At 62.7% G+C, this 113,984-nt stretch carries 94 protein-coding genes, 4 tRNA genes, 5 rRNA genes, 1 pseudogene and 1 riboswitch (2 of these 105 cut by a window edge); of the genes and pseudogenes, 46 read left to right on the top strand and 58 right to left on the bottom strand.

Going from position 1 to position 113,984, the window contains the following annotated elements; translation table 11 throughout:
- Nucleotides 1–1,008 (top strand): 23S ribosomal RNA (locus ACZ0BA_RS14635); it begins 1,865 nt to the left of the window's first position.
- 132 nt (nt 1,009–1,140) lie between these two features.
- Nucleotides 1,141–1,253, top strand: a 5S ribosomal RNA gene (rrf, locus tag ACZ0BA_RS14630).
- 70 nt (nt 1,254–1,323) lie between these two features.
- Here the strand turns inward: rrf (ACZ0BA_RS14630) and ACZ0BA_RS14625 are convergent.
- The 5 genes from ACZ0BA_RS14625 to betC are packed head-to-tail and all read right to left on the bottom strand — an operon-like array spanning nt 1,324 to nt 7,952.
- Nucleotides 1,324–2,157, bottom strand: coding sequence for an ABC transporter permease (locus ACZ0BA_RS14625; RefSeq protein ID WP_463451962.1), 834 nt, complete (start codon nt 2,155–2,157; stop codon nt 1,324–1,326).
- Between the two features lies 1 nt (nt 2,158).
- Nucleotides 2,159–3,130, bottom strand: a complete 972-nt coding sequence (locus ACZ0BA_RS14620; RefSeq protein ID WP_463451961.1) for an ATP-binding cassette domain-containing protein — start codon at nt 3,128–3,130, stop codon at nt 2,159–2,161.
- An 18-nt stretch (nt 3,131–3,148) separates the two neighbouring features.
- Nucleotides 3,149–5,383, bottom strand: coding sequence for a TonB-dependent receptor (locus ACZ0BA_RS14615; protein WP_463451960.1), 2,235 nt, complete (start codon nt 5,381–5,383; stop codon nt 3,149–3,151).
- Nucleotides 5,384–5,421: 38 nt separating this feature from the next.
- On the bottom strand, nt 5,422–6,420 hold the full coding sequence (gene choX, locus ACZ0BA_RS14610; RefSeq protein WP_463451959.1) for a choline ABC transporter substrate-binding protein: 999 nt from the start codon (nt 6,418–6,420) through the stop codon (nt 5,422–5,424).
- A complete protein-coding gene (betC, locus tag ACZ0BA_RS14605) occupies nt 6,417–7,952 on the bottom strand; it encodes a choline-sulfatase (RefSeq protein ID WP_463451958.1) in 1,536 nt (511 codons plus the stop codon). The genes choX and betC overlap by 4 nt, the downstream gene beginning before the upstream one ends.
- Before the next feature lie 195 nt (nt 7,953–8,147).
- Between betC and ACZ0BA_RS14600 the strand changes: the two genes are divergently transcribed.
- Complete coding sequence (locus tag ACZ0BA_RS14600; RefSeq protein WP_463451957.1) at nt 8,148–9,053, top strand: choline sulfate utilization transcriptional regulator; 906 nt, start codon at nt 8,148–8,150, stop codon at nt 9,051–9,053.
- Here ACZ0BA_RS14600 and ACZ0BA_RS14595 read toward each other — a convergent pair.
- Together ACZ0BA_RS14595 and ACZ0BA_RS14590 are read right to left on the bottom strand one after the other, a co-directional pair.
- Nucleotides 9,050–9,568, bottom strand: coding sequence for a porin family protein (locus tag ACZ0BA_RS14595; RefSeq protein ID WP_463451956.1), 519 nt, complete (start codon nt 9,566–9,568; stop codon nt 9,050–9,052). The genes ACZ0BA_RS14600 and ACZ0BA_RS14595 overlap by 4 nt on opposite strands.
- Nucleotides 9,569–9,653: 85 nt before the next feature.
- Nucleotides 9,654–10,550 carry an AraC family transcriptional regulator gene (locus ACZ0BA_RS14590; protein ID WP_463454759.1) on the bottom strand — a complete coding sequence of 299 codons (897 nt, stop codon included), beginning with the start codon at nt 10,548–10,550 and terminating at the stop codon, nt 9,654–9,656.
- A 188-nt stretch (nt 10,551–10,738) separates the two neighbouring features.
- On the opposite strand from ACZ0BA_RS14590, the gene ACZ0BA_RS14585 reads away from it, so the two are divergent.
- A complete protein-coding gene (locus ACZ0BA_RS14585) occupies nt 10,739–11,020 on the top strand; it encodes an SDR family NAD(P)-dependent oxidoreductase (protein WP_463451955.1) in 282 nt (93 codons plus the stop codon).
- 18 nt (nt 11,021–11,038) lie between these two features.
- Here the strand turns inward: ACZ0BA_RS14585 and ACZ0BA_RS14580 are convergent, their stop codons facing one another.
- Complete coding sequence (locus ACZ0BA_RS14580; protein ID WP_463451954.1) at nt 11,039–11,653, bottom strand: TetR/AcrR family transcriptional regulator; 615 nt, start codon at nt 11,651–11,653, stop codon at nt 11,039–11,041.
- Nucleotides 11,654–11,733: 80 nt separating this feature from the next.
- Between ACZ0BA_RS14580 and ACZ0BA_RS14575 the strand changes: the two genes are divergently transcribed.
- The 6 genes from ACZ0BA_RS14575 (at nt 11,734) to rrf (ACZ0BA_RS14550) (ending at nt 18,438) form a co-directional block, all read left to right on the top strand.
- Nucleotides 11,734–12,942, top strand: coding sequence for a YbfB/YjiJ family MFS transporter (locus ACZ0BA_RS14575; protein ID WP_463451953.1), 1,209 nt, complete (start codon nt 11,734–11,736; stop codon nt 12,940–12,942).
- Nucleotides 12,943–13,301: 359 nt separating this feature from the next.
- Nucleotides 13,302–14,830 (top strand): 16S ribosomal RNA (locus tag ACZ0BA_RS14570).
- A 63-nt stretch (nt 14,831–14,893) separates the two neighbouring features.
- Nucleotides 14,894–14,970, top strand: a tRNA-Ile gene (locus tag ACZ0BA_RS14565).
- Between the two features lie 23 nt (nt 14,971–14,993).
- A tRNA-Ala gene (locus tag ACZ0BA_RS14560) sits at nt 14,994–15,069 on the top strand.
- A 231-nt stretch (nt 15,070–15,300) separates the two neighbouring features.
- Nucleotides 15,301–18,173, top strand: a 23S ribosomal RNA gene (locus tag ACZ0BA_RS14555).
- A gap of 152 nt (nt 18,174–18,325) precedes the next feature.
- Nucleotides 18,326–18,438: ribosomal RNA gene (rrf, locus tag ACZ0BA_RS14550) — 5S ribosomal RNA — on the top strand.
- Together the 16S, 23S and 5S rRNA genes with 2 tRNA genes alongside form the textbook arrangement of a ribosomal RNA operon.
- Before the next feature lie 54 nt (nt 18,439–18,492).
- Here the strand turns inward: rrf (ACZ0BA_RS14550) and ACZ0BA_RS14545 are convergent.
- A complete protein-coding gene (locus ACZ0BA_RS14545) occupies nt 18,493–19,266 on the bottom strand; it encodes a trehalose-phosphatase (RefSeq protein ID WP_463451952.1) in 774 nt (257 codons plus the stop codon).
- 306 nt (nt 19,267–19,572) lie between these two features.
- Here ACZ0BA_RS14545 and ACZ0BA_RS14540 point away from each other — a divergent pair, with 306 nt between their 5' ends.
- Entirely contained in the window at nt 19,573–20,502 is a 930-nt protein-coding gene (locus ACZ0BA_RS14540; RefSeq protein WP_463451951.1) for an exopolyphosphatase, read from the top strand.
- 48 nt (nt 20,503–20,550) lie between these two features.
- On the opposite strand, the gene ACZ0BA_RS14535 is transcribed toward ACZ0BA_RS14540, so the two are convergent.
- On the bottom strand, nt 20,551–21,804 hold the full coding sequence (locus ACZ0BA_RS14535; RefSeq protein WP_463451950.1) for a nitronate monooxygenase: 1,254 nt from the start codon (nt 21,802–21,804) through the stop codon (nt 20,551–20,553).
- A gap of 169 nt (nt 21,805–21,973) precedes the next feature.
- Nucleotides 21,974–22,459, bottom strand: a complete 486-nt coding sequence (locus tag ACZ0BA_RS14530) for a YajQ family cyclic di-GMP-binding protein (protein WP_209720217.1) — start codon at nt 22,457–22,459, stop codon at nt 21,974–21,976.
- Nucleotides 22,460–22,608: 149 nt separating this feature from the next.
- Between ACZ0BA_RS14530 and murB the strand changes: the two genes are divergently transcribed.
- Nucleotides 22,609–23,637, top strand: a complete 1,029-nt coding sequence (murB, locus tag ACZ0BA_RS14525; protein WP_463451949.1) for a UDP-N-acetylmuramate dehydrogenase — start codon at nt 22,609–22,611, stop codon at nt 23,635–23,637.
- Nucleotides 23,638–23,677: 40 nt separating this feature from the next.
- On the opposite strand, the gene ppnP is transcribed toward murB, so the two are convergent.
- The 15 genes from ppnP to ACZ0BA_RS14450 all read right to left on the bottom strand — a co-directional run bounded on the left by ppnP (nt 23,678) and on the right by ACZ0BA_RS14450 (nt 42,706).
- The gene (gene ppnP / locus ACZ0BA_RS14520; RefSeq protein ID WP_463451948.1) at nt 23,678–23,992 is read right to left on the bottom strand and encodes a pyrimidine/purine nucleoside phosphorylase; all 315 of its coding nucleotides are present in this window, start codon (nt 23,990–23,992) and stop codon (nt 23,678–23,680) included.
- Complete coding sequence (locus ACZ0BA_RS14515) at nt 23,989–25,059, bottom strand: diguanylate cyclase (RefSeq protein ID WP_463451947.1); 1,071 nt, start codon at nt 25,057–25,059, stop codon at nt 23,989–23,991. The genes ppnP and ACZ0BA_RS14515 overlap by 4 nt, the downstream gene beginning before the upstream one ends.
- 33 nt (nt 25,060–25,092) lie before the next feature.
- Nucleotides 25,093–26,157 carry a chemotaxis-specific protein-glutamate methyltransferase CheB gene (cheB, locus tag ACZ0BA_RS14510; RefSeq protein ID WP_463451946.1) on the bottom strand — a complete coding sequence of 355 codons (1,065 nt, stop codon included), beginning with the start codon at nt 26,155–26,157 and terminating at the stop codon, nt 25,093–25,095.
- A complete protein-coding gene (locus ACZ0BA_RS14505; protein ID WP_463451945.1) occupies nt 26,154–28,514 on the bottom strand; it encodes a hybrid sensor histidine kinase/response regulator in 2,361 nt (786 codons plus the stop codon). The genes cheB and ACZ0BA_RS14505 overlap by 4 nt, the downstream gene beginning before the upstream one ends.
- The gene (locus ACZ0BA_RS14500; RefSeq protein WP_463451944.1) at nt 28,511–29,197 is read right to left on the bottom strand and encodes a chemotaxis protein CheW; all 687 of its coding nucleotides are present in this window, start codon (nt 29,195–29,197) and stop codon (nt 28,511–28,513) included. Before ACZ0BA_RS14500 ends, ACZ0BA_RS14505 begins: the two co-directional genes overlap by 4 nt.
- Before the next feature lie 12 nt (nt 29,198–29,209).
- On the bottom strand, nt 29,210–30,484 hold the full coding sequence (locus tag ACZ0BA_RS14495; protein ID WP_463451943.1) for a CheR family methyltransferase: 1,275 nt from the start codon (nt 30,482–30,484) through the stop codon (nt 29,210–29,212).
- The gene (locus ACZ0BA_RS14490; protein WP_463451942.1) at nt 30,481–30,951 is read right to left on the bottom strand and encodes a chemotaxis protein CheW; all 471 of its coding nucleotides are present in this window, start codon (nt 30,949–30,951) and stop codon (nt 30,481–30,483) included. Before ACZ0BA_RS14490 ends, ACZ0BA_RS14495 begins: the two co-directional genes overlap by 4 nt.
- Before the next feature lie 11 nt (nt 30,952–30,962).
- Complete coding sequence (locus tag ACZ0BA_RS14485) at nt 30,963–32,777, bottom strand: methyl-accepting chemotaxis protein (protein ID WP_463451941.1); 1,815 nt, start codon at nt 32,775–32,777, stop codon at nt 30,963–30,965.
- 41 nt (nt 32,778–32,818) lie between these two features.
- A complete protein-coding gene (locus ACZ0BA_RS14480; RefSeq protein ID WP_463451940.1) occupies nt 32,819–34,633 on the bottom strand; it encodes a methyl-accepting chemotaxis protein in 1,815 nt (604 codons plus the stop codon).
- A gap of 137 nt (nt 34,634–34,770) precedes the next feature.
- Complete coding sequence (locus tag ACZ0BA_RS14475) at nt 34,771–36,003, bottom strand: argininosuccinate synthase (RefSeq protein ID WP_090327521.1); 1,233 nt, start codon at nt 36,001–36,003, stop codon at nt 34,771–34,773.
- A gap of 57 nt (nt 36,004–36,060) precedes the next feature.
- Nucleotides 36,061–36,987, bottom strand: a complete 927-nt coding sequence (gene argF, locus ACZ0BA_RS14470; RefSeq protein WP_463451939.1) for an ornithine carbamoyltransferase — start codon at nt 36,985–36,987, stop codon at nt 36,061–36,063.
- Nucleotides 36,988–37,123: 136 nt separating this feature from the next.
- The gene (locus ACZ0BA_RS14465) at nt 37,124–40,036 is read right to left on the bottom strand and encodes an ATP-binding protein (RefSeq protein WP_463451938.1); all 2,913 of its coding nucleotides are present in this window, start codon (nt 40,034–40,036) and stop codon (nt 37,124–37,126) included.
- Between the two features lie 137 nt (nt 40,037–40,173).
- On the bottom strand, nt 40,174–41,085 hold the full coding sequence (gene rsgA, locus ACZ0BA_RS14460; RefSeq protein ID WP_463451937.1) for a ribosome small subunit-dependent GTPase A: 912 nt from the start codon (nt 41,083–41,085) through the stop codon (nt 40,174–40,176).
- The gene (locus ACZ0BA_RS14455; protein WP_463454758.1) at nt 41,082–41,438 is read right to left on the bottom strand and encodes a 4a-hydroxytetrahydrobiopterin dehydratase; all 357 of its coding nucleotides are present in this window, start codon (nt 41,436–41,438) and stop codon (nt 41,082–41,084) included. The genes rsgA and ACZ0BA_RS14455 overlap by 4 nt, the downstream gene beginning before the upstream one ends.
- Complete coding sequence (locus ACZ0BA_RS14450) at nt 41,438–42,706, bottom strand: M48 family metallopeptidase (RefSeq protein WP_463451936.1); 1,269 nt, start codon at nt 42,704–42,706, stop codon at nt 41,438–41,440. Before ACZ0BA_RS14450 ends, ACZ0BA_RS14455 begins: the two co-directional genes overlap by 1 nt.
- A gap of 65 nt (nt 42,707–42,771) precedes the next feature.
- Between ACZ0BA_RS14450 and orn the strand changes: the two genes are divergently transcribed.
- Together orn and ACZ0BA_RS14440 are read left to right on the top strand one after the other, a co-directional pair.
- On the top strand, nt 42,772–43,368 hold the full coding sequence (orn, locus tag ACZ0BA_RS14445; protein WP_463451935.1) for an oligoribonuclease: 597 nt from the start codon (nt 42,772–42,774) through the stop codon (nt 43,366–43,368).
- 168 nt (nt 43,369–43,536) lie between these two features.
- The gene (locus ACZ0BA_RS14440) at nt 43,537–44,451 is read left to right on the top strand and encodes an alpha/beta hydrolase (RefSeq protein ID WP_463451934.1); all 915 of its coding nucleotides are present in this window, start codon (nt 43,537–43,539) and stop codon (nt 44,449–44,451) included.
- A 103-nt stretch (nt 44,452–44,554) separates the two neighbouring features.
- Here ACZ0BA_RS14440 and ACZ0BA_RS14435 read toward each other — a convergent pair whose 3' ends face one another.
- Nucleotides 44,555–45,886, bottom strand: a complete 1,332-nt coding sequence (locus ACZ0BA_RS14435) for an Nramp family divalent metal transporter (protein WP_463451933.1) — start codon at nt 45,884–45,886, stop codon at nt 44,555–44,557.
- A gap of 96 nt (nt 45,887–45,982) precedes the next feature.
- Nucleotides 45,983–46,690: a UPF0149 family protein gene (locus ACZ0BA_RS14430; RefSeq protein WP_463451932.1), complete on the bottom strand. Its 708-nt coding sequence runs from the start codon at nt 46,688–46,690 to the stop codon at nt 45,983–45,985.
- Nucleotides 46,691–46,869: 179 nt separating this feature from the next.
- On the opposite strand from ACZ0BA_RS14430, the gene ACZ0BA_RS14425 reads away from it, so the two are divergent.
- The gene (locus ACZ0BA_RS14425; protein ID WP_463454757.1) at nt 46,870–47,868 is read left to right on the top strand and encodes a serine/threonine protein kinase; all 999 of its coding nucleotides are present in this window, start codon (nt 46,870–46,872) and stop codon (nt 47,866–47,868) included.
- A gap of 135 nt (nt 47,869–48,003) precedes the next feature.
- The gene (locus tag ACZ0BA_RS14420; RefSeq protein WP_463451931.1) at nt 48,004–50,304 is read left to right on the top strand and encodes a coiled-coil domain-containing protein; all 2,301 of its coding nucleotides are present in this window, start codon (nt 48,004–48,006) and stop codon (nt 50,302–50,304) included.
- A 4-nt stretch (nt 50,305–50,308) separates the two neighbouring features.
- Here the strand turns inward: ACZ0BA_RS14420 and ACZ0BA_RS14415 are convergent, their stop codons facing one another.
- Complete coding sequence (locus tag ACZ0BA_RS14415; RefSeq protein ID WP_463451930.1) at nt 50,309–50,680, bottom strand: hypothetical protein; 372 nt, start codon at nt 50,678–50,680, stop codon at nt 50,309–50,311.
- 49 nt (nt 50,681–50,729) lie between these two features.
- A complete protein-coding gene (locus ACZ0BA_RS14410; RefSeq protein WP_463451929.1) occupies nt 50,730–51,788 on the bottom strand; it encodes a DUF475 domain-containing protein in 1,059 nt (352 codons plus the stop codon).
- A 107-nt stretch (nt 51,789–51,895) separates the two neighbouring features.
- Between ACZ0BA_RS14410 and ACZ0BA_RS14405 the strand changes: the two genes are divergently transcribed.
- The 4 genes from ACZ0BA_RS14405 to ACZ0BA_RS14390 all read left to right on the top strand — a co-directional run bounded on the left by ACZ0BA_RS14405 (nt 51,896) and on the right by ACZ0BA_RS14390 (nt 58,719).
- Complete coding sequence (locus ACZ0BA_RS14405) at nt 51,896–52,339, top strand: divergent PAP2 family protein (RefSeq protein ID WP_463451928.1); 444 nt, start codon at nt 51,896–51,898, stop codon at nt 52,337–52,339.
- A 239-nt stretch (nt 52,340–52,578) separates the two neighbouring features.
- Complete coding sequence (locus ACZ0BA_RS14400; protein WP_463451927.1) at nt 52,579–53,769, top strand: efflux RND transporter periplasmic adaptor subunit; 1,191 nt, start codon at nt 52,579–52,581, stop codon at nt 53,767–53,769.
- A gap of 11 nt (nt 53,770–53,780) precedes the next feature.
- The gene (locus ACZ0BA_RS14395; RefSeq protein WP_463451926.1) at nt 53,781–57,056 is read left to right on the top strand and encodes an efflux RND transporter permease subunit; all 3,276 of its coding nucleotides are present in this window, start codon (nt 53,781–53,783) and stop codon (nt 57,054–57,056) included.
- Between the two features lie 241 nt (nt 57,057–57,297).
- Nucleotides 57,298–58,719 carry an OmpP1/FadL family transporter gene (locus ACZ0BA_RS14390; RefSeq protein ID WP_463451925.1) on the top strand — a complete coding sequence of 474 codons (1,422 nt, stop codon included), beginning with the start codon at nt 57,298–57,300 and terminating at the stop codon, nt 58,717–58,719.
- Nucleotides 58,720–58,787: 68 nt separating this feature from the next.
- Here the strand turns inward: ACZ0BA_RS14390 and ACZ0BA_RS14385 are convergent, their stop codons facing one another.
- From ACZ0BA_RS14385 to ACZ0BA_RS14375, 3 genes are all read right to left on the bottom strand, one after another.
- Nucleotides 58,788–59,255 carry a hypothetical protein gene (locus ACZ0BA_RS14385; RefSeq protein WP_463451924.1) on the bottom strand — a complete coding sequence of 156 codons (468 nt, stop codon included), beginning with the start codon at nt 59,253–59,255 and terminating at the stop codon, nt 58,788–58,790.
- Between the two features lie 151 nt (nt 59,256–59,406).
- Nucleotides 59,407–59,808, bottom strand: a complete 402-nt coding sequence (locus ACZ0BA_RS14380; RefSeq protein ID WP_463451923.1) for a hypothetical protein — start codon at nt 59,806–59,808, stop codon at nt 59,407–59,409.
- Nucleotides 59,809–59,904: 96 nt separating this feature from the next.
- Nucleotides 59,905–61,311, bottom strand: a complete 1,407-nt coding sequence (locus tag ACZ0BA_RS14375) for an L-cystine transporter (RefSeq protein ID WP_463451922.1) — start codon at nt 61,309–61,311, stop codon at nt 59,905–59,907.
- Between the two features lie 261 nt (nt 61,312–61,572).
- On the opposite strand from ACZ0BA_RS14375, the gene ACZ0BA_RS14370 reads away from it, so the two are divergent.
- The gene (locus ACZ0BA_RS14370) at nt 61,573–63,258 is read left to right on the top strand and encodes a methyl-accepting chemotaxis protein (RefSeq protein WP_463451921.1); all 1,686 of its coding nucleotides are present in this window, start codon (nt 61,573–61,575) and stop codon (nt 63,256–63,258) included.
- A gap of 30 nt (nt 63,259–63,288) precedes the next feature.
- On the opposite strand, the gene ACZ0BA_RS14365 is transcribed toward ACZ0BA_RS14370, so the two are convergent.
- Genes ACZ0BA_RS14365 through ACZ0BA_RS14340 form a run of 6 tightly spaced genes read right to left on the bottom strand, consistent with a single transcriptional unit; the run spans nt 63,289 to nt 70,453 of the window.
- A complete protein-coding gene (locus ACZ0BA_RS14365) occupies nt 63,289–64,656 on the bottom strand; it encodes a sensor histidine kinase (RefSeq protein ID WP_463451920.1) in 1,368 nt (455 codons plus the stop codon).
- Nucleotides 64,656–66,068 carry a sigma-54-dependent transcriptional regulator gene (locus ACZ0BA_RS14360; RefSeq protein WP_463451919.1) on the bottom strand — a complete coding sequence of 471 codons (1,413 nt, stop codon included), beginning with the start codon at nt 66,066–66,068 and terminating at the stop codon, nt 64,656–64,658. Before ACZ0BA_RS14360 ends, ACZ0BA_RS14365 begins: the two co-directional genes overlap by 1 nt.
- A 15-nt stretch (nt 66,069–66,083) precedes the next feature.
- On the bottom strand, nt 66,084–67,277 hold the full coding sequence (locus tag ACZ0BA_RS14355; RefSeq protein ID WP_463451918.1) for an ABC transporter permease: 1,194 nt from the start codon (nt 67,275–67,277) through the stop codon (nt 66,084–66,086).
- Nucleotides 67,277–68,515 carry an ABC transporter permease gene (locus ACZ0BA_RS14350; RefSeq protein ID WP_463451917.1) on the bottom strand — a complete coding sequence of 413 codons (1,239 nt, stop codon included), beginning with the start codon at nt 68,513–68,515 and terminating at the stop codon, nt 67,277–67,279. The genes ACZ0BA_RS14355 and ACZ0BA_RS14350 overlap by 1 nt, the downstream gene beginning before the upstream one ends.
- Nucleotides 68,516–68,524: 9 nt before the next feature.
- Nucleotides 68,525–69,187 carry an ABC transporter ATP-binding protein gene (locus ACZ0BA_RS14345; RefSeq protein WP_463451916.1) on the bottom strand — a complete coding sequence of 221 codons (663 nt, stop codon included), beginning with the start codon at nt 69,185–69,187 and terminating at the stop codon, nt 68,525–68,527.
- A 21-nt stretch (nt 69,188–69,208) separates the two neighbouring features.
- Nucleotides 69,209–70,453 carry an efflux RND transporter periplasmic adaptor subunit gene (locus ACZ0BA_RS14340; RefSeq protein WP_463451915.1) on the bottom strand — a complete coding sequence of 415 codons (1,245 nt, stop codon included), beginning with the start codon at nt 70,451–70,453 and terminating at the stop codon, nt 69,209–69,211.
- A gap of 326 nt (nt 70,454–70,779) precedes the next feature.
- On the opposite strand from ACZ0BA_RS14340, the gene ACZ0BA_RS14335 reads away from it, so the two are divergent.
- Together ACZ0BA_RS14335 and ACZ0BA_RS14330 are read left to right on the top strand one after the other, a co-directional pair.
- Entirely contained in the window at nt 70,780–71,565 is a 786-nt protein-coding gene (locus ACZ0BA_RS14335; protein WP_463451914.1) for a transporter, read from the top strand.
- A gap of 12 nt (nt 71,566–71,577) precedes the next feature.
- Nucleotides 71,578–73,122: a methyl-accepting chemotaxis protein gene (locus tag ACZ0BA_RS14330; protein WP_463451913.1), complete on the top strand. Its 1,545-nt coding sequence runs from the start codon at nt 71,578–71,580 to the stop codon at nt 73,120–73,122.
- A gap of 42 nt (nt 73,123–73,164) precedes the next feature.
- Here ACZ0BA_RS14330 and ACZ0BA_RS14325 read toward each other — a convergent pair whose 3' ends face one another.
- Nucleotides 73,165–74,805 (bottom strand): methyl-accepting chemotaxis protein, encoded by a 1,641-nt coding sequence (locus ACZ0BA_RS14325; RefSeq protein WP_463451912.1) that lies wholly within the window; start codon nt 74,803–74,805, stop codon nt 73,165–73,167.
- 296 nt (nt 74,806–75,101) lie between these two features.
- Here ACZ0BA_RS14325 and ACZ0BA_RS14320 point away from each other — a divergent pair, with 296 nt between their 5' ends.
- A complete protein-coding gene (locus tag ACZ0BA_RS14320) occupies nt 75,102–76,262 on the top strand; it encodes a DUF418 domain-containing protein (protein WP_463451911.1) in 1,161 nt (386 codons plus the stop codon).
- Nucleotides 76,263–76,336: 74 nt separating this feature from the next.
- Here the strand turns inward: ACZ0BA_RS14320 and ACZ0BA_RS14315 are convergent, their stop codons facing one another.
- On the bottom strand, nt 76,337–76,945 hold the full coding sequence (locus ACZ0BA_RS14315; RefSeq protein WP_463451910.1) for an IMPACT family protein: 609 nt from the start codon (nt 76,943–76,945) through the stop codon (nt 76,337–76,339).
- Nucleotides 76,946–77,092: 147 nt separating this feature from the next.
- Between ACZ0BA_RS14315 and ACZ0BA_RS14310 the strand changes: the two genes are divergently transcribed.
- Nucleotides 77,093–79,045, top strand: coding sequence for a helicase-related protein (locus ACZ0BA_RS14310; RefSeq protein WP_463451909.1), 1,953 nt, complete (start codon nt 77,093–77,095; stop codon nt 79,043–79,045).
- Here the strand turns inward: ACZ0BA_RS14310 and ACZ0BA_RS14305 are convergent, their stop codons facing one another.
- Both ACZ0BA_RS14305 and ACZ0BA_RS14300 read right to left on the bottom strand, forming a co-directional pair.
- Entirely contained in the window at nt 79,046–79,507 is a 462-nt protein-coding gene (locus ACZ0BA_RS14305) for a hypothetical protein (protein ID WP_463451908.1), read from the bottom strand. It abuts the gene before it with no gap.
- A 6-nt stretch (nt 79,508–79,513) separates the two neighbouring features.
- Nucleotides 79,514–80,221 carry a hypothetical protein gene (locus tag ACZ0BA_RS14300; RefSeq protein WP_463451907.1) on the bottom strand — a complete coding sequence of 236 codons (708 nt, stop codon included), beginning with the start codon at nt 80,219–80,221 and terminating at the stop codon, nt 79,514–79,516.
- 148 nt (nt 80,222–80,369) lie between these two features.
- On the opposite strand from ACZ0BA_RS14300, the gene tssF reads away from it, so the two are divergent.
- The 7 genes from tssF (at nt 80,370) to ACZ0BA_RS14265 (ending at nt 90,844) form a co-directional block, all read left to right on the top strand.
- Entirely contained in the window at nt 80,370–82,319 is a 1,950-nt protein-coding gene (tssF, locus tag ACZ0BA_RS14295) for a type VI secretion system baseplate subunit TssF (protein ID WP_463451906.1), read from the top strand.
- Nucleotides 82,283–83,266 (top strand): type VI secretion system baseplate subunit TssG, encoded by a 984-nt coding sequence (gene tssG, locus ACZ0BA_RS14290; RefSeq protein ID WP_463451905.1) that lies wholly within the window; start codon nt 82,283–82,285, stop codon nt 83,264–83,266. The genes tssF and tssG overlap by 37 nt, the downstream gene beginning before the upstream one ends.
- 101 nt (nt 83,267–83,367) lie before the next feature.
- Entirely contained in the window at nt 83,368–83,673 is a 306-nt protein-coding gene (locus ACZ0BA_RS14285) for an NIPSNAP family protein (protein ID WP_463451904.1), read from the top strand.
- Between the two features lie 174 nt (nt 83,674–83,847).
- The gene (locus ACZ0BA_RS14280) at nt 83,848–85,404 is read left to right on the top strand and encodes a helicase HerA-like C-terminal domain-containing protein (protein ID WP_463451903.1); all 1,557 of its coding nucleotides are present in this window, start codon (nt 83,848–83,850) and stop codon (nt 85,402–85,404) included.
- A 148-nt stretch (nt 85,405–85,552) separates the two neighbouring features.
- The gene (locus ACZ0BA_RS14275; RefSeq protein ID WP_463454756.1) at nt 85,553–86,668 is read left to right on the top strand and encodes an acyltransferase family protein; all 1,116 of its coding nucleotides are present in this window, start codon (nt 85,553–85,555) and stop codon (nt 86,666–86,668) included.
- Nucleotides 86,669–86,928: 260 nt separating this feature from the next.
- Entirely contained in the window at nt 86,929–89,658 is a 2,730-nt protein-coding gene (locus ACZ0BA_RS14270; RefSeq protein WP_463451902.1) for a TonB-dependent receptor, read from the top strand.
- Between the two features lie 154 nt (nt 89,659–89,812).
- On the top strand, nt 89,813–90,844 hold the full coding sequence (locus tag ACZ0BA_RS14265) for a chemotaxis protein CheB (RefSeq protein WP_463451901.1): 1,032 nt from the start codon (nt 89,813–89,815) through the stop codon (nt 90,842–90,844).
- 28 nt (nt 90,845–90,872) lie between these two features.
- Here ACZ0BA_RS14265 and ACZ0BA_RS14260 read toward each other — a convergent pair whose 3' ends face one another.
- Together ACZ0BA_RS14260 and ACZ0BA_RS14255 are read right to left on the bottom strand one after the other, a co-directional pair.
- Nucleotides 90,873–91,802, bottom strand: coding sequence for a substrate-binding periplasmic protein (locus ACZ0BA_RS14260; RefSeq protein ID WP_463451900.1), 930 nt, complete (start codon nt 91,800–91,802; stop codon nt 90,873–90,875).
- A 285-nt stretch (nt 91,803–92,087) separates the two neighbouring features.
- Nucleotides 92,088–93,551, bottom strand: a complete 1,464-nt coding sequence (locus ACZ0BA_RS14255; RefSeq protein ID WP_463451899.1) for a lipopolysaccharide biosynthesis protein — start codon at nt 93,549–93,551, stop codon at nt 92,088–92,090.
- Nucleotides 93,552–93,775: 224 nt separating this feature from the next.
- Here ACZ0BA_RS14255 and ACZ0BA_RS14250 point away from each other — a divergent pair, with 224 nt between their 5' ends.
- Nucleotides 93,776–94,327, top strand: coding sequence for a DUF2867 domain-containing protein (locus tag ACZ0BA_RS14250; protein WP_463451898.1), 552 nt, complete (start codon nt 93,776–93,778; stop codon nt 94,325–94,327).
- A 38-nt stretch (nt 94,328–94,365) separates the two neighbouring features.
- On the opposite strand, the gene ACZ0BA_RS14245 is transcribed toward ACZ0BA_RS14250, so the two are convergent.
- Nucleotides 94,366–94,695, bottom strand: a complete 330-nt coding sequence (locus ACZ0BA_RS14245; protein WP_463451897.1) for a cupin domain-containing protein — start codon at nt 94,693–94,695, stop codon at nt 94,366–94,368.
- A gap of 184 nt (nt 94,696–94,879) precedes the next feature.
- On the opposite strand from ACZ0BA_RS14245, the gene ACZ0BA_RS14240 reads away from it, so the two are divergent.
- The 3 genes and pseudogenes from ACZ0BA_RS14240 to ACZ0BA_RS14230 all read left to right on the top strand — a co-directional run.
- A complete protein-coding gene (locus ACZ0BA_RS14240) occupies nt 94,880–95,089 on the top strand; it encodes a hypothetical protein (protein WP_463451896.1) in 210 nt (69 codons plus the stop codon).
- 198 nt (nt 95,090–95,287) lie between these two features.
- Nucleotides 95,288–96,262: a sensor domain-containing diguanylate cyclase gene (locus ACZ0BA_RS14235; RefSeq protein ID WP_463451894.1), complete on the top strand. Its 975-nt coding sequence runs from the start codon at nt 95,288–95,290 to the stop codon at nt 96,260–96,262.
- A gap of 258 nt (nt 96,263–96,520) precedes the next feature.
- Nucleotides 96,521–96,850 (top strand): annotated as a pseudogene (locus ACZ0BA_RS14230) (helix-turn-helix domain-containing protein); the annotation flags it as partial.
- A 16-nt stretch (nt 96,851–96,866) separates the two neighbouring features.
- Here the strand turns inward: ACZ0BA_RS14230 and ACZ0BA_RS14225 are convergent.
- The 11 genes from ACZ0BA_RS14225 to ACZ0BA_RS14175 form a co-directional block, all read right to left on the bottom strand.
- Nucleotides 96,867–97,199, bottom strand: a complete 333-nt coding sequence (locus ACZ0BA_RS14225) for a hypothetical protein (protein WP_463451893.1) — start codon at nt 97,197–97,199, stop codon at nt 96,867–96,869.
- 212 nt (nt 97,200–97,411) lie between these two features.
- Nucleotides 97,412–97,487, bottom strand: a tRNA-Lys gene (locus tag ACZ0BA_RS14220).
- Between the two features lie 13 nt (nt 97,488–97,500).
- A tRNA-Lys gene (locus ACZ0BA_RS14215) sits at nt 97,501–97,576 on the bottom strand.
- A gap of 57 nt (nt 97,577–97,633) precedes the next feature.
- Entirely contained in the window at nt 97,634–98,389 is a 756-nt protein-coding gene (gene ybgF, locus ACZ0BA_RS14210; protein WP_463451892.1) for a tol-pal system YbgF family protein, read from the bottom strand.
- A 107-nt stretch (nt 98,390–98,496) separates the two neighbouring features.
- Nucleotides 98,497–99,027: a peptidoglycan-associated lipoprotein Pal gene (gene pal / locus ACZ0BA_RS14205; RefSeq protein WP_463451891.1), complete on the bottom strand. Its 531-nt coding sequence runs from the start codon at nt 99,025–99,027 to the stop codon at nt 98,497–98,499.
- A 35-nt stretch (nt 99,028–99,062) separates the two neighbouring features.
- Nucleotides 99,063–100,328, bottom strand: a complete 1,266-nt coding sequence (gene tolB / locus ACZ0BA_RS14200) for a Tol-Pal system beta propeller repeat protein TolB (RefSeq protein WP_463451890.1) — start codon at nt 100,326–100,328, stop codon at nt 99,063–99,065.
- 1 nt (nt 100,329) lies between these two features.
- Nucleotides 100,330–101,271: a cell envelope integrity protein TolA gene (gene tolA / locus ACZ0BA_RS14195; protein WP_463451889.1), complete on the bottom strand. Its 942-nt coding sequence runs from the start codon at nt 101,269–101,271 to the stop codon at nt 100,330–100,332.
- Nucleotides 101,272–101,283: 12 nt separating this feature from the next.
- Nucleotides 101,284–101,721, bottom strand: a complete 438-nt coding sequence (locus tag ACZ0BA_RS14190) for an ExbD/TolR family protein (RefSeq protein ID WP_363505325.1) — start codon at nt 101,719–101,721, stop codon at nt 101,284–101,286.
- 15 nt (nt 101,722–101,736) lie between these two features.
- The gene (gene tolQ, locus ACZ0BA_RS14185) at nt 101,737–102,429 is read right to left on the bottom strand and encodes a protein TolQ (protein ID WP_363505322.1); all 693 of its coding nucleotides are present in this window, start codon (nt 102,427–102,429) and stop codon (nt 101,737–101,739) included.
- 15 nt (nt 102,430–102,444) lie between these two features.
- Nucleotides 102,445–102,867 (bottom strand): tol-pal system-associated acyl-CoA thioesterase, encoded by a 423-nt coding sequence (gene ybgC, locus ACZ0BA_RS14180; RefSeq protein WP_463454755.1) that lies wholly within the window; start codon nt 102,865–102,867, stop codon nt 102,445–102,447.
- A gap of 232 nt (nt 102,868–103,099) precedes the next feature.
- On the bottom strand, nt 103,100–103,849 hold the full coding sequence (locus ACZ0BA_RS14175) for an SDR family oxidoreductase (protein WP_463451888.1): 750 nt from the start codon (nt 103,847–103,849) through the stop codon (nt 103,100–103,102).
- Nucleotides 103,850–104,011: 162 nt separating this feature from the next.
- Nucleotides 104,012–104,135: riboswitch (ZMP/ZTP riboswitch) on the top strand.
- Nucleotides 104,136–104,234: 99 nt separating this feature from the next.
- On the opposite strand from ACZ0BA_RS14175, the gene glyA reads away from it, so the two are divergent.
- The 10 genes from glyA (at nt 104,235) to ACZ0BA_RS14125 (ending at nt 113,787) form a co-directional block, all read left to right on the top strand.
- Entirely contained in the window at nt 104,235–105,482 is a 1,248-nt protein-coding gene (gene glyA, locus ACZ0BA_RS14170; RefSeq protein WP_463451887.1) for a serine hydroxymethyltransferase, read from the top strand.
- A gap of 94 nt (nt 105,483–105,576) precedes the next feature.
- Nucleotides 105,577–106,047 carry a transcriptional regulator NrdR gene (nrdR, locus tag ACZ0BA_RS14165; RefSeq protein WP_209720521.1) on the top strand — a complete coding sequence of 157 codons (471 nt, stop codon included), beginning with the start codon at nt 105,577–105,579 and terminating at the stop codon, nt 106,045–106,047.
- A gap of 92 nt (nt 106,048–106,139) precedes the next feature.
- Entirely contained in the window at nt 106,140–106,715 is a 576-nt protein-coding gene (pilV, locus tag ACZ0BA_RS14160) for a type IV pilus modification protein PilV (protein WP_463451886.1), read from the top strand.
- On the top strand, nt 106,712–107,662 hold the full coding sequence (locus tag ACZ0BA_RS14155) for a PilW family protein (RefSeq protein WP_463451885.1): 951 nt from the start codon (nt 106,712–106,714) through the stop codon (nt 107,660–107,662). Before pilV ends, ACZ0BA_RS14155 begins: the two co-directional genes overlap by 4 nt.
- 1 nt (nt 107,663) lies before the next feature.
- A complete protein-coding gene (locus ACZ0BA_RS14150; protein ID WP_463451884.1) occupies nt 107,664–108,197 on the top strand; it encodes a pilus assembly PilX family protein in 534 nt (177 codons plus the stop codon).
- 9 nt (nt 108,198–108,206) lie between these two features.
- Complete coding sequence (locus ACZ0BA_RS14145; RefSeq protein ID WP_463451883.1) at nt 108,207–110,351, top strand: pilus assembly protein; 2,145 nt, start codon at nt 108,207–108,209, stop codon at nt 110,349–110,351.
- Entirely contained in the window at nt 110,348–110,803 is a 456-nt protein-coding gene (locus ACZ0BA_RS14140; protein ID WP_463451882.1) for a type IV pilin protein, read from the top strand. The genes ACZ0BA_RS14145 and ACZ0BA_RS14140 overlap by 4 nt, the downstream gene beginning before the upstream one ends.
- Nucleotides 110,800–111,363 (top strand): GspH/FimT family pseudopilin, encoded by a 564-nt coding sequence (locus ACZ0BA_RS14135; RefSeq protein WP_463451881.1) that lies wholly within the window; start codon nt 110,800–110,802, stop codon nt 111,361–111,363. The genes ACZ0BA_RS14140 and ACZ0BA_RS14135 overlap by 4 nt, the downstream gene beginning before the upstream one ends.
- Before the next feature lie 675 nt (nt 111,364–112,038).
- Entirely contained in the window at nt 112,039–113,136 is a 1,098-nt protein-coding gene (gene ribD / locus ACZ0BA_RS14130) for a bifunctional diaminohydroxyphosphoribosylaminopyrimidine deaminase/5-amino-6-(5-phosphoribosylamino)uracil reductase RibD (RefSeq protein ID WP_463451880.1), read from the top strand.
- A gap of 12 nt (nt 113,137–113,148) precedes the next feature.
- Complete coding sequence (locus tag ACZ0BA_RS14125; protein ID WP_463451879.1) at nt 113,149–113,787, top strand: riboflavin synthase; 639 nt, start codon at nt 113,149–113,151, stop codon at nt 113,785–113,787.
- 17 nt (nt 113,788–113,804) lie between these two features.
- Here ACZ0BA_RS14125 and ACZ0BA_RS14120 read toward each other — a convergent pair whose 3' ends face one another.
- Nucleotides 113,805–113,984, bottom strand: the final stretch of a protein-coding gene (locus tag ACZ0BA_RS14120; RefSeq protein WP_463451878.1) for a transporter. It continues 612 nt past the right edge of the window; 180 of the gene's 792 nt are visible here — the last part of the coding sequence; the start codon falls outside the window, past its right edge; it ends in the stop codon at nt 113,805–113,807.

Raw genomic sequence — 113,984 nt, 5'->3', positions numbered from 1 at the left:
AGTAAACGGCGGCCGTAACTATAACGGTCCTAAGGTAGCGAAATTCCTTGTCGGGTAAGTTCCGACCTGCACGAATGGCGTAACGATGGCCACACTGTCTCCTCCCGAGACTCAGCGAAGTTGAAGTGTTTGTGATGATGCAATCTACCCGCGGCTAGACGGAAAGACCCCATGAACCTTTACTGTAGCTTTGCATTGGACTTTGAATCAATCTGTGTAGGATAGGTGGGAGGCTTTGAAGCGGGGACGCCAGTTCTCGTGGAGCCAACCTTGAAATACCACCCTGGTTCATTTGAGGTTCTAACCTTGGCCCGTTATCCGGGTCGGGGACAGTGCATGGTAGGCAGTTTGACTGGGGCGGTCTCCTCCTAAAGTGTAACGGAGGAGTTCGAAGGTACGCTAGGTACGGTCGGACATCGTGCTAATAGTGCAATGGCATAAGCGTGCTTAACTGCGAGACTGACAAGTCGAGCAGGTACGAAAGTAGGACATAGTGATCCGGTGGTTCTGTATGGAAGGGCCATCGCTCAACGGATAAAAGGTACTCTGGGGATAACAGGCTGATTCCTCCCAAGAGTTCATATCGACGGGGGAGTTTGGCACCTCGATGTCGGCTCATCACATCCTGGGGCTGTAGCCGGTCCCAAGGGTATGGCTGTTCGCCATTTAAAGTGGTACGTGAGCTGGGTTTAAAACGTCGTGAGACAGTTTGGTCCCTATCTGCCGTGGGCGTTGGAAATTTGAAGGGGGCTGCTCCTAGTACGAGAGGACCGGAGTGGACAGACCTCTGGTGTACCGGTTGTCACGCCAGTGGCATTGCCGGGTAGCTAAGTCTGGAAGAGATAACCGCTGAAAGCATCTAAGCGGGAAACTTGCCTTGAGATGAGATTTCCCAGAGCCTTGAGCTCTTTGAAGGGTCGTTCGAGACCAGGACGTTGATAGGTCAGGTGTGGAAGTGCAGTAATGCATTAAGCTAACTGATACTAATTGCCCGTACGGCTTGTCCCTATAACCTTAGCAGGTTATGGTTGAATAAGAAGTGCGTTGAAACGTTCGTTGATACACAACTTCATTACCCCATTTACTTACTTCTCCAGATTCAGGGCGACGCGAATACGCGCAGCCCAGTACAAGTCAATGCCTGATGACCATAGCAAGTTGGTACCACCCCTTCCCATCCCGAACAGGACCGTGAAACAACTCTGCGCCGATGATAGTGCTGCAACCAGTGTGAAAGTAGGTTATCGTCAGGCTAGTTATATTAAAAAGCCCCTTCCAGTGATCTGGTCGGGGCTTTTTTTCGTTTATACGACGCGCAAATCCTTATCGTTCTCCGAAACTTTGTGTGATGCGGTCCAATATGATCGCCAATAACACCACGCATAAGCCGCTTTCGAATCCCAATCCGACGTCCAGCTGTTGGATACTGCTCAATACCTCGCCACCCAATCCGCCCGCGCCGACCATCGACGTGACGATCACCATCGACAAGGCCATCATGATGGTCTGATTGATGCCACCCATCAGCGCTGGCAGGGCCAGCGGCAATTGCACCTTGAGCAGTAGCTGCCAGCCGGTTGCTCCAAACGCTTGCCCCGCTTCCAGTTGTTCCTTGTCCACCTGCAAAATCCCGATCGTGGTGAGCCTTACCGCTGGCGGCATCGCGAAAATCACCGTGGCGATGATGCCCGGCACACGCCCCAGACCGAACAGCATCACAGCCGGAATCAGGTAAACAAATGCCGGCATGGTCTGCATGAAATCCAGCACCGGCCGCAGCACCGCATGCACATGGCGGTTCCTGGCCGCTAAAATGCCTAGCGGCACGCCCAACGCGAGGCTGATCAATGTGGCGGACAGCGTTAACCCCAAGGTGACGATCATCTGCGGCCAATAACCCAGCGCCGCAATCAGCGACAGCGACAGTCCCGCGAACACGCCGAAGCGCCATGACAGCCGACGCCAGCCAACAATAGCGGCAGCCGCAATCAACACCCAAGCGGGCGCCAGTTGCAGCACATTTTCAATGACACCCGCCAAACCTTCGATGACCCGCCCGGCGCTGTCGAACAGCCCGCCGTTGTGATCGATCAGTATCCGGACCGCGCCGTTGACCGCGTCTCCCAGCGGCAAATATTGGTGGAGTTGTTCGAACATATCAGCCTCTGGCGCTCGCGCGTGAAATTATGCGCAACGCGCTGGCGGCAGTGATCAGTCCCAACGCGACACCGCTGGCGTCGCGCACGGTCAGCGGCATCTGATAAGCGGTCAGGCGCGGCATCAAATCGCTCAACCGGGCATCGGCGGCGACGCTGGGTTGCTCGGCCGCCGCCCCAGCCACCGCTTCGTGATCGATGAGGTCGGCCGCCAACAGGTGGCTGGACGTGTCGGCACTGTTGAAGAATTCACGCACGTGATCGTTGACCGGATTGCTCAACAGCTCGCGCGAAGTGCCCTGCTGAATCAGGCGCCCGCCATGCAGCAGGGCGATCTGGTCGCCAAGGTGCAGCGCTTCATCGATGTCGTGCGACACAAATACAATTGTGCGACGTCGCTCGCCCTGCAAGCTCAGCAGCAGCTCCTGCATTTCGCGGCGTTTGATCGGATCGAGGGCGGAGAACGCTTCGTCCATCAACAGCAGCGCCGGATCGACAGCCAGCGCTCGCGCCAGGCCGACCCGCTGCCGCATGCCGCCGGACAGTTCATGCGGACGTTGCTGCGCATTCGCCAGCAGGCCGACCTGTTCCAGCATGGCCGAGGCGCGCCGATGCCGTTCCGCCCGTCCCACGCCGGCGATCTCCAGGCCGAAGGCGGCGTTGTCGATCACGCTCCGATGCGGAAACAGTGCCGACGACTGGAACACCATGCCCATCGCCTCGCGCCGCAGTTGCTGCAACTGACGCGGCGCCAGTCGGCTCAGGTCGACGCCGTCGATCAGCACCTGGCCGCTCGATGGCGGCGCCAGTCCATTGATGGTGCGCAGCAAGGTCGACTTGCCTGAGCCCGACAATCCCATCAGCACACAGATGCCGCCCTCGGCGATGTCGAGCGACACATCGTCAAGCGCGGCGGCCCGATTCTGATCGAACACTTTGCAGACATTGCGCAGCGAGATTTTGATATTGGACATGGCGTGCTTTCTGGAGGGTTACAACTTGCCGGACAAGGTCACGAAGGCGGCGCGCGGAGCGCCAGCGAGCATGGTCGCGAAGCCGCCCGACGGATCGCTGCTGGCAAAGCCATTGGTGCCGATGGTGGCAAAGTAGCGTTTGTCGAACACGTTGGTCACGTTCAACTGCAGCGACGCGCTCTTGAACGGCCCGATGTTGCCGAGCTTGTAGCCTGCGCTCAGGTTCGCCAGCCAGAACGACGGCACCGGGCTGTCGTTGAGATAGGTGTAGTAGCGCGTTCCGGTATATTTGGCGTCGGCGCGCGCGAACCAGCCGGCGTGCTCATACGACACTTCGGTGTTGAACAACACGCGCGGCGCGTCGACCACGCGCTTGCCGTTGACGTTGATGGGCGTCGCGCCCTCGTAATACACCGGCGCCTGCTTGTACGACGAATCGTTGTAGGTGAAGGAATTGAACCAGGCCCATTCACGCGCGATTTTCCAATCCAGCGCCGCTTCCAGTCCCTTGGTCTCGACCTTGCCAACGTTGGCCAACGTGGTCGGGCAGCCGACGATGCCGGTGCAGGTGGCGACATTCAATTGGCGATTCTTGAAGTCCGCCAGATACAGCGCCAGCGATGCCTGTAGCGGGCCGCGCCGCGAGCGCACGCCCAGGTCGACGGTTGTGGAAGTCTGCGGCTTGACCTTGCCAGCGCTCAGGTCGAACGCCGCCTGCGTCTGCGAGAACGGGCCGTCGGCGCCGGCCTGATAGGCATTCATGTTCTTGGCCCATGAAGAGAACAGCTCCTCGCGGTCGGTCAGCGCATAAGTCAGGCCGGCCTGCGGCAGGAATTTTTTCGATGCCTCCAGCTTGCCGCCGGCACGCCCGCCGATCTGGTTTTCTCCATCGATGCGCGCCTTGGTGCTCTTGAAGCCGTAGCTGAGCTTGAGCTTGTCGTCCAGCACGGCAAAGCTGTCCTGCAAGTACAGCTGCGTGGTCTTGCTGACGAAGCGCTGCGCGATCACCGTCGAGAACGGATCGTCGAGGAAGTGGTCGGTGCTTTCCGGACCGTTGACCGCGAAGAAGGCGCGCGACCAGCTGTGCACGCTGCGCTCGCCCCATACACCCGCCGTCACCGCGTGGCTGCCCACTTCCCGCGTCAAATCGCTGACCACGCCGGTGCGGTCGATCGCGTAGGTTTGCGCGCGCACCGAAATCGGCACGCTCGCTGAGGACGGCGTGTACGGCGTGTACCAATGGCTCTCGCCATGGTCGCGGTGATCGTAGACGGTGGTTTTCAAGCGCACCGTATCGCTTGGATTCCACTCCAGCGCGACGCCGCCGAGCCAATCGTTGCGCAGGCCGCGTCCCAGATAGTAGGCATCGTCCAGGTTGTTGACGCCGCCGCTGTAGACACCTTTGGCGGCGGCGACCGCGCGCTGCCAGTCGGGCGCGTAGTTGTCCCATTTGTAGCCGAGGCGGCGCACGCTGTCGAACGACAAGTCCTGGTAGTCGGTCTCGTCGCGCTCGGAGTAATTAAAGAAGGCGCTCAACTGGCTGGCGCCCAGCGTTTGTACGACCTTGGAATTGAACTGGTTCTGGTCCTGGCCGCCGTCGCCTTTCCACTTGTCGGCGCGCTGGCGGGTCAGCGACACGTACGCCTTGGTATCGGTCGGCAGCAGGCCGGTGTCGTAACGTACGAAAGTGCGCGAGGTGCTGTCGCTGCCCAGCGTTTGCGACAAGGTGGCGCCGGCCACGTCGGCCGGGCCGCGCGTGGTGAAGCTGACCGTGCCGCCCAGGTTGCTGGTCGACGCCGTGCCAAGCGCGCCCGTGCCTTGCGACACGGTGACGTTGCCGACGTTTTCGGACGAGATGGCGCGGCTGATGTGCAGGCCGTTGTGGTTGCGGTAGCTCATGTCGCCGAGCGGAATGTCGTCCAAGGTGAAGCCCAGCTGGTTCTGGCTGAAGCCACGGATCGAGATATGCGCCGACCATTCGTAGGCGCCGAACGGATCGGCCGACTGGAACGATACGCCCGGCAATTTCTCCAGCGTCTTAAGCGGACTGGTGCCTGGGATGGCCTCGGCCAGATCCTTGCGTGTGATGTTCTGCACCTGGCGACCTTGACCCTGAACGAACACGGTCTCGATCGGCGTATCGGTGGAGGCGGCGATCGGCGCCGGGTCGGCCGCCGCATGCGCCTGAGCCAGGCAGGCCAGCGCCTGCAGCACGAGAAGGTGAAGAGGTTTGAATCGCAGTGCTTGTCGCATCGAAGGCTCCTTCTGTAGTGGATGAAGAGGCGGGGAAATCAAGGCTGGGCCAGGCGCGCGCGCACGGCGGACGCGGCGTCGCCGCCGGCGCGCGTGGTGACGCCGGCCACCCAAGCGGTCACCAGCTCGGGCCGGGCGCGCAGTTGGCGCAAAGCAGCGGTGCGCGCGGGCTGCTTTTTGTCGAGCATGTCGGCCATGATGGCGTGCTCGAGCGGCGCGCTGAGTTCGATCTGAGCGAACAGCCGGCCGACGTTGGGGCAGGCCGCGCGGTAGCCGCGCCGCGCCACCGTGTTGACGCTGGCACTGCCGAATTTCGGTCCGAAATACAGGTCGTCGCCGTCGAGGTACACCAGCTTGTAGGTGTTGTTCATCTGATGCGGCTCCCACGCGAGGAAGACGATCCACTCCGCGCTGCGGCCTTTGCGCGCGACCTGGCTCAGCATGCCTTGTTCGCTCGACTCGACCAGCGTCCAACCGCTAAGGCCGTAGCTTTGCGCGGCCAGCATTTTCTTGATCGATTGATTGGCGGGCGCGCCCGATTCGATGCCGTAGATTTTGCGGTCGAACTTGTCGGCGTGTTTGGCCAGGTCGCTGAAGGTGCGTACGCCGGCGCGGGCCACATAGTCCGGCACGGCCAGCGTGAACTTGGCGCCCGGCAGGTTGGCGTGCAGGAAGTCGATGGCGCCGGCCTTTAGCAGCGGATCGACCAGTTGACGCTGGGCCGGCATCCAGTTGCCGAGGAAGACGTCGATCTGTTCCTTCTGCAAGCCGGCGTACGTGATCGGCACCGACAGCGGCAGCACTTTCTGTTCGTAGCCGAGGGCTTCCAGTACGATGCCCGCCAGCGCGTTGGCGGCGCCGATGTCGGTCCAGCCGGGATCGGCCATGCGCACCGCGCGGCAGGATTCAGGTTCGGCGGCGTGGGCCGGGTTGGCGATCGAGACCATCACGGCGGCGCCGGCCGCCAGCGAGGCTGCCGCGAGCCGAAATGCGCGCTGCGCGAGGCGGATCGGATGGTGTGGATATGCGTGATTCATGCGTCGGCTCCTGGTCGGGCGGACAGACGCGCCCGGGCTTCCAGCGCGTCGAGGTCGAGATGGTTGCGGATGTAGCGCTTGCTTGCGTCGCGCGGTGGCTCGTAATCCCACGCGTGACGCACGCCGAGTGCGTTGGCGGCGCCGATAAAGCGCCGCCGCGCCTGGCTGGCCAGCACTTGCCGGTGCAGCGCCGGCAAGTCCCAGCGTTGCGCGGTGTCGGCGCGGAAGCGGGCCAGCACGTCGGCGCTGGCCGGGTCCGATGCCAGGTTATTCTGCTCGTCGGGATCGTCGCCCAAGTGATAGAGCTGGTCGGGATCGGCTGGCGAGTGGATGAATTTCCAGGCGCCCTGGCGCAGCATGACAATGGGCGCCAGCGCGCCTTCGGCCAGATACTCGGCAACGACGCCGTCGTGGCCGCCGCGTTGGGTCAGGTGCGGCAACAGGCTGCGGCCGGCGATCTCGAGCGGGAAGCGTGCGCCGGCCGGCGGTGGCGCGCCGTCGTGCGCCAGATCAAGCAAGGTCGGCAACAGATCGACCAGCGACACCGACTCCGCCACGCGATGCTGCTGGAACCGTTGCGGCGCATGGATGATCAGCGGCACGCGGCTGGCAGGCTCGAAGAAGTTCATCTTGTACCAGAGGCCGCGTTCGCCCAGCATGTCGCCATGGTCGGAGGTGACGATGATGACGGTGTCGTCGGCCTGGCCCGCGTCGCGCAGCGCGCGCAGCAGCACGCCGATCTGCTCGTCCACATACGAAATGGCGCCGTAGTAGGCGCGGCGGGCGCGGCGCGTCTGCTCGGGCGTGACCGGCGTCTGGTCGAGGCCGATCACAGCGCGCAGGCGGCGCGAGTGCGGATCCTCGCCGGCTGGCGCTTCGGGCACGCGTGGCAGGTCGATTTCTTCATCGCTGTACTGCTCCCAGTACGGCGAGCAAATCGCGTACGGATCATGCGGATGCGTCATCGCCACCGTCATGCAGAACGGCCGGCGGTCCGGATCGCGGGCGAGGTCGAACAGTTTTTGGCGCGCTGCGAATACCACCTCGTCATCGAAGTCGAGTTGGTTGCTGCGCGCGCAGTGGCCGGCATCGATCACCGACGACATATTGTGATACCACTCCGGGCGCACGTCGGGCTGGCGCCAGTCCGGGGTCCAGCCGAAGTCGGCGGGATAGATGTCGGTGGTCAGGCGCTCCTCGAAGCCGTGCAACTGGTCGGCGCCGCAAAAGTGCATCTTGCCAGAGAGGATGGTGCGGTAGCCGGCGTGGCGCAGGTAGTGGGCGAAGGTAACCGCCTCGGACGATAGCGCGGCGGCGTTGTCGTAGCCGCCGTTGACCGATGGCAGCGTGCCGGTCATCAGCGCATAGCGCGCCGGCGCGCACAGCGGCGAATTGCAATACGCCGAGTCAAACACCACGCCGGCAGCGGCCAGGTCGTCGATGTGCGGCGTCGAGGTGACGCGGTTGCCGTAGGTGGCCAGGGCGCGCGCGGCCAGTTGGTCGGCCATCAGGATCAGAATATTTGGCTGCATAAGGTCGGCTGGTAAGGCGTGAGCGTAAATGTGTCGTTGCACGCATTCTGCGATGCCGGCCGAAAATTATGAACGTATCAATTTGCATATTCATATTCGAATAATATAAATCGTGCTTATGTGTGGATTTCAGAATTCCTTTGCAATTTCAGCGTCTTGAAGGCAGAATAAATTATCGAAACATAAGAAAAATTTATGGCTAGTCCGCATCAAGGCGTTCCTCTGCACAGTCTGGTCTTCTTCGAATCGGCGGTGCGGCATCTCAACTTCACGCTGGTGGCGGAGGAATTCGGCACCAGCCAGCCGGCTGTCAGCCAGCGCATCGCCGCGTTGGAAAAGGACTTGGGTACGCCGCTGTTCAAGCGCGCCCATCGCGGTGTGACGTTGACGGCGGACGGCGTCACCTTGCACGAAGCGGTGCGCGACCATCTGGCGGCGATCCACGTCGCGGTCGACAAGCTGCGCACGAGGCGCACGCGGCAAGTGGTAACGGTCGCGACCGATTTTGCGTTTGCGCAGTTCTGGCTGATGCCGCGCCTGGCGGCGTTTCAGGAGTTGCGGCCCGAGCTCGACGTGCGCATCGTCACTTCGCAGAACGCGTTCGATATACGCGGCGAGGCGGTGGACCTGGCGATTTCGTTCGGCGAAGGCCAATGGCCCGGCTGCGACGCGCGGCAGCTGTTGCCGGAGGTGGTGGTGCCTGTCTGCGCGCCGGTCTGGCGGGAACGGCATGCGCAGGCCGGCGGCACGCCCGCCGATGTGTTGCGTTTACCGTTGCTGCATCTGGGCGGTGGCGGGCATAACCGCTGGATGACCTGGCAGGACTGGTCGCAGCTGCAGGGACTGCCCGACGGCGGCGATGTCCCCAGCCTCACCCTGGGCAATTATCCGCTGTTGATCCAGGCGGCAGTCGCCGGCCACGGCGTGGCGCTGGGCTGGCGCCCGCTCGTGGATGAGTTGGTGCGCGATGGCCAGTTGGTCACGCTGCCGGCGCCGGCGCTGAGCACGACGCGCGGCTACTTCCTGGTGCGCCCCCACGGCCGCGAGCCGTGGGAAGCGCTCGACAGCCTGGGCGAGTGGATTGTGCGCGGTTGCGCCTAGAAATTGAAGCGCGCGCCGAACGAGAACAGCGACACTTCGGTTTTGGTCAGATAGCTGGCGTCCACGCCGATCGACCACTGGCGGTTGAAGGCGTAGCTGACGCCGACGCCAACCATCGGATCGGTTTCATCGCGGTCGGGCAGGTCGCTGCGGTTGCCCTGCATCGAGGTGCGGCCGATGCCGGCACGGCCGAACAGGCTGACGCGCTCGCTGAGCGGCACCGTGCCCTGGACGGCGATGCCGTAGGTGCGATCCGGGTAGTAGCCTGCCTCGGTGAACATGCCGCGGAACGGATTAAGGCTCAGGCCCCGGGTATAGACGTCAAAGCCGAAGTTGGGGCTGTACTGGTAGCCGATCGCGCCGCCGACCGAAAAGTCACTGCTGTTGTCCACGTACTTGGACGAGACCGAGGCGCGTCCGCCGGAGACGCCGAGATAGACGCCGGGTTCGAACGGGGCCGCAAACGATGGGCCGGCAACGGCAAGCGCGGCCGCCGCGATGATCAAGAGTCGCATATAGTTCCTTAAAGGTGAGACTGTAAATGGCGGCATTGGTTTATTTGCAATGCCACCCGCCCCGCATCCTATCCTGAAATTATCTTTATGGCAACCTTGTCGTTTCCGCCGGCTGCATCACCAGCATGCGGCGCATCGCTTCGGCTTCCTCGCCAGGACTGCGGCCGAAGTAGCGCTTGAATTCGCGGCTGAATTGCGACGGGCTTTCGTAGCCGACCTGGGCCGACGCGGCCTGTGCCGTGATGTCGCTGCGGGCCATCAGCAGCCGCGCCTGGTGCAGACGGGCCGATTTCAGATATTGGATCGGCGAGCAATGCGTGACGGATTTGAAATGTACATGGAAAGCCGGCACGCTCATGCTCGCTTCCGAGGCCAGCATGCCGACATCCATGTCGGCCGCGCAATCGGCGTGGATGCGGCGCAGCGCCTTGGCGATACGGCCGAACTGACCCTGGCTGGTCAGCGCAGCGCGCATCGCCGCACCTTGCTCGCCCATCAGCACGCGGAAGCAGATTTCACGCACGATGGCGGGACCGAGCACGCGTGCCTCCAGCGGCGAGTTCAGCGCCTCCATCAGGCGCAGCACGGTTTCGCGCAGGCGCTGGTCCATCCGCGTGGTCATCATTCCCTTGGGCATGGCCGGCACTTCGTTGGCCGTCTGGTCGATGGCAAACATCAGGTCGGCCAGCGTGGTGCGGTCGACGCGGATGACCAGACCCATGAACGGTTCCTCGACCGACGCCTCGGTGGCGCTGAGGAACGGCGTGGGAATGGCCACCACCAGGTAATGCTCGGCGTCGAACTGCAGCACGTCGTCGCCGAAGTGGGCGCGCTTTCGGCCCTGCAACACGATGGCGATGCACGGGTCGGACATGGCCGGCGCCTTGGTCACGCTTTCCGTGGCGCGGGTCAGGCGCACGTCTTCGAGCGCCGTCTCGGTGTAGCCGTCGTGCTTTGCCAGACTGGTGTGCAGGGCGATCATGCGTTCCAATTAATTTCTCCAAACGTACGGTAATGAATAGGAATGATCCATCAAACCGGCGGCCGTGGCTACGGGACTATTGACGATGTATAGGATTAGGCAAGAAACACATAGACATGTGCATTCGCAGCATCGCCGGATGTTCGTATGATGCAGTCTGGTTTTATTGCCATTGAAAGGACCGCATCATGACTGCTACACACACCAATCGAAAGGTGATACTGATTGCTGGCGCCAGCCGGGGCAGCGGTCCTGCCACCGCGCGCCAGCTGGCCGGCGAGGGCCATCACGTGGTGCTGGGCGCACGGCGCTCCGCCAAGTTGCACGCGCTCGTGACGGAAATCCGCAGCGCCGGCGGTTCGGCGGAATGGTTCGCACTGGACGTCTCGCGACCGGAGGAAATGCGCGAATTCCTGGCGTTCGCCGAGGATGTCCACAAGCGCATCGACGTCGTTATCAATAATTGCTGAGGGCGTGGCGCCGCTCGCCTAGGCGGCTTTCGGCGTGAACAATATTTGCAGCAGCGTGTCGGCCGTGGCCTGAAGTTCTTCGGGCGCGTGGTAGATGCGTTCCATCACCACATTGCCGCGTGTGAACGTGACCAGCAAACGTGTGGCGTCTTTGGGCGGCAGGCGCAGCCGCGCAACGGCGTCTGGCGCCGACAGCCGTTCCTCCAATACCTCCCCCAATCCTTCCAGCATGCCCCGCAACGCCTGGCGCACCGCGTCATCCATCGCTGTTTCGTCGGTGGCGATTTTGGTCGTCAGGCAGCCGCGCGTGGACGAGGAGGGCGTATCGTCATCCTGGGGGATGGGTTGCGACATCGAACCGATGACGTAGCCGAAGAAATCGCGCAGCGCCTCGACGGGGTCGTCCGCCAGCATCCTTTCGCGCACCGCCGCCAGATAGCGCTGCTTATAGCGGGCGAACGCCAGCAAAAAGATCGATTGCTTGTCGCCATAAGCGTTATAGAGCGACCCACGCAGCACGCCGGTGGCCTGCGCCAGGTCCTGCATCGAGGTCGAGGCGTAGCCCTGCCGCCAGAAAACGTGCATCGCGCGTTCCAGCGTTTCTTCTTCGTTGAACTGTTTTATGCCTGCCATGGAGCGGATTATCGCCATTCTTGACAGTGGTGTCAAGTTTGACTATGCTGTCAAACATGATGGACGACTAAGGATCATTGATGAATCACGCTGAAGACAAGGGCGCGGCCGGCCGCGCTATATTCGCCGGTTTGTGCGCCAGCTTGGTCGGCATCGGCCTGGCGCGCTTCGGCTACACGCCGCTGATACCGCCGTTGATCGAAGCGCACTGGTTTGCCGCGCAGGACGTTGTCTATCTCGGCGCGGCCAATCTGGTCGGCTATCTGGTGGGCGCATTGATCGGGCGCCCGCTCGCCGCGCGGTTGACTGCGCGGTCGACGCTGCGTGTGATGATGATGCTGGCTTCGCTGGCGTTCTTTGCCTGCGCGTTTCCACTATCGGTGAGTTGGTTCTTTGCCTGGCGCCTGTTGTCGGGGGTGTCGGGCGGCATCATCATGGTGCTGGTGGCGTCGACCGTGTTGCCGCATGTGCCGGTCGAGCGCAGGGGGATGGCGAGCGGGGCGATATTCCTGGGTGTGGGCGTAGGCATCGCGGCGTCGGGCACGGTGGTGCCGATGTTGCTGGGTGTCGGCCTGCGCGAGACGTGGCTGGGACTGGGTGCGCTGGCGCTGGTGCTGAGTACCGCAAGCTGGTTTTGCTGGCCGCATGCCGGGCATGCCCATGCCGCCGCCGCTCAAGGCGCGGAGCCGGCCGCGCCCATAGCCAGCGCGCGCTTCGATCTGAACGTACTTTACGTCCAGTATGCCTTAATGGCGATTGGCTTGGTTCCGCTGATGGTGTTCCTGGTCGATTATGTGGCGCGCGGTTTGGGATGGGGAACGCATACAGCGGCCCTGTTCTGGATCGCTTACGGCATCGGCGCGATTGCTGGTCCGATGGTGTATGGCGCATTGACCGATCGCATCGGCCCAACGCGCACCGGCCAGTTGGCGCTGTGTCTGCAGGCGGCAGTGATCGGGTTGATGATGTTGTCCCACAATCATTTTGTGTTGATCGCGGCGACCGTTGTCGTCGGCTCCTTCCCGCCCGGCATCGTGCCGATTGTGCTTGGCCGCGTCCATCAGCTACTGCCCGGCGATGCGCATCGCCAGAGCGCCGTGTGGAGTCGCGCCACGACGGTGTTTGCGTTGTTCCAGGCGTTGGCCGGGTATGGCTATTCCTACCTGTTCGCGCGGAGCGGCGGCGACCACCGTTTGTTGATGGGAATTGGGGCCGTGGCGTTGTTGGTGGCGGCACTTGCGGATGGTGTGAAGAAAGTTCTTGCCAAGCCCGGAGCGGCTTTGCTATAGTTCGCCTCCTCGCAAAACGGCGCACACAAAACAACGTGTTGCAGAGTGAAGCGGGGCAAAAAAGAGGGTTGACGGAATGAGCGAAACGCTTCATACTCTTCCTTCTTCGCTGACAAACAAAACGATTTGTCAAGCGTGCAAGCAGTACCAAACAAAGTTCTTTAAAAATTAACAGTCGATAAGTGTGGACGTTTGATGAAAGTGCACATGCAGCCTTCGGGTTGCATGAAACTTAAAATATCAAATGTTCACAAGAAGTAATGAAATAGGCGCTATGAAAATAGTGGCCTGTCAGTATTTTGAGTGAGCGACCTCTTAGCAATAAGAGTGCCGGTAAAACGGCAAAAGTAACAGAGATTAAACTGAAGAGTTTGATCCTGGCTCAGATTGAACGCTGGCGGCATGCCTTACACATGCAAGTCGAACGGCAGCGCGGGGCAACCTGGCGGCGAGTGGCGAACGGGTGAGTAATATATCGGAACGTACCCTGGAGTGGGGGATAACGTAGCGAAAGTTACGCTAATACCGCATACGATCTAAGGATGAAAGTGGGGGATCGCAAGACCTCATGCTCCTGGAGCGGCCGATATCTGATTAGCTAGTTGGTAGGGTAAAAGCCTACCAAGGCATCGATCAGTAGCTGGTCTGAGAGGACGACCAGCCACACTGGAACTGAGACACGGTCCAGACTCCTACGGGAGGCAGCAGTGGGGAATTTTGGACAATGGGCGCAAGCCTGATCCAGCAATGCCGCGTGAGTGAAGAAGGCCTTCGGGTTGTAAAGCTCTTTTGTCAGGGAAGAAACGGGTCTTTCTAATACAGAGATCTAATGACGGTACCTGAAGAATAAGCACCGGCTAACTACGTGCCAGCAGCCGCGGTAATACGTAGGGTGCAAGCGTTAATCGGAATTACTGGGCGTAAAGCGTGCGCAGGCGGTTTTGTAAGTCTGTTGTGAAATCCCCGGGCTCAACCTGGGAATGGCAATGGAGACTGCAAGGCTAGAGTTTGGCAGAGGGGGGTAGAATTCCACGTGTAGCAGTGAAATGCGTAGATATGTGGAGGAACACCGATGGCGAAGGCAGCCCCCTGGGTCAAAACTGACGCTCATGCACGAAAGCGTGGGGAGCAAACAGGATTAGATACCCTGGTAGTCCACGCCCTAAACGATGTCTACTAGTTGTCGGGTCTTAATTGACTTGGTAACGCAGCTAACGCGTGAAGTAGACCGCCTGGGGAGTACGGTCGCAAGATTAAAACTCAAAGGAATTGACGGGGACCCGCACAAGCGGTGGATGATGTGGATTAATTCGATGCAACGCGAAAAACCTTACCTACCCTTGACATGGATGGAATCCCGGAGAGATTTGGGAGTGCCCGAAAGGGAACCATCACACAGGTGCTGCATGGCTGTCGTCAGCTCGTGTCGTGAGATGTTGGGTTAAGTCCCGCAACGAGCGCAACCCTTGTCATTAGTTGCTACGAAAGGGCACTCTAATGAGACTGCCGGTGACAAACCGGAGGAAGGTGGGGATGACGTCAAGTCCTCATGGCCCTTATGGGTAGGGCTTCACACGTCATACAATGGTACATACAGAGCGCCGCCAACCCGCGAGGGGGAGCTAATCGCAGAAAGTGTATCGTAGTCCGGATTGTAGTCTGCAACTCGACTGCATGAAGTTGGAATCGCTAGTAATCGCGGATCAGCATGTCGCGGTGAATACGTTCCCGGGTCTTGTACACACCGCCCGTCACACCATGGGAGCGGGTTTTACCAGAAGTAGGTAGCTTAACCGTAAGGAGGGCGCTTACCACGGTAGGATTCGTGACTGGGGTGAAGTCGTAACAAGGTAGCCGTATCGGAAGGTGCGGCTGGATCACCTCCTTTCTAGAGTAGCACTCTTCATTAAGCGTTCACACTTATCGACTGTCAATATAAAGAACAGCATTTGGGGCTGTAGCTCAGCTGGTTAGAGCACCGTGTTGATAACGCGGGGGTCGTTGGTTCGAGTCCAACCAGCCCTACCAGTTTCTGCCTGTAGTAAATCTCAGGGGGATTAGCTCAGCTGGGAGAGCACCTGCTTTGCAAGCAGGGGGTCGTCGGTTCGATCCCGTCATCCTCCACCAAAAAGTTCAAATGCAAGCAACGCGATGTGCGTATGTTTATGTTTGATCTTTTAGAGATCAAGTGCTGTACGTTCTTTAACAATCTGGAAGAAGTAAGTAAATTTTTATTGATCGCATCACCGACAGGTGGCGCGATGGGTAATGATTGTATGTATCAACAAACGCAACAACGTAGTACTTCTTATTTCTGTAACCGCTCCTTTGTTTAGTCGCAAGGGGCTAACGTTATAGGGACAAGTGAATAAGTGCACATGGTGGATGCCTTGGCGATTACAGGCGATGAAGGACGTAGTAGCTTGCGATAAGCTGCGGGGAGCTAGCAAACAAGCTTTGATCCGCAGATTTCCGAATGGGGAAACCCGGCCTTTTAGGTCATTGCATACTGAATACATAGGTATGCAAAGCGAACGCGGCGAACTGAAACATCTAAGTAGCTGCAGGAAAATAAATCAACCGAGATTCCCAAAGTAGTGGCGAGCGAAATGGGAAGAGCCTGCACGTTTTAGCACGACGCATAACAGAATCCTCTGGAAATAGGAGCCATAGCGGGTGATAGCCCCGTATGTGAAATGCGATGTGTGGAACTAAGCGTGCGACAAGTAGGGCGGGACACGAGAAATCCTGTCTGAATATGGGGGGACCATCCTCCAAGGCTAAATACTCGTAATCGACCGATAGTGAACCAGTACCGTGAGGGAAAGGCGAAAAGAACCCCGGGAGGGGAGTGAAATAGATCCTGAAACCGTGTGCATACAAACAGTAGGAGCGGACTTGTTCCGTGACTGCGTACCTTTTGTATAATGGGTCAGCGACTTACATTCAGTGGCAAGGTTAACCATATAGGGAAGCCGTAGAGAAATCGAGTCCGAACAGGGCGATAGTCGCTGGGTGTAGACCCGAAACCAAGTGATCTACTCATGGCCAGGATGAAGGTGCGGTAACACGCACTGGAGGTCCGAACCCACTAATGTTGAAAAATTAGGGGATGAGCTGTGGGTAGGGGTGAAAGGCTAAACAAACTTGGAAATAGCTGGTTCTCTCCGAAAACTATTTAGGTAGTGCCTCAAGTATCACCATCGGGGGTAGAGCACTGTTATGGCTAGGGGGTCATCGCGACTTACCAAACCATTGCAAACTCCGAATACCGATGAGTGCGAGCTTGGGAGACAGACGTCGGGTGCTAACGTCCGGCGTCAAGAGGGAAACAACCCAGACCGCCAGCTAAGGTCCCAAAGATTGGCTAAGTGGAAAACGAAGTGGGAAGGCTAAAACAGTCAGGATGTTGGCTTAGAAGCAGCCATCATTTAAAGAAAGCGTAATAGCTCACTGATCGAGTCGTCCTGCGCGGAAGATGTAACGGGGCTAAGCCAGTCACCGAAGCTGCGGATATCCGTAAGGATATGGTAGGAGAGCGTTCTGTAAGCCTGCGAAGGTGTCTTGTAAAGGATGCTGGAGGTATCAGAAGTGCGAATGCTGACATGAGTAGCGATAATGGGGGTGAAAAGCCCCCACGCCGTAAGCCCAAGGTTTCCTGTTCAACGTTCATCGGAGCAGGGTGAGTCGGCCCCTAAGGCGAGGCAGAGATGCGTAGCTGATGGGAAGCAGGTTAATATTCCTGCACCGTCGTATGATGCGATGGGGGGACGGATCGCGGAAGGTTGTCTGCCTGTTGGAATAGGCAGTTTCTGGTTCATAGAAGGCGCTTAGGCAAATCCGGGCGCGTAATTCAAGGGACTGGGACGAGGAACTTAGGTTCTGAAGCAATCGGAAGTGGTTCCAAGAAAAGCCTCTAAGCTTCAGTCATACGAGACCGTACCGCAAACCGACACAGGTGGGCGAGATGAGTATTCTAAGGCGCTTGAGAGAACTCGGGAGAAGGAACTCGGCAAATTGGTACCGTAACTTCGGGAAAAGGTACGCCCTTGTAGCTTGGCTGATTTACTTCAGTAGGGTGAACGGGTTGCAATAAACTGGTGGCTGCGACTGTTTAATAAAAACACAGCACTCTGCAAACACGAAAGTGGACGTATAGGGTGTGACGCCTGCCCGGTGCTGGAAGATTAAATGATGGGGTGCAAGCTCTTGATTGAAGTCCCAGTAAACGGCGGCCGTAACTATAACGGTCCTAAGGTAGCGAAATTCCTTGTCGGGTAAGTTCCGACCTGCACGAATGGCGTAACGATGGCCACACTGTCTCCTCCCGAGACTCAGCGAAGTTGAAGTGTTTGTGATGATGCAATCTACCCGCGGCTAGACGGAAAGACCCCATGAACCTTTACTGTAGCTTTGCATTGGACTTTGAATCAATCTGTGTAGGATAGGTGGGAGGCTTTGAAGCGGGGACGCCAGTTCTCGTGGAGCCAACCTTGAAATACCACCCTGGTTCATTTGAGGTTCTAACCTTGGCCCGTTATCCGGGTCGGGGACAGTGCATGGTAGGCAGTTTGACTGGGGCGGTCTCCTCCTAAAGTGTAACGGAGGAGTTCGAAGGTACGCTAGGTACGGTCGGACATCGTGCTAATAGTGCAATGGCATAAGCGTGCTTAACTGCGAGACTGACAAGTCGAGCAGGTACGAAAGTAGGACATAGTGATCCGGTGGTTCTGTATGGAAGGGCCATCGCTCAACGGATAAAAGGTACTCTGGGGATAACAGGCTGATTCCTCCCAAGAGTTCATATCGACGGGGGAGTTTGGCACCTCGATGTCGGCTCATCACATCCTGGGGCTGTAGCCGGTCCCAAGGGTATGGCTGTTCGCCATTTAAAGTGGTACGTGAGCTGGGTTTAAAACGTCGTGAGACAGTTTGGTCCCTATCTGCCGTGGGCGTTGGAAATTTGAAGGGGGCTGCTCCTAGTACGAGAGGACCGGAGTGGACAGACCTCTGGTGTACCGGTTGTCACGCCAGTGGCATTGCCGGGTAGCTAAGTCTGGAAGAGATAACCGCTGAAAGCATCTAAGCGGGAAACTTGCCTTGAGATGAGATTTCCCAGAGCCTTGAGCTCTTTGAAGGGTCGTTCGAGACCAGGACGTTGATAGGTCAGGTGTGGAAGTGCAGTAATGCATTAAGCTAACTGATACTAATTGCCCGTACGGCTTGTCCCTATAACCTTAGCAGGTTATGGTGAATAAGAAGTGCGTTGAAACGTTCGTTGATACACAACTTCATTACCCAGTATTGAGATACTGAATTACTTACTACTTCCAGATTAGAGCGCCGTTGCCCAACAGGGAACGACCGCTCAGACAAGTCAAAGCCTGATGACCATAGCAAGTTGGTACCACCCCTTCCCATCCCGAACAGGACCGTGAAACAACTCTGCGCCGATGATAGTGCTGCAACCAGTGTGAAAGTAGGTTATCGTCAGGCTAGTTATATTAAAAAGCCCCTTCCAGTGATCTGGTCGGGGCTTTTTTTCGTCCGTCAGGCATGCTCATGCCGTCGTATCCGTCCCAACAAAAACTGCAAACACTCCAGCACCTCGAACTGATGATGCAGGAAATAACGCGCCGCGCTGTTCTTGCTGCGGCCAATGCGCACCGTCATCCACGACTCCGGCGCATCCTTGAAAATCTGCTCGTCCGCTTCGTCCTCGCCGATGTACAGCGCCGTCCGCCGCGAGGCGTGGTCGAGCACCGTGCTCAACGTTGTACGCTTCCCCGGCGCGTCCGGCGGAAGTAGATTGATCCCGCTGCGCGCCCCGACCACCACAGGCGCCGGCTGCAGTGTTCCCAGCACACGCTCAACCTCGCGGACAGTCCGTGGCCGGTCCCGCAGCAGGCGGTAGTGCAACCACAGCGAACACCCATGATCGGCTATCAGCAACCCGGGATCGACCTTGTGCAAGCCATGCTCGTCGATCATCTGCCGCAACCAAGTGGCGCAGATATCGCGCGCACGCGGTGCCGCATCCTCCTGCCCGGGCAGACAACCGGCACCATGATTGCCGACTAAATACGCTGGGCGCACCGGCAGCCGCGCCTCGACATCGTCCAGGCTGCGACCGGTAATGACGGCGACCGGCAGCAAGGCGCACAAGTCGCGGAAGCAGCGCTCCAGCGCCGGCTGCATGCGTGCCTGGCTGGGTAGCACAACTGGCGGCGCGAGTGTGCCGTCGAAAGTGAAAGCGAGTACCGGCTCGGTCGCGACAAGCTCCGCGAGTGCCCGTTTGCCGGCCAATGAAAGCAAATGAATCATGCCCCTCCTTGTTGCGCGGCGCCTTGCGAGTGAATAGCGGCAGCCTGCGGGTGGTCAGAGGGGTTCGAACTGAACCTTATCGTGGCGGCGTAAATGCCTACCCACGGAGCTCGGGCCGACATCGCCCGTTCAAACCCGGTAAAGAAAATTATCGTACTGCCCGGAATTGAGCCTGTCAAACGCGATTCTATTGAACAGTTGATGCATAAATGATTCGACGCAACTATATGCGTTGCCTTCCGCGCTTTTTGTGCCTCAGGGCATGTATGATGGACGATCGCACTGTTTAACTCTCGAGGTGTATTCATGGCAAATAAATTCCGTCTGGTTACCCGCAGCGATTTTGACGGCCTCGTTTGCGCCGTGCTGCTGAAGCACCTGGACATGATCGACGACATCCTGTTTGTTCATCCCAAGGACATGCAAGACGGCAAGATCGCGATCACCGATAACGACATCACGACCAATCTTCCTTACGTGCCGGGCGTGCATATCGCCTTCGACCATCATCTGTCGGAAACGATCCGCAATACCGGTGAGCGCAGCAACCATGTGATCCATCCGGAGGCGCCCTCGGCCGCGCGAGTGGTCTACGACTACTACGGCGCCGAGAAGGCTTTTCCGGCCTCGTGGGGCGACATGATGGCAGCCGTCGACAAGGGCGATGCCGCGCGCTTCAACGAGCAGGAAGTGCTCAATCCGGAAGGCTGGGATTTGCTGAACTTCCTGATGGACGCCCGCACCGGCCTGGGCCGTTTCCGCGAGTTCCGCATTTCAAACTACAACCTGATGATGGATCTGATCGACGCCTGCAAGAATCACTCGATCGAGCAGATCATGGCCTTGCCGGACGTCAAGGAACGCAAGGACCTGTACTTCGAGCACGCGGAGAAGTGCAAGGACCAGATCCGCCGCTGCGCGAAAGTGCACAAGAACCTGGTGGTGCTGGACCTGCGCAACGAGGAGATCATCTTCGCCGGCAACCGCTTCATTATCTATGCGCTGTTCCCGCAGACAAATATCTCTATCCACGTGCTGTGGGGGCTGAAGAACCAGAATACCGTATTCGCCACCGGCAAATCGATCTTGAACCGTACGTCCAAGACCAACATCGGCGCCTTGATGCTGGAGTACGGCGGCGGCGGACACGAGAACGCCGGCACATGCCAGGTCGACAACGAGCGCGCCGAGGAAGTATTGGGCGCGTTGATCCACCGGATCAACTCGGAAGGATAAAAAAACGGCGCCGAGGCGCCGTTTTTCATTACCGCGATCCGTCGCCGGTCAGAACTCTTTTTCCGGCAGCGCGATCTGGTTGTCGGTGCTGAACTGATAGTCCTTGAACACGTGCTCGGCCGACAGCAGCTGGTAATCGCCGTCCGGCTTCTTGTGCGTGGTGTCCTTCAGGCGGTAGGTGTAGTGGCCGCAGGTCCAGCAGTTGAAGTTGCGCATGTGCGTGCACAGGCAGGTTTTATCCATCACCACGATGTTTTTCTCGTTCGGATGGGCCGCCACTTCGCGGTTGTACGAGTTGATGTACGCGCAGTTGCCGGTCGCGTCCAGCAGGTAGCCGTAGGACTCGCAACCTGGACGGATGCCGCCGCCGATCGCCGGCGTGCTTTTCAGCATGCGCATCGGGTAGCCGGTCGGCGAGATGCCGTTGACGATGATGTCGTCCTCGGTGGCCTTGACGTATTCCTGCTTGACCTTGGCCGGCAGGCCGCATTCGTTGGTGATGGTGAAGCGGGTCGCCACCTGCACGCCCGCCGCGCCCGCTTCCAGGAAGCTGACGGCGTCGCTGCCGGTGAAGATGCCGCCGGCCGCGATCAGCGGAATGTCGAGGTTTTCCGTTTTCAGGTAGGCCAGCACTTCCTTGGTGATCGCCATCAGGTCGTACTCGGCCCAGTCCATGCCGAAGCCGAGGTGGCCGCCGGCCAGCGGGCCTTCGACGATGATGAAGTCCGGCAGACGGTCCAGCTTGGCGTTCTTGCGCAGGAAGATTTGCAGCGCGCGCACCGACGAGACGATGATGCCGAGCTTGGCTTCGCGGAAGCGCGGGTGGTCGGCCATCAGCGCGAACGAGCCGAAGTGCAGGCCGGCCGACAAGGTGATGCCGTCGATGCCGGCGTCGAGCGCCGCGTTCAGACGCGTGCGCAAGGTCTCGCGCGGGCCGTTCATGGTCAGCTTTTCCATGCAGTTCACGAAGATCAGGCCATCGCCTTTTTTCGCGGCCATGGTGGCGCCGATATGGCGGCGCTGGGCGTCGGCCAGGCGCTCGAGGTCGAACTGCACGACCGACTTGTCCGAATTGTTGATGTTGAATTTGTAGAGCTTGGTCTTATCCTTGACGAAGCTCGTATCGAACTTGCGGTCGGACACGTCCTCAACCATCGCGTCGGAGATGTGGCCGATGCCGCCGAGGCGGGCGGCTTCCAGCGCCAGTTCCGAAGTCGAAATGTCGACCCCCATTCCGCCGACCATGATGGGCACGTACTCGTTTTTGCCAAATCGCAGGCGGAAATCATCAACACGTTTCATTGCTATCCTTAGACTACCGAGGTTGGTTGCCGGGCGTGGAGCCAGGCGCTATGCAGGTCGCGCGGTAGCACATTGGTGGAGTTCGTATTTTTGCACATTGCTATGCAGATTATTCTACTCCAACTGTGCTACCGTCTTGTGACGGCGCGGCCAGGCCGCGCTGGCGGGATCAGTCGCGGAAGTTGTTGAACTCGAGCGGCATGTCGGGGACGTCCTTGCGCAGCATGGCCATCGCGGCCTGCAAATCGTCGCGCTTGGCGCCGGTCACACGCACGGCCTCGCCCTGGATGCTGGCCTGCACCTTCATTTTGCTGTCCTTGATGACGCGCACGATTTTTTTGGCCGCATCGGCCTCGATGCCGTTCTTGATCTTGATCACTTGCTTGACCTTGTCGCCGCCGACCTTTTTGATGTCGCCGTCTTCGAGGAAGCGCACGTCGACCTTGCGCTTGGACAGTTTGTTGGTCAGCACGTCACGTACCTGCTGCAGTTGGAACTCGGAATCGGCAACAACGGTCAGTTCGTTTTCCTTGTGCTCGACGGATGCGCCGGTCCCCTTGAAGTCGAAGCGGGTGGCGATTTCCTTTTGAGATTGCTCGACGGCATTTTTCACTTCGATCATATCTGCTTCGGACACTACATCAAACGACGGCATGGCTATTTCCTTTTCGTGTGGCATGGGGCGATACCGCTCCCCATCAAAGTCTGACATTTTAACGGACAACCGGCCAGTCACCCCCATACGGGCGCTGGTTTTTTGCTTGTTTCGCTCTATAATCGACTAAATTAATCGGTTTTTCCTCCATGCATCCACAGTCCTCGATCCAGCACCAGTTTCCCCTACAGTCACTCAACACCTTCGGCATCGCCGCGACCGCACACGCGTATTTGCGCGTCACGAAAACAGAGCAATTGCTCGGTGCTATTGCCGATCCCGCCTTGGCCGCTTTGCCGCGTCTGGTTTTGGGCGGCGGCAGCAATTTGCTGCTGACGGGAGATTTTCCCGGCCTGGTGCTGCACATCGCGCTCGAAGGTAAACAGGTGGTCGGCGGCGATGAGCGCCACCATTTTGTACGCGCGGCCGCCGGCGAGAACTGGCACGCCTTCGTGCAGTGGACGCTGGCGCAGGGCCTCGGCGGGCTGGAAAACCTGTCGCTTATTCCCGGCACCGTCGGCGCGGCGCCGATCCAGAATATCGGCGCGTATGGCCTTGAGACCAAGGACGTGTTCCACAGCGTGACGGTGTTCGATCCACGCAGTGCGACCACCTATGCGATGGATGCAGGCGCCTGCCGGTTTGCGTACCGCGACAGCGTCTTCAAGCAGGACGCCGGGCGGCATCTGGTCATCCTGGATGTGACGTTCGCGCTGCCGAAGGAGTGGCATCCGAACTTGCGGTATGCGGAACTGGCGCAGGCGGTGGCGGCGCAAGGCTTGGCGGCGCCCAGCGCGCAGCAGGTGGCCGACACGGTGGTGGCGATACGCCGCCGCAAACTGCCTGATCCGGCGGTGATCGGCAACGCCGGCAGCTTCTTCAAAAATCCGGTGGTGACGGGCGCGCAGTGCGCGGCGCTGCTGGAGCGTTTTCCGGCGCTGGTGCATCACTTGCAGCCCGACGGCACCGAGAAGCTGGCGGCCGGCTGGCTGATCGATCAGTGCGGATGGAAGGGCAGGAACCTGGGCGCGGCCGGCGTCTATCCGGAACAGGCGCTGGTACTGGTGAATAACGGTGGCGCCACCGGCGCCGATGTGGTGGCGCTGGCGCGGGCGATCCAGGCGGATGTGCAGGCGAAGTACGGCGTGCTGCTCGAGCCGGAGCCGGTGTTCGTCTGAACCCGCACCTCCGCTGCGGATCGCCGTGCGGGGTCGGCGATCAGCCGAAGTGGCAAACGTAATCGACCGTCTCCACGGTTTCGATGTCGAAGTGGCTATTCGCGCCCACTTTGAATTCCTGCCCCGCGCCGTACGTCTGCCATTCTGCGGCGCCGGCCTGGCGCACCTTGCACACGCCGCCGGTGATTTCCATCGTCTCCGGCGCGCCGGTGTTGAACGTCAGGCTGGATGGGAAGATGACGCCGACGCTTTTCTTGCTGCCGTCGGCGAGGATGATATTGTGCGAGACGCATTTGCCGTCGAAATAGATGTTCGATTTCTTGACGACGCTGACTTGATCAAATTGAGCACTCATGCTGCTGTTTTTCCTTGTTCGGATAAGGGGGATGTGGCGCCGGGCAGGGCGTCCGCGCTCATGACGCGGTTGCGGCCTGCGTGTTTGGCGGCGTACAGCGCCTGGTCGGCCAGCTCGATCAAGTCCTCGATACTCGACTGCGGCGACGGTATCACACTCGCCACGCCGATCGACATCGTCACCGATGACAGGTCGGTGTTCGCTTGCGGATTCTCGATGGCCAGCTGTTCCAGGTGTCGGCGGCATGACTCGGCCACGATCAGTGCTCCGGTCAGCGGGGTCTCAGGCAGGATGATGGCGAACTCCTCGCCGCCGTAGCGCGCCGCCAGATCGGCGGGGCGCTTTAAATGTTCGGTCAGGACGGCCGCCACCTTCTTCAGGCACAAATCGCCCGCGAGGTGGCCGAAGCTGTCGTTATACAGTTTGAAGAAATCCACGTCGCACATCAGCAGGGTCAGTGGTTTCTTGTCACGCTGCGCGCGCTGCCATTCGATCCCCATCGTCTCGTCGAAGCGGCGGCGGTTGGCGATGCCGGTCAGCGCGTCGAGCGCGGCCAGCTTTTGCAGTTCGATGTTGGCGTCGGCCAGGTTCTTCTGGCTCTCGCGCAGGAAACGGAACGCCTGGTCGCGCTGCAGGCGGCTGATATGCGCGCCCGAGTGATAGCGCACGCGCGCCAGCAGTTCGAGCTTGTCGGGCAGCTTGACCATGTAGTCGTTGGCGCCCGTGGCGAAGCTGTGCGCCTTGAGCTTCGGATCCTCCTTGGCCGATAGTACGATCACCGGCACGTGGCGCAGCGATTCCTCGGCCCGATAGATCGCGATCAAGCCGAAGCCGTCGATGGTCGGCATCACCAGGTCCTGCAGGATTACCGTCGGTTGCAGCTGCAAGGCGGTCTGCAGCGCCTTGCCGGCGTCGGTCGTGTAGTGGAACTCGATATCGGGCTGGTCGCTCAGCATGCGGCGCACCGCCTCGACGATGATCAACTGGTCGTCGACCAGCAGTACCCGGACCTTGAAGGCGGTCAGCGCGGCTTCTGAATCTGATGAAAATGCGTTTGCTTCGGACATCGATGTTCTCTTTATATGTGGGCGGCGCGCCGGTCAGCGGCTGCCCAGGGTATTGCGTAAAACGGGGCCGATTTTCGTCAGCGGTAATATCATCTGCGCCGCGTCCAGTTCGGCGGCGGCGCGCGGCATGCCGTACACCGCGCTGCTGGCCTGGTCCTGCGCGATCGTGGTGTGGCCGGCGCGGCGCATGGCCAGCAGGCCCTCGGCGCCGTCGCGGCCCATGCCGGTCAGCAGCACGCCAATCGCCTCGCCCTTCCAGAGCTGGGCGACGCAATGGAAAAACACGTCGACCGACGGCCGGTAGGCGTATTCCTTCGGATTGGCATCGTACCGCAAGCGAAAATTTTGATCCAGCGTTAAGTGGTCGTTGCTCTTGGCGATAAGGACGGTGCCGGCGACCAGTTCGTCGCCTTCCTCGGCCGCGCGCACCGGCATGTCGAGCTGCTCGCCGAGCCAGCGGGCGAAATTGTCGGCGAAGTGCTGGTCGATGTGCTGTACCACGACGATGGCGCAGCCGCGTGGCGGCGTCCAGCCGGCCAGCAGCTTGGAAACGGCCATTGGGCCGCCGGTCGAGGCGCCGATCGCCAGCAGCGACGTCACCGGCACCGGCATGCCCGGCGCGTCGGCGCCGTGGTGGGCGCTTAGGCCATGGCCGTTGGCGGCGCCGTTCAGCGAGGTTCGCGGCGCCATCGCCTGGCTGCCGCCGCTGTGGCGTATCAGCTTGTCCATGGTGCGGATCTTGGCCAGCAGCTCGGCGTCGCCGCCGGGCTGGCCCTGCAACACCGGGGTCGCCGTCACGTCCAGCGCACCGGCACCCAGCGCGCGGAACACCTGGTTGACGTTGTCCTGCGGCCGGCCGGTGACCACCAGGATCGCGCATGGGCTATGTTCCATGATCTGCCGGGTCGCCTCGACGCCGTCCAGCTCCGGCATGTTCAGGTCCATCAAAATCAGGTCGGGGCGGTTGTCGGCGCACATGCGCACCGCCTCCGCGCCGGTGCGGGCAATCCACAGCACCTGGTGTTCGGCGGTGCTGGCCACCACGCGCCGCAGCGCTTCGGCCGCCATGGCGACATCGTTGGCGATGGCGATCTTCATCTACGGGCGTCTCCAATCAAATCGCTGACCGCGTCAAGCAGCGTCTCGTCGTGGAAGCTGCCCTTGGTCAGGTAGTAGTCCGCGCCGGCCGACAGCCCGCGCGCCCGGTCTTCGGGTCGGTCTTTATAGGAGACTATCATGACTGGCAGCTTATGGAGGTGAATGTCCTTCTTTATAAGCGTGACAAGCTCGATACCATCCATGCGCGGCATGTCGACATCGGTGATCACCAGGTCGTAGTCGCCGCTGCGCACCACGTTCCAGCCATCGATGCCGTCGATCGCGATATCGACCTGGAAGCCCCGGCTTAGCAGCAGCTTGCGTTCCATTTCGCGCACCGTCAGCGAATCGTCGACCACCAGGATGCGTTTGGTCCGGCGCCGCTCGGCGTGGTCGGACTTGGTCAGCTGGTGCAGGCCGCCCTCGTGCAGCAGTTTTTCGATCGACAGCAGCAGGTCCGGCACGTCCAGGATCAGCACCGGCTCGCCGTCGTCGAGCAGGGCGGCGGCCGAAATGTCGCGCATCTTGCCGAAGATCGGATCGATGCTTTGCACCGCCAGGCTTTGTTCGCTGCGGATGGTGTCGACCACCAGCGCATAGCGGCGCGCGCCGGTGCCGATGACGACCACCGCCAGCTCGCCGCTGCCGGCGTCGGTATCGCCAAGTTCGAGCACTTGCGAGGCCGAGACCAGGCCCAGATGCTCGCCGCCGAAGTCGAAGAACTGTTTGTTCTCCAGCGTGTGGATGGCCGCCTGCGGGATCTTGATTACGCGCTCGACCTGGGCGATGGGCAGCGCGTAGGCTTCGCCCTTGACGTCCACCACCAGCGCCCGCGCGATGGACTGCGTCAACGGCAGCGTGATGCAGGTGCGGAAACCGACGCCGAGTTCCGATTCGATGCGCACCGTGCCGTTTTGCGAACGGATGGTTTCGTGCACGATGTCGAGCCCCACGCCGCGTCCGGAAATCTCGGTGGTGCTGTCTTTCAGGCTGAAGGCCGGCAGGAACAGGAATTCCAGCAGTTCGGCCGACGACAGCGAGGCGGCCATCTGCGCGCTGGCCATCTTGCGCTCGACCACCCGGCGGCGGATTTTTTCCAGATCGACGCCGCGGCCGTCGTCGCTGATTTCGATACTGAGCATGCCGGCGCGGTGCTTCGCCTCGAGCACGATGGTGCCGGTGGCCGGCTTGCCCGCTTCGATGCGCGCCGACGCCGTGTCCATGCCGTGGTCGATGGCGTTGCGCAGCATGTGGTTGAGCGGACTTTCTATCTTCGCGAGGATGTCGCGGTCGACCAGCGTGTCCTCGCCGATGATCTCCAGGCGCACATCCTTGCCCAGCGTTCGCGCCAGATCGCGCACCATGCGCGGGAACGACTGCACGCCGTCGCGGAATGGCCGCATGCGCATGGTCAGCACCTCGTCCACCATGTTTTGCGAGACCGCCAGCAGGCGGCGCTCGTAGGCCTCGATGTCGGCGATGTGCTCCAGTACGAACTGTTTGAGCGGATGGGTCTTTTGCAGCGCCACCAGCGACTGTTCCTTCAGCTTGGCGTCGGTGCTGTTGGCGATCGCCTCGTGCAGCTGCTCGATGACGGAAAACAGGCTGCTCTGGTTGCGCTTGAAGCGCTGCATATTCTGCACGAACGGATGCATCTGGTGCGCGTTGATGCGCGACTCGCTCGCCAGCGACAGCAGTTTGTCGAAGTTCTGTGCGGCCTTGGGTGCGGCGTGTGCGCGCGCGGCCGGCGCCAATGGCGCATCGTCCGGCGCCGGCGCCGATTCGGCTGCGGATATCGGGGCGGCTACGTTGACCGGCGCCGGCGTCGGCGCCGGCTTCGCCACCGGCAGTTCGCCGGGAGGGAAGTAGGGCGCCGCCGTCACCGGTATCGAGATCGGCGGCAGCAGGCCCGCTTCCGCTTGCAGGTTGACCGGATCGGGAAGGAAGGCGATGGTGGTGATGGCGTCGAGCGTGCGCGTGACGAGGGCGGCGTTGGCGCCAAGCCAGGCGTCAAGGCCGCTGTCCTGGAGACGCGACAGCTGCAGTATCAGATCTACGCCCGCCAGCAGCACGTCGACCCGGTTGGCGGTTAGCGCCAGCTTGCCGTGTTGGGCGGCGACGAAGGCGTCCTCCATGCGGTGCGCCAGCTGCACCACCACCTCCAGGCCGACGATGGCGGCGGCGCCCTTGATCGAATGGGCGGCGCGCATCATCGACTCGACCGCCCCGGCGTCGTGCTTCAGGCGCTCCATGGCCAGCAGGCCGTCGGTCAGGATCTGGGTCTGGCTGTCCGCCTCCATGCGGAACAGGTCCATCATGGAGAACTGGCTCAGGTCTCCGTTGTTATCCTGGCTCATCGCAGCGTCCTCGCGAGTTGGTAGCCGATCAGCGCCGCATCGAGCATCCCGATATGCATGTCCTGGTGCGACAGCACGCCCGACAGGAAGCGGCTCAGCCCTTTGTTGATGGTGGCGGCGGGCGCTTGCACGCTGGCCGAGGCGTAGCGCATGATGCCGTGCAGGTCGGCCACCGGCAGCGCGTAGGACTGCTCCTCCCAGCGGATCAGCAGCACCCGCGCGAAGGTGTGGCGGTGGGTCGCGGCCTCGCCTTCGCTCTCGTCGATGCCCAGCAGGGCCGCCAGCGACATGCAGGGATGCAGCGTGCCGCCGACGTTGACGACGCCGATCAGCCCCAGTGCCTTGCGGTGCGGCAGCCGGTGAGGCACGGCCTGCGGTGCCACCGAGACGAACAGCTTGGTGGGCAGCGACAGCCATTCGCGGCCGACGCGGAACACCAGGCACGAGGCGTCGAGCGCCTGCGTGTCGGTGGCGGCATGGCGGAAGTGCGTAGCCCAGTCCTTTTTATAGTCCTCGCCGACGAGGCGTTGCAGGTTGCGCTGCGCGGCGCCGGCGTAGACGTCGCAATTGCGGCAGTGGACGTGCTGTTGGAGCTTATCGCAACTCTGGTCGCCGACCACGCCGATGCGGTTCCAGCAGTCTTCGATGGCCGCGAGCGGGGTGGCTGGGGTGGTGATCGTCATGTGTGGACGCCCTTATGATGCCTGCTGGCGTTTGTAGATACGCGCCGCGCGGGCCTTGAGCGCGGCGGCGGTGGCCGCGTCGCTGTTGGTTTCGGCCAGCAGGGCCAAATGGCACAATGCTTCGTAGTGGTCCGGCTGCAGATAGATGCAGCGCTTCCAGTAGTCTTCGGCCAGCCGTGGCTTCTTGGACGATTCGTTGAGCAGTCCGAGTATGAAGTAGGCATCGGCCGAATCGGGCACCTGCGCCAGATAGTCGCGGCATTTGCCTTCGGCTTCCTTGAGTTGCCCCAGGTCGGCCAGGCGGCGCGCGTCTGCCAGCAGGTCGGTGTCCGGCGTCACGGTGGCGAAGGGCGCTGGGCTCCAGGCTCGCTTGGAAGAGGGCGCAGACGCCGGCGACCGCGGTGGCGTGGACACGGCCGCCGGCGCGTCGCGCAGCGTCGGCCGGACCGGCGCCGGCAACGGCGTCAGGGACCGCGGCGGCGCCGCCACGCGCGCCACTTTGCGTCGTTCAACCGCCACTTCCCTGGTCAAACCGAATGCCTGCGTATACGGCAGCGGGGCAAAGCCGTTCTGGCACAGCGACGGCACTTCCGCATAGCCGACAAACAGCAGGCCGTCCCGACGCAGCAGCTGATCGAGCTTGCCGATGGCCGCGCGCGTGGTCGGCTTGTCGAAGTAGATCAGCAGGTTGCGGCAAAAGATGACGTCGTACGAACCGGCGCGCGGGTCCAGGTCCGCGTCCAGGATATTGGCTTGCCTGAAGCGCACCTGCTTGCGGATGGCGTCATTGATGCGGAACTCGTCGCCGGCGCAGGCGGTGAAGTGGCGATCTCGGAAGCCCAGATCCTGGTTACGGAAAGCGTTGCGGCCATAGACGCCGGTCCTGGCGCGCTCGATGCAGCCCTGGCTGATATCGACGGCGTCGATGATGAAGCTGTCGTTAGGGACGCCGGCGTCCGACAGCACCATCGCCATCGTGTAGGGTTCCTCGCCGCCGGCGCATGGCACCGACAGGACGCGCAGCATGCGCTCCGGGGCGGACGCCAGGCGCGCGACGATGTACTCGGCCGCCGCATGGAAGGCTTGCTGGTCGCGGTAGAACCACGATTCCGGTACCACCACCAGCTCCACCAGCGCTTCCATCTCCGCCGGCGCGATCGCTTCCAGATAGGCCTCGGCGTCGCGCGCGCCCGTGACCTGCACGCGCTGGCGGATGGCGCGGTCGACCACGGCCTTGGACAGGCTTAAGCCCGTCGCGGCGTGCAGCATGGCTTGGGCCGGGCTCATGGCAGCGGGTCCTGTGACGCGTCGGCCGGCTGGAACAGCGTGGCGCGCAACGACGCCGGCAACAGCTGCTGCAGTTCGACCAGTTGCAGCATGCCGTCGGCATCGCCGGCGACCTGGCCGAGGAAGGGCGCGGCCCGCACGCCGCTGTCGGTCAGGCGCGTCTCGCCCACTTCCTGCACACCCACCACGCGCTCGGCGCGCAGCCCGAGCGGATGATTGGCGCCCTGCGGCGTGTGGTACTCGACCACGATGATGCGGGTGTCGAAGTAATCCTCACCGGCGGGCAGGCCGCTGAGGCGGCACAGATCGATCACCGGCACCGACTGGCCGTGGTAATCCATCAGGCCGGCCACGGCGTCGGGCGCCAGCGGCAGGTGTTTGAGCTCGAGCAGCGGCACCACGCGCACCACGTCGCGCAGCCGCAGGCCGTAGCGGTCGGCGCCGATGTGGAAGACGAGCAGCTTCATCGCGCCCGTTCCTAGACCGCGACGGCGAAGTTGGCGACGCTCGTTTGCAGGTCGCCGGCCGCGTACTGCAACTGGTGCACCGCCTCGCTGGTGGCCTTGAGCGATTCGACCGTCTGCTGGGTGGCGTCGTTCAGCTGCATCATCGTCTCCGAGATCTGCTGCGCGCCGACTGCCTGCGACTGCATCCCCTGCAGCACGGCGTCGAACTGCGGCGCCAGTTTCTGCACCTGGTCCATCACGCCGGATAGCTGGTCGGTCACCTGGCGCACCTCGCCGACGCTGCGGCGGATCTCCTCGGAGAATTTGTCCATGCCCATCACGCTGGCCGAGACGGCCGACTGCATCTCCTTGAGCATCTGTTCGATGTCCCAGGTCGACACCGAGGTCTGGTCGGCCAGGCGGCGGATCTCGGTGGCCACGACCGAGAAGCCGCGCCCGGCGTCGCCGGCCTTTTCGGCCTCGATGGCGGCGTTGAGCGACAGGATGTTGGTCTGGTCGGCAACCTTTGTGATGGTGATCAAAACGCCGTTGATGTTGGAGGCCTTCTCCGACAAGGCGGCCAGCTTGGCGTTGATCGAATCGGTGGCCGCGACCATGTGCTGCATGGTGCCGTCCATGCGTTGCAGGTTGGTCTGCGCCTCGGCGGTGGCGCTGGTGGTGTAGTCGGCGACGGCGGTGGCCTCCTCCATCGTCTTGAGCAGCTGGATGGTGTTGGCCGAGATCTCCTTGGTGGTGCTGAGGATCTCGATGCTGGTTTGCGCCTGCTCGATGCCGGTGGCCTCCTGCTGCTTGGCCGAGGCGGCGATCTCGGTGGCCGAGGTGGTGACCTGGATGCCGGCCTTCTGCACGTTGTTGAGCAGTCCGCGCAGGTTGTCGAACATGCGGTCGAGCCCATGGCCCAACTGGCCGATGGCGTCGGCGCCGGTGATGTCGATCTTGCCGGTCAGGTCGCCGGAGGCGGCCTTCGACACCACGCCGAGCAGCGAATCCACTTTGGACTTGAGCAGGTTGGTGGCCGCCTGTTCGTTGGCCTGGCTGTCCTGGATGGCCTGCGCCATGCGGTTGAATTCGATGCTGACCTTGCCCAGTTCATCGGACGACAGCACCAGCGCGCGCGCCGATTGCTCGCCGGCGGCGATGCGCCCGACCGCCTGGGTCAGGTTGTTGAGCGGCGTTGACAGCGCGCGCACCAGCAGCCAGGCCACCAGCGCGGCCAGCGCCACGCACGCCACGCCGCCGGCCGACAACAACAGCCGCATGCTGGCCTGCAGGCTTTCGGAGGCAGCGGTGCGCTCGGCCAGCAGCCGGTTTTCCTCCGCCGACGCATCGTTCATGAATTTGTAGATATTGCCGATGACCGAATTGCCGCCGGCCAGTTGCGGCGTGCGGCCCATGGCGTCGGCCGCGCCGGGTTTGTCGCCCATTTGTTCGCGCATCGCCAGCTGCGTGGTGATGACGTCCTTGGCCCAGCCTTCGGTCATCGACTCGAGCTGTTTGAAGCGCGCCAGCTGTTGCGGATTGTCCTGCACCAGCTTTTGCAGTTGTTGAATCGAGGCGGGGATGTCGAGCAGCTCCTTGCGCGCCCGCTCGAGCCGAATCGGCGCGCCGGTGAGGTAGTAGCCGCGCGCCTCCACCTGCACTTGCAGCAGATCGTTGCGCAGGTTGTCGATGGCCTGGATCACGTCCATCGAATGCCGGTCCCACGCGTTGGCCTCCGACAGGCTGTTGAAGCGGTTGTAGGCGATCGTCAGCAGCAGCAGGATGATGGCCAGGATGACGCCGAAGCCCAGATACAGTTTGGTCTTGATGCTTAAGTGCTTCAACATTTTTTCTCCTATGGCCGTGTTAGGGCGGCATTGTCCCACGCCTAGCCGGCTACGGCAAAATTGGCGACACTCGTTTGCAGGTCGCCGGCCGCGTACTGCAGCTGGTGCACCGCCTCGCTGGTCGACTTGAGCGACTCGACCGTCTGCTGGGTGGCGTCGTTCAGCTGCATCATCGTCTCCGAGATCTGCTGCGCGCCCACCGCCTGCGATTGCATCCCCTGCAGCACGGCGTCGAACTGCGGCGCCAGTTTCTGCACCTGGTCCATCACGCCGGATAGCTGGTCGGTCACCTGGCGCACCTCGCCGACGCTGCGGCGGATCTCCTCGGAGAATTTGTCCATGCCCATCACGCTGGCCGAGACGGCCGACTGCATCTCCTTGAGCATCTGTTCGATGTCCCAGGTCGACACCGAGGTCTGGTCGGCCAGGCGGCGGATCTCGGTGGCCACGACCGAGAAGCCGCGGCCGGCGTCGCCGGCCTTCTCGGCTTCGATGGCGGCGTTGAGCGACAGGATGTTGGTCTGGTCGGCGACCTTGGTGATGGTGATCAAAACGCCGTTGATGTTGGAGGCCTTTTCCGACAAGGCGGCCAGCTTGGCGTTGATCGATTCGGTGGCCGCGACCATGTGCTGCATGGTGCCGTCCATGCGTTGCAGGTTGGTCTGCGCCTCGGCGGTGGCGCTGGTGGTGTAGTCGGCGACGGCGGTGGCCTCCTCCATCGTCTTGAGCAGTTCGGCCGTGTTGGCCGAGATCTGTTTGGTGGTGCTGAGGATCTCGATGCTGGTCTGCGACTGCTCGATGCCGGTGGCCTCCTGCTGCTTGGCCGAGGCGGCGATCTCGGTGGCCGAGGTGGTGACCTGGATGCCGGCCTTCTGCACGTTGTTGAGCAGTCCGCGCAGGTTGTCGAACATGCGGTCCAGACCATGCGCGAGCTGGCCGATGGCGTCCGCGCCGGTAACCTCGATGCGGCCGGTCAGGTCGCCCGAGGCAGCCTTGGACACCACGCCAAGCAGCGAGTCGACCTTGGACTTGAGCAGGTCGGTGGCAGCCTGCGCGTCGGCCTGGCTGTCCTGGATGGCCTGCGCCATGCGGTTGAATTCGACGGTGACTTTGCCCAGTTCATCGGCCGCCAGCACCGGCGCGCGCGCCGACTGGTCGCCCCCGGCGATGCGCCCGACCGCGTGGGTCAGGCTGTTCAGCGGCGCCAACAGCGCGCGCGTCAGCACGATGCCGACGACGACGGCCAGCAGCACGCAGGCGGCGCCGCCGATGGTGAGCAGCAGGCGCATGGTTTGCTGCAGCTCGTTCGAGGCGTTCGAGCGCAGCGCCAGCAGGCGCGTTTCCTCGGCCGACATGTCGCGTATCAGCTGGCGCATGGCGATCATGGTGGCGGTGCCGCCCTGGATATCGGCGATCGACGCGGCCTGCATCGACATGCCGACCGTCTTGTTCAGCGCGCGCCGCCTGGCCACCAGCGGCTCGATGACGTTGCCCATCCAGTCTTCGAACAGCGGCCGCAATTTGGCCATGCGGGCCTGTTGTCCCGGATTGTCGCGCGTGAGGAAGGCGACTTTATCCATCTGCTTGCGCGCCAGCGCCTGGGCGGCGGTGATCGGCGCGGCGATGGTTTCGACGCCGGTCAGCATGAAGCCGCGGTTCGCGCTTTGCACCTGCAGCAGCGCGTTGTCGATGGCCGCCACCTCGATCAGCACTTCCTGCGTGTGGCGGTCCCACTCGCCCGCGCTGGAAAGCTTGAGGAAGTTGGTGAACGCCACCAGCAGCAGCGCCAGGATGACAGCGACGATGGCACCGAAGGCGAGGGCGAGTTTTGTCTTGATACCAAGGTCTTTTAACATGCATGCTCCACTACGATGATGCGGTGGGAGCAATGTATCACCTTGTCGCACCCTGTGGAGGACAAAAAAAACGGGCCGCTGATTCAGCGGCCCGTTTCGGCGTCAAGCGTGGCGTATACGCTGCGCCACGACCCGTTTTACTGTCCGCGCTTGAGGCGCGCGTTGGCGGCGATGCGCATGCGCAGCGCGTTCAGTTTAATGAAACCGCCGGCGTCGGCCTGGTTGTAGGCGCCGCCGTCCTCGTCGAAGGTTGCGATGTTCATATCAAACAGCGAGTCGGTCTTCGAGTCGCGCGAGACGACAATGACGTTGCCTTTGTAAAGCTTGACGCGCACCCAGCCGTTGACGGTGGCCTGGGTGTGGTCGATCAGCGTTTGCAGCGCGACGCGCTCCGGCGCCCACCAGTAGCCGTTGTAGATCATCGACGCGTAGCGCGGCATCAGGTCGTCCTTCAGGTGGGCCACTTCGCGGTCCAGCGTGATCGACTCGATGGCGCGGTGGCCCTTGAGCATGATGGTGCCGCCCGGGGTTTCGTAGCAGCCGCGCGACTTCATGCCGACGTAGCGGTTTTCCACCAGGTCCAGACGGCCGATGCCATGCTTGCCGCCGAGGCGATTGAGTTCGGTCAGCACGGTGGCCGGCGACATGCGCACACCATTGATGGCGACGATGTCGCCACGCTCGTATTCCAGGTCCAGGTACTCGGCCTGGTCGGGCGCGTTCTCCGGGCTCACGCTCCAGCGCCACATGGTTTCCTCGGCTTCGGCGCTCGGGTTTTCCAGGTGGCGGCCTTCGAACGAGATGTGCAGCAGGTTGGCGTCCATCGAGTACGGCGCGCCGCCGTTCTTGTGCTTCATGTCGATGTCGATGCCGGCGTCTTCCGCGTACTTCAACAGTTTTTCGCGCGACAGCAGGTCCCATTCACGCCATGGGGCGATGATCTTCACGCCCGGTTTGAGCGCGTAGGCGCCCAGTTCGAAGCGCACCTGGTCGTTGCCCTTGCCGGTGGCGCCGTGCGAGATGGCGTCGGCGCCGGTCTCGTTGGCGATTTCGATCAGGCGCTTGGCGATCAACGGACGCGCGATCGAGGTGCCCAGCAGGTATTCGCCTTCGTACACGGTATTGGCGCGGAACATCGGGAACACGAAGTCGCGGACGAACTCCTCGCGCACGTCGTCGATGTAGATGTTCTCCGGCTTGATGCCGAACTTGATCGCCTTGGCGCGCGCCGGCTCCAGTTCCTCGCCCTGACCCAGATCGGCGGTGAAGGTGACGATTTCGCACTGGTAGTTATCCTGCAGCCATTTGAGGATGACGGAGGTATCGAGGCCGCCCGAGTAGGCGAGGACTACTTTTTTAATATCGCTCATGCTAGTTCCAATGGAGGTGAAGTGTTATAGATTTTATGTTGGGATCACTGCGGCGGCTCACTGCCCGTCGACGCGGCCGAGCAGCAGATATTCGATCAGGGCCTTCTGGATATGCAGGCGGTTTTCCGCCTCGTCCCAGACCACCGACTGCGGGCCGTCGATCACCTCGGCGGCCACTTCCTCGCCGCGGTGGGCGGGCAGGCAGTGCATGAACAGCGCGTCCGGCGCGGCGCGCGCCATTTTCGCGGCATCGACGATCCAGCCGTCGAAGGCTTTGATGCGGGCGGCGTTTTCCTCTTCGTAGCCCATGCTGGTCCAGACGTCGGTGTTGACCAGGTGCGCGCCGGCGCAGGCGTCGGCCGGATTGGCGAAGAAGGTGTAGCGGTCGGTCGACACCAGCGACATGTCCATGTCGTAGCCCTTGGGCGTGGAGACGTTGACGTGGAAGCCGAACACCTCGGCCGCCTGCAGCCACGAATACAGCATGTTGTTGGCGTCGCCGATCCAGGCCACGGTCTTGCCGGCGATCGGGCCGCGATGCTCGTAGAAGGTGAAGATGTCGGCGAACACCTGGCACGGGTGGTGCTCGTTGGTCAGGCCGTTAATCACCGGCACGCGCGAATGGGCGGCGAAACGCTCGATGATGTCCTGGCCGAAGGTGCGCACCATGATGATGTCGCACATGCGGCTCATCACCTGGCCGGCGTCTTCCACCGGCTCGCCGCGTCCCAGTTGGGAGTCGCGCGTGTTCAGGTAGATGGCGGCGCCGCCCAGCTGGTGCATGCCTGCCTCGAACGACAAACGGGTGCGGGTGGAGTTTTTCTCGAACACCATCACCAGCGTACGGTCGATCAGCGGATGATAGATCTCGTAGTTTTTGAACTTTCGCTTGATCAGGTGCGCGCGCTCGATGACGTACTCGTATTCGGCCAACGTGAAGTCGGAAAACTGCAGGTAATGCTTGATCGGTTTTTGGATAGGCATAATGACAACTGACAGGTGAACTGGCCCGTGACTGGATGCGCGGCCGGCTGAGCCGGACAATTATAAAGGCAATTCGGCCAAAGGGGCGAATTGCCGCAGATTGTGCTGTCTGCGGGGCCGATTTTATGGATAGATCCTAACGGTAGATCCGCGCGTCGGCGGCGCTCGGCGCCGGCGCCGGCGCGGTCAACGGCAGCTCCAGCGTAAACGTGGTGCCGCCGGGGGCGCTGTGGACGGTGATTTGCCCGCCCAGCACCGACGTGACGATATTGTAACTGATCGACAGTCCCAGCCCGCTGCCACCCTGGCCCAGCTTGGTGGTGAAGAAGGGATCGAAGATGCGCGACATATGCTCGGGGGCGATGCCGGCGCCATCGTCGCCGAACACCAGGGTCACTTTGCCGTCGGCCGGCAGCGCCGCCCGCAGCCACATGCGCCCGCCGCCGTTGCCGTTGCCAGGGCCGGCGTCGGCGCCGCCGAACGCGTGCAGCAGCGCGTTGTTGATGAAATTGGCGATGACCTGGCCCAACGGGCCGGGATAGCTGTCCATGGCGATATCGGCCGGCACCTCGACCTCGATGCGGTGGCCGCTGGCGCGCACCCGGTTCATCATCGTGGCGATGACTTCGGTGGCCACCTGCTGCAGGTCGAAGCGGCGGCGCTGCTCGGTGGTGCGGTCTACCGCCACCTGCTTGAAGCTGTTGACCAGGTCGGCCGCGCTGGTGAGCCCGCGCATGACCAGCGCGTGCGCGGCGACGGCGTCGTCAAGGTAGGTGGACAGGTCGGAGCGGCGCAGCCCCGGGCCGGCCAGGCGCAACGCCAGCTCCCCGGTTTTCTGGTGCAGCGTGCTGGCGATCAGCAGGCTGTTGCCGATCGGCGTGTTCAATTCGTGGGCGACGCCGGCCATCAGCGCGCCCAGCGCCGCCAGCTTTTGCTGCGACACCAGCTGCGCCTGCGCGTCCTGCAGCTGGCGGTAGGCCTGGGCGTTGTCGAGCGCGATGGCGCCATAGGCGCACAAGGTGCGGAAGATCAGCCGTTCGCGTTCGCCATAGGCGCGCGCGCGGGCCGCCTGCACCGTCATCACGCCCAGCGTGCGTTCGCCAACCAGCAGCGGCACGTACAGCGCGCACGACATCAGCTGCGTGCCGGGGGCGAGGAAGATGTCGTCCGGGCCGGCGTCGTCGACGTAGATCTCGATGCGCTCGCGCAGGGAGCGGGCGGCGTTGGCGCGTGGGTTGTCGACGGCGATGGTGTTGTTGGCCAGCGGCTCGCCGTTTTCGACGCCGAACACGCGGCTCAGGGTGTCAAAGCCGGGATCGCACAGGTAGATGGCGAAGGTGTTGGCCGGCAGCAGCGCCTGCACGTGGGCGTTGAGCGCGGCGAAGATGGCGGCGGCGTCGAGGTGGGTGGTGATCTCGCGGCCGATCACCGACAGCCGTTCGAGCGTGGCGGTGGTTTGCAGCAGCAGTTCGGCGCGGTGCGCCTCGGACGCGGCCAGCAGGCGGTGGTGCAGGCCCTCGGCGCGGGCGCGCTCGGTCTGGTGGTGCACCTGCATGGCGATGGCGCGGTTGGTGGCTTCCTGACCGTGGGTCTTGGCGCGCGCGGCGGCCGCCGACAGCGCCGAGGCGTAGGCCTGGGCATGGTCGCCGATGCGGGCGTACTGGGCGCCGAGCGCGTCGAGCAGGTCGCCCGGCAGCGTGTAGCCGTCGATGCGCGAGGCCACCGCCAGCGCCCGGTGCAGGTAGTGCAGCGTGGCGTTGGCCTCGGTCATGCCGGGTGGCGGCGGCAGCGCGTGGCGCGCATGGATCTCCGACAGCACGCGCAGCGCGGCCACGTGGTTGTCCAGGTGGTCCTGCGCGGTGGCCAGTTCGATGGCGTGGGCGGCGGCGTCGAGCGCCTCCCGCGGACGGTCGAGGAAGCACAGCGCGTGGGCCTGGCCGCGGCGGGCCACGCTGTGCAGATCGACCTGGCGCAACGCGGCGGCGCGCTGTTCCAGGCCGCTGAAGGCGTCCAGCGCGGCGGCGTAATCGGCGCGCTCGAGCGACAGGTCGCCCAGGAAGTGCAGCGCCGAGGCGTAGCTGCGGCCGGCCGGCAGCGGCGCCAGCACGGCCAGCGCTTCGGCCAGCAGTTCGGCGCTCGCGTCGAGCCGGCCCAGGCGGCGCATGGTGTCTGCCGTGTGCGACAGGCAGGCGCCGACGCTGCGCGGCCAGCCGGTCGGGCGGGCCAGGTCGAGCGCCCGCTGCAGCCAGTCGAGCGCGGCGTGGTGGTCGTGCAGGATGGCGAAGTCGAGACCGACGTTGACGGCGGCGGTGATGGCCGCCCGGACCTGGCCGGTGGCGCGCGCGGCCTCGTAGGCGCGGATGAAGTGGCCGGCGGCGGCGCCGTAGTGGCCGCCCTGGCTGGCGCGGGTGCCGAAAAAGTCGCCGATCCACGCGGCCACGCCCTGTTCCATGGGGGCGATCGGCGCGGCCGGTTGCACCGTGGCGCCGGCGTCGGCGACCAGATGGTGCTGGAAGTGTTCGAAGTGGGTGCCCCAGCGCCGTTCGGCCGCGCGCATGTCTTCGATGACGGCCCAGCGCGCGATCGTCGCTTCGGCGATGGCAACGCGTTCGGTGTCGCCGGCTTGGGCGGCGACGGCGGCCATGCGTTCGAGGTGGGCGATGCCGCCCGGATGGTCGCCGCCGTCGATGGCGATCCAGCCGCGCAGCCAGTGGGTGTCGGCGCGGGCGCGCAGGTCGTCGATCGCCTGCAACTGTTCAGCGATGGCGGCGGCCAGGGTGTCGGCTTCCGACAGGCGGCCTTGCAGCCACGCCGCCTCGGTTTCGACCAGCCGCAGCCGCGCCGAGGTCAAGGTCTGCGCCTCGGGCGCCAGCGTGGTGGCAGGCAGCAGGCCCAGGCCTTCACGGGCCAGGGCGACGGCGCGGACACTGTCGCGCTGGCGCAGGTGCCAGGCCAGCGGCACCAGCACCGGCAGACGAGCCGGTCCGTGCAAGGTCGGCAGGGCGGTTTCCCACTGCGATACTTCGTCGTCGAGCGCAAACATTTCCATCGATGGTCCCCGAACCGCGCGTCAGATAACTATTAGTGGAAAAGCACGCATAATTTCCATTGAGAATTATAATCGCCAAACCGGCTATCGTGTGCGCGGGCCGCGCAAAAGGTGCCGCCCAGGGCCAATCAGGCTAATTAATACAGCGTTTGCGACGATTCATGCAACAGTTGGCCGTACAGCGTGTGGCGCATCTTGCTGATCTTGCCTTCGGCGACCGCCCCGAGGATGGCGCATTGCGGCTCGATCAGATGGCGGCAGTTGTAATACTTGCAATGTCCGAGGTACGGCCCGAAGTCGACGAACGCGCGCTCGAGCATGCCTTCGCTGAGGTGGTACAGGCCGAACTCCTGGAAGCCGGGGGAGTCGATGATGGACGAGCCGGGGCCGAGCTCGGGCAACTGATACAGCCGCGTGAAGGTGGTGGTGTGCTTGCCGGTGTCGAGCGCGGCGGAAATTTCGCGCACGGCGATGTCGGCGTCCGGCACCAGCAGGTTGATCAGCGACGACTTGCCCATGCCGGACTGGCCGATCAGGATCGACGACTGGCCCGCCAGCAGCGGTTTTAATGTGGCCAGCGCCTCGTCCGGGTAGGCCTTGGCCGACACCTCGTGCACCGGGTAGCCGAGCGAGGCGTACGGTTGCAGGCGCTCGCGGGTGCGCGCCAGCGATTCGGTGACGTCGGTCTTGTTGAGGATCAGGCGGGCCTGGATGCCGGCCGCTTCGGCCGCCACGAGCGAGCGCGACACCAGGTCGTCGGCGAAGCCGGGCTCGGTGGCGACGACGATGAACAGCTGCGTCAGGTTGGCCGCGAGCAGCTTGGATTTGTACTGGTCCGAGCGGTACAGCAGGGTCTTGCGTTCTTCGATCTTGTCGATCACGCCCTGGTCGGGCGAGGTCATGGTGACATTGACGATGTCGCCGACGGCGACGTTGGTCTTCTTGCCGCGCGTGACGCATTGCAGCTTGACGCCGCCGGCCTCGGCCAGGTAGTGGCGGCCGTGGGCGGCGATGATGGTCGCCACCAGTTTGTCCGGGCTCTGGCTCATGCTTTGACCGCCATCGCGTCAAACAGCGCGCCGGCCTTGGCGGCGCAGATGAAGTCGTTATCCGACAGGCCGCCACGGCCATCGTCGACCGAATGGGTAGCGTAGCGCACGGTGCAGTTTTTATAAGTCACGGTCATTTCCGGGTGGTGGTCTTCGGCGTGGCTCAGGTAGGCCAGCGCATTGACGAAGGCCATGGTGCGATAGTAGTTGAGAAAGCCGAAGGTGCGGCACAGTTTGCCGTCTTCCAGCGACCAGCCCGGCACGAGCGTGAGCAGGCGCGCGGCCTCGTCGGCGGTCAGCGCCTGTTTTGCGGGCCGGCTGTGGCCGTTGAGCAGGTCGGCGAGGTTGTTCATCATGCCGCCGCCGCGTTCAGGTGCCGGATGCGCACGCTTGCAGGCGGGTGGGAGTCGTAGAACGCCGAGTGCAGCGGGTCCGGCGTCAAGGTCGAGGCGTTGTCCTCGTACATCTTGACCAGCGCCGACACCAGGTCGCGCGAATCGGTGTGCTTGGCGGCAAAAGCGTCGGCCTCGAACTCGTGCTTGCGCGAACCGATCGACGTCAGCGGGCTGAACAGGAAGGTGAACACCGGCAGCACCAGCATGAACAGCAGCAGCACCATGGCGTCGTTGGCCTGGCCCGGCAGCAGCAGCGGATCGACGCCGAGGCCGGTGTAGAACCAGACCTGGTTTTTGAGGTAGCCCAGCAGCGCCAGGAAGCCCAGCGAAATGGCGAACATCATCACGATACGCTTGATGATGTGCTTGAGCTTGAAATGGCCCAGCTCGTGCGCCAGCACGGCCTCGATCTCCTGCGGCTGCAGGCGCGAGAGCAGGGTGTCGAAGAACACGATGCGCTTGTTGGCGCCGAAGCCGGAGAAGTAGGCGTTGCCGTGCGCGCTGCGCTTGGAGCCGTCCATGACGAACAGGCCTTTCGAGGCGAAGCCGACGCGTTTCATCAGTCCCTCGATGCGCGATTTGAGCGACTGGTCTTCCAGCGGCGTGAACTTGTTGAACATCGGCGCGATGACGGTTGGGAACAGTACCATCATCAGCAGCTGGAAGCCGCTCCACACCAGCCAGGCGTAGAACCACCACAGGTTGCCCGATTTGTCCATCAGGGTCAGCATGACCCACATCAAAGGCAGGCCGATGGCCGCGCCAAGCAAGACGCCTTTGACCATGTCGGCAAAGAACAGGCCGCGCGTCATCTTGTTAAAGCCGAAACGCTGTTCCAGGCCGAACTGCTTGTAATAGTCGAACGGCAGGTCGATCACGCCGGAGATCAGCGCGAACGCGGCCAGCAGGGCCAGTTGATAGGCCATGCCGCCGCCGGTCAGCTTGAAGACCTCCACCGACAGCCACTGCAGGCCGCCCAGCAAGGTGAAACCGACCAGCACCAAGGTGTTGATCAACAGCGCAAACAGGCCGAACTTGGTGCGCGCGACAGTGTAATCGGCCGCCTTCTGGTGGGCGGCAAGGGGGATTTTCTCGGCGAATTCGGCCGGCACGGCGCCGCGATGGGTCAGCACATGACGAATATGGCGCGAGGCCAGCCAGAAGCGCACGATCAAGGTCAAAATGATGAAAGATACGAACAAAATCGAAAACGCGAGTGAATACATTCTATGCCTGTGAGAAAATGGCGGATTCGGATTAACATTGGGCTCCCGCGAGCCAAGAGAGAATTATGTCACAAGCTAACGATTTGCCAGAAGGTTCCGCTCCGGCGGTCATTACCCCGCGCCAGAATGAAATGAATCTGGTCTGGGTCGACATGGAGATGACCGGTCTGGAGCCCGACACGGACCGCATCATCGAAGTGGCCGTGGTCGTCACGGACATGCACCTGAACGTGCTGGCCGAGGGCCCGGTGCTGGTGGTGCACCAGAGCGACGCCGTGCTCGACGGCATGGACGCGTGGAACAAGGGCACGCACGGCCGTTCCGGCCTGATCGAGAAGGTCAAGGCCTCGACCGTGACCGAGGCGCAGGCCGAGGAAGAGCTGATCAAGTTCATGAAGCAGTGGGTGCCGAAGGGCAAGGCGCCTATGTGCGGCAACACCATCGGCCAGGACCGCCGCTTCATGGTGCGCTACATGCCGAAGCTGGAGGCGTATTTCCATTATCGCAACATCGACGTGTCGACGTTGAAGGAGCTGGGCAAGCGCTGGAAGCCCGAAATGGTGGCCGGCTTCAAGAAGCACCAGATGCACACGGCCATGGCCGACATCATCGAGTCGATCGAAGAGCTCAAGTACTACCGCGAGCATTTCATCAAGCTGTAACGGACGCGCGCGCTCATCGAAACAGGTTCGGTCGAACCTGTTTTTTTTCGCCTGACAGCTACGCTGCCGCCATCATAAGTGACGCAGCGCACCGTTCGTTAAGGAAACGAAGGCGGCGGGGCGGCGCGCCGTCTACACTGGCCTGGATTCCACAACTCATCCATTGCCATGCCGCGTATTCCTCGTCCCTATCTTGCGCTTGCCGTCGCCGTGCCGGTCCTGCTGGCGCTGGCGGCATGCTCGCCGCTGACCGCGCTCAACGCGCTGTCTCCAGGCGGCGCTTCCGAGCGCACCGCCGATTTGTCCTACGGCGAGGGGCCGCGCCGCATGCTCGACGTCTATCGGCCGAAAGACGCCAACGGCAGAGCGCCGGTGGTGGTGTTTTTCTACGGCGGCAACTGGGTGGCGGGCGAGCGGGCGGACTACGCATTTGTCGGCCGGGCGCTGGCCTCGCGCGGCATCGTCACCATTGTTGCCGACTACCGGCTCTATCCCGAGGTGAGCTATCCCGATTTTCTGGATGACGCCGCGCAGGCCGTGGCCTGGACCGCCAGGCAGGCCGGCCGCTATGGCGGCGACCCCAAGCGCTTGTTTGTGATGGGTCACAGCTCCGGTGCCTACAATGCGGCGATGGTCGCGCTCGACGGGCGCTGGCTGCAAAAACAGGGCATGTCGACCAAAGATCTGCGCGGGTGGATCGGCCTGGCCGGGCCGTATGATTTTTTGCCGATCGAGAATCCGACCACCAAGCCGGTGTTTCATTTCCCGGATTCGCCGCCGGAATCGCAGCCGGTGCGGCATGTGTCGGCCGGATCGCCGCCGGCGTTGCTGATCGCGGCGCATAACGACAAACTGGTCGATCCGCTGCATAACACCGGCCATCTGGCGCAGCTGCTGCGCGCCAGTCAGGTCGATGTCCAGGAGGTTTATTACAACAAGGTCAGCCACACAACGCTGGTCGGCTCGATCGCCGCGCCGTTGCGCTGGCTCGCGCCGACTCTGGATGACGTGGCGGCGTTTGTGCTGCGCAATGACGATGTCCAGGGAAGCCAGCAACCATCTGACATGCGTAGGGCGGAGTAGCGGAGCGTAATCCGCCATGGTGCGCTGTCGGCGGCTCAAACATGGCTGATTACGGCGTGCCGCCTAATCGCCATACGTTTCTCCGGGGTTATTCCAGGCCGTGTTAGCCGGCGAACGCTTGCCACACCAGCCACGCGTTGGCGCTGGAGATCACCGCGAACAGGAACCACGACAGCACCGTGGTCCACCACGCATTGGCGAAGTCGCCCATGATGCGGCGCTGCGACGTCAGGCTGATCAGCGGATACATGGCGAACGGCAGCTGCATGCTCAGCACGACCTGGCTCAGCACCAGCAGCTTGCCGACCGAATGCTCGCCCAACGTCACCACGCCGATCATCGCCGGAATCAGCGCCAGGCCGCGCGTGATGGCGCGCCGCTGCCAGCAAGGGATCTTCATTTTCAGAAAACCTTCCATGATGACCTGGCCGGCGATGGTGCCGGTGAAGGTGGAACTTTGTCCGGACGCCAGCAACGCCAGCGCGAACAAGGTTGCCGCCAGCGCCGTGCCGGCTACCGGCGCCAGCAGCAGGTAGGCGTCGTCGATGTCGAGCACGCGGGTGTTGCCGGGCTCGTGGAACGCGGCCGCCGCCAGCACCAGGATGGAGCCGTTGATCAGCAACGCCAGCAGCAGCGAGACGATGGTGTCGATGCGCGACAAGCCGATCGCTTCGCGCTTGGCGCTGTTCTGCTTGGACACCACGCGCGTTTGCACCACCGATGAATGCAGATACAGGTTATGCGGCATCACGGTCGCACCGAGGATGCCGATGGCCAGGTACAGCGGTTCGCGCGACGACAAGGTCGACAACGACGGCACCAGTCCGGCCATGACGGCGTTCCAGTCCGGTTTGACGAAAATCAGTTCGGTGAACAGGCAGGTCGCCACCGTCAGGATCAGCGCCAGCACGATGGCTTCGATCTGGCGGAAGCCTTTGCCTTTCAGGCCGAGGATGAGCAAGGTGTCCAGCGCGGTCAGCGCGACGCCGGTCGGCAGCGACACGCCCAGCAGCAGCTTGAACGCCAGCGCGCAACCGAGCACTTCGGCCAGATCGCAGGCGATGATGGAAATCTCGGCGAAACCCCATAGCGCTTTGGCCACCGGCGGCTTGTACTGCTCACGGCAATGCACGGCCAAGTCCTTGCCGGTGACGATGCCGAGGCGCATGCTCAGGCATTGCAAGACGATTGCGGCCAGGCTCGACAGCACAACAACAAACAACAGCTGGTAGCCGAACTGCGAGCCGCCCTGAATTGCCGTGGCCCAGTTGCCGGGGTCCATATAGCCGACCGAGACCAGCAAACCGGGACCGGCGAAGCGCAGCACTTTTTTCCAGAAGGGATCGCCCTCGGGCACCTGGACGGTGCCGGCCACTTCCGACGGGCAGAACGGCGCGGTGGCGGTGGTGGGGAGCTTGAAGGGGAGTGAGAACATGGGCATCCTGATAATCAATGCCCAAATTCTACTTGAGATATTGCAACTTCGTCCCTATCGCTTGCGCAGCGGATAGGGGCCAAACCACACAACGGCTTAGCTGGACGCGTCGTTGGCCGCTTCGTCGCCGTGGCACTTCTTGTACTTCTTGCCGCTGCCGCAAGGGCAGTCGTCGTTGCGGCCGACTTTAGGCTCGTCGCGCTTGACGGTGGCTACCGGCGCCTTGCGGCGTGGCACCCAGAATTTATAGATCAGCGGCAGGTTCGCTTCGAGGTCCTGGGCCAGCTTGTGGGCCTTGACCGGATCTTCGACCAGCGGCAGTTCCTCTTCCTCGATCTCGTCGGCGCCCAGCAGGTAGATCGGCTTCATCAGTTCCTGCACGTCCGAGTCCCAGATCTCTTGCCACGAACCCGGGCGCAGCTCCATGCCTTCCCAGAAGCCCCAGCACCAGGCCTCGGCGTCGATCAGGGTCTGGCCCTCGTGCTCGTGTTCGACGAACAGCGGCTCGAATTCCTTGGGCGCGACCTCGAACGTCACCAGCACTTCGTTCATGAAGCGCATGATCAGGTTGAGGATGCGTTCCTCTTCCTTCGGGTTCTTGAATTTCGGGACGTCGGCTTCTTCCTGGCCCCACACGCGCTTGAGCCACTCGGCCGGCATGATGGTTTCCGGGCCGATGGCGATGGCGGTCAGGTAACCGTGCAGCATGTCCATCGTCATCGCGTCCTCGGGGCTGCGCTCCGATAACAGGAAGTTGTCTAATTCGTCGAATTCTTTATCGCTCAGTGGCTGGTCGAGTTGCATGGCTTGCTCTTTTTATTGGATTGAAGGCCACAGTATACACGTGCGCCCCTTACAATGCGGGTATGGACCAAGATAACCAACCGCGCCAAGATCGCCAAGATCACCTGGACGACGAAGCAGAGGACGCCCGCGCCGCGGCGCTGGCCGCCGCCATGGCCGGAGCGCAAGACGGCGCCGACATGGATGCCGCCGCGCCGGTCGACGTGCCGCACCCGTATTCCACGCTCAATCCCGAATGCGTGCTGGACGCGCTCGACAGCATCGGCTTGCACGGCGACGGCCGCCTGCTGGCGCTGAACAGCTACGAAAACCGCGTCTACCAGGTCGGCATCGAGGATGCGTTGCCGCTGGTGGTCAAGTTCTATCGTCCGGGACGCTGGAGCGACGCCGCCATCCTCGAGGAGCACGCCTTCACCGACGAGCTGGCCGCGCTGGAGATTCCGGTGGTGCCGGCGCTGGCGCTGGGTGGCCGCACCTTGCATCATTCCCACGGCTTCCGCTTTGCCGTCTTTACCCGCCACGGCGGCCGCGCGCCCGAGTTGAGCGATCCCTCGGTGCTGGAATGGACCGGGCGTTTCATCGGCCGCATCCACGCGGTCGGGGCGGTCAAACCTTATCTGGAACGGCCGGCGCTCGACATCGCCACTTTCGGCACCGAGCCGTGCGAGTTCTTGCAGGCCAATCAATTCATTCCGGCCGATCTGCGCGAGGCGTATGCCAGCGTTTCGCAGCAGGCGCTCGACGGCGTCCGCCGCGCTTACGACAGGGCGGGGGAGTTGCCGCAACTGCGTTTGCATGGCGATTGCCATGGCGGTAACGTGCTGTGGACCGATGCCGGTCCGCACTTCGTCGACTTCGACGACAGCCGCATGGGGCCGGCGATCCAGGATCTGTGGATGATGCTGTCCGGCGAGCGGGGCGAGCAGGTGCGGCAGATGTCCGACATCCTGGCCGGCTACGAGGATTTTTGCGAATTCAACCCGCGCCAGCTGCATCTGGTCGAGGCGCTGCGCACGTTGCGGCTGATTTATTACTCGGCCTGGCTGGCGCGGCGCTGGGACGATCCCGCGTTCCCGGCGGCGTTCCCGTGGTTTAACACACAACGTTACTGGCAAGACCGTATCCTCGAACTGCGCGAGCAGGTTTCGCTGATGGAAGAGCCGCCGTTGCCGGTTTGATCGGCGGGCCGGTTAAACCAGAATAGGCGGGTTTTCCCCCCTCTGCTTGCCGTTCGGCCCGCATGGCCGCTGTTTGATAATGAGAGCTCAGAAGTCCCGTCGTGTGCCGGGACGCATCCTCTAGCGAGAAATCTCATGCAAGCAGAACTGGCTCAACGCGAAAGCGCAATCGAAGACGTCCAATTGGGCGTGGCTTTTTCCGCCGATACCGTTCCCACCGTTGTCTTGCATGACCCCGACGCGCCCGCCTCCAACGCGCCGACCCCGCGCGCCGCGATGGAAATGAAGGCCATCCAGGAAGCCATCGCCCGCGTCGAGGCCGAAGCCAAGGCCGCTTGCGCCGCCGAAAGCCGGGCCCATGCCGAAGCGCGTGCCCGTGCCCTGGCCGAGGACCGCGCCGCCATCGACGCCGCCGCCGCCGCTGTCGCCCAGCAAAACGCCCAGGCGTCGGAAGAAGCCATCGCCGCCAACCGCGACCGTCTCGAATCGCTGCGCGCCGCCGCCCAGGCCAGCGTCGCCCGCCTGGACGCCGTCAAACATGAAACCGCCGAACTGCGCGCCCGCGTCGAAGCGGACACGCAAATCCGCCTGGCCGCCGAGACCCGCGCCAAGGCCGAGAACGAAAGCCGCCAGCGCGCCTTCGAGCAGATCGCCGCCGAATCGGAGCTGGCCGAGCAGGCCGCGCGCGCGGCCGAGGAGCTGCAAGTGCAGACCGAACAAGCCCGCCTGCAAGCGGTCGAGCGCGTCGCCGCCGTTCAGGCCGCCAAGGATGAAGTCGTCGGCATCGCCAGCGCGGACGCCCGCGTCGCCACCCTGGCCCGCGAACGCGAGCGCCAGGCCTACGCCGCGCGCCAGACCGCGCAAATGCTGGCCCAGGCCGAAGCCGAGGCGCTGGACCTGACCGTGCAGCGCGAACGTGCCGACCAGATCGCGCTCGAATCGGCCTTCAACCGCGCCGCCGCCGAAGTGCGCGCGCTGGAAGAGGCCCGCGCACTGGCCCATCTGGAGCAGGAGCGTGAGCAGATCGCCCTGGCCAAGGCCGAGTCCGAACGCAGCGCCGCCCAGTCACTGCACTTGCGCCTGCAAACTGAAAAAGAAATCCGCGACGCCGCCATCCACCGCGAACGGCTGGAGATGGTGGCCGCCGCCAGCGCCAAGGCGCGCCGCGACGCCGACGCCAGCATCATGGCCGCGACCGAGGCGCGCATCGAAGTCGACAGCCAGCTGCGCGCCGTTGCGCTGGCCCGCGTGCAGGCCGAGCAGGAAGCCGAGCTGAGCACCCACGCCAAAGTCGAAGCCGAATCGCTGGCGCTGGCGCAAGCCAAACAGCGCCAGGTGGCCGACGAGATCGCCGCAGAGGCGGCCCGCGCCGACATGCAGGAACAGCAGCGCGCCGCCGCGCTGGCCGAGGAGCGCGCCGCGCTGTCGCGCACCGCCGCCGAACTGGCCGCCAGCGTCAACGCCGCCGAACAGCAGGAAATCGCCACGATCTCCCGTCAAGTCGAGGCGCAACGCCAGGCCGATGCGCTGGCCAGGCAAAAGGCCGAGCAGGCCGAGGTGTTGCTGCAAGCCGAACAGGCCCGCGCCGCCGAGGAACAACAAGCCATCGCAGCGCTGAAGGAAAAATTGGCGGCCGAGGAGGGCGCCAGCGCTGCCGCCAAGCACCGCGTTGCCGCCGAGCGCGCGCAGACCGAGGCGCTGCGCCAGCAGCAGGAAGCCGAACAGCGTTTGGCCGCCGCCGCCGACAAGCAAGCCGAAGCGGCCAGCGTGATTGCCGCGCAAGTGGCGCTGGAAGCCGTGCAGCAAGCCACCGCCGCGCAGGCGCTGGCCGCGCAGGCGCGCCTGGCCGTGGAATTGGGCGTGGTGCACGCCGAGCGCGCGCGTATCGAACAGGACAAGGCGGCCGCCGCCGAAGCGTTGTTGCAGGCCGAGCGTGAATTCATCGAGACCGAGCGCGAATCGCTGGCGCTGATCGAGCAGAAGCTGACCCAGCAACGCTTGACGACGGCGTCGGAAGTGCGCGCTTCGAAGGCGATCGCGGGACGCCTGGAGGCGGAACAGCAAATCGCCGAGGCGGCGCGTCGGCGCGCCGACGCGGAGCAGGCGGAAGCGGACGCGATGGCGCAGCGGGCGCTGGCCGAGCAGGCCGCCGCGCAAGCTGCTGTGGACAAGGCAGCCGGTCAGCTGGCATTGCTGGAAACGGCCAAGGCGTACGCCGACATGCAGCGTAAAGTGGCCGACACGACGGCCGCGATGACCGCCGCCAAGCAGAAGTTACTGGATCTGGAAACCCGCCGTCACGGCGCGGTGCAAAAAGCGCTCGACGGCGTGCAGGTCAAGGTGGAAGCGGCCGAAGGCGCCGTGGTTGAAACGCTGGACGCCGCCCGCGCCCGCAAGGAGGCGCGTCAGGCCCAGCCGGTGTGGCGCGCGCGCTGAGAGCTTACTGCTGCACCTGCACCTTGGTGATGTAATAATCGGTCTCGCCGAAACATTGGGTCGGCACGCCCTTGTGCTGCGAGTAGCTCAAAATCACGCGCTTGCCGGTGGCGTCGGTCAATTGCTTTGCCACCGCCTCATCGCGCACGCTGAACTCGAACTTTTCAGGGATCGCCCCCGGCATCGAGGTCAGCAGAATCTCGCCTTCCCAGGTCTTGCAAATCCAGCCACGGGTGGAAAACTTTTGCAGATACCCCGCGCGTTCGCCATCCGAATAGGAAATATGCAACATCGCCCAGGTGTAGGCGACGAAGACCAGCAGGGTGGCCGCTACCAGGGCGATGAAGTAGAGAACGATACGCGATGATTTTGTCATAAGTAAGCCGGTTGAATATCCAAATGGGTCTGCAATGTTTTCAATCTTATCATGCGGGGTGCAGCCGCTTGTGACGGATCGATGACCACAACGACACGGCGATGAACGCCACCCCCGACAAGCCCGTGAACCACTCCGGAATATGGTATTTGACACTGGCGAGCATGATCAGTGCCAAAATACCGATCGCATAGTGGGCGCCGTGCTCCAGATAGACGTACTCGTCCAGCGTGCCCTTGTGCACCAGGAATACCGTCAGCGAACGCACGAACATGGCGCCGATCGCCAGACCCAGCATGATGATGACGACATCCTTGGTGATGGCAAACGCGCCGATCACGCCGTCAAAGCTGAACGACGCGTCCAGCACTTCCAGATACAGGAAACCGCCGATGCTACCGCGCGAGACGGCCGAGACCACCGCGCCGACGCCGGCCTCGGTGGTGTCGCCGTCCTCGGCCGGCGGGTCTTCCTCCAGCAGGCTGCTGATCCAGCCGACCGCCAGATACACCAGCACGCCGACCACGCCCGCCGTCAATACGCTGAATTTTTCCGTGTCCGGCACCAGATAGACGCAGCCGAACACCGCCGCCAGGGCCAGCAGCACGGCCAGGCTTTCGGTGCCGAGTTGGCCCAGTTTGGCTTCGATCCAGCCCAGCCAATGCAATTCCTTTTCCTCGTCGAACAGGAAATTGAGGAATACCAGCAGCAGGAACGCCCCGCCGAACGCCGCCACCTGGGCGTGCGCGCCGGTCAGGTAGCGCGAATACTCGTCCGGATTCTTGGTGGCCATGGTCCAGACGTCCATCAGGCCCAAGCCGGTGGCCATCGACACGATCAGCAGCGGAAACACCAGCCGCATGCCGAACACGGCCACCAGAATGCCGACTGTCAGGAACAGCTTGCGCCAGAATTCGTTCCAGTGGCGCAGCACGGAGGCGTTCACGACGGCGTTGTCGAACGACAGCGACACTTCCATGATGCCGAGCACGACGCAAATCCACAGCGCCTGCAGCAGGCCGGAACTGCCGCCATGGTTGAAGCCCCACCAGCCGGCCAGGCCCAGGAGGATGAAGGTGACGATGAAGGAAATGCCGAAATGTCGCATATTGTGTTTACTGAAATGATGTAATGTCCTGAATTTTAGCTGACTTGCTTCCGCCACTGTGAACCGTTCTGCGATAATTGCGCCACAAAAATGCAAAGGAATTCCGGATGGACATCGCTTACCTCGTCACCCCCCTGATCACCTGGCTCACGGTGGGCCCGATCAAGTTTCTGATTAATAGCGCCAAGGCGCGCAAATGGGCCTTTAATTTGGTTGGCAACGGCGGCTTTCCCAGCAACCACAGCGCCGTGGTGTCGAGCATGGCGACCCTGATCGCGCTGCGCGAAGGCATCGGCCATCCGGCGTTCGGCGTGGCTGTGACGCTGTGTTTCATCGTCGTTATCGATGCCAACAGCCTGCGCCAGCACGTCGGCAAGCAGGCCGCTGCTATTAATAGGCTGGCGTCGGCCGAGAACCGGCCCGCAGCCGTGGCCGCCGGCCACACCTGGTTGCGCGAGCGCATGGGCCATACCGTGGTCGAGATCATCGGTGGCTTGTGCACCGGCGTCGCCATCGCCCATGCCATCCACGCCATTTTCGGCCGGGGCTGATCGATCCCCGCCCGGACCATGAACCTGGAATAAGCTCGGAGCGACATGGGGGCGGATCACGCGCCGGGCGCTAATCCGCCCCACGTTTTCGCCGTTTATCCCCGTATTCGGCATTTCAGCCACAAATTCTGCCGTCCGTCGCACGTTGATTGACCTCTGCGGGCCACTCGGGGATACTCTGCGCGCTGTAGTCTGGCTAAAATACTAATAGCACCACGTCCACTATCTCGGAGAACTTTATGTTGCGCAAAACCCTACTCGCTCTCGCCGTCGCTGCAGCCCTGGTTGCTTGCGGCAAGTCCGCCAAGGAGCCCGAGAAAGGGGCGGCGGCTGCGGCGGCCCCGGCCAGCGCCAAAGGTGACAAGGATGCCAAGAAAGAGCCCGAGGTGGTGTTGCAAATGGCTCAGGAGGATATCCTGGCCGTTGAATCGAACGCGCTCGCGTCCGGCCCGGTGATCACCGGTTCGATCCAGCCGGAACGCCGCGCCGACCTGCGCGCCGAGGTCGGCGCGGTCGTAATTCAAGTACTCAAGGAAAACGGCGAGGCCGTCAAAAAGGGCGACGTGCTGGTGCGCCTGGACGAAACCTCGATCCGCGACAGCCTGACGTCGGCCGAGGAAGCCTCGCGCGCGGCCCAGCAGTCGCTGGCACAGGCCGAGCGCATGCACGAGCGTAACACCACGTTGCGCGCCTCCGGCATGGTTTCGACCCAGGCGCTGGAAGACGCGGAAATCCGCCGTAACAACGCCCTGAGCGACCTGTCGGCTGCCCGCTCGCGCCTGGTGGCGGCGCGCCAACAGCTGAGCCGCACCACCGTGCGCGCGCCGTTCGACGGCATCGTCAGCGAGCGCAAGGTGTCCAACGGCGACACCGCCCAGGTCGGCAAGGAGCTGATCAAGGTGATCGATCCGTCGAGCATGCGCTTCGAGGGGCTGGTGTCGGCCGACAAGATCGGCGAGGTTAAGGTCGGCCAGCCGGTGCTGTTCCGCGTCAACGGCTATCCGGGCCAAAACTTCAGCGGCAAGGTCAAGCGGGTCGATCCGGCCGCCAACGCCGTCACCCGCCAGGTCGAGGTGCTGGTCGAATTCGCCGAGTCGGCGCAGCCGCGCGTGGCCGGCCTGTACGCCGAAGGCCGGGTCGAGTCGAAATCGTCGTCGTCGCTGATGGTGCCGCCGTCGGCGCTGGTGCAGGCCGGCGACAGCAACTATGTGTGGCGCGTCAAGGGCGGCTTGCTGAACAAGGCGCAGCTGACGATCGGCACCCGTGACGAGCGCAGCGGCCGCTGGCAGGTGCTGACCGGCCTGGCCGCCGGCGACACCATCGTGCGCGTGCCCGGCTCCGGCTTCAAGGATGGCCAGAAAGTCGTGCTCACCGCACCGAAGGCGGTTGCCGCCGCGTCGGCCTCGGCCTCCACCGTCGCAGAAAAATAAGGAATAACGCGATGTTCTTATCCGATTTCAGTATCAAACGGCCGGTCGCGACGATCGTGCTGATCGTCGCCATGATGTGCCTGGGCCTGATGGCGTTGAGCAAATTGCGGGTCAACCAGAATCCGGACGTCGAAGTGCCGTTCATTGTCGTCATGATTCCGTATCCGGGCGCCTCGCCGGAAACGGTCGAGCGCGAGATCGTCAACCGGCTTGAAAAGTCGTTCCAGTCGATCACCGGCGTGACCGAGGTCAACTCGACCGCGTCCGAGGGGCAGGCGCGCGTGTTCATCAAGTTCGCTTTCAGCAAGAATTTGATCGAAGCCTCCGACGAGATCCGCAATTCGATCGCGTCGGTGCGCTACAAGCTGCCGATCGAGATGCGCGAACCGATTCTGCAGCGCATCGATACTTCGGCCCAGCCGGTCATGCAGCTGGCGCTGTCGTCGAGCGTGCAAAGCCACGCGGTCATCTCGCGCCTGGCCGAGGACAAGCTGGCCGACCGCTTCCGCGGCATCGACGGCGTGGCCTCGGTCAACATCGACGGTTCGCTCAAGCGCGAACTGAGCGTGCTGCTCAAGGCTGAAAAGCTGCGTGAATACAATGTCTCGGTGGGCGAGGTGGTTAATGCCTTGCGCAACCAGAACACCAACGCGCCGGTGGGCAAGGTCAAGGGCGAGCTCGACGAGAAGAGCATCCGCCTGGTGGGCCGCATCGAGCGCCCCGAGGACTTCCAGCAAGTGGTGGTCAAGCGCAACGGCGACGAACTGGTGCGCCTGGCGCAAGTGGCGACCATCGAGGACGGCTTCGCCGAAATGAGCTCGCTGAGCGTGCGCTCGGGCAAGCCCAACGTCGGTATTTCGATCACCCGCTCGAAGGACGCGTCGACCGTGACGGTGGCGCGCAAGGTCAAGGCCATGGTCGAGGAAATGCGCAAGGAATTGCCGGCCGGCGCCACCTTGGAAGTGACCGAAGATGGCGGCGAGAACGCCGAGAACAGCCTCAACAACGTGATCGAGGCGCTGGTGTTCGGCGCCGGCCTGACCATTTTCGTGGTCTACGCGTTCTTGAATTCGTGGCGCTCGACGATGATCACTGCGCTCAGCCTGCCTACCTCGGTCGTTGCCGCGTTCATCGGCGTGTGGCTGTGCGGCTTCACCTTGAACTTCATGACCTTGCTGGGCCTGTCGCTGGCCATCGGCGTGCTGATCGATGATGCCATCGTGGTGCGGGAAAACATCGTGCGCCATATGCAGATGGGCGCCGACCGCCGCACCGCCGCGCTCAACGGCACGGCCGAAATCGGCATGGCCGTGGCCGCCACGACCTTCTCCATCATGGCCGTGTTCATTCCGGTGGCGTTCATGCCGGGCATCACAGGCGAATGGTTCCGTCCGTTCGCCTTGACGGTGACGTGCTCGGTCGCGGTCTCGCTGCTGATCTCGTTCACCCTGGACCCGATGCTGTCGGCCTTCTGGGGCGACCCGCCGGACCACCACACGGCGCCGCGCAAGGGCGTGGGCCGCGTGCTTGAGCACTTCAACCACTGGTTCGACCGCCAGGCCGACCGCTACGGCAACGTCATCGCCTGGGCATTGCACCACCGCAAAGCGATGGCCATCCTGGCCGTGCTGACCTTTGCCGGCGCGCTGGCGCTGCAGGCCAAGCTGGGCGGCTTCAGCTTCCTGCCGTCGTCGGACTTCGGCACCATTGCCATTGATGTGCGGGCGCCGTCGTCGGCCAGCCTGGAGTACTCGCGCCTGAAACTGGACCGCGCCGCCAAGGTCGCCTTCACGATCAAGGAAACCAAGCAGACCAACGCCTACGTCAACCCGACCGGCGGCCGCATTTACGTCGACATCGGCAAGAAGACCGAGCGCAAGCGTTCGGCGATCGAGATCGCCAAGGAATTGCGCGAGAAGCTGGCCGGCCTGGTCGGCGCCGAGTTCACGGTGCTGGAGGATTTGAGCAACAACGCCAGCAAGCCGGTCGAGATCCAGTTCACCGGCGCCGATTCGCGCAAGCTGATGGAAATTACCAACGCCTATATGGACCGCCTGCGCAAGGTGCCGGGCGCGGTCGATGTCAGCCTGTCCGAGCAGGATCCGAAGGACGAGCTGCAGATCGAACTGAACCGTGGCTTGGCGAACTCGATGGGCATCGCCGCCGGTGACGCCGCGCAGGCATTGCGCGTGGCCTTTGCCGGTATCGAAGTGGGCGATTGGGTCGACCCGACCGGCGAATCGCGCGACGTTGCGGTGCGTCTGGCGCCGGAAGACCGCACCAGCGCCGAGAACATCGAGCGCCTGCCGATCAGCGTGGCCGGCACCAACCAGATGGTGCCGCTCGACCAGATCGCCAGCGTGACAATGGGCAAGGGTCCGTCGACCATCAAGCACAAGGATGGCAAGCGCATCATCTCGGTGAGCGCCAACGCCCAGGGCCGCTCGCCGGGCGAGGTGACCAACGACGCCATGAAACTGGCCAAGGAAATCGACTTCCCGCCGGGTTACGGCCTGTCGCTGGGCGGCGCCGGCAAGGACATGAACGAAGTGTTCAGCCAGATGATGATCTCGCTGCTGGCCGGTATCGGCCTGATGTACCTGATCCTGGTGATGCAGTTCGGCTCGTTCACGGCGCCGATCGCGGTCATGCTGTCGTTGCCGCTGTCGCTGATCGGCGTGGTGCTGGGCCTGCTGATGACCAACGGCACCATTAACCTGATGAGTTTGATCGGGGTGATCATGTTGATGGGTCTGGTAGCCAAGAACGCGATTCTGTTGCTCGACGCCGCCCGCACACGCGAGGAGGAGGGCTACAGCCGCGAGGACGCGCTGATGTACGCCGGCCGCATGCGTCTGCGTCCGATCCTGATGACGACGTTCGCGCTGATCGCCGGCATGTTCCCTGTCGCGCTGGCGTTGGGCGAGGGCGGCGAGTTCTACCGTCCGATGGCGATCGCCATCATCGGCGGCACGATCACCTCGACCGTGCTGACCTTGCTGATGGTGCCGACCTTCTACGACAGCATCGAGATCAACAAGGACAGCCTGTCGCTCAAGTTCAAGCGCCGGGTCGATCACTGGACCGGCCGCTTCGGCGCCTGGGGCACGGCCATCGCGTTCGTGCTGACGGCAATCGAAGTGCTGTTGTTCCTGACGTTGATCCGCTTTATCTACCGCTCGCTGATGTGGGTGGTCGGCAAAATCACCGGCAAGCACGGCGGCGGCGCGCCGGGCGTCGTCGCCCCGGCCGTGTCGCTCAACAAGAGCGCCTTCGATCCGCAATAAAACAGCGGAGGGGGGTGAGAAGGGCCTTCGGGCCCTTTTTTTACGGCTGAATGCAGAGCAAGTGCTCGGTTTCAAGGTGAAAATTAGTGCTTGCACTCTAGTAACACGTCTTCCCGTAAAATTTATTAATGTAGTAAGCTGCTGGCCTTCCAGCACCAAATCCGGCCTCATCGGCTTGATCGGCTGCGGAACCAGAAAAAAACCTGGCGCAAACGCGCCTACCACAATGAGAGACTCCACCATGCAACGCAAACATCTTCCCCTGATTATCGCCGCCGCCCTGAGCGTGATGACCACCGGCGCCAGCGCTTCCGGCTACCGCTTCGGCTCGCAAAGCGTGTCGGCCCAGGGCACCGCCGACGCCAGCGGCGCCGAAGCCAACGACGCTTCGACCATCTTCTACAATCCAGCCGGCCTGTCGCGTCTGGAAGGCACACAGATCAGCGCCGGCGCCACCGTCGTGGTGCCGCACTCGACCTATACCGACACCGGCTCGACCCGCTTCACCGGCACCCGCACTGGCGGCACCCAGACCAGCGACTTTGCCCCCAATTCGGTGACCGCGCCGTCGCTGTACGCGTCCAAGAAGTTGAACGACCAGTGGGCCGTCGGCTTCGGCGTGTTCGTGCCGTATGGCGCGAAGTTGAACTACGGTAGCACCTGGAACGGCCGCTATGCGCTGACCGATGTATTGGTCGAGGCCGTGACGCTCAATCCGTCGGTATCGTTCAAGCTGAACCAGCAGCATTCGTTCGGCTTCGGCATCGACGCCGAACACATGAAGGCAGAACTGGGCCAGGCGGTCGACGTGCCGGGCACCGTCGCCGCGCTGCGCACGCCGGCCGGCGCCGCGCAAGGCGCCGCGCTGATCCGTCAGATCACCGCGCTGGGCGGCAATCCGGCGCTGCTGGCGACCGCCGGCGACGGCCGTGGCGAGAACGAGGTCAAGGATTGGGGCTACGGTTTCAACCTGGGCTATATGTTCACGTTGGACGAGAACACCCGCTTCGGCCTGAGCTATCGTTCGTCGATCAGCCACAAGATGAAGGGCAGCACCATCTGGGACTTCTCGAACGTGACCACCGACCGCGTTGTCAACGGCGTGCTGGCCAGCGCATCAAACCGCGCCAACTCGGCCGCACTGGTGTCGTTGCGTACGCCGGACACGCTGTCGGCCAACGTGTTCCACCAGTTCGATTCGAAGTGGGCCGGCATGGCCGACGTGACTTGGTCGCGTCATAACCGTCTGGGCAACCTCGACATCGAGTTCCCAGGCACGACCGAAGGCGCAGAAGTGATTCGTCAGCAGTGGAAAAACACGGTGCGCGTGGCGGTGGGCGGCAACTATGTCTACAACGAGAACGTGACGTTGCGCGCCGGTGTGGCGTTCGACGAATCGCCGGTGCAAAACGCCGAGCTGCGCCACCCGGCGCTGCCGGACAGCGACCGCATGCAATATTCGCTGGGCATGAACTGGAAGCTCGATGCGCGTTCGTCGATCGATCTGGCGTACAGCTATGTCGACTTCAAGGACGCCCAGGTGAACTACACGAACCAGTGCAACACCTTGTCGCGCACCTGCACCGGCAATGGCGAGACCACCCGTGGCACGTATAACACGCACCTGTCGCTGATTGGCCTGTCGTACAACTACAAGTTCTAATCACGCGCGCGAGCGCGCAGCTGCGGCGCGCTTGCCGTCGCTTGCCGCTGAGGCGGCGCCCGACGCGCTTACGGGCGCGTGTCGCCGTTAATTTTTAAGCCGGTGAGCATGCCGGTGGAGTAAGTCCACTGGCACGTGGCGGGCGCTCGGCGATGCTTCGCGCCCGTCACATTGATCACGTCGTCATGCCAGGAAAAAGAAATTTGATTGGCGGTGACGCTGCTGTGGCTGGGGGCGCGCAACATGACGCGCCAATCGATCGTGGGGGCGTTCGCGCTGGTGATAATCGCTGCGCGGCATGAAACCAACGCTCGTTCCATCGCGCTTTGCCGTATCTTTTCAGCGCTGGGAAATCCCAGGCTGTAAAGCATGACGATACCCCCGGCGCAAGCCGCCGGCACGACGAACAAACCAATCACTAGTGCCAACGTGCCCGATGGCGGCGCACTCAAAACCGCCACGTCGTCAGAGACCAGGGCACGGGTCTCTGTGCGCGGTCCGGCCTCAAAATCGGTCGGTCGGTCGAGGGGCGACATAGTGGCCTTGGTCTGATTGGGGATGAGCTTGCATGGCCCCATTCTAGGACGATTTACCCTACGGAATCTCACCAATTGTTGCGTATGGTCTATACGCAACAGTCCGGCACAGGCCGCGCCAGGATGTCGCCCGCCTACCTCAGCCGCCGGGTTACTGGCCCGGTGGAGTGGTCGAGCCGCCGCCGGTGCCGCCGGCGCCTGCGCCGCCGCTGCCCGTGCCACCGGTGCCACCGCTGCTGCCAGCGCCGCCGGTGCCGGCGCCGCTGCCGCCGCTGCTGGTGCCGCCGGCGCCAGTGCCGCCCGCGCCGCCCGCACCGCCGCTGGTGCCGCTGCCGCTACCCGTACCACCGGAGCCGGCGCCGGTCGCGCCAGGTGTGGTGGCGTCCGGGGTTGGGCTTGGCGTGGTCGACGGCGTCGACGGGCTGCTGCTGCTTTCAGGCGTCGCCGACGGGGTTTGTGGCTGGTCGGCCGGACGCTTGTTGCAACCGGCCAGCAGCGCGACGGCAAAGGCCGCGCCCAATACTACTTTGCTTGCTTTATGGAGGGAAGTCATCATTCTTTCCTTTCGAAAAAAAGGTCAGGGAAAACATTTAGACAATGGCCGCAGAAGTGCGGTTCCCTTTATTTTCTGACGACTCCCGATTGAGGGTCAAGCCGTTTTCCGTATCGTGTCGCTGTCAATTGGCAGGTCGGCGTCGCTGTTGAAAACGGCCAAGTCGGTCTCGCCCATCAGTCGGCTGGTGACCGTGCCGGCGGTGATCGAACCGCTGACGTTGAGCGCGGTGCGGCCCATGTCGATCAACGGTTCGATCGAGATCAGCAGTCCGGCCAGCGCCACCGGCAGGTTCATTGAAGACAGCACGATCAGCGCGGCGAACGTGGCGCCGCCGCCAACTCCCGCCACGCCGACCGAGCCGATGGTGATGATGGCCAGTAGCGGCAGGATGAAATGCGCGGTGAACGGGTCGATGCCGACGGTCGGGGCGATCATCACCGCCAGCATTGCCGGGTAGATGCCGGCGCAGCCGTTCTGGCCGATGGTGGCGCCGAACGAGGCGGCGAAGTTGGCGATGCCTTCGGATGTGCCCAAGCGCAGCGTCTGCGTCTGCACGCTCATCGGTATGGCGCCGGCGCTGCTGCGCGAGGTGAACGCGAAGGTAAGTACCGGCAAGATCTTTTTGACGAAGCGCAACGGGTTCAGGCCGGCGCCGGTGACGATGAGCAGGTGCACCACAAACATCAGCAACAACGCGCTGTACGAGGCCAGCACGAAGTCGATCAGGTGCAGGATGTCGCTGTAGCTGGAGCTCGATACGACCTGCGCCATCAGCGCGAACACGCCGTACGGCGTCAGCCGCAGCACCAAGGTGACGATGCGCATGACGATGGCGTGCGCGACCTTGATGAAGTTGTCGAACGAGGCGAAGATGTCCGGCTTCTTATCGTGGATGCCGGTGGCGGCGATGCCGATGAAGACGGCGAAGATGACCACCGCGATGGTCGAGGTCTTGCGCGCGCCGGTCAGGTCGAGGAAGGGATTGGCGGGGATGAAGCTGAGCAGCATGCTCGGCAGCGAGATCGCCTGCGCCGCTTCGACCTTGCCTTGCAGGTAGACCCCGCGCGCGATGTCGGCGGCCGACGCGGTCAGGCCGACGGCCGTCAGGTGGAACAGCTTGGCCATCAGGATGCCGAGGCCGGCGGCGATCAGGGTGGTGACCATCAAGGTGCCGATGGTCAGCGCGCTGATCTTGCTCAGCGAATCCATGCCCTTCAGTTTGAGGATGGCGGCGATGATCGACACCATGATCAGCGGCATGATGATCATCTGCAGCAGCTTGACGTAGCCCGAGCCGACGATGTCGAGGTAGTCGCCGGTGATCTTCAGTTCGGCCGAGCCGGCGCCGTAGATCGCTTGCAGCGCCGCGCCCAGCACGATGCCCAGCCCCATGCCGGTGAATACGCGCACCGAAAAGGACGCGTGCTTGCGCTGCTGCGCGTACAGCACGCCAAGCAAGACCAGCGCCGCCAGCAGATTCAACACTACGTTCATCGTCATTGCCTACCCTTTGCCACAAATTAAAGATTGTTCGGCCGCCACACATTCGCTTGCCTGAAGCAGAAAATGTTGAGCGGTCGGTCATTTTATCTGCGTTTCATCATATAAACGAGACCGTTATCGCGCATTGAGCGAATATTTAGCTATATCACTATGTGTTTTTTGTATAAACGAATTTGTTGCACATCTGCATCGTCCCTCATCGATATCGCAATAGCGCGCGTACAATCGGATGAGATTCCCACCTTCAGGAGGCATTGCATGGCACTCAACAGCATGAAAGTCGGCACGCGGCTCAGCCTGGGCTTCGGTCTGGTCCTGGTGCTGCTGCTGTTCGTGGCCGCGCTGGGCGTGTTTAACATGAGCACGATCCATGCCAAGCTCGACACCGTCGTCAACGAGAACGTCGTCAAGAGCGAGCTGGTCGAACAAATGTCGGAGTCGGTGCATATCGTCGCGCGGGTGTCGCGGTCGGTGGTGCTGCTGGACAACGACAACGCCATCCGCACCGAGATGGTCAAGGTGGACCAGGCCCGGGCCGATTATGCCAAGGCCTTCGAGCAACTGGCGAAGATGCCGTCGAGCCCGAAGGAGACGGCCGTGCGCGAGCGCATCGCCGCGCTGGCCGAAGCGGCGCGGCCCTTGAATGACAGCGTGTTCGCGCTGGCGCAGGCGCAGAAGGACGCCGAGGCGGTCGTGGTGGTGATGACCAAGGCCGGCCCCGTAACCCAGCAGTGGCAGGACGCCATGGACGACTACGCCGCCTTGCACCGGGCCGACAACCATGCGCATGTCGCCGAAGCCGCGAAATCCTACCAGCGGGCATGGCTGCTGATGTTGGTGTTGAGCGGCATCGCCATCGTGGTCGGCGTGGGGGCGGCCGTAACCATCGGCCGTTCGCTGCTGCGCCAACTGGGCGGCGAACCGGGCTACGCGGCCGACATCGCCGGGCGCATCGCCTCCGGCGACTTGACCATGTCGGTCGACACCAGGACCGGCGACGAACACAGCATGCTGCACGCGATGAAGCTGATGCGCGATTCGTTGGCCGGCATCGTCGCCGAGGTGCGCAGCGGCACCGAGACCATCGCGACGGCGTCGACGCAGATCGCCACCGGCAACCAGGACTTGTCGTCGCGCACCGAGGAGCAGGCCAGTGCGCTCGAGGAAACCGCCTCGTCGATGGAACAGTTGACCAGCGCGGTACGCCAGAACAACGACAACGCCCGCCAGGCCAACGCGCTGGCGCACGCCGCGTCCGACGTGGCGCGCAAGGGCGGTCAGGCGGTCTCGGAGGTGGTCGGCACGATGGGCGCGATCAACGAGTCTTCACGCAAGATCGTCGACATCATCGGCGTCATTGACGGCATCGCCTTCCAGACCAACATCCTGGCGCTGAACGCGGCGGTCGAGGCAGCGCGCGCCGGCGAGCAGGGCAGGGGATTCGCGGTGGTGGCGTCGGAGGTGCGCAACCTGGCGCAGCGTTCGGCGTCGGCCGCCAAGGAAATCAAGGAGTTGATCGGCGACTCGGTCGAAAAGGTCGAGATCGGCAGCCGCCAGGTGCAGCAAGCCGGGTTGACGATGAAGGAGGTGGTGGAAAGCGTGCAGCGCGTGACGACCATCATGGCCGACATCTCCAATGCCGGCGACGAGCAAAGCCTGGGCATCGAGCAGATCAACAAGGCCGTCATCGAGATGGACGGGGTGACGCAGCAAAACGCCGCGTTGGTGGAAGAAGCTGCCGCCGCGGCCGAAGCGTTGCAGCAGCAGGCGGTCAATCTGGAGCGGGTGGTGAGCGTGTTCCGCGTCGATGGCGCCGGCAGGGCGCCGAGGCAAGCCCCGCGCACGGTGGCGGTAGCGAACAAGACGGCATTGGCGAAACCGGCCAAGCCGCTGCCAAGGCTGAGTAAAGCCGCAGCGCCGGCCGCCGATTGGGAAGAGTTCTGAGCCGTGGCCGATGCGTAGCGGGAACGTCCATCACCCCGCCGCGCTAAACCAGATATCGAACCGCGTCGCCCCGTCCCCGGTCGCGGCCAGCCGGTAAGCAAACCCGTGCCGGTTCATCACCTCGCGCACGAACAGCAGGCCGATCCCCTGGCCGCCCTTTTTAGTGGTGAAGAACGGCGTGAACAACTGCCGCGCCGGCACCGCGCCCAGCAGGTTGCCCGAGTCGAGCACCGACAGGCGCGCGCCTTCCGCCTCATTGATCAGCACAAACTCGATAAGGCGTTCGCCAAGCGCCGCTTCCTCCACCGCCTCCATCGCGTTCTTGACCACGTTGAGCAGCGCCTGCTCGATCAAATGCCGGTCCAGCGCCACCGGCGGCACCTCGTCACAGCGTCCCCAGCCGATGCGGATACCGCGCGCGCGGCACGGCTCGCGGTAGAGATACACGATGTCGTCCATGATGTCGCGCACGGCATTGGGACGCAGCTCCGGCGCCGGCATCTTGACCACGCGCGTGAAGCGCTCGATGAACTCGCCCAGGCTGACATTGCGGCGCTTGACGGCGACGATGGCGGTGCTGAAGTCGTCGCCGTCGCGGTCGTTGAGCTGGTCGCGGTAGTACAGCAGCGAGTCGAGCACCGAACCGGTCGCGGCGACGGTGTTGTTGACTTCATGCGCGAGCACCCGTATCAGCTTGTCGTAGGTTTCTTTTTCCGAACTTTCCAGTTCCTCGGTCAGTTCCTCGATCAACAGGAAATGACGGGCGAAGCCGCGATCGTAGAAGTGGCCGCGCTGGCCACGGTAGCGGCGGCCGTCGGCGTCGGTCAGCAGGTGGCTCTCGCCGAGCGGCAGCAGGTCGAGCTGGGCCAGCAGGGCGGGAGAACGGCCGGACGCGGCAGCTGCCGGCGCGCCGCCGGCCAGCCACGCGCGCAGCGGCTTGCCTTTGGCGTCGTCCAGCTCCAGCCCCAGCAGCGCCTGTGCGCTGGCGTTGAGCAGGCTGATGCGCCCGTCGAAGTCGAACACGATCACCGCGCTGGGCGTGGCCTCCAGCAGACGGTCGAGAAAACCTTGTTGCTCGCCGATTTGCAGGCGCTCCTGGTACAGCCGGGCCAGCATCTCGTTGAATAGATCGACCAACTGGTTCAGCTCGCGGTCGGCGCTGTGTTGCAGGCGCGATGCGTAGTGCTGATCCTGCAGCAGATCATGGAAGTGGCGCGTATAGCCGAGCGGCTCGAGCGCGCGGCGGATCAGGCGCACGCCCAGCATCAGGCTCAGCAGCAGAACCACCTCCAGGCCGATCATCAGCGCCGGCGAGGTGCGCAACAGCACCACCGTCAGGACCAGGAACAGCAGGTGCGCGGCGATCAGGTAGGCGTAGAGCCGATAGCGCAGGCTCATCAAGGGGATTCGCCGTCCGGGGCGGCGCCCAGGCCATGGCGCTCCAGGCGGCGGTACAGCGCGGTGCGGCTCAGGCCGAGCGCCTTGGCTACGCGTGAGATGTTGCCTTGGTGCTCGTCCAGCGCGTGCGCGATCATGTGCCGCTCAACCTGCTCCAGGGTCATGCCGTCGACCCGCAAACCGGAGCGCGATGCTGCCGGGGCGCCGTCGTTTTGCTCGGCCGCGATGAAGTCGGCGTGGCGCAGCTCGCTGCGGCCGACCAGCAGCAGCGTGCGCTCCAGCGTTTGTTTGAGCTGGCGGATATTGCCGGGCCACGGTTGCGCGCTGAGCCACTCCAGCGCCTGCGGCGCGATCGTTGCCGGCCCCAGCCCGTAGCTGGCCGACACGTCGCTGATGATGCGGCGCGCCAGCAGCGGAATATCGCTGCGGCGCTCGCGCAGCGGCGGCAGCCGTATCGTGATCAGGTTCAGGCGGTAGAACAAATCCTCGCGGAACTCGCCGCTGGCGACCAGCTCGGCCAATTCGCGGTTGGTGGCCGACACCACGCGGATGTCGGCGCGCTCGGTGCGGCTGGCGCCGACCGCCTGGTACGTCTGGTCCTGTAGCACGCGCAGTAGTTTGACTTGGTCGGCGCGATTCAGTTCACCGATCTCGTCGAGGAAGAGCGTGCCTTCGTGCGCGCTGGCCACGTGGCCTTTGCGGTCGGTCTTGGCGTCGGTGAAGGCGCCGCGCACGTGGCCGAACATTTCGCTTTCAAACAGCGACGGCGTGATCGCGCCCATGTTGATCTTGACGATGGGACGCGCGGCGCGCGGGCTGTTGCGGTGGATGGCGTCGGCGATCAGCTCCTTGCCGCTGCCGCTCTCGCCGAGGATCAGCACCGGCGCGCGGGTGGCGGCCACCTGGCCGATGGTGGCCAGCACCTTGAGCAGGCGCGGGTGTTCGCCGACGATGCCGCTGAAGTCGAACTGCTGGTCCAGCGCCTGGCGCGACACGGCCGTTTGCGGCAGCGAGGAGGCCGGCTCCGCCGTTTCCAGGGTCGCACGGATCAGTTCGATCAACTGCGCGTTATCCCACGGCTTGGTGAAAAAGTTGGCGGCGCCGGCTTGTACGCCGCGCACGGCCAGCGCGATCGAGCCCCAGGCCGTCATCAGCAGCACCGGCAGGGCGGGTCGGGCCTGCTTGATGTCGGCCAACAGCTGCAAGCCCTCCTCGCCGGTTGTTTGCAGCGAGAAATTCATGTCCTGCAAGACCAGGTCGACCGGCTGGCGCGGCAGCAGCACCAGCGCCTGCGCCGGGTCGTCGCAACAGACGGCGTCGTAGCCCGACTGCTTGAGCAACAGCGCCAGCGATACCTGGACCGCGCTGTCGTCGTCAACAATTAATATGCGTTGCCTGCGGGATGATTCCATCAACATCTAACGACCTTATTCATAATGCAGCGCCTGGGTCGGACTGAGGCGCGCGGCGCGCCAGCCCGGGTAGAGCGAACACAGCAAGGATAGCAGATAGATCACGCCGGCCGATAGCGCGGTGGCCGCTAAAAACACTGGCCAGTTCAGCGCGTCCGCGAATACGCCGGTCAGCGGCAGCTGCACCAGCAGCAACAGCGCGACCGCCATCGCCCCAGTGCTCAACAGCATCTGCTCGGCGATGATCTGCCGGTAGATGTGGCCGGCGTCGGCGCCCAGCGCGCGCCGAAGGCCGATCTCCGGGATGCGCTGCGTGGTGTTTTGCCACAGCACGCCGAACAGGCCGAAGGCGACCATCACCAGCAGGAAGGCGGCGATCACGGAAATGATGATCAGCGGCGACGTCTGCAACCCCATCATCGTTTTGCGCGCTTCGCTTAGCGGGGTGATCACGAACGACCAGTCGTTGTGCTCGCGCTTGAGGCGGGCGCTCAGGCGCGCCTCGAACGCTCGCGGCGTGCCCTGTTTAACCCTGAGTATGATGGTCATCGGCGGGTTGTCTCCGACCCCCGGAACGAAGCGCGGCAGCATGACAAAGACCGGGTCCATGTATTCGCCGTGGGAGCGGAAGTGCTCGACCACCGCGCTGACGCGGTAGCGCTGCGGCGTGCCGTGGGATTCGGCGTCGATGAACACCTGGCCGACCGCCGGGATGCCGGGGAACAGCTTGTCGGCCAGCAAGCGGTTGATGACGGTCGGCGTGGCGTCGGCGGCGTCATCGGCCTTGGAGTACCAGCGACCCTGCGCCGGCGTCATCTGCAGGGCGTCAAAAAAATCGTCGGTGGAAAGCATGCTTTCGGACTCGACGCGGCGGCTGCCGTCCGGCAGCGAATAATAGGCGTTCGTGCGCGACAGCTCGTACGGCGCCAACGCGCTGAAGGCGACCTTTTCCACCTCTGGCAAGTCAAGCAGCGCGCGCTTGAGTGCGTCGTACATGGCGGCGTCGTTGGGGATGGGCTGGGCATTGCGGATGGCGATCGACCACTGGTCGCGCCAGCCGAAGCCGATCGGCATCTGGTACAGCTGGTAGTTGCGCACGGCGAAGGCGGCAATGGAGAACACGATCATGAAGGCCAGCAGAATTTCCAGGCTCAGCATCATGTTGCGCGATTTGCGCTTCCAGATCAGTTTGAGGAGATGGTGCAACATCAGGAATTTCCTTTCAGCGCGCGGACCGGGTCCAGGCGCGACATTTTCCAGGCGGGGATGACACCCGACAGCACGCCAAACACCAGCGTGAGCAGCAGGCCGTAGCCGAACACGGGCAGGTTCAGGCCGATGTGCAGCGCCGGCAGCGCCGCCCAGCCGTTGATCCACCACAATGTGCCCGCCGCGCACAGCAGCGCGATCGCGCCGCCCACCATGGTCAGCAGGACGTTTTCCAGCACCAGCTGCGCCACCAACTGGCCGCTGGTGGCGCCGAAGGCCTTGCGCACGCCGATTTCGCTGCTGCGCTCCATGATGCGGCCAACGTTGAGGTTGATCAGGTTGAGCGCCGGCAGCGCCATGAACAGCAGCATGAGCACGGCGATAGCGGTCAGCAATTTGGGCACGCCGGCGTCCTCGTCGGTGTTGCTGGTCAATGTGCGGGAGAACAGCTCGAGCTTGGAATCGCCCCAGAACTGCATTTTGTTGAAGCGCTTTGGATCGTCATAGCGCACGGTGCCGGCGATGCGCACGATGTCGCGTTTGATCGCCGGCAGGTCGGACGCCGTGCGCGCCATGATCATGACGGTGAACATGCCGAACTGCTCGTTCTTGTAGTCGCTCGAGGCCAGGGCACTGGTCGGCACCCAGACGTCGGCGCCGGCGTTGACGTGCATCGCCTCCTCGACCACGCCGATGACGGTAAAGGTTTGACCGTCCGCCAGGATCTTCTGGCCCAGGTAGGGCTGGCCGGGGAACAGGCGACGCGCGGTGGCTCGGCCCAGCACGGCGACGAAGCGCCCTTGCGCGACGTCGTCGGCGCTGATTACACGCCCGGCGACGACCTTGAAATCGAGGATACGCCAGTATTCGGCGTCGGTGCGCCGCAGCAGCACGTCGCTGACACGGTCGCCCTGATAGACCGCCACCGATTGCGGCATCATTGTCGCCGAGACGGCCTCGACGCCTTTCATCGGTTTCAGGTACTGGTCGATGATCTTGTAGCCGAAGGTCCCCATGCGCATGCCGGGCTGTTCAGTGTGACTGGAGCGCATGAAGATCATTTGCACGAAGCGGTCGCTCCTGCCCTCGACGCCCGTAGGGTAAAAAGTTTGCTGCAGCAGCGCGGTGATCACCATCAGCACCACCAAGGTTAGCACGATGCACAGCAGGTTGATCGCGGTGAACAGCTTGCGGCGCATGAAGACCTTCCACGCCGTCAGCAGATAGTTTTTGAACATGCGGCCCCCTTACGCGACCAATTGGCCGTCGAACACGCGCACGATGCGGCCGGCCATTTTCGCCTCCTGCTCGTTGTGGGTGACCATGATGACGGTCGTGCCTTCGCTGTGCAGCTGGAGCAGGATGTCCATCACCTCCTGGCCCATCTTGCTGTCGAGGTTGCCGGTGGGCTCGTCGGCGAGCAGCACCTGCGGCTGGCCGACAATGGCACGGGCGATCGCCACGCGCTGCTGCTGGCCGCCGGAGAGCTGGTTGGGGTAGTGGTCCATGCGCGCGCCGAGGCCGACTTTTTCCAGCGCCTCGCGCGCCAGCCGCTGGCGCTTTTTGGTTGAAATATTGCGGTACAACAGCGGCAGCTCGACGTTGTCGACCACGCGCAGGTCGTTGATCAGGTGGAAGCTCTGGAAGATGAAGCCGAAGGTCTGGTTGCGCAGCCTGGCGACGTATTTGTCCTTGTACGAGGCCACCGGTGTGCCGGCGACGTGGATGACGCCGCTGCCGGGATGGTCCAGCAGACCGATCAGATTGAGCAGGGTACTCTTGCCGCAGCCGCTGGGACCCATGATGCATAAGAATTCAGCTTTTTCGACGTGCAGGTCGATGTCCTTCAGGGCCAGGGTTTCGACCTTGTCGGTCTGGTAGGTTTTGCTGACTTTTTGCAGGCGAATCATGTGCGTTCTCTCCGTATTAAATTAGTCGACGCGGATGCTGTCGCGGTCTTTGTAGTTGCGGGTGTCTGAAATGATCAGGCGGTCGCCGACGCGGGCGCCGGCCAGTATCTCGACGCTCTTGCCGTCGCTGGCGCCGATGTCGAGCGTGGTCTTGCGGGCCAGGCCGTCGCGTACGACGAAAATATCCTGCGGGCCGCGGCCGTTGAAGGCCGGGCCGCTGTCGACCAGCAAGGCGTTCTTCTTTTGCTCGGTGACGATGTTGACTTCCACCCGCAGCTTGTTGCGCAGGATCGCGTGGTGCGGATCGGCCAACGTCACCAGCAGCTTGACGGTGCCGTTCTGGATTTCCGGCAGGATGGTCTGGACCTCGCCCTTGAGCTTGACGTTGCCTTGCTCGACCAGCACCGGCTGGCCCGCGCTCAGGGCGCGCGCGTGGAAGTCGGACAGCGAGGCTTCCACCTTGTAGTTGTTCAGTTCGGACACTCGCGCGACCAGCTGGCCGGTGGCCAGGCTGGCGCCCTCGTCGGCCAGCAGGAAGGTCAGCATGCCGGCAAAGGGCGCGCGCACCTGCGTTTGCGCCAGCAACTGCTGTTGCTCGCCCAATTGCTTTTGCAGGATGCTTTTTTGCAGCCGTGCGCCTTCGATGTTGCTGGAGGTGACGCGCTTGCCATCCTCGATCAGTTCTCGCCGTTGCCGCAACTGGATCTCGTTGCGCTGGACGTTGAGTTCGGCCGTCAGCAGATCCTCGGCCGACACGCCGCCGGCCTTACGCAAGGTCTGGTAGCGTCCCAGCCGCACGCGCGTGGCCTGCAGGTCCAGCTCGAGCAACTCGATCGCGCTCAGCAGTTCTTTGCGCTTCTGGTCCATCTCCAGGGTCAGCGCGAGGATGCGGTTCTCCTGTTGCGCCAGCTGTTCTTTCAGCGCGTCGATCGCCAGCAGTACGGTGCGGTTGTCGAGTTCGAGCAGCAGCTCGCCGGCCTGCACCTGCTGGCCGAGCTTGGCCTGGACTTTGGCGACCCGGGTCTGGATCGGACTGGCGACGAGCGCCTCGTGGATCGGGATGACGATGCCGGAGGCGTTGATGGTGTTGGCGATATCGCCGATGCGGACCTTGGCGATACTGATGCTGCCGGCCTCGACGCTGGGACTGACGGCGCGGTTGATTCCCCAGGCGCCGACGCACAGCGTGGCCAGCAGCGCCGCGATGGCGAGCGCGGTGTTGCGGCGGCGGCTGGCGATGATCGTGGGGCTGAGGGCTTGGTCCATGGTGAGGCGTGAGCGAAGGTTGAAATGCCTTCACTATTGCAATCGCCGTGCCACCGCATTAGTTCTTATTTAAGCCATATAAATCAAGGCGATAGCGGGGATTAGCCGGCGGAGCGTGCCGGCGCGGTTGCCCGGCTTCGCTCACCATCGTCCGAAAACGGACACCGAAAACCGTCGCTCAGATATCGGGCAAACTTCCAATTTCTGCGGAGAGCGTTGCGTAATTGAAGTCATCGCGTAAGTGTGTGTCTGTGGAAATTTACCAACCGTTGATCAAAATCAATGTGTTACGGTGCTGTACAGGACATCGCCGTTGGAGAAGGTTCATGACTATCAAAAGTATTGTTGTCGCATTGCTTATGTTGCCCGCTTTCGCCATCGCCGTCGAGGACGAGATCGCCACCGACCGGCCGGACTTTGTCGAATCGAGCAATGTCGTCGGCAACGGTCGCTTTCAGATCGAAACCAGTTTCGCCGCCGACCGCAACAAGGCCGACGGCGTCAAGGAACGAGGATACGCGACACCGACCCTGCTGCGCTATGGCATCGGTGACAATTGGGAGGTCCGGCTTGAAACGGACGGCCGGATCCGCACCACGTCGACCGATATCGCCAGCGGCGCCCGTTTCACCGAGAAGGGCTATGGCGATGTCTCGCTCGGCGTCAAATGGCACGTCGCCGACGCGCAGGGCGCAAGTCCATCGATGGGCCTGTTGGCGCACGTCGACCTGGACACCGGTTCCGCGCCGTTCCGCGCACAAGGCAAGGGCGGTTCGTTGCGGCTGGCGGCGGAGTGGGAGTTCGCCGACGACTGGTCGCTGGGCGTGATGCCGGGCCTGGCCTGGCTGCCCAACGACAACGGCGACCGTCACACCACCGGTATTTTCGGCATCGTCGTCGGCAAGGGATGGACCGATGCGTTGCGTACTTTCGTCGAGTATTCCGATCAACGGATTGCGCGCGCGCGCGACGGCGGCACGGTCAGTACCTTCGATGTCGGCGTCGCCTACCTGTTGACCAATTCCGTGCAGATCGATACGGCGCTGTCGCGCGGGCTCAATAGCAGGACGCCCGACTGGAGCTGGACCGTCGGCTTATCCATGAAGTTTTAAGCGGGAGTTACCATGCGGTTGACGATCAGGCAGCGCTTGCTGTTATCGAATGTGGTCACGTTGGCCTTTGTCAGCCTGGTCGGGTTGGTCGGTTACCGGGCGGTGCACGTGCTTGACGGCGCGATCACGTCCATCAGCACCAACAGCGCGGCGATGAAGGATCAGTTGCAGGCCGATATGATGCACGACGCGCTGCGCGCCGACGTGCTGGCCGCGCGCCTGGCCGCCGAGAAGAACGATCCGGCCGAGGTCAAGGGCGTGCGCGAGGACCTGGCCGAACATATGGCCCTGTTCCGCAAGGGCATCAAGGATATGGAGGCCGCCGACATCGACGCCGAAGTGCGCGGGGCGATCGCGAAGGTGCGGCCCGATGTCGAACGCTACCTGAAGAACACCGAGGAAATGGTCGAGCTGTCGCTGACCAACAAGGACGCGGCGCAGGCCAAATTTGGCAGCTTCATGGACAGCTTCCGCACGCTGGAAAAAAGCATGTCGGCGTTGAGCGACTTGATCGAGAAAAACTCGGAATCGGCAAAAGAGGTCGGCGATAACGCGGTGGCCAATTCGCGTTACCAGATCATCGGTTTCTCGCTGCTGGCGGCGGTGGTGGCGCTGGTGATCGGCCAGCTGATTACGCGCTCCATCATGCAGCCGCTGAACGAGGCGGTCCGGTTCGCGGAGAGCGTATCGAAAGGGGATTTGTCCGGCAGTATGGCGCTCGACGCGGCCGACATTTCGGAGACCGGCCTGCTCAAGCGCGCGCTGGCCAATATGAACGCCAGCCTGCACGCGATCGTCAGCCAGGTGCGCAGCGGCACCGACGCCATCGCCCTGGCATCGAGCGAAATCGCCAGCGGCAATATGGACCTGTCGTCGCGCACCGAGTCGCAGGCCAGCTCGCTCGAGGAGACGGCATCGTCGATGGAAGAATTGACGTCGGCGGTGAAACAAAATTCCAGCAACGCCGGCCAGGCCAACGACCTGGCATCGTCGGCGGCCAGCGTCGCCAGCAAGGGCGGCGCGGTCATGACGCGGGTGGTCGAGACAATGGGCGCCATCAATTCCTCGTCGCAAAAGATCGTCGACATCATCGGTGTGATCGAGGGCATCGCCTTCCAGACCAACATCCTGGCGCTGAACGCGGCAGTCGAGGCGGCGCGCGCGGGCGAGCAGGGCCGTGGTTTCGCTGTGGTCGCCTCCGAGGTGCGCAGCCTGGCGCACCGGTCCGACTCGGCCGCCAAGGAGATCAAGCAGCTGATCGACGCATCGGTTGCGCAGGTGGAGGCGGGTGGCGTGCTGGTCGGCCAGGCCGGCGGCACGATGCAGGAGATCGTCACCGGCATCAGCCGCGTCAACACCATCGTCGGCGAGATCGCCACCGCCAGCCGCGAGCAGGAACTGGGGATCGAACAGATCAACCAGGCGATCGGCAGCATCGACAGCACCACGCAGCAAAACGCGGCGCTGGTGGAGCAGGCCGCCGCAGCGGCCGGCGCCTTGCAAGCCCAGGCCGATCAGCTGGCCGAGGCGGTCAAGGTGTTCCGGCTGTCGCGCTAATGCTACTTCAGACTTCCGGCCTCAGTCTTCAGTCCTCAGTCCTCAGGCGGCGCGCGGCGCATAGGCCGGGTGCGGCAGCGCGCTCGGGCGCACCGCGTCGGCGCGGGCGCCAGCCGCCGGACGCTGGGCCGCCGCCAGTTTGAACACACCCACCAACTGCACCAGCTGCTGCGCCTGATCCTGTTGCGCCTCGGCCGCCGCCGCCGCTTCTTCCACCAGCGCGGCGTTCTGCTGCGTGACGGTGTCCATCTCGGCGATCGCGTGGTTGATCTGCGCGATGCCCGCTTCCTGCTCCTGGCTGGCCAGGCTGATCTCGCCCATGATGTCGGTCACCGATTTGACGGCGCCGACGACGCGCGCCATCGTCGCGCCGGCCTCGCCGACCAGCTGCGTGCCGGTGCCGACCTTGCCCACCGAATCATCGATCAGCAGTTTGATTTCCTTGGCCGCCGAGGCCGAGCGTTGCGCCAAGGTGCGCACCTCGGAAGCGACCACGGCGAAACCGCGTCCCTGTTCGCCGGCGCGGGCCGCTTCGACCGCCGCGTTGAGCGCCAGGATATTGGTCTGGAAGGCGATGCCGTCGATCACGCTGATGATGTCGACGATCTTCCTCGCCGAATCGTTGATCTCGGCCATGGTGCTGACCACGTTCGCCACCACGGCGCCGCCCTCGACCGCGATCTCGGACGCCGAACGCGCCATCGTGTTGGCCTGGCGGGCGTTCTCGGCGTTCTGCTTGACGGTGGCCGTCAGCTCCTCCAGCGACGAGGCGGTCTCCTCCAGGGCCCCGGCCTGCTGCTCGGTGCGCGAAGACAGGTCCTGGTTGCCGCTGGCGATCTCGGTGGCGGCCGTGACGATGGAATCGGCGCCGCCGCGCACCTGGCGCACGATGTCGGCCAGGCTGTCGCGCATCGACTGGACCGCGAACAGCAGGCTGTGGCTGTCGCCGCGTGGCAGCGCGATCGCCACCGCCAGGTCGCCGTCGGCGATGCGGGCGGCGATGCCGGCGACATAGGCGGGCTCGCCGCCGAGCTGGCTCAACAGCTGGCGCGAGATCAACCACGCGCCGCCAACGCCCAGGCCCAGTGCGGCCAGGCCCAGCAACAGCATCATGTTGCGCGAATTATGATAGGTTTCCTCGGCGCTGGCGCGGGCTTTTTCCATCGCGTCGCTCTGGTGGCCGATGACGGCGTCGAGCCGTTTCATGTAGGTCATCTGCAGATCGCGGGTGTTGCTCAGCATGAAGTCGACGGCCTTGTCGACACCGTCCTCCCGGCGCAGGCGCATCACTTCCGCGATCGAGGCGGCATAAGGCGCATAGGCGGCCTGCGCCGCGTCAAACAGGTTTTGACCGGTGCCGGACTGGACCATCACGTCGAGTTTTTGTGCAGAGACCACCATTTCCTTGAGCTTCTCGCCGACCACGGCGAATTCGGCCTGCGCTTTGGCCTCGTCGCGGATCAGCAGGCCGTTGCGCAGCGAGCGCGCAATCTTGTTGTTGATGTTAATCAGGTTCTGGGCTTCCAGCACCTTCGGATAACTTTGGGTGACGATGGCGTTGGTGCCGGCGTTGAGCGTACTCAGATGATGGAGGGACAAGCCGATGACGATGGCCAGCATGGCCAGGATTACGCCGAAGCCGATGCGCAGCCGCGTGCTGACTTTGATGTTCTTGCTTTTCATTTTACTGATTCCGATGTCGAGGGTTGAACTCGCGCTGCGTGCGATGCGTGCGATGCGGGCATCGGTGGCGGCGTTGGCGGGAATGAGGCCGGAGAAAATCAGGGGATCGCGGAAGGGTTGGGCGATCGGTGCTACGTGGGATGGTTGAGACTATACTTGTTTATTTTCCATAAGGCAATTGATTTCTTAATGTACTAATTTGTTGCGGCTAGCGGAGCCGCCGGCAACCGTGTCCATTGGGAGCGTTTCCATATAAAATTGGCATTCTGCTCATTTTGCCAAGGTAAATCGACCCGATGAATGCCACTTCTTCCCGTCTGGATGTACTCGATGCGCTGCGCGGCTTCGCCATCGTGTCGATCATGCTGCTCCACAACATCGAGCATTTCGATTTCTACTTTTCCCCGAGCGGACTTCCTGAGTGGCTGAAGACGGTCGACAAGATGATCTGGGACAGCTTGTTCTTCCTCTTCGGCGGCAAGTCCTATGCGATCTTCGCCCTGCTATTCGGCATGACGTTTTATCTCCAGTGGCATAGCCGCGAGCAACGCGGCGAGGATTTCCGGCCGCGCTTTGCGTGGCGCCTGGCTTTGCTGCTGGCTTTTGGCCTGTTCAATTCGATGTTCTATCACGGCGACATTCTGAGCATTTACGCGGTGCTGGGGCTGGCGTTGATACCGGTGGCGAGGCTGCGAACCTCGACCGTCGTTGCCATCGCGGTTATCTTGCTGCTGCAACCTTATGCGTGGATCGAGTTTTTCCAGGCGTTGCCTAATCCAAATGAGAAACTCGCCGATCCTGCGTCATGGGCGTATTTCGGCCGCGCCAATGAATATATGGCGCATGGCTCCGCGTTCGACGTATGGTGGGGGAATCTGACCAATGGCAAGGTCGGCGTGATACGCTGGAGTTGGGAGAATGGCCGGGTATTCCAGATTCCGGCGTTGTTTATGCTTGGTATGGTCGCCGGCCGGAAGGGCGTATTTACCCAGTCACTGGAGAGTAAACAATTCTGGCTGCGAACACTGATCTACGCGGTGATCGCATTTATTCCATTCTATTTACTCAAATCCTATCCGGAGTCGTGGAATATCGGTGCGGCGATCCAACGTCCGCTATTGGTGATCGTGACGTCGTGGTCCAACGTGGCATTTATGGTGGTGCTGGTATCTTCGTTCGCGCTGCTATTTTATTCATGGCGCTGGCTGGAGTTTTTCTCGCCACTGGGAAGAATGAGTCTGACCAGTTATGTGGTGCAATCAATCGTTGGCACATCGATTTATTATGGGTTCGGATTGGGAATGTATCAATACACCGGCGCCAGTTTCGCCTTGGCCATTGGGATTGTATTGGCGCTGCTGCAGCGTCAGTTCAGCGTGTGGTGGTTGAGGAACCACAAGCAAGGGCCGCTCGAAACCCTGTGGCATCGGGCCACGTGGATGGGTTCCGCCAGGTAGGGCGTGCCAGTTATTGGCGTGTATAGACCAATAAGGAGCTTGGCGCCGGCGCAAGCGGCGCAAGGCGGGCGGTTTTAATCCTCCGTCAAATCGTCTTCGGAATCGATCCAGACTATGCGGCCATGGCCGGCTTCATTCAGACGCGTGATGAATGGGACGGCGGCGCTGTCCGCCAAGTTGAATTCAAACCTGACGTTGTCAGCATGGGAAACATTATCGAGGCTGGCGCCGGCCATTTCGATTTCTCGCCTGATCATGCCTTCCATCGCATAAGGTGCGGTGCAGATTAAATGGCGCAGCTTGATAATGGCGATTTTCTCTGCGCCTAATAATGCCTGGGCGACGCTGTCGGTATATGCCCGCACCAAACCGCCAGCGCCCAGTTTAATACCGCCGAAGTAACGCACCACGGTCGCTAATACGCCCTCCAGATCCTGATGCCTTAATACATCGAGCATCGGCCGCCCGGCCGTGCCGCTGGGTTCACCGTCATCGACCGCCGCTGATTGTCCGCCGGCTAATAATGCCCAGCAAACGTGCGCGGCCTGTGGATGTTGCACCCATAACGTCGCCACGACTTTTTGCGCGGCGGCGCGGTCCGTCATTGGCTGCACGCAGGCAATAAAACGGCTTTTCTTAATCAGCAATTCATGCTGGACGGGAGCGATTATGGTTTGAGGCATTGCGATGGTTACTGTGCGGGCCAGGGGGGGGGCGGAGCCGCGTATGGTGCCAGATATCATTGAGAAATACAAAAAACAGGCGTCGGGGCGTCACGATATAATTCTCCGGTATCGACCCAACATAGACGCACTCGCCAAGACAGCACCATGACAGACATTGCAGATCAAGAAAACGACGACGAACTGATGCGCCAACTCGGTCTTGCGGCCAAGGGGTTTATGTTGTCCAAGATGGAAGGGCGCGTGTTTTTACGGCTGACCGGCATTGTCGAGTATGGCGGCGCGCATTATCCCTACGATCTGGTGCCGGCCCAGGGCGTGCTTGCCAAGCCGTCCAAGTGGCGCAAGATGGATGGCGAGGCCCGTTCTGCGCTGCTGCGCGAGCGCGCCAGCGACGCCGTCGTCGAAGAGCTCCACGGTCACGTCGGCGACTTCGTGCGCGAGATGGCCGACGCCTGCGACGATTGCGACCTGGACCCGCAACCTTTCCTGCAAGCGCTGGCCGACATGCAGATTTCGGAGCCGGCCGGCACCGTGTTCGACCGCATCCGCCAGCGGCTGGAACACGCGGTCGAGCGCGAAATGGAGGAGCAGCACGCCGAGCGCACCCGGCAAAGCATCAATCTGGCCGAATATCCGGCTTCGTTCGACGTTGCCCGCCGCATCAAACGCAAGTTCATCGCGCTGCTGGGTCCGACTAATTCCGGCAAGACCCACCAAGCCATCGAGGCGCTGGCCAAGGCGCCCAGCGGCGTGTATCTGGCGCCGCTGCGGCTGCTGGCGCTGGAAAACTACGAGCGCCTGCAGGCCATGGAACAGCACGGCAAGCCGCTAGCCGTGAGCCTGGTCACCGGCGAGGAGCGCCGGCTGGTGGCCGGCGCCACGCACGTCGCCAGCACGGTCGAGATGCTCGACACCCGCACGCCGGTCGACGTGGCCGTCATCGACGAGATCCAGATGCTGGCCGACCGCGACCGTGGCGCCGCCTGGACCGCCGCCGTCTGCGGCGCGCCGGCACACGTCGTCTACCTGGTCGGGGCGCCGGAAGCGCGCCGCGCCATCGAGGTGCTGGCCGCGCGGCTCGACTGCGAGCTTGAGGTGCATGTGCTGAAGCGCAAGGGGCCGCTGTCGATGGAGCCGACCGCCGTGCGCAAGCTGACCAACCTGCGGCGTGGCGACGCCGTCATCTGTTTCTCGCGCCGCGAAGTGCTGATGTGGCGTGACATGGTGACCGACGTCGGCCTGTCGGTGGCCACGGTCTACGGCAATTTGTCGCCAGAAGTGCGGCGCGCGCAAGCGCAGCGCTTCCGCGAGGGCACGGCCGACGTGGTGGTCGGCACCGACGCCATCGCCATGGGCCTGAACATGCCAATTGCGCGCATCGTGATGACTACGTCCGTTAAATACAATGGATATGAAGAGGAAGAGATTCCCGCCGCGCTCGCGCGCCAGATCGCCGGCCGGGCCGGGCGCTTTGGCGTGCATGAAGAGGGCCTGGTGGCCGGCTACGACAACGAGACGCACAACGTGATGCGCTCGCTGCTGCACGAGAAGCCGGTGCCGCTGAAAACCACCGGCTTTGCGGTGGCGCCAACGTTGGAACATTTGCACCGGATTTCTTCTGTGACCAACGAGCACGGCCTGGCCAAGCTGCTCAAGCGCTTCGTCCACAATATCGACGTACCGGATGGCTTTTTCTATCCGCGCATCACCGAGGACCAGTTCGAGCGGGCCGCCTGGCTCGACACCTTGCAGCTGACGGTGGCGGAGAAGTTCGCGTTGTCGCTGGTGCCGATCTCGTCGAAGGTGCACACGCTGCAACACGCATGGGAAGGCTGGGCCACCGCGCTGGCGCACAAGAAGATCACGCGCCTCAAGCCGGAGCAGAATCCGCTGCATTTCATGAACTTGCAGGAGGTCGAGGACGCTTGCAGGCTGTATTCGGCCTACGCCTGGCTGGCCTATCGTCAGCCCGAGTACTTTCCGGACACGGAGCTGGCGCAAAAGCTGTCGCGCGAGGCGTCCGAGCGCGTCGATTCGATCCTGCAGGACCAGAACTCGGCCGCCCGCAAGCGTCAGCCGAAGAAATTCCGGCGCTGATCAAACGCCAGGCTGCGGGTCGCCGTGCAGCTTGAAGCGCCAGGACAGCTTGAATGGCCGCGTCACACCTTTTGGGTCCGAGACGAGCGGCACGGCGAACGCCTGCTCATCGAGCAGCTCCAGGGTCCAGGCGGTGGCGCCGAAGAAGTCGAAGTGGATCAGGTTAGGCTCGACCAGCTCCAGGCCGGTGAAGGCCCCGGTCGAGTACATCGCGCCCAGCCGCGCGGCGTCGACGATGTCTAGCGCGGGATCGAGCAGGTAGATGCGCAACGTGTCTTCGTGGAGGATGTCGTCGGTCAGGAAGATCAGGAAGTGGCCCTTCCAGCAAGCCGCCGCTTCGAGCACCACGCCGTCGACGATTTTGCCCGTGGTTTCGCCGTAGAGTATCAGTTCGCTGCGCGGCAGATCGTCGCTGCCCTGCCGGGGGCGGATCGAGAAGTCGTCTGTCGACAGCAGCTTCATATTGGCTTACCAGATAGAGCTGACGCCGAAGGCCGCCAGCGCACCCCCGACGAAAGCGCCCACTGTAACGCACACCGGGGCGCCCGGTCCACATGCCAGGCCGGCCAGCGCGCCGCCGGCCATGCCCCCGGCGATGCCGGCGCCGTTGATGGCGATCTCCCGTCCGGTCGCCGCCGCTTTGTTGGTGGCGGTGGTCACGTTGTAGATCGACAATCCCAGCGACACGAAGATCACGCCTCGGCCGGCGTAGGCCAGGCGCGACATCGTTTGCGTCACCGCCGGGTTGGACTTCCCGGCCGAGCTGACGATCGACGCGTAGACGATGTTGCGCTGCGACGCGGTCAGCCGGGAGAAGGTCGCGCCGGGGCCGTACATACGGCTGGTCTGGCGCGCGATCAGGTCGTTGAGCGTGTAGCCCTGCGCCTTGATGCGCTGAGCCACCGCATGTCCCACCGAAGTGCTGCGCGAGCGGATGATGGCCATCACGGCGTTGCGGGTTTCCTGCGCTTGCTGGGCCGCCTGGCCCCAGGTGATGCGGCCGGTGAACGCTTCGGTGCGCAGCCGGTCCGCCATGTGTTTGATTTCGCGCGCGTAGGCGATGCGGGCGGAGGCGTCGATGGTCAAATGGGCGCCGGCGTTGGCGAGCTGCGCCTCGAGCGATCGGATCGTCTGCTCGAAGAGTTCCTGGTTCTCATCTTTTGTCGCTGTCGCCATGGCGCGCATCCCTGTCTAATTATGGTAGAAAAATACGGTGAAAAATAACGAGGAATCCACAGGTTAGAGACATCCGTGCCGGGCGAATTGTGGCCGCGCAAGCGACTGCGCTAAGTGGTGCGCCGCGAGCGATACGGTGCTTTGTTCCTTGCTACAGCTCAATAAGTTCATCCGCAGCAATGCCATCATCGACAGCCTGTGCGGTTCGACCATCGCCATCACGGCTGGGGTCGCACGGGTTGTCACGGATGCCACGATGGAAAAACTGCTGCCGTATCTCGAACGTGAACTGGGCCTGCTGCGGCAGGCGGGCGCCGAGTTTGCGGTGCGCTATCCCAAGCTGGCCGGCGCGCTGGCGGCGGGCGGCGAGGGCGGCGCCGATCCGCATGTCGAACGCCTGATCCAGGGCGCCGCCGTCCTCAACGCGCGGGTCGGCAAGCTGCTCGACGATGGCTATGCCGGCTTCACCGAAGCGCTGCTGGGCATGCTGTACCCGCATTACCTGCGGCCGATGCCGTCGTGCTCGATCGCGCGCATCGACCACAGCGGCGCCAGGGCCGGCGACATCGCCGGCGTCAGCGTGGTGCCGCGCGGCACGGGCTTGACGGCGCTGGGACAGGCGAAGGTGGCTTGCCGCTTTCGCACGGTCTACGATGTAACAGTGGCGCCGGTGGCGATCACTGCCGCGTGGTTCGAACCGCATATCCAGGCGCCGCCGGGCGTGCAGCTTCCCGCAGAGGCCGGCGCGGCCATTTGCATCAAGCTGGAAGGTGTCGGCGCGGCGCTCGGCCCGGCGTTGGGCGCACTGTCGACGCTGCGCGTGTTCATCGACGGCGAACCGTCGCTGCGGGCGGCTTTGCGCGACACGCTGTTCATGCGCGGCGCCGGCGCCTGGGTGGAGGCGGACGGCCTCTGGCACCCGTTAGCGCGCCCGCCCGTCGCGCCGGTCGGCTTTGCCGATGACGAGGCGCTGCTGCCGGCCGCCGCCTCGGAGCACGGCGGCTATCGGCTGCTTGCCGAGTACTTCGCCTTCCCCGACAAATTCGACTTCTTCGACATCGACCTGAACGCGCTGCTGGCCGATGTTCCCGCCGGCTGCACCCGACTGACGCTGCGCCTGGCGCTGGCCGGCTGTCGGCCCGATATGTCCGCCGCGCGCATCCTGCGGGCGCTGGTGGCGGATAATCTGGTGCTCGGCGGCACGCCGATCGTCAACCTGTACGCGCAGCAGGCCACACCCATCCGCGTCACCCACGCGCTCAGCAGCTATCCGCTGATGCCCGACCAGATGCCGGCCAGCTGCAGCGAGATCTACAGCGTCGACGCGGTGCACATGGTGCGCGCGTCGCCGGACGGCGACAGCGTGACCGAGTTTTTTCCCTATTATTCGCTGCGCCATGGCGCTGCGGTGCGCCGCAAGGGCCGCTACTGGCTGGTCAGCCGCGATGAAGCGCTGGCCGCCAGCGGCGCCGCACACGATTTTTCGCTGACCGTGGTCGACCACGATTTTTCACCGTTGCGCGCGCAGCGGGCCACGGCGTCGGTGCGCGTCACCTGCAGCAACCGCGATCTGCCCCATCACATGGAGTACGGCCGCGCGCGTGGCGATTTGGTCGCGGAGGCCGACGTCGGCGGCTTGCCGATCCGCGTGCTGCGCCGGCCGACCACGTCGTACCGGTTGAGCGCGAACGGCAACGGCCAATGGGGGCTGATCAGTCATCTGGCGCTCAACCATCGCACGCTGACGCACGAAGGCTTGCCGGCGCTGGCCGCGATGTTGCGCTTGTACGCGCGGCGCGACAACGCCGTGTCGACGCGCCAGATCGACGGCATCACCGGCCTGTCGCAGCGGCTGGCAACCAAGTTGTTGCGGCAAGCGCAGGGCAGCGCCTATCTGCGCGGGGCCGAGGTCACCGTCACGCTGGACGATGAGGCGTTCTCGGGCACCGGGCTGCATATCTTCGCGCAGTTGCTCGACCATCTGTTCGGCCTGCATGTGCATCTAAACAGCTATACCCAGCTGGTGATCGTCTCCAGCATCAATGGAAAGGAGTTGCTGCGATGTCTGCCCCGCAACGGCGCGTTGAGCTTGGCCTGATCGGCGAGCTGCTGGCCGAACCCCACCGATTCGAGTTCTTCCAGGCGGTACGGCTGATCGCGCTGGCGCGGCAACAGGACGGTGGCGCCGGCCTGCACGACGTGCGCTTCCGCAACCGGCTTTCGCTGGGCTTCCCGCCCAGCCAGATCGACAACGTCAGCAGCGATGCCAAGGGCATCCGCATCACACCCGCGTTCATGGGCTTGCTGGGCAGCCAGGGCAGCTTGCCGCTGCACTATTCGGAGCGCATCAACCGCCACGAAAAAGGCCATAGCGACGGCGGGCCGAGGGCGTTTCTGGACCTGTTCTCGCATCGCGCACTGGGCATGTTTTACCAGGCGTGGGCGCGGCACCGGCCGGAGTGCATGATCACGCCTGAGGGCGGCGACGCCTTCCTGCACATGCTGACTTCGCTGTCGGGCGCGCACGCCGCCACGGACGACGACATCGAACGCGAGACGATGGCGTTCTATGCCATGCAACTGCGCAGCCGCACCGTTTCCGGGCCGTTGATGGCGGGAATGTATTCGGAATACTTCGACGTGCCGTTCGCAGTCGAGCAGCTGTTGGGCGAGTGGCAGGATTTGCCCGCCGACGACCAGGCGCAATTGGGCGTGGCAAATGTCGATCTCGGCGGCGGCGTGTTGCTGGGTCAACGACTGTACCGCTGTGACGCCCGCGTGCGCTTGCGGATCGGCCCACTGGACCGTGACGGCTACGACCGCTTCTTACCGGACAACAGCGGCGCGCGGCAACTGGCGGCGATGCTGGCGCTGCAATGCGGCGTGGACATGTGCTACGAAGTCTACCTGATCCAGCGTGCGCAGGACGTGCGCGGCTTCAGCCTAAACGAAGCCAACGGCGCACGGCTGGGCGTGGATACCTGTCTCTACAGCCAACCGCCGTGCCGGGATCGCGAGGACTTGATGTATTTGTTGCACACCTGAAGGTCGCGGCAGACGATAAGTCCGGTTTGACCTATACAACATTAGATCGATTGACTTTTTTATATTATAGTTATTCATCTGCGACCTCCCTGAAGATTTCCATGGTTACCTGCTATCTGCGCTATCTGATCGATGCTTACAAGCTGGACGAATTTGAGCGCTACGGGAAGATGTGGATACCGTTGGTCGAGAAATTTGGGGGCCGGCATCACGGATATTTTCTGCCGTCAGAGGGCGTCAGCAACGTCGCGCTGGCGATGTTCACGTTTCCCTCGCTGGCTGCGTACGAGGACTATCGGACGAAGTCGGCTGACGACCCGGAATGCCAGGCCGCCTTCGCGTATGCTAAAGAAACGCGTTGCATCGTCAGTTATGAGCGCAGCTTTTTCCGGCCCGTCTTTGAGTAGTCATTTTCAGGGATGTAAAACGATGAAGATATTGACAGCGCTCGTTGGAACACCGCTTCGTTTTTCTAGCGGGTGTCTGGTAATGTCCGGTAGATCGAGGTCGCTGCCATCGGGCTGATGACACCGCAGTTGCGGTATGATCATTTCTCCAACACAAAGCCACCAGAGACGATCATGCCGACCCCACTTACCATCGCCAAGAACGACAGCATCTCCGTGGACCTGCTGTCCAACCTGGTCAACCGCCACGGCTGCATCACCGGCGCCACCGGCACCGGCAAGACGGTGACCTTGCAGAAAATCGCGCAGTCGCTGTCCGAGATCGGCGTGCCCGTCTTCATGGCCGACGTCAAGGGCGACCTGTCCGGCATCGCCAAGGCCGGCGCGCCGAGCGAGAAAATGGGCGTCCGCCTGAGCGCGCTGAAGCTGGAGACGCCGCAGTGGGCCGGCTGCCCGGTCACGTTCTGGGACGTGTTCGGCGAGAAGGGCCATCCGGTGCGCGCGACCGTTTCCGACCTCGGCCCGCTGCTGCTGGCGCGCATGCTCAACCTGAACGATACCCAGGAGGGCGTGCTGCAACTGGTGTTCCGCATCGCCGACGACAACGGTTTGCTGCTGCTCGACAGCAAGGATCTGCGCGCGATGCTGCAGCACGTGGGCGACAACGCGGCCGATTTCAAAACCAGTTACGGCAACATCAGCGCGGCCAGCATCGGCGCCATCCAGCGCGGCCTGATCGCCATCGAGGAGCAGGGCGGCGATCAGTTCTTCGGCGAGCCGATGCTCAACATCGACGACCTGCTGCAGACCGACGCGCACGGCAAGGGTGTGATCAATATCCTCAGCGCCGACAAGCTGATGAACGCGCCGCGCCTGTACGCGGTCTTTTTGCTGTGGATGCTGTCCGAGCTGTTCGAAAACCTGCCCGAGGTCGGTGACCTCGATAAGCCGAAGCTGGTGTTCTTCTTTGACGAGGCGCATCTGCTGTTTACCGACGCACCTAAGGCCTTGCTGCAAAAGATAGAGCAGGTGGTGCGCCTGATCCGCTCCAAGGGCGTGGGCGTGTTCTTCGTGACGCAAAATCCGATCGACATCCCGGATACGGTGCTGGGCCAACTCGGCAACCGCGTCCAGCACGCGCTGCGCGCTTACACGCCGCGCGACCAGAAAGCGGTCAAAGCCGCCGCCGAGACGTTCCGCCCCAATCCGGCGCTTGACGTGTCGCAGGTGATCACCGAACTGGGCGTGGGCGAGGCGCTGGTGTCCTTCCTCGACGAGAAGGGCGCGCCGCGCATGGTGGAGCGGGTCTTCATCCTGCCGCCGGCCAGCCAGCTCGGCCCGCTCGACGCGGCCGAGCGCAAGGCGGCCATCGACGGTTCCATCGTGGCCGGCGTCTACGAAAAGGCGGTCGACCGCGAATCGGCCTACGAAAAGCTGAACGGCCGGGTGGCGGCCAGCGCCCGGTCGGCACAGGACGCCCCGGACGCGCCCGCCGGTCGCGGGGCAACGCCGGGCCAGCAGCCATCATCCCAACAGCCTTCGGCCCAAGAACCCCGGGAAGCGGCCGGCGGCTCGATGTTCGGCGACGTGCTGGGCGGTTTATTCGGCCAGAGCGGCAAGCGCGACACGGCGGTGCAGGCGATGGTGAAGTCGGCCGTGCGCAGCATCGGCTCCCAAGTCGGCCGGGAAATTATCCGCGGCGTACTCGGATCGATCATGAAGAAACGGTAATATCCCTCGGTGGCGCGGCCATGCGCGCGCCACCGATACCTCAGCCTCGGCTATGATAGCGACCGGTCTACAACATTGGCAGCAATATAATTGCTTATCGACATGTTGTTGAATGGTTTTAGCATGGCAAGATGGGGATAACGTAGTGATCACAGGGACTATTGCGGCGGATAAACGGACGCCATCACAATTTGGCTTGATTAATCTGTTGAAAGCAGGCGCGGCGCAGCTGATCGTGCTGCATCATCTCGCCTTCTACGGGCCGATGGCCGATCATGTGCGGCCGATGTTGCCGGCGCTGATAGGTTGGCTGGGTGATAGCGCGCGTATCGCGGTGCAGGCCTTCCTCGTCATCGGCGGCTTTTTGGCCGCCAAATCCCTTGCGCCCACCGGCCACGCCGGCCTTGCCGACCCGATCGGCGCGATCTGGCGGCGTTACGCCAAGCTGGCGCCGCCGTTCATGGTCGCCACGTTGATTGCTGCCGCCGCATCCATGCTGGCTGGCAAGTTAATGGTGCATGATTCGATTTCCGAGCCCGCCACTCTCAGCCAGCTGGGCGCGCATGCGCTGTTGCTGCATGGCGTGCTGGGTTTCGCCTCGTTGTCGGCTGGGGCCTGGTATGTCGCCATCGACTTCCAGCTGTACGCGGTGATGGCGCTGATGCTGTGGATCGGTGGCCGCATCGCCGCCGGGCGACGCCTGCCGTGGCTGATGCCAGCCATGATCGCGCTGGCGGTCACATTTTCTCTCGTGTACTTCAACCTGGATGCCGACTGGGATAACTGGGCGCCGTATTTCTTCGGCAGCTACGGCCTGGGACTGATGGCGTGGTGGGCCAGCGATCCACGCCGCAAGCCGGGCGCTGCCGCGTTGCTGGTTGGAATGGCTTTCCTGCCGGTGATCGCTGCCCAAGCACTTGATTTTCGGAGCCGTATCGCGTTGGCGATGGCGGTGGCCTGCGTGTTGGTGTTGTTTGGTCGCGTCAAAACAACATCCAGCGGTACGGGATGGTCGGTGGTCAATGGTTTGGCGCGGATATCGTATTCGGTGTTCTTGATCCACTTCCCGGTATGTCTTCTGGTTAATGCGGCGTTCACCCGCTTCGTGCCGCCTGAGCCGGAATTGCAGGCGTTCGGCATGCTCGTCGCGTGGGGCGCCAGCCTGGTGGCCGGGGCTGTCTTCTTCAGCTGTGTAGAGGCGCCGCTGGCACGTCTGGTCCAGCGCACCACCGGCCAAACGGCGCTGCGTCCATCGTCCGCGTAAGCGAAGTCAAGCTGCAGTTGCGGTTACAAAAAGCCAATCCACTAAGGGTTGGCTTTTTTCATTTTGTTGTTTAGGACAGAAAGCCAACGTTGCCAGTTATATGATTTTGGAATATGAATTTGCAAATAAATGATAGATTGGCATTGTTTAGTCGGGCGTAATATAAAAGTAATGCAGCCATGGCAATTAAAAAAAGGACTGCAATTACAACATAGGAGACAACAATGACAACGCCTCAGACCCGTATGCGGAAGACTGTATTGGCCGCACTCATCGCCGAAATGGTGATTTCCCTCAGCGCCTCGGCGCAAACGGCCGACCAGCCGGTAATCGATCCTTCGGCGACAGTCGTCGTCAGCGGCATCCGCGCTTCCCTCAGTTCCTCGCTCAACACCAAACGCATGCAGGACGGCGTGGTCGACGCCGTTTCGGCCGAAGACGCCGGCAAGTTCCCCGACACCAATATCGCCGAGTCGCTGCAACGCGTGACCGGCGTGCAAATCCAGCGCAACGGCGGGGAAGGGCGCTACATCTCCGTGCGCGGCCTGGGCCCGGAATTCAACAATGTGCTGGTCAACGGCCGCACCATGACCAGCGACACCGGCGGGCGCGAATTCTCGTTCGACATGCTGTCGTCGGACCTGATTTCTAAGGTGCTGGTCTACAAGACCTCGCAAGCCTTCCTGCCCGAGGGCGGCATCGGTTCGACGGTGGATATCCAGACCGCGCGTCCGCTGTCGGGCAAGGTGGGGCATTCGACGGTGTTCAACGCCTCCAGCTCCTACGACGACAATTCGAAGAAGTACACCCCCAACGCCAGCGGCATGTATTCGTACGCCAACGAGGCGCGCACCTTCGGCGTGGCCGGCTCGGTGTCGTACACCGATCGCGCGTCCAAGCAGAACAAGGCCGTCAACGACGCCTGGAACTACCGCGACGTGGCGATGATCAATGGCGACCTCAACTCGCGCGGCCTGACGATGGCCGATGTCACCACCCGCAAGCTGTATATGCCGCAGAGCTACGGCTTCCAGCAGGAAGAGGAAAGCCGCAAGCGCCTGGTGGGTAACCTGGCGGTGCAATACAATCCGTCGCCGACCTGGAAGCTCAGCGCCGACGCGCTCTTCTCGCGTCTGGACCAGAAAAACTCGGTGGTCGCCGTCAGCGACTGGAACAATCCGACCCAGCTCGGCGTGAAGTACGACAACAACGACCAGGTGACCAGCTTCCTGCGCCCCGGCTCGACCTTTTACGCCAACAACCCCGAGATCGCCGGCGCCGGCAAGCTGCTCGGCGAAGCGAACTCCAACGACATGATCGTCAAGGGTGGCGACCGGCTGTCGATCACGCGCGCCTTCGGCCTGAATTCGAAATGGAAACTGGCCGACGAATGGCGCCTCGAAGGCGACGTGTCGACCTCGCGCTCGACGTCGGCTTCGCCCGATATGTGGGTGGTGGCCGGCATGGTGCCTAAAAACGGCGATGTGCTCAGCTTCAACGGCACGCCCAGCATCACCTTCGGCGACGGCCTGGCCGACCCGACGGCGGTGCGCGCGCACGCCGTCTCCAACGGCCAGGTCAACCTGCACGACAAGTTGAAAGAAGCGCGCATGAACCTGTCGTGGGACCACGATATCGGCTACTTCAAGGGCGCCGATACCGGCATCGGCTATTCGCAGCGCGAAGTCGGCCGGCTGACCTACAGCAGCGATTCGTGGAACGCCTTCAGCGGCTACCACGTCGGCCTGCCGGCCAGCCTGTTCACGGTGACGCCGCTGGAGAACTTCCTCGGCGGCGGCGCCCAGGTGCCGTCGGCGTATCTGCGCTTCGACCCGCACGCCTACATCAATTACCTGAACCAGCCGTCGCTGCTGCCGCAGTCCAACGATCCGGCCTTGTATTCCGACAAGACCAAGTATCCGAACGGTCCGATGGCGATCGACTACACCAAACCGTCGTCGTGGGGCGTGGAAGAAAAGGTCAAGAGCCTGTTCCTCGATACGCGCTGGGAAGGCAGCGGCTGGTCGGCCAACGCCGGCATGCGCATGGTGCGCGTGAACTCGAGCTCCACCGGCACCAGCCGCGTGTTGCTGTCGGCGGTCAAGAGCCCGAACGACACGACCTTCATTTCGCAATGGGGACCGTATCAGATCATCACCGTCGACAACAGCTATAACAGCTACCTGCCGTCGGCCAATCTGAAAATCGACCTGACCAAGGACATGCTGCTGCGCTTTGCCGCCTCCAAGACCGAGACCCGGCCAACGTTGAGCCAGATGAGCGTGGACAACTGGTACGGCGGCCGCTTCGGCGACGTGCAGACCGGCGGCGGCAATCCTTACCTGAAGCCGATGCAGTCGAAGAACTTCGACGTGTCGTATGAATGGTATTTGTCGAAGACCAACTATGTCAGCGCGGCCGTGTTCATGAAGAAGGTGTCCGACTTCCTGGAGACGACCTTGCAGGACATGCGCATTCCGCAGTTCGACGAAGTGGTGCATGACTCGCGCGTGCGCAACGGTCAGAAGGGCAAGATCAAGGGGATCGAGATTGCCGGCCAGTACGCCTTCGACGACGTGGCGCCTTGGCTGCAAGGCTTCGGTGTGTCCGCCAACTACACCTACGTGGACGCCAGCGCCGAGCGCGAGGGCGGTGCGCCGGCGTGCGGCTACCCTGGTTTGTCGCCGCAGTCGTACAACGGTTCGCTGTTCTTCGAGAACACCCGGTTCTCGGCGCGCGTGAGCTACAACTGGCGCAACCATTTCTCGGTCGATTGCGGCGGCGGCAGCACCATGCCGCGCAACCGCGCGGCATATGGCCAGACGGACGCCAGCTTGCGCTACAACATCACGCCTAAGATTGCGCTGTACCTCGACGCGATCAATCTGAACAACGCGAGAATGCGCGAGTACGCTCAAAACGAAAGCCAGTTCCTGACGCTGGAAGATGTCGGCCGCCGCGTGAACGTGGGCGTGCGGATGGCTTTCTAAGTTCGCCTCTTTATAGAACGGCCGGGTTCCGCATTGCATGCGGGACCCGGCCGTTTTTTTTGTGCTCGGCCGCGCGGCGGCATGCGCAATCGTGCGCCGTCGATGAGCAGTCTCGGGGATAAAATGAGGCTAACATGGGGAACCGGGAGAGTACGTGCACAAGGTCATTGCCATCGGTGGATCGTACGGCGCGATGCGTGTGCTGGTGAAGATCGTGTCCGCGCTACCAGGTGACTTTCCCGCGCCCGTGTTGATCGTCACCCATATCGGCGCACGCAGGAGTTCGCTTGCCGAGATCCTGGCCAAGGATAGCGCGTTGCCGGTGCGCGACGCGCGCGACGGCGAGGCGATCACCGGTGGCGTCATCCTGCTGGCGCCCGCCGATTACCATATGCTCGTCAGCGAGGACGGTGCCACCATCCGGCTTTATCACGGGCCGAAGGAAAACCATACGCGGCCCGCCATCGATCCTCTGTTTCGCTCGGTGGCCGTGGCGTATGGCGCGCACGCGATCGGCGTTGTGTTGACCGGGTATCTCGACGATGGCGCTGCCGGGTTGCAGGCGATAAAGTCGCTCGGCGGCTACGCCATCGTGCAGGACCCTGCGGACGCGGAGGCCGCCAGCATGCCGAGCATGGCGCTGGAGAGCGTCGCGGTCGACATGGTGTTGTCTCCGGACGACATCGGCCCCCAGCTTGTCAGACGCGTTCAATCAGATCGACTGGAGTCTTCCATGACCACACCATCGAAAGACGACGACGCGGACGCGGACGCGGACGCGATCAAATCCGGGCTGGCGCTGGAAAACCGGATGAGCGCCGGCCAGAACGCGTTCGCGGAACTGGCGACCATCGCGACGCCCTCGACCTTCACCTGTCCGGAGTGCCACGGTACGTTGTGGCAATTGAAGGACAGTAGCGTTCGCCGGTTTCGCTGTCACACCGGGCACGCCTACACCGCGCGCATTCTGGAGGCGTTGCAGGGCGATGCCGTCGAGGAGGCGCTTTGGGCGGCGGTGCGGGCGCTGCAGGAGCGGGAAAAAATGCTGCGCGACTTACACGCAGGCACGTCCGAGCGGGAGCGGGCGGAAAAAGCCTACGCGGCGCAAGCGGCGATCGTATCGGATCAGGCGGCGCTGCTGCGTGGCATGCTGGAGCGGCCGGAAAAAGACACAGAGCAGTCCTGACGGTCGCCGCATACTGAAGCAGCCGGCGTTACCGGCCCAGCAGGTGCGGTGGCTCCAGAGCGTACATTTTCGGCAGCAGCGGATGGGCCAGCATGAAGCAGCGGCCGGCGCTGGCTTTGACCAGGTCGATTTCCCTGGCGAAGTAGCGGGCGGTCAGCGCGTCCAGCGAACCATCGCGTTTGATCATCGACAGTCCCGCCTCGAGCCGCTGCGCCAGCCGTGGTTCGCTGTCGCTGACGTAGTACACCACCGGCAACGGGTAATACAGCATTAACCCCGGCGCCAGCGCCAGCGTGTCGACCAGTTGCGCATGCTCCTTCATCAGAAAATCCGCCTCGACCACGCTGATCGGCAGGTAGTCGAAACGGCGGCTGGCCAGCATGTCGAGCAAGGTCGCGATATTGCCGCTATCGACGACCTGATAGCCGTTGTGGCGCAGCACCGCGTTGTCCACCCAGCCTCGGCCTTGGCCGGCGACCAGCTGCTTCAATTGCGCGGCGGTGGTGATGGCTTTAAATTTCGGCAAGTCGTCGCGGCGCACGATCAGCCTGCGGTAGCCCAGCAAGCCACTCAGCACGGGCGTGCCGATCATGATGGCGCGCTCCTGCGGATCGTCGTCGTCGAGGTCGCGCCACGGACCGGCCTGCACGTTCATGCGCTTGCCTGAGTGGATTTCGCGCCGAACGCGCGAGGTGCTCATCGTATCGGCCACGCGCAGCACAGAGAACGGGCCGTAGGTCGGCGTGGTCTTCTTCAGCGCCAGAGTCAGCGCAGCGGTCTGGTACTCGTCGCGTTTCGGGGTTTTGCCCCAATCCCAGTAGCGATAAATCATCGGCGCCGGCGCGGCGAGCGCTTTGCGCGTACCCATCGCCAAGGTGGCCAGGGCCAGTAGCGAGTTTCTGCGGGAGTTGTCGACCGGGACGTCGGAGTGAAGGTGTGGCCTGAACAGTGAGTGCATGATGGAAATTCTAACACTGGTCCCTTGTGTGGGGGCGCGTTATGCGGCCACCATGCGCGGAGTTGGCGACACGTCAGGCGAAGGTTTGCAGCAGCCAGCGCAGCGTGCCTCAGACGAACTACGAAAATCAGCGACTGCGCAAGATTGGCGCGCTGTTCCAGTTTGGTGACGTCGGGGCACGAATCGACGCGGATCAGGAATCCGGCCAGCTGCGATGAAGTCCTGCCTGGCTAGATTGCGGCGCTGTCCGCGCGGGCATGATGATGGAGTGCGGCATATCGTCTGCTATCGCCCCGCAGGTTTCGGAAGCAGGCGCCGCAGCAGCGGACGCGCCATCGCCATCAGGTCGGGTTTGATCTCGTGGTTGAGCACGACAATTCCCGCCACCCAGCAGACCAGCGCTGCCGTCCCGGCGAGCGCGAGCTGCAGCAACGGGCTAGCGTCGTCGAGGCCGGGTGACAGCATCAGCAGCGCCGGGCCGGTGACCGTCAGCGCGGTCAGGGCGGCCGAGCGCGCCACGCCGCGGCCGAGTTCTGCCGCGCGCATGCCGGTCAGCGCGGCCAGGCTGCGGTACAGCAGCGCCGAACGCAGCAGCGACGTCGCGGCAATGGTCCATGCCACCGCCTCCAGTCCGAACGGCGCCGCGACCACGATGCCGGCGATGCGTATCGACACGCCGACCGCCTCCAGTTGCGCGCGCAGCCGCACTTGGCCCATGGCGACAAACAGGTCGCGCGCCATGCTGAACAGGCAGAACGTCGCGGTCGACACGCACATGATGCGCACCAGCGGCGCACTGGCATCCCACTGGTTGCCGTACAGCAGACGCGTCAGCGGCGTCGCCAGCACGGCCAGCACGGCAAAGAACGGCCACGACAGTCCCGCCATGTAGCCGATGGTGCGCAGATAGAGCCGCTTGACGTCGCGGCCATCACGGACGTTGGCGGCAAACAGCGGCAGGATCACCGGCGTGACGGCGCGCGTGATCAGCATGTTGAAAATATTCAAGGTCGCCTGCGCCTTGCCGAACAGTCCCACCGCCTCGACATCGATGAGCTTGCCGATGATCATGTCCGGCGCGGCCACACCGCACTCGTCGATCACGTTGGAGCCGGTGGCGTAGGCGCCAAAGCGCAGCAGCTTGCGCATGCCGGTGAAGCCGGGCAGCCACGGGATGTCGGCGGGCCGGAAAAGCTGGCTCACCAGCACCGTGACGAGGCTGCCGGCAACCGCCGCCCACGCCAGGCTCAGGTAACCGAAGCCCAGTGTGATCAACCCCAGGCCGACGGCCAGGTTCGTCAGCGCGTTGGCCACGTTGATGCAATAGAGCGCGCGAAAGCGCAGCTGCCGGCGCAGCACGGGCAGCGTGATGGAGCCGAACGGGATCAGCAGGACGTTGAGCGCGAGCACGCGCAAGACTTCGCCGACACCGGGCTCGGCGTAGAAATCCGCGACCGATGCGCTGGACAGCGCGAGCAGGGCGGCCATGGTCCAGGAGATCAGCATGGTCAGCGTGTAAGCGGCGCGCAAGTGCTCGGTGCTCAGATCCCTTTCCTGGATCAGGTATTGTCCGATGCCGAAATCGCGCACCATCTGGGTGATGCCGACAACAACGGCGCCGATCGAAAAGATGCCGAGCTGGCCCGGCGTCAGCAGGCGCGCGACGAGCATGCCGCCGGCCATGCCGATCGCCAGTACGGTGTACTTTTCGGCGAACGACATCAGCAAGGAAGTTTTTATCGCGTTCATTCTCTGGCGGTCCGCGGTGAACACGGCGGCAATATGCGTAAGGGGGGCCTTCGCATGTTATTGCGCTTTTTGTCTTGGGGAATTGATTTGGAACGAACCCTGGCGATGTGGGTTGGCGGGGTCTTCCAATTGCATTTTAATTAAAGTGTTACTCTTGTCATGTTCCTGGGCGGATACGCGCGCGGTGGACGTCGTCTTCATTACTCAATCGCGAAGGTGCACACATGGTCAAGGAATTTGAGCTCGCGACTTCGGTCGCGCTTCCCGTCGAGTCTGGCGTCACCCATGTTTATAGCTCGGTCAACCTTGCCGACGCCTTTGCGATACGACTGCCGGCGAGCGCATCGAACGATCCGGATTTGTTGGCAAGGTTTATCTTCTCGCAGCAGCCCTCCTGGGTTGGAAAGCTTCTCGGCGTACGCGATCTGCTGGTCGCCGGTTTCGGATTGAAGACGGGCAAGCAGTTGGCCGTGCTCGGCGCCGGGGTGGAGAAGGCCGAACGGGTCGGCATCTTCAGGATCTACAGCACCAACGCGACCGAGATCGTGCTGGGGGAGGATGACAAACACCTGGATTTCAGGCTGTCGATACTATGCTCGGCGGGCGCGGCGCCCGACAGCGCCCGACAGCTGACAATTTCTACGGTGGTGCATTGCCACAACCTTTTGGGGCGGGTCTACATACTGATCATCGCCCCGTTTCATCGCATGGTGGTCAAAGCCAGCCTGCGTCGTGCCGCAAGGATCGGTTGGACGCAGGCGGCGGCCCAGGCTTAATTAGTGCTGGCCTGAAGTGGCGCCTGGCGCCGATCGGTCTAGTGGCGCAAGACGATGGTCATCAGCGACACCGAATCGGCCAGTGCGCGGATCGCGTGCGGGGCGTCGCCCTCGACGTACACCATCTCGCCGGCCTTCAGCGTGGTGGGCTGGCCGCGCGTGATAACCGCGATCTCACCGGACAGGCATTGGATGGTGACCTCGCCTTTGACATGGTGCTCGGGCATCTCTTTGCCGGCGGGGAGCACCTGCCGGATCAGCTCGATCTGCTCGGTCTTGGTCAGCGCTATCGATGAAAAGGTGGCGAGGTCTTCGCCAGCGTGTGTCAACGCGATGACTTCTCCGGGTTTTGCATGTTCCAAAGCCATGGTGCCTCCAAAGTTGATGGTGAATTTCCATGTTAGCACCGCTTTCGATGCTCGGCAGGGCAACAGGACGCACCCATGCAAAGGTCTCGTCCGGGAAGCTATTGCGCATCTTGATTGTCGCCCCTAAAAATCGTCGTGACTCAGCGTGGGCGAGCGAGAAGAATCATCAGTATGAGGAAAGCGAATGAACGTGAAATCGCGAAATTCGACCGAGCCGTGGGTTGATCCGGACGATGCGCCAGAACTGGACGATGGGTTCTTCAAGGAAGGCGCGTGGCGCATTGATGACAGAATCGTCTCCCAAGAGGAGGCGCGAGCGGAAGTGGGAAAGCGGCGCGGCAGGCCAGCGATTCATTTTCTCTCACCAAGCTTGAATTCTTGCGACGTCATTTAATGCTGATCGTTAGTGATGCCCCGGGCAAAGTGATGTATAGGACAAATCAACCACACAATTCCCGATTTTTCTTACAGGAAAAACCTATTGAACTAGAATGATGTGATGGCGCAATAGCGAAATCGAAAAATCGACTGTATGGTGGCATGGATGCCCGTAAAGTTGCCAGTTAAACAGTGCTGCATTGGAAGCGATACTATGAAACGTCCTGATGTCCCTCACAACGAGGCCGAGCGGTTGCACGCGCTTCGCGCACTTCAAATTCTCGACAGCTCCCACGAGGAGCGCTTTGACCGGGTTACTCGGCTCGCCCGGCGTTTATTTGGCGTTCCAATCTCGTTGGTTAGCTTAATCGATGAAGACCGGCAATGGTTCAAGTCCGCTCAAGGATTGGAAGCAACGGAGACATCAAGGGAAGTGTCCTTCTGCGGGCATGCCATCAATCAGGCCGGACTGTTCATCGTTCCCAACGTGCTTGATGACGAACGTTTTTTCGATAATCCACTGGTGACTCACGCACCAAATATCCGCTTCTATGCTGGTTACGTACTCAAGATCAGACAGGGCATCAATATTGGAACGCTGTGTCTGATCGATTCGAAGCCACGGGAAATGGATGACGAGGACCAACAGCTGCTTCAAGACTTGGGAGAAATGATCGAACAGGAGATTAAGTCGATTCAGCTGGCAACCCTCGATGAGCTCACGCTGATCTCCAATCGCAGGGGCTTCATGACGCTGGTGGATCACAGCCTCAAAGTCTGCCGGAGAAACAAGCTTCCGATCTCGTTCGGGTTGTTTGACCTAAACAAGTTCAAGGCGATTAACGACTCGTATGGTCATCACGAAGGCGACTTCGCGTTAATTTCTTTCGCGCAGATCATGACAGAGGCGTTTCGCGATTGCGACATCATTGCGCGCCTGGGTGGGGATGAGTTTGTCGTAATGCTGATTGATTCCGACGAGGAGAGGATAGGCGTCGTTCTCGAGAGGTTTAGGGTTGCAGTCGCGGATGCGAACAAGAGACTCGATAAGCCCTACCAAATCGAATACAGTGTCGGCGTGGCCCACTTCCCGCACGATACGGATGCACCCATCGAAAAAATGATCCAGGCTGCAGACGATGCCATGTTTGTGGACAAGAAGGAACAGGGAATCGGCAGAGGTAGTTAATGCCCACGATACGCGGGCCGGCTCAGTATGCATGATGCGGAGCGCCCAGCGCGATAAAACGTGACCAAAACAAAAAAGCCCACAAACCGAAGTTTGTGGGCTTTTTTGATGAATCTTGGTAGGCCGTGCGGGATTCGAACCTGCGACCAACGTGTTGATTTGCAGCGAAATATGACCCACTTTGCCGCATAATTTGCAAACGAATCTGACCCACGTTTAGGACACAATCCTGCTCATGACATTGAGCGGGGAATTGGAGTGATCGACGTGGCATTACTAGGCATTATTCGACGCTGGCACATTCGCGAGCAGATCCCATTGAGAGAGATAGCCAGGCGGTTGGGCATCTCCAGAAACACCGTCCGGCGCTACCTGCGCTCGGAAACCATAGAGCCAGCCTACGCTGAGCGGCGCTCCACCCGCGCTATCGACAAATACGCATTCCAGCTTTCAGCGCTCCTCAAGACCGAGGCGGCCAAGTCGCGCAAGCAGCGGCGCACGCTCAAACAGATCCATGAGGACCTAAAGGAATTGGGGTTCGAGGGATCTTACGACAGGGTCGCGGCGTTCGCGAGGACCTGGAGGGAGGGTCAATCTGAGAGGGTCAATCCGGCCAGCAAACGAACAACGTGTGCTCCAGAATAGCTTGACCGGTTAGGCCGAGGATTTCGTAGCCGCCAGTGCCCGGCAAGATCAGCCTCTGTCGTTGAAGCTCCGACATGATCGCTGGCATCTCGGTTTTAGGACTAATGTGGTTCGCCTTAGCGAGAGCTTCCAGTTTCTTTTGTGGAATCTTCTCTTGATAGGAGGCAGAAATTGCCGATAAGAGCGTCCCGCACTTTCCTGCGAAAGCGATGGAATCGAAGTCCTGATTGGTGGTTGCTTGAATTTTTTGTGCGTGATGTACCAGCCACGCACCTTTAACTTTGTTTTCCATCTAAGAACTTAACGCTGGTGAATTTACCTAGAGTGCCCTTGGGAAACTTAGTGTACGGTTAATATTAATGGCTGTCTACTATTGTGATGCGACGGATGGACGAGGCGCGTCGAGTACTCGAAAGGAGGGTGAGTGGTTGTGCTTGCGACCAGAGAGCGACCAGAAACAAAAAAGCCCACGAACCGAAATTCGTGGGCTTCCTTGATAATTCTTGGTAGGCCGTGCGGGATTCGAACCTGCGACCAACGGATTAAAAGTCCGCTGCTCTACCAGCTGAGCTAACGACCCAAGGGTGCTTCGGTGGTAGGCCGTGCGGGATTCGAACCTGCGACCAACGGATTAAAAGTCCGCTGCTCTACCAGCTGAGCTAACGACCCCCGAAGAAGCGAGATTATAGGGGGTATCCGCCCAACCTGTCAAATGCCCTCAGGACATTATTTTCCGCCGAGGCGCTGTTTGGCCGTGACGGCGGCCGACGACTCCGGATATTGCTTGATCAGGTCCTGCAGCGTCTTCTTGGCGGCCTTGTCCTTCAGCTCGGTCTGGCAGCTGGCGATGTTGAGCATGGCGTCCGGCGCCTTCGGGCTGTCCGGATAGTTCTTCAGCACTTGCAGCTGCGCGCTGATGGCGCTCTTGCAGTCGCGCTGGGCATAGAAGGCGTTGCCGAGCCAGTATTGCGCGTTGGGCGTGTACACGGAGGCTGGGTACTGGCGCACGAAGTCGGACAGGGCCGTGCCCGCCGCCTTGTAGTCGCCGGCCTTGAACAGTTCCATGGCCGCGCCGTAGTTCTTCTCTTCGTTCGGATCGACCTGGGCGGCCTTGCCGTCGACCGTCACTTCACGCGGCTCGAGCTTGCGCAGGCGGGTGTCGAGGTCGACGTAGAAATCCTTCTGGCGCTTTTGCGCGTTCGACAGCTCGTTTTGCAGCACTTCGATCTGGCCGCGCAGCTTGTTGAGCTCCTGCATCGTGTTGTCGTTTTGCGCGACCAGGTCCAGCGCGCTGGACTTGTCGGACTTGGTGTCCAGGCGCGCGTTCATTTCGATGCGCATCGCTTCAACCTTGGCGCGCAGGTCGAGCAGCGCTTTACGGGCTTCGTCGTCGTCGAACAGGCCGGCGTGGGCTTGCATCGGCAGCCAGGTCAGCGCGGCCAGCAGGGCGGCGGCAAGGCCGGATTTGGTGAGTTTCTTCATGTCGGGCGCTTTCAGCAAATCAAAATGGAAACGGGGCAGGGCGCGGTTGAATACCGCGCGCCGCCCCGTATTATGCCTGTGACCCGGCAAAAGGGTAGTGCTTTCGATTACTTGTAGACGATGTCAGCACGACGGTTCTGTGCCCATGCTTCTTCGTTCGAACCGGTCGCTTTTGGCTTCTCTTTGCCCAGCGAGACGGCTTCGATCTGCGATTCCGGCACGCCCAGGGTGGTCATGGCGCGGCGCACGGCTTCAGCGCGCTTTTGGCCCAGCGCCAGGTTGTACTCGGAGCTGCCACGTTCGTCGGTGTTGCCTTGGACCAGGATCGAGCGCGATTTGTTCTTGGTCAGGTAGGCCGAGTGGTTTTCCACCACTGGCTTGCCATCGGCGCGCACGACATAGCTGTCCAGGTCGAAGTAGATGCTGCGGTTGGCCAGCACGCCTTTTGGATCGTCCAGCGGATCCAGCGATTTGGTTTCAACCGGGGCCACGGTGCGCGTGTCCGACTGCGCCGGCGCGGCCTTGTCGGCCGGGCGCTCGACGACCGGTGCCGGCTCCGATACTTTCACCGGGGTCGAGCATGCCGACAGGATGGCGGCGGTGGTGATGACGAAAGCTAAGCTGCTGAGTTTACGCATTTGATTCTCCTGGTAATTGATTAGTTTAGATTGAATTACTGCATGAACGGACCCCAGGTGGGCTCCTTGATGTTGCCCGCCTGCGTGGTCAGGCGCTGCTTTACACGTCCGTCGACGGACACCACGGCCAACGATTTGCGGCCACCGGCTTGCGTGGCGTACATGATGTATTTGCCGTTGGGGGCAAAGCTCGGCGATTCGTCGCTGGTGGTGTCCGACAGGCGCTGCTCCTGGCCGCTGGCCAGATCCAGCACGTACAGCTGGAAGTTGCCGTCGCGGCGCGAGATATAGGCCAGGGTCTTGCCGTCCGACGAGATGCGCGGGCTGGTGTTGTACGTGCCGCTGAAGGTCACGCGCTTGGCTTCGCCGCCGTCGGCGCTCATGCGGTAAATCTGCGGGCCGCCGCTGCGGTCGCTGGTGAAGTAGATGCTCTGGCCGTCGGCCGAGAATTGCGGCTCGGTGTCGATGCCGTTGCTGTTGGAGACGCGACGCAGGCCGCTACCATCGGTATTGACCGTATAGACCTGGGTGTGGCCGTCTTTCGACAGCGCCACGGCCAGCTTGTTGCCCGCTGGCGACCACGATGGGGCCGAGTTGCTGCCTTTTTCGTTGGCGACCACGGTGCGCGCGCGCGTGACCAGGTTTTGCACGTAGACCACCGGCTTTTTCTGTTCGAACGAGACGTATGCGACCTTGGTGCCGTCCGGCGACCAAGATGGCGAGATGATCGGCTCGTTCGAGCGCAGCGCCAGTTGCTCGCCTTCGCCGTCGGCATCGGCCACCAGCAGCTGGTAGTTGCGGCCTTCCTGCTTGACGTAGGAGATACGGGTGGCGAAGGCGCCACGGATGCCGGTCAGCTTGAAGTAGACATCGTCGGCGATCAGGTGGGCCGACAGGCGGGTGAACTGCGCGGTGACGGCTTTGTCTAAATTGGAGATCTTGGCTTGCTTGACGGTGTCGAGCAGCTTGTAGCGCACGTCGTAGCGGCCGTCGGCCAGCGCGTCGACAGTGCCGACGACGAGCGCGTCGGCGCCCTTGGATTTCCACGCGCTGTAGTCGATGTTGTTGACGTCGGTGATGACGCCGGCGTCGATGACTTTAAAGGCGCCGCTGCGCTCGAGGTCGGCCTTGATGATTTCCGAGATTTTTTGCGGCGATACGCCTTCGTTGGCGAAACCGGCCACGGCGACCGGGATCTGGTTGCTGCCGACACCGGAAATTTCGATGCGCATCTGCGCCTGGGCCGCGCCCATGGTGGCCGCAATGGTCAGGCCGGCGTAAAGGAGGGTCAGTTTTTTCATATCAATGCATTTCCTTCAGGTTGAAGACGGCTGTAAGTTCGCGTTCTACCGTACCATCTTTCTTCTTTGGCAGTGGTGACGACTTGTCAATCGCGTTCTCGATCGCTTGGTCGTAGGCCGGCGAACCGCTGCCTTTGATCTTGCGTTTGTTGATGATTTCACCGGATGGCAACTGGGTGATCAGGTAAGTGGCTGTCAGGCTGTCGTCTTCGCCGCCGTAAGCCAGATTGCTCTTGATCTTTGCGCGGACGGCCGCCGAATAACCGCCGTCGACCTTGCCGCCGGTCGATTGCGCGGCCGTGCCGGTCGAGCCCTTGGCCGCCGAGCCCGTGATGCGGCTCATTTCCGCCGCGAACGCCTTGTCCTTGGCGGCCTTCTCGGCTTTTTCCTTGGCCAGTTTCTCTGCGGCTGCCTTTTTCTTGTCTTTTTCTTTTTCGGCCAGTTCCTTCTTGTCCTTCTCGGCCTGTTCTTTTTCTTCCTTCAGCTTTTGCTCGGCGAGTTTCTTGTCAGCCAGCTTCTTTGCTTCCAGCTTGGCTTGCTTCTCTTCGGCTTCCTGCTTGAGCTTGGCTTCCTTGGCCTCGGCCAGCTTCTTCTCTTCGAGTTTTTTCTTGGCCTTCAGGCGCTCGAGGGCGATGTCCGGTTCCTTCGGCGCGGGCGGCGCCTCGACCGGCGGCGGCGGCGGGGTTTTCACCACGGGCGTCGGCTCGGGTTCCGGCTCCGGTTCCGGCGCCGGCTCGGGAGTAGGGGCGGGCGGCGCGGCGTCCTGCACCTTCATGTCCCAGATTTCGGCCTGCACTTCGGTCGGTTCGTTGTTCTGCCAGCTGACGCCGACCCACAGGAACAGCAGCAGCACCGCGTGCATCGCCACGGCCAGCACTGCGGAGCGCCAGCCTTCGTTATGTCGCGGAACCTTGTACGGACCGCCTGCGGTTGCGGGTTTCATCGTCTGCACTAGTTATTTGGTGGACAAGCCGACCCGGTTGATGCCCATCTTCTTGGCTTCCGAGATCAGCTGGATCACGTCGTCGTATTTGCTTTCCTTGTCGCCGGCGATCAAGACCGGATAGTCCGGATGATCGGCGTGCAGCGCGCGCAGTTTCTTGACCAGCGCGTCGCGGTTGGGCGCCGTCTCTGGCGCGTCCTCGCCTTTGCCCTTGACGCCGATCGACAGCGCGCCGTTTGGCTTGATGACGATCTGCACGTAATCGCTTGGCGGCTTGGTCGATTTTTCAGCGTTCGGCAAGTCGACGATGCTCGGATCGGTGGCCGACGGCATGACCATGAAGATGATCAGCAGGACCAGCATGACGTCGATGTACGGCACGACGTTGATCTCGGACTTGAACTTGCGGCCGCGACCGCCGCGCATGCTGCTGGAGAAAGAGGAAGCCATGGTCTCTCTGCCTTATTAACGCGATTGACGTTGCAGGATGTTGGAGAACTCTTCGACGAAACTCTCGAAGCGGATCGCCAGACGATCGATGTCGTGCGAGAAGCGGTTGTAGGCGACGACCGCCGGGATCGCCGCGAACAGGCCGATGGCGGTGGCGATCAGCGCTTCGGCGATGCCGGGCGCGACGGCGGCCAGGGTTGCCTGCTGCACGTTGGCCAGGCCGCGGAAGGCGTTCATGATGCCCCAGACCGTGCCCAGCAGACCGATGTACGGCGACACCGAACCGACCGAGGCCAGGAAGGCCAGGTGCGATTCGAGCACGTCCATCTCGCGCTGGAAGGCGGCGCGCATGGCGCGGCGGGCGCCGTCCAGGATGGCGCCGTGGTCGATGGTTTCGCGGCTGGCGGCGTAGGCGGCCTTGCTTTTGATGAATTCACCCATGCCGGCTTCGAAGATGCGCGCCAGCGGGCCGCTGGTGGCGCGGTCCTTGCCGGCGTTCTGGTGCAGCGCGTGCAGGTTGCCGCCGGCCCAGAAGGTTTTTTCGAAGTCGATGGTCAGGCGGCGCGCCGAACGCACCGCGAACAATTTACTGAAGATGTACGTCCAGCTGGTCAGGGAAATGATGAACAACAACGCCATGATCAGCTGCACGATCAGGTGCGCGTTGGTGATAAGGGACAGGAAAGAGAGGTCTTGGGTGACGTTCATTGTTTATCAGTCTGATCAGTCTGTTTTGGTGATGTTGGTGGTGCTGCGCATTTTGTCCGCAACCGCTGGCGGCACCGCGCGGGGGCGCAGCGTCGAATCGACGCAGCCGACCTTGACCCGCGCCGTGTTCAGCAGTTGCTCGCCGCGCCATGCCTCCTGGATAAAGGAGATCGAGGCGCGTCCTAATTTTTCGATACTAAGTGTCAATTTTATTACGTCGTCAAGCTTCGCAGGCGCATGATACTCCGCGCTGACGCTTTTGACGACGAACATAGCGTCGTGTTCCTGCAATAAAGCGTGCTGGCCCACATTGATCTGCCGCAGCCATTCGGTGCGGGCGCGTTCGAAGAACTTCAGATAGTTCGCGTAATAGACGATACCGCCGGCGTCGGTGTCTTCGTAGTAGACCCGGACGTTCCAGATGAACTCTGCTGGCATGTTGTTATGATTGCAAGTGGGATTGAGCAACATTCTACGCGATTTTGTTATTTTGGTTGAAGGTTCGACGGCCAAAGCCGCTTCCATCCCGGCGCTTGTGCGGGATTTCAACTGTGGGCGCAAAGATTGCACTAGCGATAGTTAAGCGGTTTAAGAGCAACTTGCCAAGGATTGTAACAACCGCTTACGAATTGTCGGGGAGGCGCCGCCGCGCTCCCCTGGATGCTGCGGCTTATGCGTTGCGCTTGATCGCCAGCGGGCCGTAACCCTGGCAGGTCGGCATCATCTCGATGCGGTTGATGTTGATGTGCGGCGGCAAGGTGGCGATCCAGAAGGCGGTATTGGCGATGTCCTCGGCCGTCAGCGGGACGGTGCCTTCGTACACTTTGGCGGCGGCCTCGTCGTTGCCCTTCATGCGCACATTCGAGAACTCGGTGCCGCCGCACAGTCCGGGCGCCAGGTTGGTGGCGCGCACGCCGGTGCCGATCAGGTCGGCGCGCAGATTCAGCGTGAACTGCTCGACAAACGCCTTGGTGGCGCCGTACACGTTGCCGCCCGGGTAGGGCGTGGCGCCGGCCACGGAGCCGAGGTTGATGACGGTGCCGCTGCCGCGCTTGACCATGTCCGGCAGGATGGCGCGCGTCATGGCGACCAGGCCGCTGCAGTTGGTGGCGATCATGGTGTCCCAGTCGTCCAGCGACGATTCGTGGGCCGGGGTGACGCCCAGCGCCAGGCCGGCGTTATTGATCAGCACGTCGATCTGCTTCCATTCGGCCGGCAAGCCGTCCAGCGCGGTCTTGATCGAGGCTTTGTCGGTGACGTCCAGCACCACCGGCAGCACGGCGTCGCCCAGTTCGGCCGCCAAGGTCTGCAGGCGGTCCTCGCGGCGTCCGCTGATCAGCACTTTGTGGCCGTTTTGAACGAAAGTGCGGGCCATGGCGGCGCCGAAGCCGGCCGTGGCGCCGGTGATGAAGACGATCATGTTTTATCCTTGTCGGTGAGGGAAGTGGGCGTAAAGTCTGGACAAAATTGTAGCCGAAATGGCGCTATCGCTCGCGGTGCTCGTAAAAACGCACAATCTTGCCATTTGGGCAAGTCATTTCCTTGCTCAAATCTGGCGCATAAATTACAATCCGGGTTCCATTACGTCTCACGTAACTGGCGAAAAGCTGCGGTCAGCCCCAAAATGGTGCGTTGATTCGTCGGCGAAAGGTGGGCATCCACCGGGAAACGTGAGATTTCATTAGCCGTTCGCCTGGGCAGCCCATCGATGGAAAGCACGAAAGAGGCTGCCTGTCCGCTATCGGCGTCCCTCATTCGATCCAGCCTGCCAAGTCATACAGTTACTCATTCGATTGGAGTTTTTCATGTTCGCAAAAGATCACACCCTCGCCAGCGTTGACCCGGAATTGTTCGGCGCCATCCAGAAAGAGAACACCCGCCAGCACGACCACATCGAGCTGATCGCGTCGGAGAACTACACGTCGCCAGCCGTAATGGAAGCGCAAGGCTCGCAGCTGACCAATAAATACGCCGAAGGCTATCCAGGCAAGCGCTACTACGGTGGCTGCGAATACGTCGATGTCGTCGAACAACTGGCGATCGACCGCGTCAAGCAACTGTTCGGCGCGGAAGCGGCCAACGTGCAGCCGAACTCCGGTTCGCAAGCCAACCAGGGCGTGTTCTTTGCCGTTCTGAAACCGGGCGACACCATCATGGGCATGTCGCTGGCCGAAGGCGGCCACCTGACCCACGGCATGCCGCTGAATATGTCCGGCAAATGGTTCAACGTCGTTTCCTACGGCCTGACCCCGGAAGAGGACATCGACTACGCCGCCATGGAAGCGCTGGCCAAGGAACACAAGCCTAAGCTGATCATCGCCGGCGCGTCGGCGTTCTCCAAAAAGATCGACTTCGAGCGTTTCGCCGCCGTGGCCAAGGCTGTTGGCGCCTACTTCATGGTCGACATGGCGCACTACGCCGGTCTGATCGCCGCCGGCCTGTACCCGAACCCGGTGCCGCACGCCGACTTCGTCACCTCGACCACGCACAAGTCGCTGCGCGGCCCGCGCGGCGGCATCATCCTGATGAAGGCCGAGCACGAGAAAATCATCAACTCGGCGATCTTCCCGGGCATCCAGGGCGGCCCGCTGATGCATGTGATCGCCGGCAAGGCAGTCGCCTTTAAAGAAGCGCTGACGCCCGAGTTCAAGGCTTACCAGCAACAAGTCGTCATCAACGCCGACGTGCTGGCCAAGACCCTGATCAAGCGCGGCCTGCGCATCGTGTCCGGCGGCACCGAGTCGCACGTGATGCTGGTGGACCTGCGTCCGAAGAACCTGACCGGCAAGGAAGCCGAAACGATCCTGGGTACGGCGCACATCACCACCAACAAGAACGGCATCCCGAACGATCCGCAGAAGCCATTCGTGACTTCCGGCATCCGTCTGGGCAGCCCGGCGATGACCACGCGCGGTTTCAAGGAAGCGGAAGCGGAAGAAGTCGGCAACCTGATCGCCGACGTGCTGGACAATCCGCACGACGCGGCCACCATCGAGCGCGTCAAAGCGGCGGTGAAGGTGCTGGCGGATAAATATCCTGTCTACGCCAAGTAATTCGCTGTAAAAGTAGTCAACAGGTAGTAAAGCGGGGTGCCGGCGTGGCTGGCATCCCGTTCAGTAGTTCAATGTAAGTTTGCCCATGGCTCATATGAAATGTCCGTTCTGCCAGCATGACGATACCCAGGTTCTCGATACGCGTGTATCCGAGGAAGGGGATTCCATCCGCCGGCGCCGGCGTTGCGGCAAATGCGATAAACGATTTACCACGTATGAGCGCATCGAGCTGGTCATGCCGTATGTGGTCAAGAAGAACGGCAGCCGCACCGAATATTCGGCCGCCAAGTTGCGCGGCAGCCTGACGCTGGCTCTGCGCAAGCGCCCGGTCGCGGCGCCCGCCGTTGACGCGGCCGTATTGTCGATCGAAGAAAAATTGCTCACCAGCGGCAAGCGCGAAGTCGATACCGGCTACATCGGCGAGCTGGTGATGCAGGAGTTGCAGCGTCTGGACAAGATCGCGTACATCCGCTTCGCCTCGGTCTATAAAAACTTCGAAGACCTGGCCGAGTTCCAGGACGCCATCGCCGAAGTCGGACAGGACCGCAAGCCACGCAAAAGCTAGCATCCTGCTAGCGCACCTTTGATCCACCTCATACCTCGGCCATTGGCCGCTGCTACCGTCTAGCATAGTCCTGCTGACTTGCGGAGGTGTGCATGCCCACGGCCCGTGCTGTTGCCGGCTTTACCCTGGTTGAAGTGATGATCGCCGTGCTCGTGCTGGCACTGGGCATCGTCGGCGGCGTTTCGATGCAACTGGCGGCACTGCGCGCCCGGCATCAATCCACCTTGCTGGCGCAGGCTTCGTGGCTGGCCGTCGGCATGGCCGAACGCATGCGCGCCAATCCCGAACAAATGCGCCTGGCCGATGGCGCCAACCCCTACCTCACTCTCGATTACGACGTGCTCGCCGAGCCCGACCCGCCGGCGCCGGCCGCGCTGTGCTATGGCGGCGCCTGCGATGGCGCGCAGTTGGCCGCGTTCGATCTTTATGAAATCAAGGCGCTGATGCGCGAGAACCTGCCGGCGGGCCGCGCGGTGATGTGTCGCGACGCAGGCTTGTGGTCGGGCGGTAGATTGCGCTGGACGTGCAGCGGTGGCGCCGGTGCGCCGTTGGTGATCAAGGTAGGCTGGCGCGGCAAGAATCCGGACGGCACGCCGCGCAAGGACGAGGCCGGCGAGTACGTGCCCGGCGTGGCGCTGCCGCTATTAATGGCTGCGGGGGCGCCATGAGGCGGGCGCGCCAGCGGGGCTGGACCATCATCGAACTGGTCATCGCCACCGGCCTGGGCTTGGTGTTGACGTTGCTGGCCAGTGGATTGTTGCTGGCCACCAGTGGCAGCTATCGCAGTCACAGCGAAAACACGTGGATCAGCGATAGTGGCCGCTACGCGCTGGAGATTATTTCGCAGGCGATACGGCAGGGCGCTTACGTCAACTGGGACAGCAAGGAGGCGCCGGCCGAACTGGCCGCGCACGAGCCCGCAGCCATCGCCGGGCTCGACGCGAGCAGCATCAGCAAGGCCAGCGACGGTATCGACGGCGTGGCGCCGGATGTGGCCAATGGCAGCGATGTGCTCGCTGTGCGCTTCTCGGGATATGGCGCCGGCGCGAACGGCGACGGCTCCGCCCTCAACTGCGCCGGCTTCGGCGTCGGCGCGCCATCGGTCGTGATCGAGCGCGGCTGGAGCATTTTCTATGTCGGCGCCGATGCCGGTGGCGAGCCGGAATTGCGCTGCAAGTATCGCAGTGCGGCGGGCTGGGGCGCGGACGCCATCGTGCGCGGCGTCGATTCCTTCCAGGTGCTGTACGGCCTCGATAGCGATGATCCGGCCGATGGCGTTCCCAACACTTTCGTCAACGCCACCGCCATCAACGACATGGACGCGGCGTTGGCGCTGGTCGGCGCCACGCCGGACGAACTGCGGCGCGATTTGCATCGCAAGACCTACTGGAAGCGCGTCTGCAGCGTGAAAGTCGCGCTGCTTTTGCACGGCGAGAACAACACGCGGGCCGACACGGTGGCGCGCCGGTTCGATCTGTTCGGACCGGCTTATTCCGACGGCCATGGTGGCGACTTGGGTGTGCGGATCGAGGAGGATACATTTCCGGCGTCGCAACGCTGGCGGGCGCGGCGGCTATTCGGCATGACGGTCGCGCTGCGGAACCGGAGTAGTTGAGATGGCGCGCCGTCCACGTGGCTGCAACGGCATGCGGCGGCAGCGCGGGGTAGCGTTGCTGGTGTGCCTGCTCATGCTGATCCTGGTGATGCTGTTGGGCGTGTCGGCCGCGCAGCTGAGTTTGCAGGGCGAGAAGGCCGCGCGTGGCGAGCGTGATCGGGAGGTGGCGTTTCAGGCAGCGGAGGATGCGTTGGCGGATGCGGAACGCGACATTCAGGCGGGCGGCGGCGAAGTCGTCAGTCCAGCCTGCGGCGAGGCGCCGGTGTGGCAACGGGTCGATTTGTCCGGTGCCGTCGACGGCGCCTGCACCGTCGCGTACGGCGCGGCGACCGGAGCGGTGATGCAGACCGGGCAAGGCTTTCTGCCGTTTAAGAAGCCGCGCTACCTGATCGAACGGGCCGAATGCCATCACCCGGGAGAGGATGCGTCGGCCGCCGCCACGCCCAGCTATTGTTATCGGGTCACGGTGATCGGCTTCGGCGCAAAACCGGCGACCGAAGTGGTGTTGCAAAGCGTGTTCAGCAAACCGGAGTAGGGAGGACGTATGTTGGCGATTGGTCGGCACTGGTTCGCGGGTATCGCCCACCGGATGGCGGTGCTGGCCGTCATGATGGCTTCCTGCGCGCACGCCGCGCCGCCGGTGCTCGACATGGCCAGCGAGCCGTTGACGGCGGCGTGTCGCGTCGCCGTGCCGGCGCCCGGTGCTGGCGAGTTGGACGGCGCCTCCTTGCTGCGCGTGGCGTCGCCACCTGAAAGTGCCAGCGCAGGCGATCTGTTTCAGGCGACCATGAATATGGCCGACTGGGGCGGACATTTTTCCCGCTACGTGGTGCCGCCCGTTGGTGCGGGAGTTTCATCCACGTCAACGGAAATGTGGGACGCTGGCAGGCTGCTGACAGGCGACGGTGCGCGTGCGCCATCGCCGGCGCCGGCCGCACGCAAGATCTTCACGGCCATTGTGCAGCCGGATGGCGCGCTGGAGATGATTCCTTTCGATTGGAGCGCCCTGTCGGCCGCGCAACAGGAGCAGCTGAACCAGACGCCGCCGCCTGCCACCGGCAGCGACACGTTAGGAGCGCAACGCCTGGCTTTCTTGCGCGGCGACCGGTCGCAGGAAGGCACGCTGTTCCGCAAGCGCAGCAGTGTGCTGGGCGATTCGGTCAACAGCACGCCGGTGTATGCAGGCGCGGCTTCGGGCATGCGGCCCAATGTCGTCTATGTCGGCGCCAACGATGGCATGCTGCACGCCTTCGACGCCGCCGACGGCAACGAACTCTTCGCCTATGTGCCGAACGCGTTGATCGCCACGTTGAATCGCCTGACCAGCGCCGACTATGTCCACCGCGCTTATGTCGACGGACCAGCCAGCGTCGGTGAGGCGATGGTCTTCGGCGCCAGCAAGACAGTCCTTGTCTCCGGCATGGGCGGCGGCGCGCAAGGCGTTTTCGCGCTGGACGTCAGCGATCCGGCGCGGTTCGCGGAAGGTGGCGGCGGCGTGCTGTGGGAATTCACCGACCGCGACGACCCGATGATGGGCAATGTCACCACGCGTCCCCAGATCGCGAAATTACGGACGCGCACAGTCGCAGGCGTGCCGATCTACAAGCATTTCGCGGTTGTCGCGAGCGGGTTGAACAATTACGCACCAGACGGCCATGCAAGTCCGAACGGCAAGGGCGCCTTGTTTCTGCTGGCCCTGGACAAGCCACATGGCGCGGCCTGGCGGCTGAACGTCAACTATTATCGGTTGATCACGCCGTTGGCCGATTCCGCCTTGGCCAATGCACTCAGCGCGCCGGTGCTGGTGGCCGACCGCACTGGCGCGTTGAGCTACGGCTATGCCGGCGATTTGCAGGGAAACTTGTGGCGTTTCGATTTCCGCAGCGGGGCGCCGTGGGCCGGCGCTGTTGGCCCCGGCGCCGGCGGCGCACCGCTGTTTGTCGCGCGTGACGACAGTGGTAAGCGCCAGCCGATCGCGCAGCAGCCGTTGCTGGCGTACGCCGACGGCGGCGGTTATCTTGTGTTGTTCGGGACCGGCAAGTTGATCGAAAAGGCCGACCGCACATCGGCCAGTTTCGCGCCGCAGTCATATTACGCGATCCGCGACAGTCTGCGTGAGCCCGCCGAGGTTGTGACCAGCCGCAGCCAGTTGACGCAGCGGGTGCTAAGTGGCGACACCGGCGCGCCGCCGTTCAGCATACGCGGCGCCGACATGGCATTTGACAGCATGGGCTGGTACGTCGATTTCCTGCAATCGGAGACGACTGGCGAGCGCAGCATCGATAGCGGTGTGTTGGCCGGCGGCCAAGTGTTTTTGAATACACTGCTACCGGGTAGTGGTTCCTGTGGCAAAGCCCGCAGCCGCACGTATGCGCTCAATGCGCTGACCGGGCTGATCAATAAGGATAGCGTGGCTCCCAAACCCCCGGCGCCGACCTCCGCCGAGCAGCCGATTGTCGGGCAGGCATCGGATGATTACAGGTCGACGCCGTCGCTGCTGTCGGTGACGTCCAGCAGAACGCCGCCCGATCCAACCGGCCGCATGCACGTGCTTAAAGAACTAGCCGTTGCCAACGTCACCCCGCACGGCAGCGTTGTCGTCGGCCGCATCAAGGTGCCACTGCGCGCCGGCCGCCTGAGCTGGCGCGAGGTCGGCAACTGGCGTCAACTGCACGAGGCCGTCAAATGAACCGCCGCGTTCGCACTGGTTTCAGCATGATCGAAATGCTGATCGTGATGGTGATCCTGGCCGTCCTGGCTGCCGCCGCCATGCCCGCTTGGCAGCAGCATGTGATCAGCACCCGCCGCAACGAGGCGCAGGCGATGCTGCTGAAATTGATGCTGCAGCAGGAGCGTTACTTCACGGAGCATGGCACGTATATCGCGTTTTCTTCGACGTCGACAGATTTCGAGGAGCGCCAGTTTCGATGGTGGAGCGGCAGCCGCGCGCTGGACAGCGGCTACGAGATCGAAGGCAAGGCTTGTAACGACCAGCCGATCGAACAATGCGTGCAATTGATCGCGACCGCCGGTACCGCCGTGGTGGACGACAATTATCGCGACGACGAATGCCGCGAAATGAAACTCACCAGCATCGGCGAGAGACTGTCGACCGGCACGCGCGCGGAGTGCTGGCGATGAGCGGGGTGGTCATGGAGCATCACGCCGGCGTGTCGCTGGTGGAATTGCTGGTGGTGCTGGTGCTGGCCGGCATACTGCTCGGCGCCGCCGCGCCCGCCTACCACGACGTGATGCGGCGGCAGCAGTTGCGGGTGGCGGTCAACGACCTGGTGGCGGCCATCGACCTGACCCGCTCGCATGCGATCGCGCGCGGCGGCCCGGTCATGCTCGGGCCGCTGGAAGCGAGCGGCACCGATTGGGCCAAGGGCTGGGTGGTGTTCGTCGATGACAACGGCAACCGCCGGCCGGACGTTGGCGAACAGCGCCTGTTTCAGCACGGGCCCCTGCCGAAAGGCATGACCGTTGTCTCCGCCTTTTCGTCGGGCGGCGCACCGCTTTATCTCGCCTACAACGGTGCTGGACGCAGTTGCACCGCAAGCAACAGCCTGTCAGCGCGATGGGGTACGATCTCGCTGGCACGTGGCGACGATGCACGCAACATCAAAATCAACATGCTGGGCCGGCTGCGCGTATGCGATCCGGCTAGCGATTTCACCGATTGCGCCGGAGCGGGGAAATAAGTAACCAAACCCGTGAGTATCATGATTAGCAATGGTCGCTACGCCTATCGGGTGGCGGGCGGCGAAAAGCGCGGCATGAAGCGGCAACTTCTATGATTCTTCAGGCGGCAACTGCATCGTCCTCAGTTATTTCTACTTGGTAAGTCCATCTTTCATGATCCTCCGGAGACTATGATTTTCAAGTGCGAGACTCTATCGATCGCATTCAGCATCTCGACGACAGTCCCTATGTTCGCGTCGCCTCCCATCTTATCGACGTAGATGCGCCGGATTAAGAAATCCTCTGCTTTCGGAATGCGTCCTTGCTTTTCCCATTTTGCGACCGCTTGCTCAGAGCAGCCGCGGAGTTTGCCAAGTGAACGTTGAGACAGCTCCATAGCGCTCCGTATGTATCGGAATTCTGTGCTGTTCAGCTTTCCAGGCTTCCTTACAAGGGCATCACAGATCGTTTTGTAAGGTGTTGCTAGTCCGCCTTAGTTACACCTCCCAATATCCATTTGCATATAATGTGCCAAGACGCAGTTTTGGCTTGAGCCATAGTGTCCTCGCGCGTTGGCACCTTGTTCCCGCGCGGGACTGCACGCAACACTAATATCGACATGCTTGGCTGGCTGCCCACATGCAACCCGGCCATCGACCGCGACAATTGCGGAGACGCCAGCCATTAAGGACAAAGTGAACATTAGCAACGATCTCGAAGGCATGACCCTCGCTCTGGAATGGGCCGCGAAGGGGCTGTACACGACCTCGCCCAATCCGCACATCGGTTGCGTGATCGTGCGCGACGGGCAGGTGATCGGCGCCGGGGTGACGCAACAAGCCGGCGGCGACCATGCGGAAATCCAGGCGCTCAAGGATGCGCAGGCGCGCGGCCACGACGTGCGCGGCGCCACCGCTTACGTTACCCTGGAGCCGTGCAACCACTTCGGCCGCACGCCGCCATGTTCCGACGCGCTGGTGCGTGCCGGTCTCGGCCGCGTTGTCGCGGCGATGGAGGACCCGAATCCGCTGGTGGCCGGGCAGGGGCTGGCCAAGCTGCGCGCGGCCGGCATCGAGACCCGCACCGGTCTGCTGGCCGAGCAAGCGTACGAACTGAATATCGGCTTTTTCTCGCGCATGACGCGCGGCTTGCCGTGGGTGCGCATGAAGAGCGCGGCCAGCCTGGACGGGATGACGGCGCTGCACAACGGTGTGAGCCAGTGGATCACCGGGCCGGAGGCGCGCGCCGACGGTCATGCCTGGCGCGCGCGCGCCTGCGCTATTCTGACCGGCATCGGCACCGTCAAGGCCGACGATCCGCAACTGTCCGTGCGGGCGGTCGAAACGCCTCGCCAGCCGCGCCGCATCGTTGTCGACAGCAAGCTCGACATTAGCCTGTCCGCCAAGATACTGGAGGGCGGCGGCACCTGGATCGTGGCGGCGGTCGCCAATCCGGAGAAGGAGGCGGCGTTGCGCGCCGCCGGCGCCGACATCATCATGCTACCCAACGCCGCCGGCAAGGTGGATCTGCCTGAACTGATGCGCGAGCTGGGCCGTCGGCAAATCAATGAGTTGCACGTCGAGGCCGGCGGCAAGCTCAACGGTTCGCTGATACGCGAGGGCTGCGTCGACGAACTGCTGCTGTATCTGGCGCCGAGCCTGATCGGCGACGCGCAGGGCATGTTCGCGCTGCCGGCGCTGACCGACTTGTCGCTGCAGCAGCGCCTGAAATTTCACGAGGTTAAGCAGATCGGCGAAGATTTGCGTATCCTTGCACGATTCACCCATCTTTAAGATTGCACTCACATGTTTACTGGAATCGTCGCCGCTGTTGGCAAAATTGAATCGGTCAAACCTTTGGAAGGCGGCTCGTACGCGGGCGTACGCCTGAACGTCAATGCGGGCGGCTTGCCGTTGGCCGATGTCGCGCTGGGCGACTCGATCGCCCTCAACGGCGCCTGCATGACCGTCGTGGACAAGGACGACACCAACTTCAGCGTCGATGTCTCGCGCGAGAGCCTTAATTGCACCGTCGGCCTCGACACGCTGACCGAAGTGAATCTGGAAAAAGCCGTGACCCTGAACGAGCGCCTCGGCGGCCATCTGGTGACTGGCCACGTCGATGGCCTCGGCGTGGTGCGCAAGTTCGAGGCGGTGGGCGAGTCGTGGGAGCTGGTTGTCGAAGCCCCGCACCATCTGGCCAAGTTCCTGGCCTTCAAGGGTTCGATCGTGGTCAACGGCGTGTCGTTGACCGTCAACCGCGTCACCGACATCGGTACCGGCGCCGATCTGGTCTGCCAGTTCTCGATCAACCTGATTCCACACACCATCGCCGTGACGACCCTGAAGCACCTGAGCGTCGGCAAACAGGTCAACCTGGAGATCGACCTGATCGCCCGCTATGTCGAGCGCATGGTGTCGGTGGGCGCGGCGACCATGCCGTAAGTCCTGCCTTCAGGCAGCTACCAGAGTTTTGCCAACGGCAGCACGATGCCGCTGAACAGCGACCAGTCCGGGGAGGCTGACGTGAGCCCCCTGGCGACGCCCCAATCGATGGTGAGGCGCTTGGTCGGGCTGTAGGTGGCGGCAAGCAAGAGTTGAGCGGTATTCGGCTGGCCGCTGCGGTGGGTGCCGGACACCTC

The organism is Duganella sp. AC917 (genome assembly GCF_979258245.1).
Note: the sequence above shows the minus strand (reverse complement) of the source record. Positions and strands in the feature narration are given on the sequence as shown.

Excerpts from the sequence above, each read along its gene's own strand:
- ACZ0BA_RS14625 (WP_463451962.1), bottom strand. The coding sequence starts at position 2,157 with ATGTTCGAACAACTCCACCAATATTTGCCGCTGGGAGACGCGGTCAAC.
- ACZ0BA_RS14620 (WP_463451961.1), bottom strand. The coding sequence starts at position 3,130 with ATGTCCAATATCAAAATCTCGCTGCGCAATGTCTGCAAAGTGTTCGAT.
- ACZ0BA_RS14615 (WP_463451960.1), bottom strand. The coding sequence starts at position 5,383 with ATGCGACAAGCACTGCGATTCAAACCTCTTCACCTTCTCGTGCTGCAG.
- choX (WP_463451959.1), bottom strand. The coding sequence starts at position 6,420 with ATGAATCACGCATATCCACACCATCCGATCCGCCTCGCGCAGCGCGCA.
- betC (WP_463451958.1), bottom strand. The coding sequence starts at position 7,952 with ATGCAGCCAAATATTCTGATCCTGATGGCCGACCAACTGGCCGCGCGC.
- ACZ0BA_RS14600 (WP_463451957.1), top strand. The coding sequence starts at position 8,148 with ATGGCTAGTCCGCATCAAGGCGTTCCTCTGCACAGTCTGGTCTTCTTC.
- ACZ0BA_RS14595 (WP_463451956.1), bottom strand. The coding sequence starts at position 9,568 with ATGCGACTCTTGATCATCGCGGCGGCCGCGCTTGCCGTTGCCGGCCCA.
- ACZ0BA_RS14590 (WP_463454759.1), bottom strand. The coding sequence starts at position 10,550 with ATGATCGCCCTGCACACCAGTCTGGCAAAGCACGACGGCTACACCGAG.
- ACZ0BA_RS14585 (WP_463451955.1), top strand. The coding sequence starts at position 10,739 with ATGACTGCTACACACACCAATCGAAAGGTGATACTGATTGCTGGCGCC.
- ACZ0BA_RS14580 (WP_463451954.1), bottom strand. The coding sequence starts at position 11,653 with ATGGCAGGCATAAAACAGTTCAACGAAGAAGAAACGCTGGAACGCGCG.
- ACZ0BA_RS14575 (WP_463451953.1), top strand. The coding sequence starts at position 11,734 with ATGAATCACGCTGAAGACAAGGGCGCGGCCGGCCGCGCTATATTCGCC.
- ACZ0BA_RS14545 (WP_463451952.1), bottom strand. The coding sequence starts at position 19,266 with ATGATTCATTTGCTTTCATTGGCCGGCAAACGGGCACTCGCGGAGCTT.
- ACZ0BA_RS14540 (WP_463451951.1), top strand. The coding sequence starts at position 19,573 with ATGGCAAATAAATTCCGTCTGGTTACCCGCAGCGATTTTGACGGCCTC.
- ACZ0BA_RS14535 (WP_463451950.1), bottom strand. The coding sequence starts at position 21,804 with ATGAAACGTGTTGATGATTTCCGCCTGCGATTTGGCAAAAACGAGTAC.
- ACZ0BA_RS14530 (WP_209720217.1), bottom strand. The coding sequence starts at position 22,459 with ATGCCGTCGTTTGATGTAGTGTCCGAAGCAGATATGATCGAAGTGAAA.
- murB (WP_463451949.1), top strand. The coding sequence starts at position 22,609 with ATGCATCCACAGTCCTCGATCCAGCACCAGTTTCCCCTACAGTCACTC.
- ppnP (WP_463451948.1), bottom strand. The coding sequence starts at position 23,992 with ATGAGTGCTCAATTTGATCAAGTCAGCGTCGTCAAGAAATCGAACATC.
- ACZ0BA_RS14515 (WP_463451947.1), bottom strand. The coding sequence starts at position 25,059 with ATGTCCGAAGCAAACGCATTTTCATCAGATTCAGAAGCCGCGCTGACC.
- cheB (WP_463451946.1), bottom strand. The coding sequence starts at position 26,157 with ATGAAGATCGCCATCGCCAACGATGTCGCCATGGCGGCCGAAGCGCTG.
- ACZ0BA_RS14505 (WP_463451945.1), bottom strand. The coding sequence starts at position 28,514 with ATGAGCCAGGATAACAACGGAGACCTGAGCCAGTTCTCCATGATGGAC.
- ACZ0BA_RS14500 (WP_463451944.1), bottom strand. The coding sequence starts at position 29,197 with ATGACGATCACCACCCCAGCCACCCCGCTCGCGGCCATCGAAGACTGC.
- ACZ0BA_RS14495 (WP_463451943.1), bottom strand. The coding sequence starts at position 30,484 with ATGAGCCCGGCCCAAGCCATGCTGCACGCCGCGACGGGCTTAAGCCTG.
- ACZ0BA_RS14490 (WP_463451942.1), bottom strand. The coding sequence starts at position 30,951 with ATGAAGCTGCTCGTCTTCCACATCGGCGCCGACCGCTACGGCCTGCGG.
- ACZ0BA_RS14485 (WP_463451941.1), bottom strand. The coding sequence starts at position 32,777 with ATGTTGAAGCACTTAAGCATCAAGACCAAACTGTATCTGGGCTTCGGC.
- ACZ0BA_RS14480 (WP_463451940.1), bottom strand. The coding sequence starts at position 34,633 with ATGTTAAAAGACCTTGGTATCAAGACAAAACTCGCCCTCGCCTTCGGT.
- ACZ0BA_RS14475 (WP_090327521.1), bottom strand. The coding sequence starts at position 36,003 with ATGAGCGATATTAAAAAAGTAGTCCTCGCCTACTCGGGCGGCCTCGAT.
- argF (WP_463451939.1), bottom strand. The coding sequence starts at position 36,987 with ATGCCTATCCAAAAACCGATCAAGCATTACCTGCAGTTTTCCGACTTC.
- ACZ0BA_RS14465 (WP_463451938.1), bottom strand. The coding sequence starts at position 40,036 with ATGGAAATGTTTGCGCTCGACGACGAAGTATCGCAGTGGGAAACCGCC.
- rsgA (WP_463451937.1), bottom strand. The coding sequence starts at position 41,085 with ATGAGCCAGAGCCCGGACAAACTGGTGGCGACCATCATCGCCGCCCAC.
- ACZ0BA_RS14455 (WP_463454758.1), bottom strand. The coding sequence starts at position 41,438 with ATGAACAACCTCGCCGACCTGCTCAACGGCCACAGCCGGCCCGCAAAA.
- ACZ0BA_RS14450 (WP_463451936.1), bottom strand. The coding sequence starts at position 42,706 with ATGTATTCACTCGCGTTTTCGATTTTGTTCGTATCTTTCATCATTTTG.
- orn (WP_463451935.1), top strand. The coding sequence starts at position 42,772 with ATGTCACAAGCTAACGATTTGCCAGAAGGTTCCGCTCCGGCGGTCATT.
- ACZ0BA_RS14440 (WP_463451934.1), top strand. The coding sequence starts at position 43,537 with ATGCCGCGTATTCCTCGTCCCTATCTTGCGCTTGCCGTCGCCGTGCCG.
- ACZ0BA_RS14435 (WP_463451933.1), bottom strand. The coding sequence starts at position 45,886 with ATGTTCTCACTCCCCTTCAAGCTCCCCACCACCGCCACCGCGCCGTTC.
- ACZ0BA_RS14430 (WP_463451932.1), bottom strand. The coding sequence starts at position 46,690 with ATGCAACTCGACCAGCCACTGAGCGATAAAGAATTCGACGAATTAGAC.
- ACZ0BA_RS14425 (WP_463454757.1), top strand. The coding sequence starts at position 46,870 with ATGGATGCCGCCGCGCCGGTCGACGTGCCGCACCCGTATTCCACGCTC.
- ACZ0BA_RS14420 (WP_463451931.1), top strand. The coding sequence starts at position 48,004 with ATGCAAGCAGAACTGGCTCAACGCGAAAGCGCAATCGAAGACGTCCAA.
- ACZ0BA_RS14415 (WP_463451930.1), bottom strand. The coding sequence starts at position 50,680 with ATGACAAAATCATCGCGTATCGTTCTCTACTTCATCGCCCTGGTAGCG.
- ACZ0BA_RS14410 (WP_463451929.1), bottom strand. The coding sequence starts at position 51,788 with ATGCGACATTTCGGCATTTCCTTCATCGTCACCTTCATCCTCCTGGGC.
- ACZ0BA_RS14405 (WP_463451928.1), top strand. The coding sequence starts at position 51,896 with ATGGACATCGCTTACCTCGTCACCCCCCTGATCACCTGGCTCACGGTG.
- ACZ0BA_RS14400 (WP_463451927.1), top strand. The coding sequence starts at position 52,579 with ATGTTGCGCAAAACCCTACTCGCTCTCGCCGTCGCTGCAGCCCTGGTT.
- ACZ0BA_RS14395 (WP_463451926.1), top strand. The coding sequence starts at position 53,781 with ATGTTCTTATCCGATTTCAGTATCAAACGGCCGGTCGCGACGATCGTG.
- ACZ0BA_RS14390 (WP_463451925.1), top strand. The coding sequence starts at position 57,298 with ATGCAACGCAAACATCTTCCCCTGATTATCGCCGCCGCCCTGAGCGTG.
- ACZ0BA_RS14385 (WP_463451924.1), bottom strand. The coding sequence starts at position 59,255 with ATGTCGCCCCTCGACCGACCGACCGATTTTGAGGCCGGACCGCGCACA.
- ACZ0BA_RS14380 (WP_463451923.1), bottom strand. The coding sequence starts at position 59,808 with ATGACTTCCCTCCATAAAGCAAGCAAAGTAGTATTGGGCGCGGCCTTT.
- ACZ0BA_RS14375 (WP_463451922.1), bottom strand. The coding sequence starts at position 61,311 with ATGACGATGAACGTAGTGTTGAATCTGCTGGCGGCGCTGGTCTTGCTT.
- ACZ0BA_RS14370 (WP_463451921.1), top strand. The coding sequence starts at position 61,573 with ATGGCACTCAACAGCATGAAAGTCGGCACGCGGCTCAGCCTGGGCTTC.
- ACZ0BA_RS14365 (WP_463451920.1), bottom strand. The coding sequence starts at position 64,656 with ATGAGCCTGCGCTATCGGCTCTACGCCTACCTGATCGCCGCGCACCTG.
- ACZ0BA_RS14360 (WP_463451919.1), bottom strand. The coding sequence starts at position 66,068 with ATGGAATCATCCCGCAGGCAACGCATATTAATTGTTGACGACGACAGC.
- ACZ0BA_RS14355 (WP_463451918.1), bottom strand. The coding sequence starts at position 67,277 with ATGTTGCACCATCTCCTCAAACTGATCTGGAAGCGCAAATCGCGCAAC.
- ACZ0BA_RS14350 (WP_463451917.1), bottom strand. The coding sequence starts at position 68,515 with ATGTTCAAAAACTATCTGCTGACGGCGTGGAAGGTCTTCATGCGCCGC.
- ACZ0BA_RS14345 (WP_463451916.1), bottom strand. The coding sequence starts at position 69,187 with ATGATTCGCCTGCAAAAAGTCAGCAAAACCTACCAGACCGACAAGGTC.
- ACZ0BA_RS14340 (WP_463451915.1), bottom strand. The coding sequence starts at position 70,453 with ATGGACCAAGCCCTCAGCCCCACGATCATCGCCAGCCGCCGCCGCAAC.
- ACZ0BA_RS14335 (WP_463451914.1), top strand. The coding sequence starts at position 70,780 with ATGACTATCAAAAGTATTGTTGTCGCATTGCTTATGTTGCCCGCTTTC.
- ACZ0BA_RS14330 (WP_463451913.1), top strand. The coding sequence starts at position 71,578 with ATGCGGTTGACGATCAGGCAGCGCTTGCTGTTATCGAATGTGGTCACG.
- ACZ0BA_RS14325 (WP_463451912.1), bottom strand. The coding sequence starts at position 74,805 with ATGAAAAGCAAGAACATCAAAGTCAGCACGCGGCTGCGCATCGGCTTC.
- ACZ0BA_RS14320 (WP_463451911.1), top strand. The coding sequence starts at position 75,102 with ATGAATGCCACTTCTTCCCGTCTGGATGTACTCGATGCGCTGCGCGGC.
- ACZ0BA_RS14315 (WP_463451910.1), bottom strand. The coding sequence starts at position 76,945 with ATGCCTCAAACCATAATCGCTCCCGTCCAGCATGAATTGCTGATTAAG.
- ACZ0BA_RS14310 (WP_463451909.1), top strand. The coding sequence starts at position 77,093 with ATGACAGACATTGCAGATCAAGAAAACGACGACGAACTGATGCGCCAA.
- ACZ0BA_RS14305 (WP_463451908.1), bottom strand. The coding sequence starts at position 79,507 with ATGAAGCTGCTGTCGACAGACGACTTCTCGATCCGCCCCCGGCAGGGC.
- ACZ0BA_RS14300 (WP_463451907.1), bottom strand. The coding sequence starts at position 80,221 with ATGGCGACAGCGACAAAAGATGAGAACCAGGAACTCTTCGAGCAGACG.
- tssG (WP_463451905.1), top strand. The coding sequence starts at position 82,283 with ATGTCTGCCCCGCAACGGCGCGTTGAGCTTGGCCTGATCGGCGAGCTG.
- ACZ0BA_RS14285 (WP_463451904.1), top strand. The coding sequence starts at position 83,368 with ATGGTTACCTGCTATCTGCGCTATCTGATCGATGCTTACAAGCTGGAC.
- ACZ0BA_RS14280 (WP_463451903.1), top strand. The coding sequence starts at position 83,848 with ATGCCGACCCCACTTACCATCGCCAAGAACGACAGCATCTCCGTGGAC.
- ACZ0BA_RS14260 (WP_463451900.1), bottom strand. The coding sequence starts at position 91,802 with ATGCACTCACTGTTCAGGCCACACCTTCACTCCGACGTCCCGGTCGAC.
- ACZ0BA_RS14255 (WP_463451899.1), bottom strand. The coding sequence starts at position 93,551 with ATGAACGCGATAAAAACTTCCTTGCTGATGTCGTTCGCCGAAAAGTAC.
- ACZ0BA_RS14250 (WP_463451898.1), top strand. The coding sequence starts at position 93,776 with ATGGTCAAGGAATTTGAGCTCGCGACTTCGGTCGCGCTTCCCGTCGAG.
- ACZ0BA_RS14245 (WP_463451897.1), bottom strand. The coding sequence starts at position 94,695 with ATGGCTTTGGAACATGCAAAACCCGGAGAAGTCATCGCGTTGACACAC.
- ACZ0BA_RS14240 (WP_463451896.1), top strand. The coding sequence starts at position 94,880 with ATGAACGTGAAATCGCGAAATTCGACCGAGCCGTGGGTTGATCCGGAC.
- ACZ0BA_RS14235 (WP_463451894.1), top strand. The coding sequence starts at position 95,288 with ATGAAACGTCCTGATGTCCCTCACAACGAGGCCGAGCGGTTGCACGCG.
- ACZ0BA_RS14225 (WP_463451893.1), bottom strand. The coding sequence starts at position 97,199 with ATGGAAAACAAAGTTAAAGGTGCGTGGCTGGTACATCACGCACAAAAA.
- ybgF (WP_463451892.1), bottom strand. The coding sequence starts at position 98,389 with ATGAAGAAACTCACCAAATCCGGCCTTGCCGCCGCCCTGCTGGCCGCG.
- pal (WP_463451891.1), bottom strand. The coding sequence starts at position 99,027 with ATGCGTAAACTCAGCAGCTTAGCTTTCGTCATCACCACCGCCGCCATC.
- tolB (WP_463451890.1), bottom strand. The coding sequence starts at position 100,328 with ATGAAAAAACTGACCCTCCTTTACGCCGGCCTGACCATTGCGGCCACC.
- tolA (WP_463451889.1), bottom strand. The coding sequence starts at position 101,271 with ATGAAACCCGCAACCGCAGGCGGTCCGTACAAGGTTCCGCGACATAAC.
- ACZ0BA_RS14190 (WP_363505325.1), bottom strand. The coding sequence starts at position 101,721 with ATGGCTTCCTCTTTCTCCAGCAGCATGCGCGGCGGTCGCGGCCGCAAG.
- tolQ (WP_363505322.1), bottom strand. The coding sequence starts at position 102,429 with ATGAACGTCACCCAAGACCTCTCTTTCCTGTCCCTTATCACCAACGCG.
- ybgC (WP_463454755.1), bottom strand. The coding sequence starts at position 102,867 with ATGCCAGCAGAGTTCATCTGGAACGTCCGGGTCTACTACGAAGACACC.
- ACZ0BA_RS14175 (WP_463451888.1), bottom strand. The coding sequence starts at position 103,849 with ATGATCGTCTTCATCACCGGCGCCACGGCCGGCTTCGGCGCCGCCATG.
- glyA (WP_463451887.1), top strand. The coding sequence starts at position 104,235 with ATGTTCGCAAAAGATCACACCCTCGCCAGCGTTGACCCGGAATTGTTC.
- nrdR (WP_209720521.1), top strand. The coding sequence starts at position 105,577 with ATGAAATGTCCGTTCTGCCAGCATGACGATACCCAGGTTCTCGATACG.
- pilV (WP_463451886.1), top strand. The coding sequence starts at position 106,140 with ATGCCCACGGCCCGTGCTGTTGCCGGCTTTACCCTGGTTGAAGTGATG.
- ACZ0BA_RS14155 (WP_463451885.1), top strand. The coding sequence starts at position 106,712 with ATGAGGCGGGCGCGCCAGCGGGGCTGGACCATCATCGAACTGGTCATC.
- ACZ0BA_RS14150 (WP_463451884.1), top strand. The coding sequence starts at position 107,664 with ATGGCGCGCCGTCCACGTGGCTGCAACGGCATGCGGCGGCAGCGCGGG.
- ACZ0BA_RS14145 (WP_463451883.1), top strand. The coding sequence starts at position 108,207 with ATGTTGGCGATTGGTCGGCACTGGTTCGCGGGTATCGCCCACCGGATG.
- ACZ0BA_RS14140 (WP_463451882.1), top strand. The coding sequence starts at position 110,348 with ATGAACCGCCGCGTTCGCACTGGTTTCAGCATGATCGAAATGCTGATC.
- ACZ0BA_RS14135 (WP_463451881.1), top strand. The coding sequence starts at position 110,800 with ATGAGCGGGGTGGTCATGGAGCATCACGCCGGCGTGTCGCTGGTGGAA.
- ACZ0BA_RS14125 (WP_463451879.1), top strand. The coding sequence starts at position 113,149 with ATGTTTACTGGAATCGTCGCCGCTGTTGGCAAAATTGAATCGGTCAAA.